Here is a 114,438-nt window from a genome sequence, read left to right as displayed (position 1 = left end):
TCCGCCCGATCATTTGTTCGAGCGTTAGCTGCTGGTGGTCAATACCCCATGGTGTGCTTAGACCACACCCCACCACCAGCTACTAGCAGTCGGAGGACAAGTGGATTTAAGACCAGGACACATTGTCGCAAGTGTAGATGTCGACTATATCCAGGCTTCCCGCGCTCACGGGAAATCAGCAAGAACCCACGACCCTATAACCCACGTAGGCGAGCGGATGGCCATCGTATGGAACAGAATAGATTCAGTCAGCCTGGCTGAGGTTCAAACGACTCAGATTGATGCAGAACTCCTAGAGGGGCATAAATTCGCATCGCGTGCAATTCAAAAACTCGAAGAGGCAGATCTGCTGGTTGGTCACGGATTACTCATTAATGACCTTCGTTCGCTTTTCATGGTGACAGAGATCCCCACCTCCATCATCCACAAAACCGCAGACACTCTTCTTGCATTTCGAGATGAAAGAAGCGCCCAGCGTCGTAGTTCGTTCCCGACAGGTTTGAGCCTGACAGCACTGACGAAGCTAAACCTCGGAAAAACTCGCACAAAACTCGAGGTTCCGCTCAGCCGTTACTCTCTGTCAGACGAAGGCTACTCGGGACCAAGACAGAACATCGACCCGACTGAAGATGCGCTCCTAGCGTTTGAACTTTGGAAGATGGGAATCACCGGTAAAGAAATCAAGTATGGGGCGGGCGAGGGGGGACACAACCTCAATCGGACAGTTGGATGGCGAGGTTCTTCGCCGGGACAATTCAAGTGCTCTGCGCAAACCCGGCATCATTTGCTGGCGAACCATCCTCTGAACACAGGATGGCACTCCCACTTCGCCGAGTACGGTGGCTGGGCATTACCCGATGAGACTGCGCGATTGCTTTTCGTCTCACAGCAAGAATTCCATCAAGCTGATGAGATGTTTTTTGAACCGCTAAAACGAATCGCAATAGCGCTGGAGGATGCAAACCTTCTAGCTAAAGGGAAGAATTGCGAGAGGGAAGACCTTCTGACGGGGCTTCAATTTACGTCCCCGGGCCGAAACCTGGATATCCGAAAACGGCTGATCGCTGAAAAGAACTTAACTAAAGATCTACGGGAAGCTTACGCTTGGGGCCTTTTTCAAGCATTTCATCCGAGGTTGGTAGAAGCTTGGCGTTTAGAAAACTGGGTACGCCTGTCCGACCCATTGAGGCGCTTTTCAATCCCACGCTCTCCCGGTACAAGAATGCACACGCGGGATAAAGTTTGGGAAATTGCCGACCAGGCAAAATAAGGGGTTGAACCTCACCGAGCACAAGCACGCTACCGTGGATCGTATGCAGTTCCCAGATCTTGAGACCCTCCGCGCCCGCGGCACCCGCAAGTGGACCCAATTCGGGGACGAGATTCTCCCCTTGTGGGTCGCCGAGAGCGATTTCCCCACCGCCGAGCCGGTGAAGCGCGCGATTCAGGATGCGGTGGACCGCGAAATGTTTGGCTACACCCCCGCCCACCACACGCTCGGAAACTCCTTGAGCAGGTTCTATTCCGAGCAGTATGGATGGACACCGAACCCAGAACACATTTTCCCCGTCGCCGACGTGGTGCGTGGCATGCTCTTGGGCATCCAGTACTTCACCAAGCCCGACTCTCCCGTCATCGTTCCGGTCCCCTCATATCCCCCGTTCCTCGAGCTTCCCGAGACTGCCGGCCGCGAGATGGTCGAGGTCGGGGCAAAGGACGGCCTAGACCTCATGGAAGTCGACGCCGCATTCAAAAACGGTGCCGGTTCCATCTTGCTCGCGTCGCCGAATAATCCGTGGGGCTACACCTTCGACGAAGAGGAGCTCGTCCAAATCACGAATATCGCCGCCAAGTACGGCGCCCGCGTGCTTGTCGACGAAATCCACGCCCCCATTGTTTACGAAAACTCCCACCTCTGCGCCGCTAACGTCAGTGACACCGCCGCAAACGTCTGCATCACCGTCACCGCGACGTCCAAGGCATGGAATGTCGCCGGCCTCAAGTGCGCCCAGATGGTCTTCAGCAATGAAAAAGACGTCCATACCTGGAAGAATCTGACCGGAGTAGCAAAAGATGGCACCGGCACCCTCGGCATCGTCGCCGCCCAAGCCTGCTACGACCACGGAAAAGAAGCCTTGGACGACCAACTCAAGACTCTCAAGTCCAATCGAGATTTTTTGATCGAGAACCTCCCAGAAGCCATCCCCGGTATCGAGTTCACCAAACCTCAAGCCACCTACCTCATGTTCCTCGATTTCAGTGGCACTGAGGTCAAAGATGAGAAACCGGCTACGTGGATTCGTCGAGAAGCGAAAGTCGCACTGAATGAAGGAATCACTTTCGGCACCGGCGGTGCGCACCACGCGCGGTTGAATTTCGCCACTAGCCCCGAAATCTTGGCCGAAGCACTCGACCGGATATCGACCGCTATTGTTAGGGGCCATGGACGCGACTGACGAGCAAGGCTTCCTCATCGAGGCGGACGCCAGCAAATACGATGCCCCCGCCCCCGCTCCCGGCAACGAGCCCTGGGAGCGCCCCGACCCTGAGTGGTACAAGGACGCCGTATTCTACGAAGTCCTCGTCCGCGCTTTCTACGATCCAGATGGTTCTGGCTCCGGCACCCTGAAGGGCCTCGAAGAAAAGCTCGACTACCTGCAGTGGCTCGGTGTCGATTGCCTGTGGCTCCCGCCGTTCTACGATTCGCCCCTGCGCGATGGCGGCTACGATATCCGTGATTTCCGCAAGGTCCTCCCCGAATTCGGCACCGTCGAGGACTTCGTTTCGCTTGTCGACGCCGCCCACAAGCGCGGTATCCGCATCATCACCGACTTCCCCATCAACCACACCTCTGACACGCACCCGTGGTTCCAAGAGTCCCGCCGCGACCCGAACGGCCCCTACGGCGATTTCTACGTCTGGTCCGACACGCCTGCCCCATACTCTGAAGCCCGCATCATCTTCATCGACACCGAAGAGTCCAACTGGACCTACGACCCGGTGCGCAAGCAGTACTTCTGGCACCGCTTCTTCTCCCACCAGCCAGATCTCAACTACGACAATCCTCAAGTTCAAGATGCCGTCATCGATGTCATCCGTTTCTGGCTGGACCTCGGCATGGACGGCATCCGCCTCGACGCCATCCCGTACCTTTTCGAGCGTGAAGGCACGAACTGCGAAAACCTTCCCGAGACGCACGAATTCATCAAACGTGTGCGCAAGCTTTTCGACGAAGAGTACCCCGGCCGTTTCCTCCTCGCCGAAGCCAACCAGATGCCCGACGAGGTCGTCGCTTATTTCGGTGACAGCGACGAGTGCCAGATGGCATTCCACTTCCCGGTAATGCCCCGCATCTTCATGGGGATCAGCCAGGAATCCGCGCAGCCCATCATCGACATCCTGCGTGAGACCCCCGATATTCCGGAATCCGCCCAGTGGGGCATCTTCTTGCGCAACCATGACGAGCTCACCCTCGAGATGGTCTCGGAGGACGAACGCGACTTCATGTACACCACCTTCGCCACCGACCCCCGCATGCGCGCGAATGTCGGCATCCGCCGCCGTCTCGCTCCTTTGTTGGGTGGCCACCGCGACCGCCTCGAGCTGGCGCACGCCCTCCTGCTGTCGCTTCCCGGTTCCCCATTCCTCTACTACGGCGACGAGATCGGCATGGGCGACAACATCTGGCTTCCCGACCGCGACGGTGTCCGCACCCCCATGCAGTGGAATGCCGACCGCAACGGCGGCTTCTCCCGCACCGATCCCGAGCGCCTCTACCTGCCGGCCATCCGCAACGACACGTACGGCTACCAAGCCATCAACGTCGAATCCCAGATGGAACGTGAAAATTCGCTGCTCCACTGGGTCCGCGAGCACGTGCACATCCGCAAGCAATACAAGGCTTTCGGGCGCGGCGACTACCAAGAAGTCGAGCACACCAACCCCCAGGTTCTCGCCTTCATCCGCGAATACGACGGAGAACGAATCCTCTGCATCAACAACATGAGCTCGCTGCCCCAGCCAGTCGAAATGAACCTGTCGCACTTCGCAGGAGTCGTTCCCCGCGAGCTGTCCGGCAACATCGAGTTCCCCGCCATCGGTGAACTTCCGTGGCTGGTCACCCTCGCCCCGCACGGCCACTTCTGGTTCGATATTTCCTAACTCCCCACACAGATCATGGACCTGAAAAAGACTCGTTTTTACGGCGCGAAATCAGAAGAGATTCTGAACCAAAAAGTCGTCGCCGAGATCCCCGCCAAGAATTATGCATGGCAGATTCTCGAAGTCGACCACGGCAAAATCGACCACTATCAGGTCCTCATCTCTGACAACGAGGACATCCTCGACACCGATGAGGGCGCCCAAACGTACGTGGAGCACCTCCCCAATTTCGGTGAAATTTCCGGCGACATGTCGGGAAAGACCGCTCACCCACTTCGAGCTGATCAGTCGAATACCTCCCTTATCGTGGACGAGAAGTGGATCCTGAAGGTCTTCCGCAAGCTCGAAACTGGATTGAACCCCGACGTCGAGCTTTTGAGCGAAATTTCCGACTGCCCGCACGTCGCCGGTGTCCGTGGCCACCTCACCCGCGATGGCCAAACCCTGGCGATGATGCAACAGTTCATCACCGACGGCCACGACGGTTTCCAACTCGCGCTCGACCCAGGACTAGAAAGCGAGCATGAACTCGGCGCCGCCATCCGGACCGTGCACGAAGCACTTTCAGACGCTTTCGGCACGGAATCAGTCTCTGGCTCCCAGATCCGCGATTCACTCAATGAGCATCTCGACGAGATTCTCACTCAAACTGATGCACTCGATCCTTTCGAGGACAATTTGCGGGAAATTTACTCACGGGTGCCGAATGATCACGTAGCCATTCAGCGCATCCACGGTGATCTACACCTGGGTCAGACTCTCCTTTCTGATCGCTGGTATTTGATTGATTTTGAGGGCGAACCTGCCCGCCCCCTTGAACAAAGGCGGCTGCCAGATCATCCTTTGCGGGATGTCGCCGGAATGGTGCGAAGTTTCGGGTACGTGCATGCAATGGGGGGTCAGGCTGACGTCGATAAGCTGCTCGCTGGGTACGAAATCGAGCCGAATCCGATCCTGGATGCGTACATCGCTGACAAAGCTGCGTACGAAGTCGTCTACGAATCCAACAACCGGCCCGACTGGGTCGAGATCCCGCTGCGCGCGATCCGCGAACTGTCCTAATCCTCCGGCGGCGGCTCGTAGGTGGGCATGGGCTCCGGGTGGAAGGGGAAGCGCAGTCCGTACTTCTCCTCCAATTCCAGGAGTTTTTCGAGGCACGCTTCGTAGTCGAAGTCCTTCTCGAAATCATCCAGGACCTTGTGGCACTGCGCGAAGAACCTGGCGTTTTCGCGCTTGAGCCGTCTGACGTCGTTGAGCGAACGCGACCACTTCGGATTCGTCGGGGTGATCTGGCTTTCGAGCACGCTTTCCGGTTCCACTCGGGCATACGTTCCATCCGCGAAAAGCCACACGACCTCACCGGTGACCGGATCCGGGACGTAGAACGCCAGACGGTCAGTCTTCATATTGTGGTGATGCTGGCAGAGGCAGTAGAGATTGTCTGCGTTCGTCTGGCCTCCTTCGTCGTACGGGATCCGGTGATCCAGCTGGCACGACCAGGCGTCGCGGCTGCACCCCGGGTAGATACAGGTTCCGTCGCGGCCGCGAACAAAAGCTCTGACTTTCTCGGGTGCGACGTAGCCGGCAACGGTGTGAGCCGCAGCCCCTTCAAGGTCGATCACGCTGATATTGAACGAGTGGAACATTTCGGTGCCGACAGCGCCCGACCACCCGAAACCGGGAATGAACACGGGCTTGGTGGTGTCCACGCTGCCATCCGGTTTCTTCGGCGCGTAGGCGAAGATGGTGGCGGGAAGCTCGGCGGCGACGCGGCCCGTGAGGAGCTTGAGGGTCGCGTCAGAATCGGAGAGACCGTGCTTGCGCGCGGTCGCCCTGATCGAGGACTGGGCTGCAGCCATCGTCGCGTTGTCCGCGGAGAAGGTCAGACCAGACAGCCCGACTCCCGAGGGATCGGGATGGAAATCGAGCTGGCCGAAGCCAGGGGGCGTCTCCCCGCGCTTCTTCTTTTTCTCTGCGTCGAAAGCCACGGAGCAGTCCAGGGTGGCCATCAGCAGGTTGAGCTGACGGGTGACCATATACGGCGTCGGCAGCTGCTGGTTCGGGGTATCGGGCGTGAACAGGCCGACGAGGAGGTCGTCGATCTGTTCGTAATCCTCGGGAGCGGCATCATTGCCCAGCCGGTTCACTGCTTTTTCGATGGCGCACAACCGCTTGATGTCCAAGCGCTGCGTCTCATTTTGAAGGTCGCGCAGGCGGGGCAGCTGCTGGAGCGTCATGTAGGCGAACATTCCCTCCTTCACATAAGAGGGAGTCAACCCGGTGCTGATGCTCACGGCAGTGACTTCCGCGTCCGCATCGTGGGAACCAAGGAACTCGTCGTTTTGTGCATATCGGCCGAAGATGGCGTGCTGCGCGCGCCGCAGATAGATGCCTGCGGTGCTGTCTGGGTCGTCGGGATTCTCGCTAGCGAAGAACACACCGGGCGGCGGAGAATGCCCGGGCGCTTCGACTTGGGCGCTCATGGTCTGCTCCTTATCTCATCGGGATCGTTGTGGATCGCTTTCAGACGCATTTGAAACATCTGTGCGAACAGTATTGCAAACGACTCAGACACACCTCCCTGAAAGCGCTCATAGTTATCCACAGATTCGCTACTCTGTTCGAATTCTTATCCACAAAATGCAGGTCGCATCGGAATTGGGAAGGAGGAATTTCGAACATGGACGGGACGTCGATAAGCAAATTTTTCACCCAATGGAACCCTGTTCCGCAGCATGAGATGATAGGGTGACCCCTACGATTAGTTCATTTTCCTAGGGAGGTCCAATGTCTACTGCGGTGTCTAGCGGCAACAAGACGCAGACCAGCGCGATCGTGATTACAGCGCTCGCACTCTTCTCGATGTTCTTCGGTGCCGGAAACCTCATCTTCCCGCCCATGCTCGCGGTACAGGCGGGTGAAAACTTCTGGCCGGCGATCCTCGGCTTCCTCACCACGGGTGCGTTGCTGCCCGTGCTCGCCGTGGTCGCGATCGCACTGTCTGGCTCGAATGTGCGCGACCTTGCGCAGCGTGCGGGCTCCCTGTTCGGCGTGGTGTTTCCCGTTCTCGCGTACCTCTCGATCGGCGCGTTCTATGCTCTTCCGCGTACAGGTGCCGTGTCCTTCGAGGTCGCCATCACGCCGGTGTTCGGTTGGGACAGCACACTGACCGCGGCAATCTTCAATATCGTGTTCTTCGGCATCGCCCTCGCCCTTTCTTGGAATCCGACGCGCATCACCGACACGCTGGGCAAATTCCTCACGCCGGCGTTGGTGATACTCCTGGTCGTCATGATCGGCATGGCGCTGTTCACGATGACGAACCAGCACTACACCCCGAACGAGGATTACGCCTCCAGCGCGTACCCGGCGGGCGTCCTCGAGGGATACCTCACCATGGATTCGATCGCCGCACTGGCATTCTCCATCGTCGTCATCGCATCCCTGCGCAATAAAGGGTTCGCGGAAGGTAAGCCCCTGGTTCGCAGCACCATCCTCGCTGGCCTCGGTGCAAGTATCTTGCTCGCACTGATCTACGTCGGCCTCGGTCTGATTGGCCGCGCCATGCCTGAAGCGACGCAGTACGACTCGGGGGCACCTTTGCTTGCCGACGCAGCCCTGCAGCTCATGGGCCGCCCCGGTCAGACCGTCTTCGCGCTGATCGTCGTTCTCGCTTGCCTGACCACCGCGATCGGACTGATCACATCCACCGCGGAGTACTTCTCCCAGCAGTTCGCGGGTTCCTACCACACCTGGGCCACCATTTTCGCTGTTGCCTCCGCGGTCATGGCGACGCAGGGCCTGGACTTCGTGATCGCCATCGCTGGTCCGGTCATCGGTTTCCTGTACCCGCCGGCGATCGCCCTGATCTTCGTCACCCTCATCGAGCCGCTGTTCCGCCGCCGCACACGCCTGCGCTGGGGCTTCTTCTTGCCGATCTGGGTCGCCGTCATCTGGTCGCTGATCTCCACCTTCATCAGCCTCGGGTGGGCTGCGGACGCACTGACGCCGCTGGTCGCGTGGTCGCCGATGCAGGGCTTCGACCTCGGCTGGCTGCTGCCGACGGCTGTGGCATTCGCAATCGGTGTCGCCATCGACCTTGCTAAGCCACACGCCCCGCTGGAGATCGGCACGCAACGCACTGTGGAGGGCGAGACCCTCGAAGAAGCTGAAGCCAACCTCGCCTAACCAGAAATAAAGCGTCCTTCCACTTTGTTGCAAGGGGTGTACATTGCCCCGAGTGGAAGGACGACCATGACTCCCCTATCCCTGCTGGATTTCTGCACTGTCCGAGACGACGAGACCCCTGGCCAGTCCATGGAGCGTTCCGTGGAATTGGCGCAGACGGCAGAGAAACTGGGATATGGCCGAATCTGGTACTCCGAGCACCACAACATGCCGTCGATCGCGTCGTCGTCGCCGGCGGTTCTCATCGCGCACGTCGCCGCCAAAACCGAGAAGATTCGTCTCGGCGCTGGCGGTGTCATGCTTCCTAACCATGCGCCGTATGTGATCGCGGAGCAGTTCGGCACATTGGCTGAGCTGTATCCAGACCGGATCGATCTCGGGTTGGGCCGCGCACCAGGAACGGACCAAAATACGCTTGGCCGTGCTCTTCGCCGCGACCCGATGTCCGCGGAGAATTTCCCGAATGACGTGCTGGAGTTGCAAGGCTATCTCGCCGGGGATTCCGTCGTGCCAGGCGTGACTGCCGTGCCAGGGGCGGGCACGAATGTGCCTCTATATATTCTCGGCTCGTCCATGTTCGGAGCGACGCTGGCTGCAAAGCTGGGTCTTCCCTATTCCTTTGCATCCCATTTCGCGCCGACGCACCTGGAAGAGGCGACGACGTACTACCGCGAGAATTTCCAGCCTTCTGAACACTGTGAAGAACCGTTCGTCATCGCGGCGGTGAATGTCACTGCATCGGAGAGCGAACAGGATGCGGCGCGGCAGACAGAACTCGTGCGCCGGAAGCGCGTGAAAGCGTTCCTCGGCCGCCAGGGGCGGTCGTTGACCGAGGATCAGTTGGATGCCGTGATGAATTCTCCGCAGGGCCACCAGATCGTCGGCATGTTGCGCTACACGGCACAAGGCACGGGCGAGCAGGTGGCGGAGTATCTGGAGGGTTTTGCGGAGCACGCGAAGGCCGATGAACTGATGATCTCCTTCCAATCTCCGACGCATGAGGAAGTGCTGCATTCAATGGAGATCGTCTCCACATTTATGTATACGAGGCTATGCATATAAATGTTCGTTTCCAGCTCAAGCTCTGTATTGTACGCACTATCTAGTGAATACTTGACAGGAGAACTACCATAGCCCGCCAACAACATCAGGAGATTGCGGACTACCTCCGTGGCCTGATCCACGACGGCACGCTCGCCCCGGGCGACCCGCTTCCTTCCGAGGCTGAGCTGTGCGAGAAATTCGACACGTCACGCGGCCCCGTCCGCCAAGCGGTCGCAGCGCTCCGCGGCGACGGTCTGATTTCTTCCGGGCGCGGGCGGCGTTCGCTCGTTCTGAAAGCCCCGCAGTCCAACAGCTTCGACGCGCTGATCTCTGCCTCTTCCCTTTTCGCGGAGGCACAGCAGGAAGCGGGCGAGCGGATCCTCCGAGTCGCGCGCGAGCCCGCGTCCCAGAATGTCGCGGAGGCGCTCAACCTCCAGGTCAATGACCCAGTGGTGGAGATTGTCCGCATCCGCACGGCGAATGAGACCCCAGTCCTGTTGGAAAGACTCGTGTTCCCGCTCAAGTTCGGAGAGCGCTTCCTCGCGCTAGTTCCGGGCGAGCAGCCGGTGCACCAGCAGCTTTTCGACGAAGGCGTGGTCATCGACAACGCTTCCCGCACAGCAGAGGCGTCTACGGCGACAGCTCGCCAGGCAGAGCTCTTGGGCATCTCCGAGGGCGACCCGGTGTGGCGGCTCGAAATGCGGGCTTTCACGTCCCAGGGTGAACCCGTCGAGTACGCGGAGAATCTCTATCGGGGCGACATGGTCAAGGCCGAGCTGAGCAGTGTGAGGGGCGCGTCCATTCCGGTGAAGTTTGAGATCGCCGCAGCGCAAGAATAGCCTTTTGCCCATGAGAGCATTGGGTGCCGCAGTGGCGGTGCTGTCGGTCGGATTGCTGTCCGCATGTTCCGCGGGCAGCACAGCGTCGAATGTCGGCCGCATCGAACCGGACAGCGTAGTCGTGGGTACGACATCGCCGCCCGCCTCACTCGACTTCACCACCACGGGAGGTGCCGCGATCCCGCAGGCGCTCATGAACAACGTCTACGAGACGCTCGTGCTTATCGACGACACCGGCCAGCCCCAACCCCTCCTTGCCGAGAGCTGGGATGTCAACGAGGACAGGACGGAATATGTCTTTCACCTCAAAGACGGCGTGACTTTTTCAAATGGCGAGAAATTCTCCGCCGACACGGCTGCCTTTTCCATCAATTATGTGCGCGAGGAATGGACCAATGGACTCGCTAAGCAGATGGATCCGGTCACAGACGTCGAGGTGGTGGATCCACTGACATTGAAGGTGACATTGGATGCTCCGTCTAATGGTTGGTTGTGGTCGATGGGGACGTTGACGGGGGCGATGATGGCCCCTGGGGGCGTCGATAAGCTAGCAACCGATCCTGTGGGGACCGGACCGTACGTGGTCGACAGCTTCGCGCTCGGCGAGTCCATTTCTTTTGATGCCCGGGAGGATTACTGGGGTGAGCCGGCACGCCAAGATGCCGCTATCCGGTATTTCTCGGACGCTGTGTCGTCGGTGAATGCTCTGCGCGTCGGCGATGTCGATGTGCTGTGGGGGCTGCAAGCGCCGGAATTGCTGGAGACGCTTCCAAACTCTTTCGGCGTCGAGGTCGGAACGACGAACGGCGAGGTGCTGCTCAGCTTGAACAACCGGCGCGCTCCCTTCGACGACCCGGACGTGCGGAAAGCGGTGGCTTACGCGATCGACAGAGACGCGCTTAACGACGTCGTGTGGAAAGGCATGGCGAAAGACACCGGCGGTGCGCCCGTGTCACCGAGTGACCCGTGGTTCACCGGGAAAGACTATTTTCCATTCGACCCCGACAAGGCCCGGGAGCTGTTGGGCGGCGACTCTCCAGAAGTGGTGATCACGGTGCCGTCACTTCCGTACGCCCAAGATGCGGCGGAGTTGATCTTCTCCCAGCTGAAAGACGTCGGGTTCGACGTGAAGCTCAAAACCGTGGAATTTCCGGCAGTGTGGCTGAACCAGGTCCTCCAGCAGGCGGACTACCAGTCGTCGTTGATTGCTCATGTGGAGCCGCGCGATATGCCGCAGCTGTTCTCCCCCGAGTATTACCTCGGGTTTGATTCTGAGGCTGTGCGGAACAATTTCGCGAATGCCGACGCGGGAACTCCTGAAGAAAATATCGAGTACATGAAGGATGCCGTCGATTCGATCATGGAAGACGCGGGCGCTGTCACGTTGGCGAATTTGCCCAATATTGTCGTCACCGCCCCCGGCGTGGAAGGCGTTGATCCGACAGTGGTCACTGACGGGATCGATCTGTCGGAGGTGACCAAACAGTGAGATCGGTCGTGCGGTTCTTCTCGATGCTCTTCGCGGCGAGCGTGATCATCTTTCTCTTGCTGAGGGCTGTCCCCGGCGACCCGGCGCGGATCGCGCTCGGTGTGACCGCCTCCGACGAGGATGTGGCGAAGCTCGCGAACCAACTGGGCACGGATAAACCTCTGGTCCAGCAGTATTTCGACTGGGTCGGCGGCATGGTGACTGGCAATTTCGGCACCTCGTTGACGAGCAAGCAGGACATCACTCCCCTGGTGCTCGACAGGATGCAGGTCTCCCTGATCCTGACGGTGAGTGCAATGATCTTGTCGATGGCGATCGCGGTTCCTTTGGGGACGTATCTGGTGCGGCGCCGCGGAAAATGGGACACGGCGATCGTGTCTGCGCTGACGCAGGTGGGAATCGCAGTTCCGAGTTTCTTGGTCGGCATTTTGACGGTGGCGGTCTTTTCCGTGTGGTTGGGCTGGTTGCCCGCCAATGGTTGGGTGCCGCCGAATGCGGGATTCTGGGATTTCTTGGCGCACCTAGTGTTGCCGGTGATCGCGCTGAGTTTGGTCCAAGCGGCCATTTTGACGCGGTATGTGCGCAGCGCCGTCAACGAAGAACTAGACAAGGACTACGTGCGCACAGCGAGGGCAGTGGGCTTATCGACGAGGCAGGCCCTGTACCGGCACGCGCTCAGGAATGCATTCCTCCCTGTGTTGACCGTGACAGGTTTGCAATTCACCACGCTGATCGTGGGCGCGGTGGTGATTGAGAAGGTGTTTGCGCTGCCGGGAATTGGCTCAATGCTGCTGGATGCGGTGGCGACCCGTGATCTGACCACGGTGCAGACCTTGATGATGCTGCTGGTGGTGTTCACGCTCGCGGTGACGCTGATTGTCGATGTGCTGTACCGCTTCATCGACCCACGTTTGAGGAGGCAGGCATGAGGAAGATCATCGGCCTGGTGCTTGTGGGGATCGCGGTCTTATTCGCAGTGGTGGCGATGGTGTGGACGCCTTTCGACCCGGTGCATGCAGTGCCGGGCGAGAGCCTGCAGGGTTCGTCGCTCACTCACCTGATGGGCACGGATCAGTACGGGCGCGACGTGCTCAGCCGCGTCATGGACGGCGCGCGCACGACGCTGACTGTGGCTGTTGCGTCGGTGCTGCTGTCGGCGCTCATCGGTGTTCCGCTCGGAGTCATTGCCGGCATGAAGCGCGGCTGGACAGACGGGCTCATCATGCGGACGAACGATCTGCTGCTGGCGTTTCCGGCGCTCTTGTTGGCGATCGTGTTCACTGCTGTGTTCGGCGGCTCGATGTGGATCGTGGTGCTGGCGATCGGCATCGCCGGGATTCCGGGTTTTGCGCGGGTGTCGCGCGTTGGGGCTTTGCAGGTGATGGCACAGGACTATGTGCTCTCGGCGCGGATCTCTAAAGTGCCCGGGTTCTTGATTGCATGGCGGCACGTGCTGCCGAATATCACCTCGACATTGGCTGTGCAGGTATCGGTGGCACTAGCTCTGGCGATCCTGGCAGAGGCGGGGCTGTCTTTCCTCGGGCTCGGCACTCCTGCGCCGTATGCGTCGTGGGGCAGGATGCTGCAGTCATCGCAGGCGTATCTGTCAACTGCCCCGCACCTGGCGCTGTGGCCGGGCCTGGCGATCGCCGCGACTGTTTTAGGCTTCAACCTGCTGGGAGATGCTGTGGCTGATAGGAGGTCACGATGACCCTGGTGCACATTGAGGATCTGACCATCGACGGGATCCTGGAGGGCATCTCTTTCGATATTTCTCGTGGCGAGAGGCTGGGGCTGATCGGGGAATCCGGTTCCGGCAAATCGATGACCGCGCTGACCATCATGGGGCTTCTCGATGAAAGGCTCACTCCCCGTGGAACCGTCACTCTCGATGGCACCGACATGATCAAGTCTTTGCCACGCGTGAAAAGGAAGCTGCGCGGCAAGAAAGTGTCGATGATCTTCCAAGAACCGATGACAGCGCTGGACCCGCTGATGACGGTGGAGCGCCAAGTCGCGGAGGCCTGCTCGTTGGAGAAGGCCCGGGAGCTCCTGCGGGAAGTGGGAGTGGAGCGCACTGCGAGTTACCCGCACGAACTGTCTGGCGGGCAGAGGCAGCGGGTGTTGATCGCCTTGGCCATCGCGGGCGATCCTGATTTGCTCATCTGCGACGAGCCGACGACTGCCCTGGACGTGGAGGTGCAACAGCAGATTCTGGATCTGCTCGACTCCCTTGTCCGGGAACGCGGGATGGCGCTGCTGTTCATCACGCATGACCTCGCCGTGATTCGGAAGATGACCGACCGCGTGATCGTGCTCAAGGGCGGACAGATCGTGGACGCTGATGCGGATCTCGACGATCCCCAGGTCGATTACACCGCTCAGTTGGTAGAGGCGTCGAAGCCAAAACCATCAGCAGAAATCCGCGCAACGGGCAAACCAGTCATCGAACTGAAGGATGTCACGTGGCGTCGCGGAAACACGTTGGCGCTGGACAACGTGAATCTGACGGTGCACAAAGGCGAGAGGATCGGCATTGTCGGCGGCTCGGGATCGGGAAAGACGTCGCTGTTGCGCGTCATTTCCGGGCTGAACGAGCCGGATTCTGGATCCGTGCGCGTCGACGGCGGTCTGCAAATGGTCTTCCAGGACCCGTATTCTTCGCTCAACCCGCGGCGAAAAGTACGTGATTCCATCAGGGAGGCCGGCTCAGACGAGGCGCGGGCAGAAGACGTTCTGTCCCAGGTCGGTCTGGAAGGGATGGGCCCCAGGTTCCCACACCAGTTTTCGGGCGGGCAGCGGCAAAGGATCTCCATCGCGCGCGCGGCGGCCCCGCACCCGGAGATCCTCATCGCGGATGAGCCGGTGAGCGCGCTGGATGTGTCGGTGCGCGCGCAGGTGCTCGAGCTTATCGACGACTTGGTCGTGCATGACAACGTCACACTCATTTTCGTCTCCCACGACCTGTCTGTGGTGAGGCAAGTCTGCCCGACGATCGCGGTGCTGTACCGCGGCAAGATCGTCGAGACGGGCCCCACTGAAGAGGTCTGGGCGAACCCGCAGCACGAGTACACGCAGTCCCTTCTGTCCGCGATTCCGTAGGCTGAAGACATGAGCATCGTCGTTGTCGGCTCCATCAACGCAGACCTGACCATCAATGTGGAGAGGCATCCTCTCCCCGGCGAAACCCTGTTGGGCACAGGCGGCAAAATCACGCCCGGAGGAAAGGGCGCGAACCAGGCGGTCGCGGCGGCACGCCTCGGATCCGAGGTTTTCCTCGTGGGAGCAGTCGGCGAAGATGCGCATGCAAAAGACGCGACCAATTTGCTTATCGACGCCGGCGTGGACCTCAATGCCGTCGAGATTTCCCCGAAGCCGACTGGTCTGGCCATCATCACGGTGGCGTCGGACGGTGAAAATACCGTCATGGTGGTGCCGGGGGCGAACGGGGATGTGGGGGCAGGTGTCGTCGATAAGCATGCTGCGTTGGTTGCGGGCGCGGACCTTGTCTTGTTGCAGGGCGAGATTCCTGCGGACGGTTTTGCGCGTGCGGTCGAGCTGGCTAAAGGACGCGTCGTGGTGAATCTGGCGCCTGTGATCGATGTGGACCGGGATGCTTTGAGGCGCGCTGATCCGTTGATCGTGAACGAGCACGAAGCGCAGCTGGTGCTCGGGAAGAAGTCTTCCCCTGAAGCCTGCGCGGAAGAGCTGTTGCGCGAATTTCCTTCTGTCGTCGTCACGTTGGGCGCGGACGGGGCGCTGGTGGGCGATGCTGAGGGAATCGTTCGGGTCGCTTCTCCTTCCGTGACCTCGGTCGATTCCGTCGGGGCGGGCGACGCGTTCACCGGCGCGCTGTGCCACCGATTGCTTGCAGGAGACTCGCTCGTCGAAGCGGCGACGTTCGCTGCGCGCGTCGGTGCGTTCTCCGTGACCCGCCCCGGCGCACAGCCGTCGTATCCGGATTATTCCCAGCTAAGCCTCGGTAACGGCGCGGAATAAATCTTTTCCGTGGTTATAGATTGCATCGTGGTCCCACTCGGGGTGGGTCCAGACGGTGAGATTGCCGATCGCGGAGGCCGCCTGTTTGGCCAAGTCAATCGGAACGAACATGTCTCTTTCAAAGAGGGCGACGGTGGCGGGGACCTCGTTTTGGGCGAGCTGGGCTTCGTCGAAAAGCGGGGGCCAGTCGTATGTCTCCATCTCCTCGACCGCGGCTCTAAACGGTGCTAGCGCGGGATCTTCTTCGAAATGGTGCGGGAAGAAATGGTTGCCGAGCAAATAATAAGGCTCAGCCGAGGTTGGGTCTGCTGCGAGGCGTGATTGCCCTACCGCATCCGAAAAACCGATGAGGGTCTGGTGGACGACCGGCCACAGCGGGTTCACCTCCGTGCTGATGAAACTGCTGACCTGGGCGAGAAAGTCCTTCCGCAGTCGCTTTTCGTGCTCGTAGAAAGGCGATTCGAGCAGGTTGGCCAGCATGCTGAAGCCGAATTCTGCGCCTAATGCCACCCCGATGAAGCGGAAACGGTTGGCGGAGAGCCTTTCTCCAGTCGGCAAGAATTCGTCTGTCTCTTGCAGGTGCGCGCACACTTTTCGGACGTTTTCTTCGGCATAAGGAACGGCGTCGTAGAAGCTTTGGCAGCGCTTATCGACGAGATCCAGCGTGATCTCGTTGTACTCATCCGGGGTCCAGCCGATGTGGGGTAAAGCGCCGGTGAGAAATGCCCTTCCGAGTCCTTCCGGTGCAAAGGACAAATAGGCGCCTACACAGAGGGCGCCGAAAGAATTGCCGAGGACGTCCCACGTTTCAAATCCGAGGTGCCGGCGCAGGTCTTCTGCATCTGCGACCACGTCCGGGCAGCGCAGTTTGGACAGGATCTCCGGGCGGATGAGGTGCGGGGTTCCCTTATCGATTTTTCCGGAGCGGCCGGTACCGCGTTCGTCGAGAAGAAAGACCCGGTAGTGCTTCAACGCCTCCGGAATCCACCCCTGCATCACACGCGGGGCCGGGTTGCCCGGGCCGCCCTGGAGAAAAAGGAGCGGCGGAAGACCAGGATCTGTATAGAGTTCCCGCGCGAACAGGGTGAAGGTGCCTAGAGCTTCGTTTGATCTATCCCACGGCACGTCAAGCTCGTGAATTCGGGTGGACGCTTTCGGAGGGATGATCGTGGAAAACACGCTTTGAGTATAGGCGGGATTAATCCAGAGCTTTTCCATCCAGAAATTCAAATGCGTCAATCCACCTGACGTTGCCCGTGTTCGGTGGAATACGGTCAGCGGTGATGAGATAGCCGTTTCCGTTCAAGGGACGCAATTCACGCTCGAGGGTGGACGGGTCTTCGGTTGAGAGTGCGACCTGGATATTTTTGGTGTCATTTCCACGCGTGGCCACGAAGTCGATTTCCGCGTTTCGCAGATGCCCCGTCGCGACTTTGTAGCGACGTCTGCGCAGCTCGAGATAGACCATGTTTTCCAGATCGTGGCCCCTGTCGACATCCCTCGAACCGAGCAAAGCGGTGCGCAGCCCCGGGTCGACGAAATAGTATTTTCCGTTTGTCTTCAACCATTGTTTTCCCTGCGTGTCGAACCGGGGGCAGCGGTAGATGAGGTGGGCATCCTCCATCAATGTGAGGTAGCGGTCGACTGATTCGGGCGAAGAAGAATAACCCTGGCTCTTCAAGTGGTTGCTTATCCGGTTCGTCGAAAGCGGCGAGCCTGTGTTGTCGAATATGAAACGCGCGACGCGAAGGAAGACTTCAGTGTCACGGATTTGGCCACGGGTAGCGATGTCACGGGTGAAAATCGAGTCGAAAAGACCCGAGTTGATCTGATCCGTGATGTCCGGATCCCAAGCGAGAACTGCCGCCGGAAAACCGCCGATGCGCATCCATTCGCGGTAGGACTTTTCGATGCTCTCACTGTCTTTCCTGAACCTGCGGAACTCCGCGAGGGAGAGCGGCAGCATGTGGAGCTCGATATAGCGGCCGGCGAGATAAGTCAGTGACTCTCCCGAAAACATGGTGGCATTCGACCCGGTGACGCAGATTTCCATGCCGGGATTCACGCGCAGGGAATTGATCACTCGTGACCAATCGTCCAATTCTTGAACTTCGTCGACCTGGAGATACTGCACCCCCTTCGACTCGTGCTGCTCGAGCACATACCCCAGGAAATTCTCTGGATCGCGCAGTTTGTCGTTTGCGGCATCTTCGAAATTGATGGTGAGAATTTGTTGGGGGTCCACTCCCCCGCGAACGAGATCTTCACGGTAGAGCTCGAGCAGGGTGCTCTTTCCGCATCGGCGCACCCCGGTAATAATCCGCACGAGATCGCGGTCGGTGACGCGACGCAGGAAGTCGAGATAGTTGTCTCGCGGAAAAGCTCTCATATTTTTCAGGTATACCTGAAAAACTTGCAAGAGTGGAAAGTTTTCAAGGTGTACCTGAAAAACTTGCGCACTATCGCAGTGAGAACTTTTCGATGATCTCGTAGCGGGAGCCGCCGCTGCGGCCCTGCCCAAGGTGGGATTCAACGAGGCAGATCTCGTCGGCGGTGAAGTCGGGGCCGCGGTAGACGGACAAGGCGCGGACGATATCGGGGATCGCGTACGGGTCGCGGGAGCGGCGGCCGGTGCGGCCGATGGTGAGGTGGGCGCGCTGGCGGGGGCGGACGTCTTGGATTGGGTCGGCGCTTTCCGCCATCAGGGTTTTGAGGTTGTCGGTGTCGCCGCCGACGCCGGTCCATAGGGTGCGGTTCTCGAATGCGCCGGCGCCGGCGAGGTGCAGGTTCAGCGGCGGGTGGAACGCAACTATCTGTGCGAGGTGCGCACGGATCGCAGAGGCATCGTTGGGCTGGTCGCCGTAGAAGGCGAGGGTGAGGTGCCAATTATCTGGGTCGGTCCAGCGCATCTCCTGGCGGGAGAAATCGCGGATCGGGCGCAGCGCCGTGACAAGGTGTTCTTTCGCCTCGTCGGATGGGAACAGCGCCGCGAAGACCCGGATCATTATTCCTCGTCGGTGGACAGCGCCGCGACGAATGCCTCCTGCGGGACCGTGACGGAGCCGATGGACTTCATGCGCTTCTTACCGGCCTTCTGCTTCTCCAGCAGCTTGCGCTTACGGGAGATATCGCCGCCGTAGCACTTGGACAGGACGTCCTTGCGCAGTGCGCGGATATTCTCGCGGGCGATGATCTTGGAACCGATCGCCGCCTGGACGGGCACCTCGAACTGCTGACGCGGGATGAGCTCTTTGAGCTTCTTGGTCATCTTGTTGCCGTACCACTGGGCGGAATCGCGGTGGACGATGGCCGAGAATGCATCGACGGGCTCTCCCTGCAGGAGAATGTCGACCTTGACCAGGTCGGCTGGCTGCTCGCCGGCTTCTTCGTAGTTGAGGGAGGCGTAGCCCTTGGTGCGGGATTTGAGCATGTCGAAGAAGTCGAAGATGATCTCACCGAGCGGCATGATGTAGCGCAGCTCGACGCGCTCCTCAGAGAGGTACTCCATATTCTTCATCTGGCCGCGCTTGGACTGGCACAGCTCCATCGTGGTGCCGACGAATTCCTGCGGAACGATGAGCGTCATGTTGACGATCGGCTCGAAGACCTCCTGGAGCTTTCCGCCGGGCCAGTCGGAGGGGTTGTGCACCAAGGACTCAGTTCCGTCTTCAGCGACAACACGATAGGTGACGGACGGCGCGGTGGAAATCAGATCGAGGTCGAATTCGCGTTCCAGGCGGTCGCGGGTGATCTCCATGTGGAGCAGGCCCAAGAAGCCGCAGCGGAAACCGAAGCCGAGGGCGACGGAGGTTTCGGGCTCCCAGGTGAGCGAGGCGTCGTTAAGCTGAAGCTTTTCCAAGCTCTCGCGCAACGTCGGGAAGTCCTCCTGGGAGACAGGAAACAGGCCCGAGTAGACCATCGGCTTGACGTCCTCGAAGCCTTCAAGTGGCTCATCGGCACCTTTATTTGCCCAGGTGACGGTGTCGCCGACACGGGTCTCGCGGACGTCCTTCACGCCGGTGATGAGGTAGCCGACCTCGCCGGGGCCAAGACCTTTTGCCTTCTGCATCGTCGGGGAGACAATGCCGATTTCGAGGATGTCGTGGGTGACCCCGGTGTTCATCATGGTCACCTTCTGGCCGGATTCGAGCTTTCCGTCGATCATGCGGATGTAGGTGACCACACCGCGGAAGGTGTCGTAGACGGAGTCGAAGACCAGGGCGCGCGCGGGAGCATCGACGCCTTCTGCGGCGAGAGGTGTCGGCGGCGGGACAAGCTCGACGACCTTGTCGAGCAGTTCCGGAACTCCCTCGCCGGTTTTTCCGGAGACGCGCAGGACGTCCTCCGGCTCGCAGCCGATGATGTGGGCGATCTCTGCGGCGTATTTCTCTGGATCGGCAGCGGGCAGGTCGATCTTGTTCAGCACCGGGATGATCTCGAGGTCATTTTCCATCGCCATGTAGAGGTTGGCGAGGGTCTGGGCTTCGATGCCCTGCGCAGCGTCGACAAGCAAAATCGCGCCCTCGCACGCGTCGAGCGAACGCGACACCTCGTACGAGAAGTCCACGTGGCCGGGCGTGTCGATCATCTGCAGGATCGTCTGCTGCCCGTCCTTCGTGGTCCACGGCAGGCGCACATTCTGCGCCTTGATCGTGATGCCGCGCTCGCGCTCGATATCCATGTTGTCCAGGTACTGGTCGCGCATCTCGCGCGCCTCCACAACGTTGGACAGCTGCAGGATTCGGTCCGCGAGGGTGGACTTGCCGTGATCGATGTGCGCGATGATGCAGAAATTGCGGATCTGCGCCGGATCCGTGAACGTCGTCAACGCGAAATTCTTGTGTGCCATCGCCATCCCTCCTCAAAACTAAGGTCACCATACCGTGCACTGAAGAACGAAGGGCAATCGCCATTACGCGCTAAAGTATGCGAGCAGAAAGGAGATCCGTGTGACTGACAACAACCCTTGGCTCGGCGCGCAGCCGATGCGCCGCGAATGGAATGCACCGGCGGAATTATTCCCGAAGGATTACAGTCGCTTCGTGCTACCCCAGAGTCTGTCCCAGCTGCTGAACGGCACGAATGCGCACACCTTCCGCACCTACGACGAGTTCATGCGCTTCATCGAACCTTCAGCGCCAGCGGCCCCGACGCGGAAAAGATCGGTCATGGCCACCAGCCGGTTCCTGTTGGCCGGGATCTGCTTCGTTCTCGCACTGATTGTGACGCCGATCGGCGTGGCCATGTCCGGCCCGGGAGTCATCGCCACGGGCATCGGTTTCGGTGCGGCATCGGTCATTTTCGCGCTCGTCGCGCTCGGCCAGCAAGCGATCTACAGTTCCGCGCAGAAACGGCAGCTTCCGCCCCAGCAGCGGTTGGTCCAGAAATTCGGCGGGGATCCCGCGACAGCTCTGCCGGTCTTCATCGTCGACCGGCTCGCCATGACTGCCGAGGAAAATGATGTGCTCGATCAGTGCATCGGCCTCTACAACTACTGCCAGGCGAATAATTTGCCGTTGAGCGCCGACCACTGGCGGTCGCTGACCCAGCACGCGCTCGCCCAAACACGTTTTGCGCGCAACACGGATCAGCCCAAAGCGCTCACAGATTTGCGGGCAAGCATTCAGCGCCTCGAGCTTTAATTCGCTTATCGACGTCGCGTAAGCTCAAGACCATGAGATTCCTGCGGCACAAGCCGACCGCGCTGGATCAAGGGCTGCAGATCCTCAACGAGCGCATGGGCAATTCCCCCACCAGTGAGCGCCGTCGCGCCGCTCGTGCCCGCGTGATTCCCACCAAAGAAATTTCGCGCAATATTTTCTACGCCCCCGACATGGACGGCCAAGCCGAACCCGGCGAAGTGGTGTGGTTCAACGTGCCCAGCACCCCTTTGAAGGAGCGGGCAATGCTAATCGTGGGTCGCGACCGACACGAGGTGTTGGGGCTGCTGATCTCAGCTAATGAGAATCACGCAGACGAAAAGAACTGGGTAGCCATCGGCTCGGGCGCGTGGAAACCCACCGGCGAGCCCTGCTGGGTCCGCATGGACAAGACTCTCTTCGTCGCAGAGACAGATCTGCGACGCCGCGGTGCTCTTTTTCCTGCCCGCCTCTTCGAGCACATCGCCGACCACCTGCGCAAGCACTTCGACTGGGTCTAAGGCGATTTTGGGCCGGCCCCCATTGATTGCTAGGGTTTAAACGTTATTCGGCGCGCCGCACACCGCGGACAGGACCTTGGGTTCGCGGTCGTTCACAAGCTGTGGCGCTGCACGTTCCGAATGCACGTTCATTTCACATCTGAAGACTTTCAAGAGGTACATCATGGCTAATATCAAGCAGCAGAAGAAGCGCGTCCTGACCAACGAGAAGCGTCGCGTCCGCAACAAGGGCATCCGCTCCGCAGTTCGCACTGAGATCCGTAAGTTCAACGAGATCGTCGAGGGCGGCGACAAGACCGCGGCTGAGGAGCAGCTGCGCGTCGCATCCCGCAAGCTGGACAAGGCAGTCACCAAGGGTGTCTTCCACCGCAACAACGCGGCTAACAAGAAGTCCAACATGGCTCGCGCTCTGAACAAGCTCGGTTAAAATCCAGCCCTCCGCTCACCGTCTTGGTGGGCGGAGTTTTTCGTTCCGGGAACCGAAGTGACATGTTAAGTTCTCCGCCGTAATATCCCCCTCATGAAAAATCTCCGCCGCGGTGTGTGCGCTGCATTTGCTGCCGCACTTTTCTTCGCCGCACCGGCGCAAGCACAGACTTCTTCGATCTCTTCCTACTCGAGTGGCTCGAGCCAGGCCTCTGGCATGGCGACGTCGCTGGTCGAGTCCGGCATTGGTTTCCGTTTCGTCAACGTCGACGGCATGGTCCGCCCGTACACGGTGGTCCTGCCACGCGGGTACAACCCGTTCCGGGCGTACCCCGTCATCATTGGTTTCGGCGGGGTGAAGCACACAGCTGGCCGCGCCCGTTCGTACCAGCGGCTGGAGCACGCTGCGGCCGGTCGTGCCATTGTCGTGTACCCGCAGGGCATGAATAATTCCTGGGGAGGAGCACCGTACGCGAAAACGTCGATGAAATCCGATATCCGCTTTATCCGCGCGGTGATCGGGAACCTCGGGTCGATGCACAAGATCGACAAGAAGCGCGTCTACGCAGCGGGGCTGTCCAATGGCGGCGGCATGGCACTCGCCCTTGCCTGCCACGCTCCGGATCTCGTGGCCGGTGTCGCCGGTGTCGCCGGGGCGTACTACGAACAGACGGTGACAAATTGTGCGCCGGGCAAGGTGAAGACCCTGCTCATGCACGCGGATAACGACGACGTCGTGCACTACAACGGCGGCTCCCGCAACGGCACCCCGTACCGCGCCGTCCCGGACGTGTACGCGTCCTTCTCGAAGCGCAACGGCGACGCCGCGCGCACGGAATTGCACACGGTCAAGGGCGGCGGGCACACGTGGTTCCCGGACGCCACCGGCCGCGTGGTGCGTTTCTTCCTGGACTAGGACCCCAGTCCGATGATGCCGCGGACGAACAGGACTGTTCCGGCAAGGATGAAGAACCCGCCGGCTCCCATATCGATGTAGGGTCCGGCTCGAAATAGCCTCCGGCGCACACGTTCGGTGGACACCAGGAGGCTGAACCCGATGAACAGCAACAGCGCGGGGAACCAGAGCGAGACGATCACGATGGCGGCTGTCCCCATGCCCGGACTCGGCGGCAAAAGTGGTGCGACGAGCGCGACGAGGAAAAGGACGATCTTGGGGTTGGAGAGATTCGTCGTCAAGCCTTTGAAGAAGCTCTCGCGCATGGTGCCGAGGCGCGAAGCTGCATCTTCGAGATCGGCCGGCGGATTGTCCCGGTCCTTGAATCCCTGTCGGGCCGTGGTGTAACCCATGAAAATGATCCAGGCGCCGCCGGCGACCTGGATGAGTTCGAGCAGCCACGGGAAGGCAGTCAACAGTGCAGCCGCGCCCAGGACAGTCATGGTGATCCAGAAAAACGCGCCGAGGTAGATGCCGAGCGTCGCCGCGAGCGCATGGCGGCGCGACCGCGTGGCAAAGCGCGTGAGCAGGACGATATCCGGACCTGGCGTGGCCGCACCTGCCAGATTCACTAATACGATCGCCGCGAGGTCCGCGGGATTCACTTGCTCATCTTCTCCACGAGGTCGTCGCGTTCAAACATCTTCGCGGTCGAGATGGCGTCGGGGGTTCCGGCGGTGGGGTCGGCACCGGCGTCCAAGAGGACGTCGACAAGCGCGTCTTCTTTTTTGAACACGACGCCGGCGAGCGGTGCCTGGCCGCGGTCGTTGAGCTTGTTCACGTCGGCGCCGCGCTCGATGAGGCCTTTCACGAGCTCGACGTGGCCCGCATACGACGCGAGCATGAGGAAAGAGTTGCCGTCCTGGTTGGTCATGTCCGCGGCGACGCCTTGGTCGACGTAGTCCAGCAAGGTGGTGTCGCCGCCGCGCGCCATATCGAAGAGACGCGTGGCGAATTCTTGCACGTCTGCGGGAATCTCAGTCACGGTGAGGCACACTATCACGCCAACTGGGCGATGCGCCGAACAGCGTCCTCGACGGCGAATTCGGGGTCCCCGCCCTGCCCTTTCACCGTGGCATCGAGGTCCGCGACGATGATCACGGCCTCACTGACGGCATGGCCGGACCAGTTGCGCGCGACCTGCATTGTTTTCTTCGCGACAAACGGGTGCATCCCTATCGTCCGCGCGATCTGTTCGGGGTTGCCGCGGGTCTGGTACAGCTTCGCGATGTCGCCGACCTTGTTCGCGAGCGCCGCCGCGATCGCGACCGGGCTGATGCCGAGCTGCAATGCTCTGCGCGTGCTGGCAAGGGCTCGATCGGTGCGGCCTGCGACTGCCTGGTCAGCGATATCGAAGCCAGAGACTTCCGCGACCCCGGTGTAGTAGGCGCGGACACTCGCGACGGTGATTTCGCCTTCAGTGTCGGCGACGAGCTGCTCGATCGCGGAGGCCAGCTCGCGCAGGTCCGACCCGACCGATTCGAGCAGCGCCCCGATCACGTCGGGAGTGGGACGTACGCCATGCCGCCGGAATTCGGCGGTGACCCAGCTCTGCCGTTCGCGCTGGTTCGGAGGATTCACCTCGTGCACGTCGGCGGCTTTGCGGAATTTGGCGACATAGGACTTATTGCGCCCTTTCCCGCTGTGCACGATCACCAGCGTCATGCCCGGCGCGGGGTCGACGGCGGCCTGCAGCAGCAGTTCGGTCGGTTCCTTGCCGGCCAGTTCGGTATTGGTGACCACAACAACGCGTTCTTCGGCGAACAGCGACGGGCTGGTCGCCTGAGCGAGCTCCGATGCCGTCACGTCGCCTGCGCGGAGGGTGGATACTTCCGCGGCGGGGCCGACTTCGTCGATGATGCTCTTCGTGGCGCGCTCGGCGAGGAATTCGTCTTCACCGACGACGAGGTGGACCGGGTTGATCATGCTGGTCATTGTACGGATAGATCACGGGAATGCCGTCGGGGGTGAGCGTGGGCCGGTCCCTATGTCCTTCCCGCACGATGATGACTGTGGTCCCAGGCGGTACCGCCTCAATATCCGTATCGCGTTCTACGACAAAGGGCTTTCGCTTATCGACGTCCACCTGCTCCCCCGTCCCCGCGCCGAGAAGAACAACGACTGCGACGACCGTGATCGTGAGCCGGGGGCGAGACGCGATGAATCCGGCGAGGATCCACCCGTAGACGACGATCGCCTGCATTGGTTCCGCTTCGATCGTGGTGGCGGGTAGGCGCGCCCCGGTGTCGGCCACCGTGCGGATCCACCCGGCCAGCGGTTGGATGACCCAGAGCAGCGGTGCGGCGAGAAGGTGGTGGAATTGCGCGAGAATCGCTGCGGCCATGCCGAGTACAGTCACTGCTCCGACGACCGGGCTGACGAGCACGTTGGCGATGACAGCGACGAGGGAGACTCGCCCCGCCATTCCCGCGATGATGGGCGCTGTAGCCAGGTCCGCGGCAATGGCGACCGAGAGTGCTTTCCCGAGGATGTCCGGCCACCCCAAAGGTGCGAGCGCACGATAGATCAGCGGTGAAATCACCACGATTCCCGCAGTCGCTGCGGTGGAAAGCGCGAAAGCGTAGTCGACCGCCAAATCGGAGTCCACGAGCACGAGACCGATGATGGACAAGCTGAGCACGTGGATCGGCTCTGCGCGTGTGGAGGAAATGATGGCGATAAAGCCGACCAACCCCGTAACCGTCGCGCGCAGCACGCTCGGTTCGGGCCCGACGAGTCCCGCGTAGACGAGCAGCGCAATTCCCGCCGCGATTGTCTGTCCGCGCAGCCCGAGCCGGCACAGCCCTGCCACGAGCAGTGCCGCGGTGGCGACGTACATGCAATTCGCGCCGCTGACTGCGCTCAGGTGGCTTAAACCGGTGTCGATATAGGCCTGCTTCTCCTCAGGACTTTGCATCGAAACGTCGCCGAGCACCATCCCGGGAATGAGACCACGAACGTGCTCCCCCACTATCTCTTCAACCGCGGACGCGAATGTCCCGCGGACACGAGCGGCGAAAGCGGCGAATCCGGTCGGCGGCCCGAGAACGTCCACGTCACCGCTCACGGTCACCGCGCCGATGCCGGGACGCGTGGATTCGCCGATGCTGCCCGACACCTCGATGGCCGTTCCCGCGGGAAGGTTGTCCTCAAGGTCGTCCACGAAGACGGGAACCGGCACCGGGTAGCCGGACACGTTGACGTTCACCAGCCAATTGCCCGAATCGAGCTGCTTCGGTGCCCCGCTGACGGTGCCGGTGATGGTCTCCCCGAATTCCCTCGTGCGGGCGGACACGCACCGCGCCCACGCGATGGCGGCGGAGCAGGCACCGAGACCGCCGCACAGAATCGCTTGCCCAGGCTCGCGAAGCAGGATGCAGCAAACCGAAATCACCGCCACTATTGCTAATGCCCACACCGGCCCGGCGACGATGACGGCCAATGCTGCTGCCCACACCGCGAGCGCGGGAGGCACGAGCCGAAGTTCACTCATCAGAGGCTGACCAGGTCTTTGATGGTCTCGAATTTAGCGGGACCGATGCCTTTGACGTCGAGGAGCTGTTCGACGCTCGTAAACGATCCGATGGATTCGCGGTGTGCGACGATCGCGGCGGCTGTCGCCTCCCCCACTCCCGGCAGTTCGGTGAGGTCTTGCGCCGAGGCGGTGTTCAGGGAGAGGCCTGAACTGGCTTCTTCGGCGGCAGGAGCATCGCCATGCACAGGAACGACGATCTGCTGGCCGTCGGCGAGGAGCTGGGCGAGATTGAGGCTGAGCAATTCCGCCTCAGGCAGAGGTTGAGCCTGCTCGAGTGCGTCGGCTACACGCGATCCTTCGTCGAGGGTGACAAGACCGGGCTCCGCGACTGCGCCGACGACGGAGACGACCACATCCGCGGGAGGTAGATCCGGGGGCGCCTCGATATCAGGCTCGTCATCGCGGAGGACAAACCACCCGGCGACGAGCAGCAGGACAGCGCCGACTGCCGCGGCCGCTTGTTTCGGCGGGACGGCGACCCGGGGCTTTGGGTACGACACCGCGAGGAGGTCCTCCTCGCCGGTCGGGCGTGTGAGTTCGGCGAGGCGTTGCGATACGTTCATGCCGCTCACGCTAAAGCGCGGCGGCGACCTCAGGAAGCGTCCGGGATTTTTCCTGTGGATAACCGCGTTGACGCGTCACCGAATTGTGGAATTCGCCTTAGGGATAGAAGACGGACAGCCCGATCGCTCCTTCACCGGTGTGGGCGGCCACGGCGTCGGTGAGGGGGAAAAGGTGGACGGACGAGCCGTCGACAAGCGCTTCTTCCAGCATTTCCGCGAGCGTGACCGCGCTGTCGTCGTCGGCGCTGTATTGCACGGCGGCGAAGACGGGTGAGCCGTCGGCGCGGTTGACGACGTGGGCGACGAGCTTCGCGAAAGCCTTCGATTGGGTGCGGGTCTTGATCGCGAGTTCGAGTTTGCCGTCATTGACGCGCAGGATCGGCTTCGTGGCCAAAAGCGCGGCGGACAGCATCGCGGTGGTCGCGGACAGGCGCCCAGATTTGCGCATATCGTCGAGTTGACGCAGGTAAAGCCAGGTTTCGGACAAGGCGAGGGCACCTTCCGCGGCGGCCGCGCACCCGTCGAGGTCGGCGCCGGCACGCGCGAAGGAGGCCGCGACGATCGCTGCCGCGCCGACGGCCATGCCCGCAGAATCGGTGTCCACGACGCGCACGGCATCGTCGAAGACCGCGGATGCGCTGACCCCCGCGGACCACGTCGACGACAGACGCTTCGACAAGTGCAATGCCACGATTCCGTCGTCGCCGCCGCGCTCCAATTGGCGGGCGTACGCCGCCGCGAGCTCGAGGGCGGTGAGCCCGGAAGTGGAGGCCTCTTCGTTTTCCATCACATGCAGGTCGAGGACAGTGATGTCGAGCTCGTCCGCGAGCTCTGCCGGAATCCCCGCCGAAGAGTCGACGACAACGCGCACCGCCATCAGCAGGCCCCCTGATTCCACGCCTCGAGGTACCACTGCACGTCGTTCCAGGAGCCGTCGCCGCCCATCCGCGGGCGCGCATAAAGTTGCGATGTATTCGTGTTATCCAGGCTTTTGAGCAGCGGATACTGGGCGTGCTCGAGATTGAGCAGATTCGACGTCAACGCAGAGATCGTTCCGCCGTGCGCGACGAGCAGCACGGCAGCATCATCCCAGCCGTCCCATTGCAGGAGCTTATCGACGACCGGCCTCGCCCTTTCCGCCACGTCCAGCCTCGATTCGCCTCCCGGAGGCGTCCACGCCGGGTCGTGCCTCCACGCTGCGCGGGCGCCCACGTATGCGCCGTCGACTTCCTCGTGCGTCATTCCCTGCCAGTCGCCAAGGTGTGTTTCACGCAGGCGTGGATCCAGCTCGACGTCCAGGCCGAGTTTCTCACCGACGATTTCGGCGGTGGTGCTCGCGCGGGACAGGTCCGACGAAACGATCTTCACGATTCCCATGCCCTTGACCCATTCGGCAGCGGCGTGGGCTTGCGCCAACCCGGCGTCGGAAAGCTGCGTGTCCAGCTGTCCCTGCATGCGGCGACCAGCGTTATACGTGGTCTGGCCGTGCCGCATCATGATCAAACGTCGGCTCATGAGCGCCTACATATCGTCGTCGTTGCTCGGGCCCTCGCCGGCGAGAGGCAGATCCTCGATGTCCTCGAGCTCGCGCACGCCCGCACCGTCCGCGAACTGGCCCGGCCGTGCCGGCGGCTCGATCCCCTCGACCTCGATGAGCGGGCAATCGGCGTACAGGCGGTCCAAGCCGTAGAACTCACGCTCCGCATCGCGCTGCACGTGCACGACGAGCATGCCGTAATCCAGCAGGACCCAACGGAACTCACGGTTGCCCTCGCGGCGTTTCGGCTCCGCCCCCGCCTTCGTCAGCGCATCCTCGACTTCGTCGACGATCGCTGCGACCTGGCGCTCACTATCAGCGGAAATGACGACGAAGATATCCGTGATCGCCATGACGTCCGTGACGTCGATGACAGCGATATCGCGTCCAAGTTTCTCGTCGGCGGCTTTCGCGGCGGCGACGGCCAATTCGCGGGCGGTGTCAGATGCAGTCAAACGAGCAATCCTTCTTGAGTCAGTTCTCTTTCAACCTACGCATTGTCCCACGTCGGTGTCAGTCTGGCCAGTTGGCATACATCTCGTTCTTGGCGATGTACTGCACCACCCCGTCCGGCACCAAGTACCACACAGGCCTCCCCTGCGAGGCACGCTCGCGGCAGTCTGTCGAGGAGATCGCCATCGCCGGAATCTTGATCAGGTGGGTTTGTCCGCGGTGAACCTCCGGGAGCATGTCTTCCGTGAGTTCGTAGCCCGGACGGGTCACACCGATGAATTCAGCGAGGTCGAACATCTTCTCCCAGTCGCGCCACGACATGATCGATGCCAAAGCGTCGGCGCCGGTGATGAAGAACAGTTCGTCGTTCGGGTAGAGCGCCGCTATGTCTTTCAAAGTGTCCACCGTGTAGGTGGGTCCACCGCGGTCGATATCCACCCGGGAGACGTGGAAGCGGGGGTTAGAAGCGGTGGCGATCACCGTCATCAAGTAGCGATCTTCCGCGTCCGAGACTTTCCGGTCGGCTTTTTGCCACGGCTCGCCGGTGGGGACGAACACGACCTCTTCCAGGTCGAAGATATCGGCGACTTCACTCGCCGCGACGAGGTGGCCGTTGTGGATCGGGTCGAAAGTTCCGCCCATGATGCCGATGCGGCGTGGCGCCGCGCCAGCTTCTTCCGGCTTTCCCTCGGTGGGAAATGCCTCCGCTGCGCTCGGTCCTGTCATAGCGAGAAAGATTTGCCCGGCAGGTAGTAAAGGATCAGGCGACCAGACGGGTAGAGCTTCCGGATCAGGCCCGCCAGACCGGCGATGACACCGCCTGTCACCAACAGCGGAACGAGCCACTTGGCGACGTTCGGCTGCTGCTTATCCTCCGGTTGCTCCTTATCCTTCGGATACGCCAGACCACGGTCGGGTTCGCGCGAGGAATCGGGGTCGGCTTTGCGGTACTGACCATCAACGAGCACGTGCAGTTCGCCGTTGATCATCACAGCGGGCGGAGCTTTTTCAACGGGCGGCTCGACGGGGGTATCCACTACCTCAATTTGGGCGTGCGCCACGGGCACAGCCAGCACTGTACTTGCCAGCGCGACTGTTGCTGCCACAACCTTTGGCGCGAAACGCATGCCGAACTTCTTTCCTTCAATAAGGGCCCGTGAACTGGTCTTGCCTGATTTACTTTACAGTTTCACTCGGGCATCTTTAATTAGCCCTTATTAATATCGTACCCCATCTACCCAATTGCCAAAACGATCGGCGACGACATTATCCCACCGCGATTTGAACACGAAATAGCGGCCGTGGCTGCCGCCGTTTCGCTCCGACGCACGGAGCGTGGCGATCGACGCATCGCACACACCATCCAGCGGCAGGCAGTAGTTGGCGCGGTTGCGTGTCGCGGCGGTGGTCTTGGAGTTCAGCGGGGACCAGCCGACGAGACCGCCAGCACCACCGCCGGCGACACCGATGGTGGCGGGGTCACCCGCTGCGGTCATCGGGTTGCCCAGGTAGACGGCGCCAGCGAGCTGGCCGCGGCGTGCGATCTCACGCTCGGCGTCCTGCAGGATCATCGCGCCCTGAGAGAAACCGACGACGATGTACTGCGGACGGCAGCCGGTGGTGCGCTGGTAGTTGTCGATCTGACGGATCACGCCTGCGCGGCCCGTCCCGACAGAGTTGATGAAGTTACGGGCCGCCTGGACGCCCATGTTCAGCATGGGCATTGCGTAGATGCCCACGAGGTTGAGTGCCTGCGCTAGCGTGCGCGGCAGTGCAGGAACGGTACCCGTGTACTCGGGCGCGAATGCCGGGTAATACTCGGGGCCGAGGCCCAGCACCTCGACATTATTCATGAGCGATTTGCCACCGTGAGTGGCGCGGTAGCGGTTTTCGGAGGTGCGCAGGAAGGCGCGGATGTGCTCGCCCTCCCACCCGTTGGACACCCAGGGGCTCTGGGCGTAGCTGGTGCGGCCGCTATTGGGCTGGCCGGAACCGCGCGCGGCGATGACCGCGACAGCCGGGCAGGTACGCGCTTCAGCGCGCTTCGGGGCGGCGGGGACGATGGTGGCAGTGACAGCGATGACGAGGACTAGGGCGAGCGCGCGACGGCGCAGGAAGATATGTGACACGGAGAGTATTCTAAACCGAAACTAATCTCGTGTCTGTCCTGTTCCTTCCAAGATCCACTTCGTGCTAGTCAGCTCGGGCAAAGCCATGGGCCCGCGGGCGTGGAGTTTCTGGGTGGAAATGCCGATCTCGGCTCCCATTCCGTATTGCTCACCGTCGGTGAAGGCAGTGGAAGCGTTGATCATCACCGCGGCGGCATCGACTTCGGCCGCGAATTTCTGGCAGGTGTACGCATTGTGCGACGCGATCGCCTCGGTGTGCCCCGACGAATACTGCGCAATGTGCGCGATAGCGCCATCTACTCCGTCGACGATCTGAGCGGCGATGTCCATCGAGAGGTATTCATCGGACCAGTCCGTCTCCGTCGCGGCGACCACATTTTCCGCACCGAGAGCAGAGAGCTTATCGACGTCACCATGCACCGTCACCCCCGCCTCCTGCAGAGCAGTAATGATGCGGAGTTGGTCTTCGGGGGCAAGCGCTGCGTCGATAAGCGCTGTTTCTGTCGCGTTGCACACAGAGCAGCGGCGCGTCTTACCGTTGATGAGCATCGCGATTGCTTCGTCGAGGTCCGCATCTTTGTCGATGTAGAAGTGGCAGTTGCCGGTACCGGTCTCGATCGCCGGCACCGTAGCGCCCGTGACCACCGCATCGATGAGGCGGGCGGAACCGCGCGGGATGACCACGTCGACAAGCCCGCGCGCGGTGATGAGGTCCTGTACTGAATCGTGCGTCTCGCACGGTAACAATTGCACGATCTCGCGCGGCAAGTCATGGTTGTCCGCGACGTCCTGCAAAACCTCTACGAGCGCCGCATTCGAGTGCTTTGCCGATTTCGACCCGCGCAGCAGCGCGACGTTGCCCGACTTGATCGCCAAGCCGAACGCATCGACCGTGACATTCGGGCGCGCCTCGTAGACCATGCCCATCACGCCCAGCGGAACACGCACCTGCTTCATCTGAATGCCATTCGGCATCAGTCCGCCGCGCAGCACCTCTCCCACCGGATCCTGCAGCGACGCCACCTGGCGCAGACCGCCCGCGATCCCCTCGATGCGTGCGGCGTCGAGTGCGAGACGGTCGATGAGCGATTCGCTCAGACCATTAGCTTTTCCGTCCTCGATGTCCTTGTTATTCGCGGCGAGGATCTCTTCTGTGCGTGCGACGAGCTCGTCCGCCGCGGCGTGCAGCACCGCGTCCTTGTCCGGTGTTGGGAGCGTAGCCAGCACTGGCGCCACCTTCTTCGCGGCGCGGGCTTTGGTCAGGACTTCTTCGCGTTCCAATACTCTCGCATCAGTCATGGTCGCCCACTGTAGTGGTTGGGCTACAGACGCGAAGCGTAATTAGAAAGGTAGTCCGCGTGAATGACGGAGCGGCGCTGGTGCGGCGGAAGCTCGTCGGTGTGCTTGCCCAGCATGCCGGTGAGTTCAGTGGCGTCGTAGCCGACGACACCGCGGCCGATGGCTTGGCCGTTGGGCCCCAGAATCTCGACGATGTCGCCGGAATGAAAATCGCCGTCGACACCGGTGATGCCGACTGCGAGCAAGGAGGTGCCGCCGCGGGTGACGGCTTCGACGGCACCGGCGTCGAGACGCAGCACGCCTTCGGCGTCGGCGGCGTAGAGCACCCAGAATTTCCAGGCGGAAAGCTGCGATTCCGGGCGAGTGTGGAAGACGGTGCCGACAGAGGCGTCGCCAAGCGCGTCCTCGATATTCTCCGCAGACGTCAGAAGGACCGGCACGCCGCCACGGGTAGCCAGGCGCGCAGCGGAAACCTTCGAGGCCATGCCGCCGGTGCCGAAAACACCGCCATCGCCGGCGACGATTCCTTCGAGGTCTTTGCCAGAGCGGACCTCCGGGACGAACGTGGCTCCCGGTTCCTTCGGATTGCGGTCGTAGAGGCCGTCGACATCAGACAGCAGGATCAAGGCGTCGGCGGCGGTGATCGTCGCGACGATGGCCGAGAGGCGGTCGTTGTCACCGAAACGCATCTCTGAGGTGGCAACGGTGTCGTTCTCATTGACGATCGGAACCGCACCCAACTGACGCAGCTTGTCGATGGTGCGCTGCGCATTCCTCGCACGCTCGCGCACACCGGCATCGGACTGCGTGAGCAGCACCTGGCCGATGGTGCGGTTATAGCGCTCGAAGGAACGCCCCCATGTCTGCGCCAAGTGGATCTGCCCCACCGAGGCAGCCGCCTGCTTCAAGGCGAGATCTTTCGGGCGGGTGGATAGTCCCAGAGGAGTCATGCCGGCGGCGACAGCACCGGAGGAGACGACGATGACATCGCCGCCGCGATCTGTGCGCGCTTCGATCGCATCCACGATGCGGTCGATCTTTTCTTGGGAGACCACGGAATTGGAGTCCACGAGCGAACTCGTGCCCAGCTTCACGACGATCTTTTTCGCCCCCGCAATCTGTTCGCGCAGAGTCTCCGGTACTACACCCGGCATCGTCATTAACCTTGCCACCTCTCTCGGTCGGCTTCCTGCCGATCGAGCAGGTCGTCGCCGTAATCGTATTCGTCGATAAGTCCTCGACGGGCCTGCGATGCGCGCTTGCGCTCGGCTGCGGACATGCGGTCCGTGCCGCCGAGGCGCGCGTCTTGGCCGCGGCCCGCCTTCGTGGGATCGCCGCCGATCGACGGCTCCCAATCAAAGGAGATCTCCCCGATGGTAACGGTGTCTCCCTCGTTCGCGCCGATTTTCCGCAATTCTTCTTCAACGCCGGCCTTATTCAAGCGATCCGAAAGGTAGCCGACCGCCTCGTCGTTCTCGAAGTCGGTCTGGCGGATCCAACGCTCCGCCTTCTCGCCGGTGACGAGCCAGCCGCCCGGGTACAGCGGGTCCGGGATGACCTGGATATCGTCGGTCTGGTCGACCGCACGCGGGCGGATAATCTGCGCGACTTTCTTGTCGGCGGCTTTACGGGCGACTTTCGGCTGTGACTTACGGGCGGCCTGAACGATCTCCCACAGCGCCCATTTGAGCTCATCGAGACCTTCGCGGGTGGCGGTGGAGATCATGTAGATCGGCCAGCCGAATGCTTCGGCGAGATCCTCGCGCAGGAATTCCGCGAGCTCTTTCGCTTCCGGGACGTCGACCTTATTCAAGACGATGATGCGCGGGCGCTGGCGCAGGTCGCCAAGGCCCGAATCGCCGTCTTCGGCCTCAATCAGGTCGGCATAGGAGTCGAGCTCAGCTTCCAGCGCCTCAATATCGGACTGTGGATCGCGGCCCGGCTCAAGCGTGGCGGTGTCCACCACGTGAGCGAGCACAGCAGTGCGCTCGATATGGCGCAGGAAGTCCAAGCCCAGCCCCTTGCCCTGACTTGCGCCTGGAATCAGGCCGGGAACGTCGGCGATGGTGAAGGTGTCATGGCCGACATCCACCACGCCCAAATTCGGCTGCAATGTCGTGAACGGGTAGTCAGCGATCTTCGGCTTCGCGGCCGACAACACAGAAATCAGTGAGGATTTGCCCGCCGACGGGAATCCCACCAGACCGACATCGGCCATGGACTTCAGCTCGAGAATCAAATCGTGCGCCTGGCCCGGCTCGCCCTTCAACGCGAAACCAGGGGCTTTGCGCTTCGCAGTGGCCAACGCCGCGTTGCCGAGGCCGCCGTAGCCGCCCTCCGCCGCTAAAAACTGGGTGCCCGGAACAACGAGATCGGCGAGCATATTTCCGTCGGCATCACGCACGACTGTTCCGACGGGCACCTCAAGCACCAGGTTTTCCCCGCGCGCGCCGTTGCGGTGGTCGCCTTCGCCATTGCCGCCGCGCTTTGCCTTCACGTGCGGGCGGTATTGGAAATCCAGCAGGGTGTGCACCTGCGTGGACACCTCCAAGATGATGTCGCCGCCGTGGCCACCATTACCGCCGTCGGGGCCGCCTAGCGGCTTGAATTTTTCGCGGTGCACCGACACGCATCCATGGCCGCCGTCGCCGGCCTGGAGGTGCAAAACTGCGCGGTCGACAAACTGAGCCATCGGGGGGATGCCTGCCTTTCAGATGGGGTTTTCCACGTGGAAGCGAGTGTACGGCCGTCGATAAGCGAAAGCGCCGTGCGACCCCCGAAAGGATCCACGGCGCGATCAAAGATAATGCGGGAAGTTACGCGGTAGCGGACTTCTCCTCGACGACAGCGTCGTCGACCAGGCCAGCGTCGTTCGCGGCCTCCAGCACCTCAGAGGAAACGCCCTCTGCGTCAGCCGGAATGATGTTGACGATGCGGCGCTTCTTCTTGATGCCGAACTGCACGGAACCTGCAGCCAGAGCGAACAGCGTGTCGTCGCCACCGCGGCCGACATTGTCGCCCGGGTGGAACTTCGTGCCGCGCTGACGGACGAGGATCTCGCCTGCCTTGACCTGCTGGCCGCCGAAGCGCTTCACGCCGAGGCGCTTGGACTCGGAGTCGCGGCCGTTCGAGGAGCTCGATGCACCCTTCTTGGTTGCCATTGTGGTTGCCTCCTAAGTGGCGTCTCGGATTACTTGATGCCGGTGATCTTCAGCGTCGTGTTGGGCTGACGGTGGCCCTGACGCACCTTGTAACCGGTCTTGTTCTTGTACTTGAGGATGTTGATCTTCTTGCCCTTGCCGTGCTCAACGATCTCAGCGGAGACGTTGACCTTGGCGAGGTCCTCGGACTTGGAGGTGACGTTTGCGCCGTCGACGAGGAGAACCGGGGTGAGCGCCACAGAATCGCCAGCTTCACCCTCGATCTTCTCGACCCGAACGAGGTCGCCTTCGGCAACCTTGTACTGCTTGCCGCCGGTCTTGACGATCGCGTACATAGCGGGTTACCCCTTTCTTCAACTCGCAACGGCGCCGGCATGCTACGGCACCGAAAACCATCGGATAAATTTAAGCGTTTCGGGGTTTACGTGGGATGTACGTCGCTACCTCGCTCGCATGCGTGTATCCGCGAAGGCGCGCCCCAAAACAGCGACTGTCAAAGACTACACCGCACCCTCGCGAAAGACCAAACTGCTTTGACTCGATCAATTCGGGAACATTTTTCGCGCCGGCCTCATTACACTGACGGAAGACACATGGTTTCACTCGGCGAAAGGAGGTCCCATCATGAACGAGTTCAATGAACCAACGGTTCTTCCGCCGTTCGGCGAGCTTTTCGCCGATTCCGCCCCCAGCGACGAGGCTCTTGCGCGCATGCTCGATGTCGCCGTCGACCCATCCACGCCGGATCCTGGCGATTCGCTCATTCCAGGTTCCGAGGAGGTCTCGCTCGACGAGTTCGACGAGGGCACTTCGCTTGACGACGGAGCTGTGGACCCGTCCGACCCACTCCCCGACGAAGAAACTGACTCTGAATTCCTCGATTCAGATCCCCTCGCTGACGATCCGATTGATGAGTCGGTACCTGAGTCGATGCCTGACGAGCCTTTGCCAGATGATTCGTCTGATGCTTTCCCCGACGATCCGTTGGCAGATTTCTAAGGAGGGATGACGTGGACCGCGAACGCGAACAGGAACTAGTGGCTCGCGCCCAAGCGAGCGACGAGAAGGCTTTCGCCGAACTCATCTACGACGCGAAGCGCCGTATGTGGGCCGTCGCCATGTCCGTGACGGGCAACAGCCACGATGCCGAGGACGCCATGCAGAACGCCATGATCTCTGCGTGGAAGAACATCGACCGGTTCCAGCCGCAGGCGCGGTTTTCCACCTGGATGTACCGCATCACGTCGAATGCGGCGCTCGAGCTTTTGCGCAAGCGCCGCGACATTCCCGACGACGATGCCGGTGCTGATACCCCCGATGCCTCTGCCCCGATCCAGCAGCGCATCACCACCACCATGGTTGTGCGTGAAGCACTCGAGACACTCGATCCCGATTTCAAGGAGGTCCTCGTCCTGCGCGAATACGGCGGCTTGACCTACGACGAACTCGCCGCGCAGCAGGGAATTCCCGTTGCGACGGTGAAGAGTCGCCTCAACCGCGCCCGCCGCAAGTTAAAGGATGCCCTCGTGGCGCAGGGTATTTAAGCCCCGGCCCTTTATCTCGTCGCGATAATAATAATGACGATGAGCAGCACTACTGCTCCGACGCCGACACCGGCCAGGAGTGGAGTGTTGCTCTTCTGTTTTTTCGGGGCACTCGGCGCAGGTCGCTGAGACATGGCAGCCATCTGCTGCGGGCGCTGCTGGGGTCCTTGTGGTCGTTGTGGTGGCGCGAAACCAGGGCGCTGACCTTGCGGTCCCGGCGGTCCGAAATTCGGGCGGGGAGGCATGGGCTGCCCACCCGGACGAGGCGCGGGACGCGGAGCAGGGGTCGGGGTGGGGGCAGGACGAGGGCCAGATCCGGGCCGAGGCGCATGACCAGGAGCAGCACCAGGGGCAGGACGGGGTCCCGGGCCGAATGGGTTGTCGCCGCTCTGCTTCGGCCCACCTGCGACGGCGGACTGAGTGAAACGGCGCAGCGTCGCGACGAGGGCGCCGCGGCAGACGACGGTCTTCGGATCGTCGAGACGCATGACGCGGCCGACCTTGCCCAGCTCATCCTGCACGTACGGGATACGCGAGGAACCACCGGTGAGGTAGATCGGAGTCGCCGGATCTTCGACGCCGGCCTCGCGCAGCACGGCGCGGGTCATGTCAGTCGCGCGCTCGATGGGCTGCGAGATGACGCTATTGAATTCGTCGCGGGTGATCAGGATGTCCTTCTCGCCCGACGGGGACGAAATAGTGATGGTCGCCGACGACGTGTCGGACAGCATCTCCTTCGCCTCGCGGATATTTTCCTGCAGCGAATTCATCACAGATGCAGGGGCGTTTCGCAAGGAATCGGCGAGATCCGGATCGTCGTGGTCGATCTGCTCGATCACCCAGCGGTAGACGAGATTGTCAATGGTGCGGCCGCCCAGCGAGTTATCACCCTTCGCGGCCACGACGCGGTAGTCACCGTTGCGCTCGGCACGCAGCACTGCGATGTCGAGGGTTCCGCCGCCGAAGTCGAAGACGACGACATGCTTGCCGACGGGAATTCGCTGCTGCGCCGCATAATGAATCGCCGCGGCACGCGGCTCAGAAATGGTGCGCAGACGACGAATGTCCAAGCCGGTGCCACTGGCAGCGTCAACGAGATTGCCCAGAGCATTATGGGACCACCGCTCCGGGTGGGTGAAGGTGACCGTGGCGGGGTCGGTTCCCGCGTGCTGGGATTTCGCGCGCTCCAGCACCGACTGAATGATCGCACCGAAAATCTTCTGCGCCGACACATCGTCGCCCTCGAGCTGGACGGTGTCGTGATCGATGAAGCGCTTCGGGGACAACACCAAGCGGGATGGGTCGCGGCGACCAGCGAGCAGAGCCGAGTCGCCGCTGATGACTTCACCGGACTCGTCGACAAAAACGGCCGAAGGCATGAGGTTTGACCGGTGGCTCAACGCCAATGCCTCCACGGAACCACCCGCGGGACTGGTGTGCGCTGCTGCAGAGTTCGACGTTCCAAAATCAACAGCTAGGTGCCACGGTGGGGCCACAGTTTCGTCCTCCTTGTTATTTACCGGAGCCAGTGTATCGTGCCCGGCGACTTAAAGGCACGATTAGCTTGCAATCTTATTCCACGCGGCTTGATACGCGACGATGAGACGCTCACGGGCATCATCCTCCGCAGCCGACAGCGGTGTCATCGCCAATTCGCGGAGATCACCGAGCTCCCTCCGGAGAGCAGCAGTGACTTCTTCCGGCAAGGCGGTGTCTTCGAGCCCCACCTTCTGTGCTGGGGTGATGCCCTGAATCGCGGCGAGCAGACGCGGGATGAGCACGGAATCAGGCGAGTCGCTGACGGTGTTTTTGAAGCTGCGGTAGAGCATCACGTCACGCATGGCCGGCTGGGACTCAAGAATCGACTGGACCCACAGAACGTGGTCGCGGGTTTCCGGGGCATTCGCCAAAGAATCGAGGACGTCGACGACGCGGACAGCGCGCTGCAGCATGGCGAAATACGGCATCGTCTGCGTGATGATGCTCGTCAAATAGTCGATGCCCGAGGTCGCGCGCATCCATTCCAATAGTCCTGCTGCCCCTTGCTGCGCCGCGACACCCCGGCCATACACCAGCCCGTACTCCCCCACCACGTCGAGCAAGTAGTCGCGGTTTTCGGAAGTGAATCCGTGCACCACGATCCCTGGGTCGTCTGCCTCGACGAAATCGATCAGGTCCTCACGGTCCAAATGAGCCAAATCCGCCAGGTCTCGGGCCACGGATTCGGTGATGCGTCCCGTCAGCGCCGACTCCGCCAGCAGGCCTGAGAGCGGAACCATCGTTCCAACGTGCCCGCCGAGCTGCGCTGCGATCCGCCCCGCATAGTGCTGCGCCATTTCCAGCGGGTCGTGGTGCCCAAAGGCCCCCGGACCGAAAGAGTCTGCGCGCGACAGGACGCCCACAGTCGTCAACGGGGTCATGCCGAGCTCGGAAAGAAACCCTCTTTCGTCTTCACGCGGTGCGGAATCAGAAAGGAACACGACACAGTCGGCCCAAGAGCTGGCGCGCTTGGTGTCGCGGGTGCCGTCGAGAAGCGTGCGGCGCGTGCGCGCCTCGTTTTCGACTGTGAGCGTCGCGGTGCCCGGCGTGTCGATGATGCCCAATGTCGACAACCGCGCGATCGGGATGAATTGACGCACGAAATCCACCTCATCGAGCGGCCGCTGCAAATCCGTCAACGCCTCGCCCGCGAGCGAAATCGACGTCACCTTCCCGTCAAGCCCGACGACCTCCGCGCGCGCCGGCGCTCCCTCGTCGTACACGCTCACCGCCATCGTGCACTCAAGCGAACCGGTCGCCGCGATCCGCGATTCCGTCAATGCATTCACCAGCGTCGACTTTCCCGACTTCAAACGGCCGATCACCGCCACGCGCGGCGGACGCGTCACCATTTCCCGCAGCTCCGAAGCCGGCGTCTCCAACTGCGGGCCGCCTCGCGCCAAAGCGTCGACGCTCTGCCGCAAAAGGACATCCAAGGCTTCGGTGTTCTGCTCGTGCACCGGATGTGGAGCATTCATCGTCGCAATCCTTCCTAGATCTGGCGGAGATGGTTCCGCAGCTCGTCGATCGTGGCCTGGAGAATCTTCTTGTTCTTCGTCAACCGCGTGATCGTCTCCTGGCGGCTCGACTCGGTCGCCCGGGCCGCGTCGCGCGCTTCCTTGATGTGGCCTTGGACCTCCTTTTGCTCCTGGCGCAAATGCGAGCGGTAGCGCAGCACCATCTCGGTGCGCGCCGCCGCAATCATCGTGTCCACCATGCGCACAATAGACATGCGCGTCGTCTGCACTGTTTCGCGCAGCCACTGGATCAGGTGATTCTTGCCGTTGCGAAGGGCTCGGAAACCCATGTTGATGCCCACCCAGACAGCACCGGCCAGTGGCGCAACCGGGATCACCGCGAGGAGCATGCCCGAGCCGATCACACCCATGGTGACCATCGACGGGTCAATCAGATCCTTCGTCTTCTTCTCTACGTCGCGGCCCTTGACCTCGTCCACCGTGATGGACTCCACCGCCGCGCCCGCCACCGAGTGGACGATCTCCGGGTGGTCCGGGAACAGTTGTTGGGCGCGCTGCTTCAGCCCGGCGAGCTGCTTGTCCAGCGTGGTGCCGATAAGGTCAGTCAGTTCTGTTTCGATCTGGCTGGTGAACACCTGCGGCTTCGACCGCAGCACGCGCATTCCTTCGCTGTTGATTCGCTTCGTCCACTTATTGCGCAGCTGCTCGATGTCCCCGTCGAGCTCATCGGTGATGCGGTTGCGCATCAGCTGGATATCGCGGCTGAGCAGCTGCTCCCACTCCGAGGCGTGCTCTTTGAGTTCTTCGAGCTCTTTCTGTTCCTGCTCGAGCTTGGCCACGCCTTCCGTCGGCTCGGCATTGACCTCGATCTCGCGGTCCGTGCGTGCGACGAGCTCCACCAGTTTCGTCGTCACCGATTCCATCGCGCTGCGCAGGCCCAGCGCCTGCGGATTCGCCAACAGGGTGGTGATCTGGCCGCGCAGCTCGACGATGCCGCTGCGTTGTGCGATCCCTGCGGCGCGCTGCGGGTCGGTGGCCGCCATGTCCACCGCGTCCATCGCTCGCAGGCTGGACACGCCGATCACGGGCACGTCCGCTCCGAGGTGCTCGCGAATGAGGCGCCTGTCGTCTTCGACAATCGCGCGCCAGCGGCGGATATTCTTGTCTGTCTTCGTCACCGCCACGACCACGGCGCCGACTTCTTGCCGCGCTTCGGCGAGAATGTCCATTTCCGGTTTCGTGATCGGGGTGGACGCATCGCACACCATGAGCAGCAGCCCGGCGCGGTGCGCTTCGCTGAACGCGGCCTGCACCGCGTGCTCATCGAGGCCGCCCACGCCAGGCGTATCGACGACCATCACTCCCGCCAGCGGCGGAAACTCCAGCGTCACAGCCGCAGCGGTGGCTAAGTCGTTCTCGTCGCTGCCCGCTTCCGCCCCGACAAGCCCGTCGATGGTGACGTACCGCGGCAGCTCCTCCACAGTGATCGGCTGCCGTCCCTGCCCGCGCACAAGCTGGACATCGGGCGCCGTGGGCCCTTCTCCCGCGCCCGTCAGGGAGACACGGATAGGCGCGCTTGTCGACGTCAGCACGTCCACCGGCAACAGTTCCCTTTGCCCGATCAACGCATTGACCAACGACGACTTTCCGCGCTTGATCTCCCCCACAACCACGACCGTTCCGCTGCGGAACGACGCATGCATGAGCGATTCCGCCGTCTCCGCCGCAGTGGTCTCCCCGTAACGGCGCAGAATGCTCAGCGCCCGTCCCAGCGATTCCTGCGGGGTACGCCGCTGCGGCTGCTGCGGGGTCTGCGAGGGCTGCATCCGGTCTCCTTTTCAATCGTTGAAGACGTGTGTTTATTCCTTGAGCACCCGAGCTTACGTGTTTTTGCGCTCGGAGTTGTCCCGATAGCCAACTAAACAATCGCACCTTAACCTGCTGTTTTCTACCACTTGCCGAAAAGTTTCAAAATTTTCTCAGCCAAACGGGAACCTTCGACATAGGCTGCGCATTACACGGGTGACTGGACAGAACGTCAGGTCAACACAGTCCGGTGGCACCCGGGCACCACAACACGACCGCACCGAATACCGACTCACAGAAAGGTTCACATCATGTCCGACCAGAACAACACCCCGAACACCAACCAGAACAACGGCGAATTCTCCATCGTTGACCCGGAAGGCAACACCGTCTCCGGCACGATCCTGGGCGGCCAGGACACCAACTACGACGGCAAGCTCGATTCCCTCCAGGTCGACATGGACGGCGACGGCAAGGCTGAGACCCGCGTCACCGACCGTGATGGCGACGGCCGCGCTGAGAAGGTCGAGCAGGACACCGACGGCGACGGCGTCGCGAACATCCTGGCCGAGGACACCAACAAAGACGGCAAGATGGACATCGTCAGCGAGGACACCAACAACGATGGCCTGATGGACACCTCCGTCCGCGACACCAACTACGACGGCATGAGCGACAAGGCTGAGATCGACACCGACGGCGACGGCCAGGTAGATGTGACCATCCGCGACACCAACTACGACGGCACCCCGGATTCCCTCTCCGTCGACACCGACGGCGACGGTGTTGCTGACTACTTCGAGTACGACACCGACGGCGACGGCGTCGTCGACTCCGCCAGCGGCACCCCGGGCGGCATGAACCAGACGCAGCGCGAGTTCCTCGAGGGCGGCGCCGCACCGGAGGGCACTGCACCGGCACCGGAGGCACCGGCTCCCGAGGCACCGGCACAGGAAGAAGCACCGGCACCGGCTCCCGAGGCACCGGCACCGGAGGAGGCACCGGCTCCTGAGGAAGCACCGGCTCCGCAGCCAGACGGCCAGGCAGCGGCCGCATCGTCTCCAGCTGACGGCATCGCGGTCGACCTCGACGGCGACGGCTACGCAGACCTGATCGCTACCGACGCCGACGGCGACGGTGTCGTCGAAGAGATGCAGTACGACACGGACGGCGACGGCATCGGCGACCTGATCGTCCTGGACACCGACGGCGACGGCCGCGCAGACGAGGAGCACCTCGACAGCGACGGTGACGGCGTGACGGACTCCGCGATCATCGACACCGACGGCGACGGCATCGGCGACATCCACATCTCCGACACTGACGGCGACGGCTACTACGACGCCGAGGAAGAGATCGTCACCGATAACACCGCAATGGACATGCCGACCACGGACGAGCTCGGCTACACCGAGGACGCTTACCAGGAGAGCTACGAGGACAGCGGCGACGCTGCCGGCCTCGACGACACCACCACCGACTTCGCCTAAACAGCAATCAGGCCCCGTTCCCAGAAGGGAGCGGGGCCTTTTCGCATTCAGCTACCGCGACTTGCGCGTCGCACGTCGACGCCCGCGGGAGCTTTTGCTTATCGACGCCTCCCGCTTCGGTTCTTCCTGCTTTGCCCGACTCGGCTGCTTCTTCTGGTCCTGCTGGCCGGAGGTACGGCGCGTCGCCCGGCGGCGACGGCGGGAACCGCTGGTCTTCGTCGGACGCTGCGTCTCGTGGTGCGCTTCGTCCCGGCCAGAATCTTCCCGGTCAGAAGTGGAGTCTGCGGAATTGGCTGATTCGGCGAATGCTAGGGCGTCGGCTGCCTCATCAATCGCGTCTTCGGTGGACATGTCGTCGTAATCCTTCGGATCAGGACGGTAGTCCGACACAGAATTTCCGCGAGTCTTTCGCTTGCGGCGCGGGGAACGCTCGAACTCGGCGACAGCCTCGTCGTAGGTTGTCGCCTGCTCGGTAGTCTCCGACTGTCGCTCTTTTTGATTCTGCTCCTGATTCTGATCCTGCTCTTGTTGGCGGCCACGGCCACGGCCGGAACCGCGGCGACCACGGCGACGGGAAGAGCGGCGCTTGGGCTGGTCATCGCGCTCTTCGTGCTCGTCGTCAGAAACGGGTTCGGGGTCGGCGACGACGGCGTCGATAAGCTCTTCTGCGCTCTTATTCTTCTTGTTGCGCTTCTCCATCGCCTTCGCTGCCGGGTGTTTGCCCGGGGCATGGGTACGAGGGGAATCGGGATCGACGGGGTCGTCGGTAAGCAGAATGCCCCGGCCATCGCAATGCTCGCACTTGGTGGAGAACGTCTCAACGAGGCCTGTGCCCAGGCGCTTTCGCGTGAGCTGGACGAGACCGAGCGACGTGACTTCAGAGACCTGGTGGCGCGTGCGGTCGCGTCCGAGCGCTTCCTTGAGGCGGCGCAAAACGAGGTCCTGATTCTCCGGCAGGATCATGTCGATGAAGTCGATGATGATCATCCCGCCGATGTCGCGCAGACGCAGCTGGCGGACGATCTCCTCTGCTGCCTCGAGGTTATTGCTGGTCACCGTCTCTTCGAGTGAACCTCCGGAACCCGTGAACTTGCCGGTGTTCACGTCGATGACCGTCATGGCCTCCGTGCGGTCGATCACGAGCGTGCCGCCCGACGGCAACCACACCGTGCGCGACAGTGCCTTTTGAATCTGCTCATCGACGCGGTACACATCGAACGCATCGCGGCCGTCGTTGGCGTGGCGGTCGAATTTCTCCAAGCGGTCGAGCAAATCAGGCGCGACGGACTGGACGTAGCTGTGCACGACATTCCACGGTTTTTTGCCGTCGATGACGAGCTGGTCGAAGTCCTCGTTGAACAAATCGCGCACGACCTTGACCAAAAGGCGCGGCTCCTCGTACAGCGTGACGGGCTTGGCGCCCTTCGACTTCTTTTCTTTGTCCGCCTCTTCCTGGATGGCCTCCCACTGGGAATGCAGGCGGTTGACGTCGGCAGCGATGGCTTCTTCCGGCGCGCCCTCGGCGGCTGTGCGGATGATCGTTCCGCCCTTGCCGGGCACGACGCGGACGAGAATGTCCTTCAAGCGCTTGCGCTCCGGAGCGGGCAACTTGCGCGAAATGCCGGCGCTGCGTCCGCCCGGGACGTAGACAAGGAAGCGGCCCGCCAAGGAAATCTGCGTCGTCAGGCGTGCGCCCTTGTGCCCCACCGGGTCCTTCGTCACCTGGACGAGCACTTGGTCGCCGGACTTCAGCGCCTGCTCAATGCGACGCGAACGCCCGCCGAGACCAGCGGCTTTCCAGTCCACCTCGCCGGCATAGAGCACACCATTGCGGCCCTGCCCGATATCGATGAACGCGGCCTCCATACTCGGCAGCACATTTTGCACGCGGCCGAGATAGATATTGCCGATCATCGACGCGTTTTCATCCGAATCAACGAAGTGCTCGACAAGCAGGCCGTCTTCGAGGACGCCGACCTGAGTGAGGGTGCCGGGACCGTCGTGACGCTTACGTTCACGCACGACCATCGTGCGCTCGACGGACTCGCGGCGCGCAAGGAATTCCGCCTGCGAGACAACACGCGAGCGTTTGCGCTCCTCCTCGCGGCGTTCACTGCGGCGGCGTCGCTGCGCCTCAAGCCGCGACGACCCCTTGATCGCCTTCGGCTCCTCGATGTGTTCGTCCGTTGCGGTTTCTTGCGGTTCCGGGGCATCGCTTATCGACGCATCCCCCGTCCTCTTCGCCCTCCTCCGCGAACCCCGGGGCGGAGCCTTGAACACTGGCGCGTACATCCCGGTCGCTTCCTCGGGCGCCGGCGTGATCTCAGGCTCGATGTCGGTGAGCAGATCTGCCTCGACCTTATCCTCGATCTGGCTGATCTCGTTCTCGACGTCCTTACGGACGCGGTGGCGGATCTTCTCCTCCGCCGCCGGATCGACGTCTTCTGTTTCCGCGCTCGTAGCGGCGGTCTCCTCCGTCTGAGCTTCCTGAGTTTCAGGGGCAGCCTCGAGCGCGTCGAGCACCTGCTCGGTCTCTGCCTTGCTCAGCGAGGACTGCGCGACCTTCACCAAACCCAGCTCGTTGAGCTTGACCACGAGGTCCTTAGATGTCATCCCCAGCATCTTCGCCAGGACGAACACGCGAGTCTTCTCGCCGATCTGCGAGCGGTCGAATTTCTCGGGCTTTTTCGCCGCCGTCTTTTTTGCCGTTTTCTTCGCGGCTTTCTTCACAGCCTTCTTGGCTGTTTTCTTCGTCGTCTTCTTCGTTGTTTTCTTCGCTGTCGAACGTGCCCGGCGCTTGCGCGGGGTAGTTGTCTCGTCGCTGTCAGCCACGGAAATCTCCTATTGAATTGCCGCGCGCGGTACGACTCCCAGCACCGGGCGCTGGTGGAATGATTCCACCGCCGCCGCACAGTGCCGTGCACCGCCGATCGCGCGGAATAAATGTCAAGCTTATTGAGCAATCGATTGCTCCGGAGACCATTGTGGCACAGCTTGGCTGCGTCAGGGCACGCAGGTTTCTATTCCGAGCGAACCGACAGGGACGCCCGCCTTCGCGAGGGAGGTGGCGTGTGCGCCTAGCGCTTCTCCTGGAAGCCCTGGCCTGCGACCCACGTACGAGTCACTGCGAGGCGGGCAGACGCGCCCGGGTCCTCCACGTCCGAGACACGGTAGAAGTCCATGACCACCTTGTCCTTGGAGATGCGGGCAATTCCGTAACCGTGGGAATCGAAGTCCACGTGGTTGACCCATGGGTTCGCCGAGTACATCACGCCTTCAACGAGGTGGGTGATGTGGTTGTCCTCGGGCGTGTAGGTCTTCGTGTACGTGGTCACGATTTCATCCACGTTCGGGGCCGTGATCGACGAACACACCATCTCGCAGCCGATCTCCTTGCCCTTGTGCTGCACCGAGTGAGCCCACTCGGAGTGGATGTCGCCGGTGAGGAAAAGGGTGTGGGGAGAGGTGTTGGTGAGGACGTCGAAAAGCCGTGCTCGCTCAGCGCGGTAGCCGTCCCACTGGTCGGTGTTGACGGCGATGCCCGCAGAGCGCGTGAACTCGTCGAGAACGTCGTTCGCAGTGCGGTTCTCAGAGCTTGTCGGCGGCAGGTGGCCGATCTCCATCGGCGATACCATCACCGAATTGCCGAGCACATTCCAAGCAGTCGTCGCGGTTTCCACCTCACCTTTGACCCAGTCGAACTGCTCGGAGCCGAGCATGCTTCGCGACGGATCGTCCTTGTCGCCGCTGATCATCTTCACCTGCTCGTCGCGGTACGAGCGCAGGTCCATCATCGTGAGCTTGATCAGATTGCCGAACTGGTAGCTGCGGTAAATGTGCCCGCCTTCCGACGGACGCACCGCACGCACCGGCAGCCACTCGTAGTACGCCTGGTGAGCGAAAGACTCGCGCTTCTTCCACTCGCCCTCCGCACCCTCGGTGTGGTTCTCGGCGCCGCCCTTCCAGGAGTCATTGGCGGACTCGTGGTCATCCCACACCACGACCCACGGCGCGGCAGCGTGCGCGGCCTGCAGATGCTCGTCGGTGCGGTAACGGCCGTAGCGAACGCGGTAATCCTCCAACGACACGATCTCGTGCGCCGGGTGGTGCGGACGCGACACACCACTCTTACCTGCATACTCGCCGGTCGGGTACTCGTAGATGTAGTCACCCAAGAAGACGACGACATCGATCTCGCCCGCGGCGGCACGCTCCGCCATGTCGCGGTAGGCGGTGAAATAACCGCACTCGTAATTGGCGCACGACGCGACGACGAGCTTGTACTCGTCGATATCCGCCGTGTAGGCCGGCGCCGTGTGGGTCGAGCCCACCGGGGAGACCTGATCATTCCAGTGGAAACGGTAGAAATAATCGGTGGCGGGCTTCAGACCGCGGGGGTCGACCTTCACCGTGTGGTCGCTCGCGGCGGTGGCGCGATGCGTGCCCTTGCGCACGATCTTGGAGAACTCGCGGTCCGTGGCGATCTCCCATTCCACCGTCGCATCCTCGCCGATCCCCGACCCCGGCACGGCCTCTTTCGACACCGTCACACGGGTCCAGATGATCACGGAATCCGGCGTCGGATCACCGGACGCGACACCGTGCATGAACGCCGCGTACGGCTTCGGCTTCGGGGCCTGCGGCAAGCGTGCCGACGACAGCGACCGCGACGACGATAGCTGAGCATTCGCAGTGGCATTACCGGCCACAACCGCACCAGCGGCAGCGGCGGCGGAACCCGCGAGGAAGCGACGACGAGGAAGATTCTTATTAGCCATGCATAACACCTTCGAATCCGCCGTTTCGCAGCGCAAGCGGAACTCGTCGGCGCCAACGAATGTTCCGCACGAATTCACAGGGAGTTCACTTGGCGTGGGTAAGCGAAAAGCCCGCACCATAACGGCACGGGCTCGAAGCTTAGATGACTTAGAGGTTCGGGAACCAGATCGCGATCTCGCGCTCAGCGGACTCCGGAGAATCGGAGCCGTGGACGACATTCTCGCCGACCGTCAGAGCGAAGTCGCCGCGGATCGTGCCCGGGGTCGCCTTCTCCACCGGGTGGGTGCCACCGGCGAGCTGACGCCATGCGGCGATCGCGGACTCACCCTCGACGATGCCCGCGACCAGCGGCGCGGAGGTGATGAAGTCCACGAGCTCACCGAAGAACGGCTTGTCCTTGTGCTCCTCGTAGTGCTTCTCAGCAGTCTCGCGGTCTGCGGTGCGCAGATCCATCTCGACGAGCTTCAGGCCCTTGCGCTCAATGCGGGAGATGATCTCTCCCACGTGGCCGTTTGCGACACCGTCAGGCTTAATCAGAATCAGAGTGCGTTCAGTCATGGCACCAACCCTACCGCCTGCTAGCTGACGTCGCGCACAACAGCCGCCGCAGTCTCATGGTCCGTGTTTCGGAACCACAGCTGCACCTGACGGACCGCCGAATCCTCGCGCCCCTCTGCCTTCAGGCGGGAGACGGTCTCACTCTGTTCGTCGTCAAGCTCGATCGGCGCGCTCTCCCGGGCACTGTACGCGCGGTACTTGTCGCGCAGCCCGATGAACAGAAACACGCCTGCAGCCACCACCAGTAACAACGCGATCCAGCGGGGAAGGTCTACGAACACGAGGACGATCGCGGCCAAAGACAGAGCCGCAGCGAGGGCGAGGGAACCAGCTTTCATGGCCCCGAGGGTACCTGGGATGGAGCATGAAAATTATTTTGTTTTTCAATGCGAAGTAGTGCGATCCACGTCACAATAGGGACATAGTTTTGCTTAGGTAACTTCCCGGGCGAAACGTGATGTTCATTCAGCGATCGCGAAAGGACCGACAGTATGACTGCGACCCTGACCCCCGCCTCCATCTACGCCAGCCCGTACCCGGACCTCGAGCTTTTCGGCGGCACCGTCTATGAGCAGATCTTTAACGACCTCACCGACGAAGACGCTGCCCGGACCGCGATCACCGAGCTGACCACCGGCGACACCATCACTTACGGCGAATTGCAGCGTAAAGCCGACGCAGTAGCCGGGTACCTCGCGCAGCGCGACATCGGCCCCGGCAGCGTCGTATCCCTTCAAATTCCCAACTCCATCAACTTCGCGGTCGCCCTGTTCGGCATCTTCCGCGCCGGAGCCACAGTCAACCCGATCGGTGTCCTCATGAACGCCGACGACGTGGAAAAGGTCGCAGAAATGGCCGACGCAGACCTCTACATCGGGATCTCCGACGTTGAGTGCGGGGAGCGTGTGGGGGAAGAGGAGCTGGAAGGAATCGTCGATAAGCAATTGCCCGCTCCTGATGTCGACATTGACGGGACCACGCTCGCGTCGGTGCCGTTTTCTTCGGGCACGACCGGGATGCCGAAGGGCGTCATGCTGACGCACAGCAACCTCACCTCGAATGTCCTGCAGGCGAAGTACATGCTGGAGAAAAACGGCATGGGATCCGCCGCAGCGACGCTATCTCCCCTGCCGTTTTCCCACATTTACGGAATGACCGCGCTGCTGCTGACTCCGATGATGCTGCGCTCCAACGTGCATACCATGCCGAAATTCGACCTCGAGACATTCCTGCGCGCGCACGGCGAGCACGGCATCGAATTGACGTTCATCGCCCCGCCCATGGCCGTCGCCCTAGCGAAGCACCCGGCGGTCACGCCCGAAGCATTCGCGGCGAACAAGCTGATGTTCTCCGGCGCTGCACCGCTTGACGACGAAGTCGCGCGCGCTGTCGAACGCCGCCTCGGCACCAACTGCGTGCAGGGCTATGGCATGACCGAGACATCCCCCGCGGTCAATATCGGCATCAAAGGCGAGACGAATCCCGGCTCGATCGGCTACCCCGTCCCAAACACCGAATGCCGCGTCGTGGACATCGAGACGCTCGAGGATGTCGCCCACGGCGAATCCGGCGAGCTTCTCGTGCGCGGACCGCAAGTCATGCAGGGATACCTCAACAACACGGAAGCCACCGACGAGACCTTCGTCGGCGACGGTTGGTTGCGCACCGGCGACGTCGCGCGTGTCGCCGAAGACGGGCGCTTCTACATCGTCGACCGCGCCAAAGAGGTGATCAAATACAAGGGCTACCAGGTCGCCCCCGCCGAACTCGAGGCCCTGCTACTCACGCACGAAGCAATTGCCGACGCCGGTGTCGTCGGCGTCGAACGCGACGGACTCGAGATTCCGCGCGCATTCGTCGTGCTTCAGCAAGGAGCGGAACTGACCGCCGAGGAGCTCATGAAGTGGGGCGCCGAGCGCGTCACCCCCTACAAGAAGGTGCGCGCAGTGACCTTCCTGGACGAGATCCCCAAGAACCCCACCGGCAAGATTCTGCGCAAGGACCTGCGTCTTATCCCGCTGGAGGGGTAGCTCCCCGCCGCCTCCGGGGGCAGTGCGACGCATCCCACATAAAGTCTGCGCGAATTCCTCTGTAAAGTTCTGCGACATAAGTCACAATTAAGAGTGTTATGGTTTTGCTCCACATTTCCACTGGGAGCGGAACCACACTCCGGAACCCAAGAAAAGAGGGAATCATGGCTGACAACCCAGTCCACGAGCTACTGGACCCGAAGACCGACTACTACCAGGTATTCGCTGACATCGAGGGCGAGGACCTCGAGTGGTGGAAGAAGGCCCGCGACTTCGGTGAATTCGCCCGCCCCTACGTCAACGAGGGTTGGGAGAAGGCCGAGTACCAGATCCCCGTCGTCGCCGAGGCTGGTAAGCGCGGCCTGTTCCGCGACGCCATCGAGATCGAGGGTGAGCCGCACATGTCCGTGCGCGCTTCCCGCCTGATGGCCTTCGAGTTCGCGCGCACCGACGCCTCCCTCGGCACCGCTTTCGGTGTCCAGGCAGGGCTGGCGATGCAGTCCATCGCAATGTGCGGCTCCGAGGAGCAGAAGGCCAAGTACCTGAAGCCGATGTGCCACCTGGAAATCCGCGGCGCATTCGCGCTGACTGAGCCGGACCACGGTTCCGACTCCATCGCGCTGGAGACCACCGCAACGCGCGAGGGCGACGAGTGGGTCATCAACGGCGAGAAGAAGTGGATCGGCCACGGCTCCGTCGGCCACATCGCGGTCGTGTGGGCACGTGACACCGAAGACGGCCAGGTCAAGGGCTTCATCGTCGACCAGGACCAGGACGGCTACGAGGCGGAAACGATCGTCGGCAAGGCATCGCTGCGCGGCATCCCGCAGGCGCACATCAAGCTTAACGATGTCCGCGTTTCCGACGACCGCCGCCTCCCCGGCGCCAACTCCTTCCGCGACTGCGCGAAGGTGCTGGCCGGCACCCGCGTGTCCGTCGCATGGGCCTCCCTCGGCCTGGCTACCGACTGCTACGAGAAGGCCCTCGACTACGCTCAGCGCCGCGTCCAGTTCGGCCGCCCGCTGGTGAAAAACCAGATCATCCAGCAGCGTCTCGCCGACATGCTGCAGGATCTCACCTCGATGTTCCTGTACTGCCGCCGCCTGCTCGAGCTGGAGGAGTCCGGCGAGCTGACCGAGCAGCAGGCCGCTCTGGCGAAGGTCCACTGCACCCGCGCTGCCCGCAAGATCTCCGCTGACGCACGCGACATGTTCGGCGGCGTGGGCATCCTGCTGGAAAACGACGTGGCACGCCACCACGCCGACATCGAGGCCCTGCACACCTACGAGGGCACCGACACGATGCAGTCCCTGATCGTGGGCAAGTCCATCACCGGCGTCGGCGCATTCGCCGGCTAAGGCACACGCTGAAAATGAGCTGCATCGCGACCGAGAATGGAAGCGGTGCAGCTTTTCGCGCGAAAGCTACAGAAAGCGAGAAAGACTCATGACTGAAGAGAATCTAACCGACGGCGTGGCCGCCCTCCTCGATCCGAAGACGGACTACTACCGCGTGTTCGCCGATGTCGACGGCGAGGACCTCGAGTGGTGGAAGAAGGCCCGCGAGTTCATGGAATTCGCCCGCCCCTCGATCAACGAGGCGTGGGAGAAGGCCGAGTACAACATCCCGGGTGTGGAGGAGGCCGCGCGCCGCGGACTCGTCACCGACGGTATTTCCATCGACGGTGAGCCCGGCATCTCGATCCGCGCGAACCGCCTGATCCAGATGGAATTCGCCCGCACGGACGCCTCCACTGCCACTGCGCACATCGTGCAGTCTGGCCTGGCCATGCGCTCGATTTCCGAGTGCGGCTCCGAAGAGCAGAAGGCGAAGTACTTGGGCCCGATGTCGCGCATGGAGATCCGCGGCGCGTTCGCCCTGACTGAGCCGGACCACGGTTCGGATTCCATCGGCCTGGAGACGTCTGCGCGCCGCGAGGGCGACGAGTGGGTCATCAACGGCGAGAAGAAGTGGATCGGCCACGGCTCCGTCGGCCACATCACGATCGTGTGGGCGCGCGACGAGGAAGACGGCGAGGTCAAGGGCTTCATCGTCGACCAGGACCAGGAGGGGTACTCGGCGGAGACGATCGTGGGAAAGGCGTCGCTGCGCGGCATTCCGCAGGCGCACATCACGCTTAACGACGTCCGCGTTTCCGACGACCGCCGCCTCCCCAACTCCCACTCCTTCCGGGACACCGCGAAGGTGCTGACCGGTACCCGCATCGCGGTCGCGTGGGTCGCGCTCGGCATGGCGATTGACTGCTACGAGAAGGCTCTGGACTACGCGCAGCGCCGCGTCCAGTTCGGCCGCCCGCTGGTGAAGAACCAGATCATCCAGCAGCGCTTGGCCGACATGCTGCAGGAAGTCACCTCCATGGCGTTGTACTGCCGCCGTCTGCTGGAACTGGAGGAGGCCGGCGAGCTCAACGAGAAGCAGGCAGCCCTGGCGAAGGTCCACAACACCCGCGGCGCACGCAAGATCGCGGCTGATGCCCGCGACATGTTCGGCGGCGTCGGCATCCAGCTCGAGAACGACGTGGCGCGCCACCACGCCGATATCGAGTCGCTCCACACCTACGAGGGCACGGACACCATCCAGTCCCTCATCGTGGGCAAGTCCATCACCGGAGTGTCCGCCTACCGCTCTTAAGCAACTCTGAATGCCGGGTCCTGCTAACGCAGGGCCCGGTTTTGTGGTTTAGCGGCCGAAGAGGGTGCTCATCGCGCCGAACGGGTGATGTGTGCGACGCACGGGTGTTCCGCGCGGTGAGACCCAGACCGGGGTGCCCCGGCGCATGTGAATACGCCCGCGTTTTCGCCGCCGCGGGTCGTCGTCGTTGACGCGGTTGTGGTAGCTGCACAAGGGCGCGAGGTTGGCCACATTGGTCTCTCCTCCCCTGCTCCACGGCGTGATGTGGTGGATCTCGCACGCGTCGGCACCGTGACGGCAGAACGGCTGCGAGCACATCGGCATCGCGGCTCGCGCAAGGTCGCGCTGCTTCTGGTTGGCGAAGCGGCTCATCCGGTACAGATTCACCGCGCCCTTTTGCGGGTGGAAGACCGCGGCTTCCAGCTCATTGCCGGCGGTGGCGATGAAACGGTTGAGGAATTCTGCACCCGTCATGGTCGTGCCGTCGGTAAGCCCGAGAATGACCTCGTCGCCACTACCGCGGACAATATCCACGAAGTCCGGCAGACCGACAAGAACAAGCGGCCGCGGTCGCAAGTGCGGGACGCCTGTAACGGGCGCGCCGTCGGAGTTGCCGTCAGTGCTGCCTCCGAGGTTGCCGCGCAGCAGGTCCTCGAATCTGGACGCCATCTGGGGCATGGCGGGCTTCGAGGAATCAATGCCGTCACGCAGAAATTGCTCGGTGTCGGCGAGCAGGCGCTCGTCGGCGGTCACGGTCATGGAGCGCTTCCCCATCTTCGAACGGCCGAATTTGACGGCGTCTGCGGGCGCAGCAGGTTCCGGGTCCGGCACCAGCTGTTTCGCGCGGCGCTTCACAGCATCGAAGGTGCCGCGGCTGTTCAGTAAGGAAAGGCGGGTCTTCCAGCGGGTGGAGGGATCGTCGATAAGCGAAAGGCGCGTTTCGATGAATGCGAGCTGATCAATCGACAGCCCGCTCGTCCGTGCCCTATCGAGGGCTTTTCGTTGCCATTTCGTCCATTTCGTGCGCCCGAAATAGGTGTTGCTCACTGCTTCCCAGTCGCGGACGCGCCGCGGATCGAGCCCGGCGGCGAGCGCGACCTCGCGGTCGAAATCCGCGAGCGAGTCCACAACGCTGTCGGACAGCGTGCGGATCATGTCAGTGAACGTCATGATTTTCACGCTAACCGAAGCCGCAAGCCATAGAAAGCGATCTTTGCGCATTATAGTGCGCAAAAACACCGGCACCCCGCGCGAAGCGGAATGCCGGTGTTTGGTCGCTGCTTAGTTATTCAGCGGCTTGCGCGTGGTCGCCATGGACACGGCGCGGTCGTGGTTCTCCTGGCGCTGCAGCACCTCGGTGGCGGCGTCGACCTGGCGCTGGGCCAGCTCGTCCTCGGTCGCGGTGCCCTCGCCGGTAAAGACCTTGGCGAGAGCCTCGCCGATGGCCTTGTCGGTCTCGGAACCGTCGGTGTAGGCCAGGGTGTCGCCGGTGAGCGGCAGCTCGGCGTCGGCGGGGGCGGAGGAGCCCTCAGCAAGCTTCTTCACCAGCTCGAGTGCGCCCTCGACGACGTGGTCCGGGGACTGGATGACCTCGTCGTGCTCACGCCAGAAATCGACGTTGACAGCCGGGACCGGCTTGACGTTGAGCAGCACGCCGAACGCGGTGGCGTGCGGGTTCGGCGCACCGATCTCGACCAGGCGCTCCAGCAGGCGCACCGGGCCGGACCATGCCGGGAACAGGCCGACGTTGCGCTCCGGGAAGCCCACTCGAGCCTCTGCGTGGATCACAGAAGCGTCGGTGTGCAGCAGCAGCTCCATGCCGCCGCCCAGTGCGACACCGCGGACAGCGCCGACCACCGGGTACGGAGCCACACGTGCACCGTGCAGACCATCGATGCCCTGCTTGATGGTGCGGGCGAGCTCCTCAGCGTCGCCCTCCGGGCCGGAGAGCTTGGCCAGGGTGCCCAGATCGGCGCCGGCGGAGAAGGCGCGCTCCTCGTCGTTGGCGATGACCAGGCCCTTGAGGTCCCACTCCGGCGCGTGCGTCCACAGCTCGGTGACGGCGTTGGAGTTGGAGTTCATCGGGGTCTTGTAGACGAAGACACCGAAGCCGGCGTAGTCGCCGTCGGTGAGCTTGTACACGGTGGCATCGTCGTTGCCGGCGATCTCCTCGGCGCCAGCGACCAGGTCAGCCACGCGGATGACGCCTTCGCGGTCCGGCAGGTCGGTCAGGTTGCCGTCGGTGCCGAGCACCTTGCCGTCGGCGTAGAAGCCGCCGGCCTGCTGGGCGGACTGCAACAGGGCCGGTGCGTCGTCGATAAGCGATGCGACGAAGTCGATGCCCAGTGAATCCGCGAGTGCGAACGGGCCCTTCTTCCAGCCGTAACCGAGCTGCATCGCGATGTCGATCTGGTCGACCGTGTCCGCGATCTCCGGGGCGGTGTCGCAGCAGTACTTGATGAAGGTCCCGAAGACCTCCTTCGCGTAATCGCCCTCCGGGGTGCCCGACTCGATGAGCTCCTTCGGGTCCTTGCCGACCTCGAATTTCTCCTTCGGGCGGTAGTCGCCCGCGGAAAAGTCGTAGACCTCGTCGCGGCCACGGTAGAAACCGGACTCCGCGGTGCGGCCGGTGAAGCCCTTGTCCAGGAGGGTCTTGAACTCGTCGCGCTCGACGATGTTGTAGTCGTGGTACGCGTCGGACTCCGGCAGGGCCTTCAGCAGCGAACCCCAAATCCCCGGGACGAGCTGGATGCCCACGTAGTCAAACAGGCCGAAGATGCCCGTGCGCGGCACGCCGAACGGGCGGCCGAACGCGACGTCCGCCTGCTCCGGCTTGATGCCGGTGTCGAAGGCGGTCTTCGCGCCGACAGCCATCCAGAAGTTGCCGATGCGGTTCGCGATGAAGCCCGGGGTGTCGCGGCAGTCCACGACGACCTTGCCCATCTGGCGCTCCAGCACGTGGTGCATCTGCTCCTTGACCTCAGCGGAGGTGTCCGGGCCCTCGACGTACTCCACCAGGCGCATCACGCGCGGCGGGTTGAAGAAGTGGGTGATGGAGAAGTCGCGCTTGAACTCGTCGGATGCCTCGCCGAGCAGGACCTCCAGCGGGATGGTGGAGGTGTTCGACGACACCGGGGTGCCCGGCTTGCGGTGGGCATCGACCTTGGCGAAGGTCTCGCGCTTGACGTCGATGTCCTCGAAGACGGCCTCGACGATCCAGTCGACCTCACCGAGGCGGTCCAGGTGGTCCTCGGTATTGCCCGGGGTGATCAGCTCCGCGTTCTCGGGGCGCTGGAAGCCGTGGCGCTTCAGCTGGGTGTCAATGCCCTTCTGGGCGCGGCCGTTCCTCTCGTCCCCTTCAGCGCCTTCGATCGGCAGATCGAGGAGCTGAACCTTGATGCCCGCGTTGGCCATGTGCGCGGCGATGCCGGCACCCATGGAGCCGGCGCCGAGAACTGCTGCGGTTGTAATATCTTTAGCTGCCATGTGTCTTAAACCTCCAGAATGAGTGCGATGCCCTGGCCGCCGCCGATGCAGGCGGTGACGAGGCCGTAGCCGCCGCCGGCGTTCTTGAGCTGGTGGATGAGCTTGGTGGTCAAAACGACGCCGGTGGCGCCGATCGGGTGGCCGAGTGCGATGGCGCCGCCCTGGATATTGGTCTTGTCGTTGTCGAAGCCGAGCTGGTCGGCGACAGCGATGCACTGCGCGGCGAAAGCCTCGTTGGACTCGATGAGCTTGATGTCATTCAAGGACAGGCCAGCCTTGTCCAGCGCCTTCGGCACAGCGGCGATCGGCCCGAGACCCATCGTGGCCGGGTCGCAGCCGGCGACACCCCAGGAGACGATCTTGGCCAGCGGCTCCAGGCCGAATTCCTTCAGGCCGGACTCGTTGGTCATGACGGTGGCGGCCGCGGCGTCGTTGATGCCGGAGGAGTTGCCGGCGGTGACGGTGCCGTCCTTCTTGAAGGTCGGGCGGAGGCCGCCGAGCTTCTCCAGCGTGGTCTGGCGCGGGTGCTCGTCGGTGGTGAACTCGCCGACCGGGACGATCTGCTCCTCGAACTCGCCGTTCGCGATCGCGGCGGCGGCGCGCTCCTGCGACTGCAGGGCGTATTCGTCCTGGCGCTCGCGGGAAATGCCGTGCTTGGCGGCGATGTTCTCCGCGGTAATGCCCATGCCGCCGTTGCCCATCGGGTCGGTCAGCGCACCGGTGAGCCAGTCGATCAGACGGCCGTCGCCCATCTTGCGGCCCTGGCGCATGCCCTCGACGGAGTACGGAGCCTGGGACATGACCTCGACGCCGCCGGCGAGGGACAGCTTCGCGTCACCCGTCATCAGCTGCTGCGCCGCGGAAATAATGGCCTGCACGCCGGAGCCGCACAGGCGGTTCACACCGTAAGCGTGGGAGCTCTTCGGCATGCCGGCCTCGAGAGCGACTGCGCGGGAGGTGTAGTTGTCGCGCGGGATCGTGGTGACCACGTTGGCCCACACGGAGGAGTCGAAGTTATCGGCGGGGACGCCGGATTCTTCGATGACGGCCTTGGCGATGTGGGTGCCGAGGTCGATGGTGGCCATACGGGACAGCGAACCGCCGAACGTGCCGACGGGCGAGCGCTTGGCCTGGGTGATGTAAATAGGCTCAGACATGGATCTCCTTCATCGTTGTGCTGGATTACACATCCACACAATTATAGGAAAGATCACAGTCGAGTTCCGCGCCTCGATCACTTTTTCTGACCGGGGTAGCGCCGCTCACATTTCGCAGCGCTTATCGACGGGCCACTCGCGCCTTTTACCCCTCGTCGGCAGTGCCCAGGTGCTGCGTGGTGAGGAGCCCGCGGCGCTGGCGTTCCAGGATATCGGCGCGCATTTTCACGATCAGGAACCAGACGATTCCGAACATGATGCCCACTGCTCCGACTGACCAGTGGATGACAAAGCCGATAATGATGAGGGGGACTTGGAGGGCGACGTCGATAAGCAATGCTCCCGGGCGTCGCTGGAAGAATGCCGCAATGAAATGCGCGAACCCCATGACGGTGATGAACACCCAGTTGAACGTGGTCCACATTTCGCCGTCGTTGATCTTGAGGATGACGGTCAGGCACAGCCAGATCGTGATCGCTTCCATGATCAGGGTGCCGGAGAGCACGCCGGATAGGCCTTTGATCGGGTCCTTGACGGGCGCGGAGCCGGGGCCGAGCGGGCCGTACTCGACGGGTTTGCGGGGCGTGCGGGACATTATTCGGGGTCCTTTCCAAACATGGCGCGGGCCTCGCCGGCGGTGACGACGGAGCCAGTGATAAGCACTCCCGAGCCGGATTGCGCGCCGACGGCTTCGAGCGCTTCTTCGGCGAGCTCGACGGCGAGCGTGTACGCGGACGGGAGATGCTCTTCGACGTGGACGCGCTCCTCGCCGAAGATGTCTCGCGCGGTCTCGGCGAGCTCGTACGCGTCGGTGGCGCGCGGCGACGAGTTCTGGGTGATGACCACTTCGCTCAACACGGGCTCGAGCGCGGTGAACACGCCGACGGCATCTTTGTCGTCGAGGATGCCGAGTACGCCGATAAGGCGCGCGAAGTTGAAATCGCGCTCGATGGCGGCGGCGAGGGCGTGTGCGCCGTGCGGATTGTGGGTCGCGTCGACAAACGTCGTCGGGGTGGAACGCACGCGCTCGAGACGTCCCGGGGACACGGCGGCGGCGAACCCTTCGCGCACGGTGTCGGCGTCGAGGGGCTTTTCCGCGCCGGCGCCGAAGAACGCTTCGACAGCGGCGAGTGCGACGGCTGCGTTCCGGGCCTGGTGCGGGCCGGACAACGGCAGGAAGATGTTGTCGTAGGTGCCGGACAGGCCGCGCAGTTTCAAGGTTTGGCCGCCGACGGCGACGCCGGCTTCTTCGACGCCGAATTCTTCGTCGAGACGCGCGACCGCGGTGCCGACCTCGACGGTGCGCTCCAAGATGACGCGCATCGCGTCGGGTTCTTGGTTCGCGACGACGGTGACGGCCTCAGGGCGGCGAACGATGCCAGCCTTCTCCCCCGCGATCTCGGCGAGGGTGTCGCCAAGGTAGTCGGTGTGGTCGAGGCCGACGGGCATGATGACGTCCACGTCGGATTCAACGACATTCGTCGCGTCCCACGTGCCGCCCATGCCGACTTCGACGACGGCGATCTCGACGGGGGCATCAGCGAAAGCGGCGAGCGCGATCGCGACGGTCACCTCGAAATACGACATCGGGTGGTCGCTTTTGGCATCGACCATCTCAATGAAGGGTGCGATTTCGTCGTAGATGCGCACGAAATCAGCCGGGTGGATCGGCTCACCGTCAATGCCGACGCGCTCAGTGATCGACTGCAGGTGCGGGCTCGTCGTGCGGCCCACGCGCGCGCCGAAAGAGCGCAGCAGCGACTCGATCATTCGCACCGTCGACGTCTTGCCGTTCGTGCCGGCGACGTGAATGACCTTGTAGGCGCGCTCCGGGTGGCCGAGGAAATCCATGAGCATCTCGATGCGCTCAAGGCTGGGGTCGATCTTCGTTTCGGGCCAGCGCGCGAGCAATTCGCGCTCCACACGGGCGAGTTCGGCGAGATCATCCTCGCTCACGGGGCGCGGGACGGGGGCGGAGGCGTCGGGATCGGCGGGGGTGTCGTCGATAAGCTCGTCGCCCAAATTGAGAACGAGCCCGTCTTCGTCCATGCGGATGTCGTATCCGCTCTCCTCGCGGTCCGCCACTACTTGGCCTCCGGCAGCGCGTTAAGGCGCGCGGTGACGCGCTCGACTTCTTCCTGCGCGATCTGCTGGCGCTCGCGGATCTTCTCCACGACCTCGGCCGGGGCCTTGGACAGGAAGGACTCGTTGCCGAGCTTCTTGCCGGTGTTGTCCAGCTCCTTCTGCGCTGCGGCGAGCTCCTTTTCGAGGCGCTTGCGCTCAGCCGCGACGTCGACGGTGCCCGAGGTGTCCAGGGCCGCGTCCAGGGTGGTTTCGGCGAGACGCACTTCAATGCTTGCCGACGCCTCGAAGTCCTCCCCCGGCTCCTGAACCCTCGCGATCGAGCGGATCATCTCCTCCTGACCGGAAAGGTCCGCCTTGGCGAAATCAAGGCGCGCCGGCACCTTCTGCGACGGCTTGACACCCTGGTCAGAGCGGAAACGGCGCAGCTCGGTGATTAGCGCGATCGCGTCGTTGATGCGGCGCTGGGCGGTCTCGTCGACTTCGGCGCCGCCATTGGTGTCCTCCGCGGTGGGCCACGGCGCGAGGCACAGGGAGTCCTTTTCGGTGAGAGCTTTCCAGAGGACCTCGGTGACGAACGGCATCGTCGGGTGCAGCAGGCGCAGCACCACGTCGAGGACGCGGCCGAGGACGATCTGGGTGGTGCGGCCGCGTGCGGTCTCGCCGTCGCGCGGGATCTGGGTCTTCGCGATCTCGAGGTACCAGTCGCAGAGCTCATCCCAGGTGAAGTGGTAGAGCTCCTCGTTGGCTTTGGAGAACTGGTAGTCGTCGAGAAGCTTATCGACGTTGCCCCGCACCGTTTCCAGCCTGTCCAGGATCCAGCGGTCTGCGTCGGTGAGCTCCTCGCGCGCCGGCAGCGGACCGACGGCGGCGCCGTTCATGAGGGCGAATTTGGTGGCGTTGTAGAGCTTGGTCGCGAAATTGCGGGCGGCGGCGGCGTTGTCGTCGCCGATCGGCAGGTCGATGCCCGGGTTCGCGCCGCGGGCGAGAGCGAAGCGCAGCGCGTCCGCACCATAGTCGCGGACCCAGTCCATCGGGTCAATGCCGTTGCCGAGGGACTTCGACATCTTCCGGCCCTTCTCGTCGCGGACGAGGCCGTGGAGGAAGATATTGTCGAACGGCACTTGGGGCCTACGCTCCGCTCCGACCCCAAGGATTTCAGGGATCTGGGTGCCGGCGAAGGTGCCGAACATCATCATACGTGCGACCCAGAAGAAGAGAATGTCGTAGGCGGTGACCAGCACCGTCGTCGGGTAGAACTTCTCCAGTTCCGGGGTGTTGTCCGGCCAGCCCATCGTGGAAAACGGCCACAGGGCAGACGAGAACCAGGTGTCCAAGACATCCGGGTCCTGCTCGTAGCCAACTGGTGCTTCTTCATCGGGGCCGAGGCAGATGATGTCACGGTTGCCGTCGGCGTCTTCTGGGCCGTACCAGATCGGGATGCGGTGGCCCCACCACAGCTGGCGCGAGATCGTCCAGTCGTGCATGTTGTCCACCCAGTCGAAGTAGCGCTTCTCCAGGGATTCCGGGTGGATGACGGTGTCGCCCTCGCGGACGGCATCGCCGGACATGCGGGCGAGCTCGGAGACCTTCACGAACCACTGCAGCGACAGGCGCGGCTCGATCGGCTCGCCGGTGCGCTCGGAGTGGCCGACGGAGTGGACGTAGGGGCGGACTTCCTTGACGATTCTTCCCATCCGTGCGAGTTCTTCACGAACTCGCACGCGGGCGTCTTCGCGGGTCAGGCCGTCGAATTGGGTTCCGGTGTCGGCGATGCGGCCGGTCTTGTCCATGATGATGGGCATGTCCAGGTCGTGGCGCAGGCCCATCTCGTAGTCGTTCGGGTCGTGGGCCGGGGTGATCTTCACCGCACCGGTGCCCAGCTCCATGTCGACGTAGTCGTCAGCGATGACCTTCAGTTTCAGGTCATCGCGGAACGGGTGGTCGAATTCTTCGCCGATGAGGTGCTGGTAGCGCTCGTCATCGGGGTGGACGGCGATAGCGACGTCGCCAAGCATCGTCTCGACACGGGTGGTGGCGACAATGAGGTGCGGCTCGTCGTCATTCAGCGAGCCGTAGCGGATGGAGACGAATTCGCCCTCGACATCCTTGTAGACGACCTCGATATCGGAGACGGCCGTCTCCAAAACCGGGGACCAGTTGACCAGGCGGTAATCCTGGTAGATCATCCCAGCGTCGAAAAGCTGCTTGAAAATGGTGACGACCGCGCGGTTGAGCCCTTCGTCCAGCGTGAAACGCTCCCGCGACCAGTCGACGGAATCGCCGATCGCGCGCATCTGCGAGGTGATCGTGCCGCCGTACTTCTCTTTCCACTCCCACACACGCGAGATGAATTCCTCGCGGCCGTAGTCGTAGCGGTCCTTGCCCTCGGTCTCCTTGAGCATCGCCTCGACCTTGGTCTGCGTGGCGATGCCCGCGTGGTCCATGCCCGGCAGCCACAGGACCTCGTAGCCCTGCATGCGCTTGCGGCGGACCAGCGAATCCATCAACGTGTGGTCGAGCGCATGCCCCATGTGCAGCTGGCCCGTCACATTCGGCGGCGGCAACACGATCGAATAAGCGGGCTTATCCGAAGCCGGGTCGGCCGTGAAATAGCCCTTGGCCACCCAATCGTCGTAGATCCCCTGCTCGAGGTCCTGAGGTTCCCAGCTCTTCGGCAGGGCGTCTGCCCGGCTGGCACCGATGAGCTGCTCGTTGTACGTCGCGCTAGATTCAGTCACGGTTAGACAGTGTAGCCGTCGTACCCAGCCGGGCTTCGAGGGTGTTAGAAGAGCTTGTCGGCGATCTCCGCCTCGGCGCGCAACGCTTCGATGTTGGCGTCGACGCGCGCCCGCTGATCGTCGTCAAGCTCGAGCCCTTCGACCGTGCCCCAACGGCCGTTGATGCCGATGACCGGGAAGCCGAACACGAGGCCCTCGTCGACCCCGTAGCTGCCCTTCGAGACGACCGCGGACGTCGTCCACTTGCCCTCCGTGCCGGTGACCCAATCGCGCATGTGGTCCACGGCTGCCGACGCCGCAGATGCCGCCGACGAACGGCCGCGCACCTTGATGATCTCGCCGCCGCGCTTGGCCACCCGCGGAATGAACTCGTTTTCGTACCACTCGCGCTCCACGCGGTCCGCCACGGACTCGCCGCCGACCGTCGCGTACGTGATGTCCGGGAACTGGGTGTCCGAGTGGTTGCCCCACACGACGATGTTCTCGAATGCGCTCGAGTGCTCCCCGAGCTTTTCCGACAGCATCGAGATCGCGCGGTTGTGGTCGAGGCGCATGAGCGCGTTGAAGTGCTCCGGACCAACGTCGGGCGCTGCCTTGTTCGCGATGTACGCGTTCGTGTTCGCCGGGTTGCCCACGACGAGCACGCGCACATCGTCTGCCGCGTGGTCGTTGATCGCGCGTCCTTGCTCGACGAAGATCTTCCCGTTGGCTGCGAGCATGTCCGCGCGCGACTCGCCCTCGCCGCGCGGCTTCGCGCCGACGAGGAACGCCGCGTTGACGCCGTCGAAGGCCTTCGCCGGGTCGTCCGTGACCGTGATCGAGCGAACGTTGCCCAGCGCGGAGTCGTTGAGCTCCATCGCCACGCCCTCAGCCGTGCCCACGGCGTCCGGAATGTCCAGCAGTGTCAGGTCCACGAGGGTGTCTGCCCCGAATACTTCGCCGGACCCGATCCGCCACAGCAGCGAATAGGCGATATTGCCGGCGGCACCCGTGACGGCCACCTTGACGGACTTCGTGGGATCGAGCGGATTAGTCATTTCTTCTCCTTCGCTTTGCTCCCTCTACCCGGGTGGGCGGTACCCCCCGAATAGGCGTGCGGGCTCTCTGAACATCACCCATGCTACCCCCGTTGCACTAGGCAATTTCCACATTCTGCGCCCACCTTCTTCCGTTCATTCGGCACGGCCTACCCCATTTGGGCACGATAATAAGGACACGACAGGGCATCTGCGCCCCCGCCGTGAGCCCGTTTTCAAGCTTCAAAGGAGACGTTGTGACGGAGTCCCCGCAACCCGGCACCCAGTCCGGCGGTGAGCCGGCCGACAAGGCCGACACCGCCGCCCTGGGCCGCGCCGTGGACATTGCGCTAATCCATTTCGCGCAGGAAGGGTACGCCGCCACCAAGCTCGACATGATCGCGCGCGAGGCCGGCATGTCCAAGCGCATGCTGCACTACCACTTCGGCGACAAGCGCGAGCTTTACCGCCGGGCGCTCAACCGCGCGGCGTGGAGCTTCATCCCGCCCCAGGAATTCCTGGACCGTTCCTACGCAGTCCCGGTCGAGGGCATCCGCCGCTTCGTGGACGTGCTGTACAACCGGATGATCCAGAACCCGGATTCAATCCGCCTGTTTTTGCGCGAGAATCTCGATCCCGTGCTCAGCCCGGAAGAATTCACCGCCACCCGCAACGATTCGGAGGTGCTCCTCCAGATCGAACGCCTCCTGCTGATGGGACAAGACGCGGGTGCGTTCCGTCCGGGCATTTCCGCGACGGATGTCGTCGTGCTCATCGCATCGCTGACATTCTTCCGCGTCGGCAATCACGCCACGATGGATGAATTCGGCGGCTTGAACTTGCTCAGCCCCACCAACACGGAGGGCATGCGCCGCCTCACCATTGACGCGGTGCTGACGTTCCTCACGTCGAATATCACCCATTCGGGCTACGAGTCGTACCTGACGTATTCCACGCCCGCCGTCACGCAGCCCGCAAGCCAGGAAGAGTCCAGCGAGGGCGACTACATCGCGGACACGCTTGTCGACGACATCTACGACCCCAACTACACCGACACCCCCTCCGGCGAATAGCTGGGACCTGCCCTGTTATGCGGACTTCTTGGACTTCCGCAGCACGTATTCCGGCTCGCCGGCCCCATTGATCACCTCAGCGTCCACCACGACCTCTTCGACGTCTTCGCGGTCGGGCAAGTCGTACATGATGGGCACCAGGGTGTCCTCCATGATCGCGCGCAGGCCACGCGCGCCCGTGCCGCGGTCAGCGGCCTTCTTCGCCACTGCCGACAGCGCATCGTCGGTGAACCGCAGCTCCGCGCCGTCCATGGCAAACAGACGCTGGTACTGCTTCACCAGGGAGTTCTTCGGCTCGGTGAGCACGCGGACGAGTGATTCCTCGTCGAGGTTCTCCACAGCCGCCACGATGGGCAAGCGGCCGATAAACTCCGGAATCAGACCGAATTTGACCAGGTCCTCCGGCTGCACCTGCGCGAGCATATTCTGCTCCTCGCGCTCCGCCGCACTATCGATCTCCGCGCCGAAACCGATGCCCTTTTTGCCCACTCGCTCCGCGATGACCTTGTCCAGGCCCGCGAATGCGCCTGCCACCACGAACAGGATATTGGTGGTGTCCACCTGGATGAATTCCTGGTTCGGGTGCTTGCGGCCGCCCTGCGGCGGGACAGAGGCGACAGTGCCCTCGAGGATCTTCAGCAGCGCCTGCTGCACGCCCTCACCCGACACGTCGCGGGTGATCGACGGGTTCTCCGACTTGCGGGAGATCTTGTCCACCTCGTCGACGTAGATGATGCCGTTCTGCGCACGGTCCACATCGAAGTCCGCGGCCTGGAGGAGCTTGAGCAGGATGTTCTCCACGTCCTCGCCGACGTAGCCTGCCTCCGTCAAACTCGTCGCGTCCGCGATGGCGAACGGGACATTCAGCATCCGCGCGAGCGTCTGCGCCAGGTAGGTCTTACCCGAACCAGTAGGGCCGAGCAGCAAAATATTGGACTTGGCGATCTCGACGTCCTCGTCCTTCTTCCTCAGACTGCCCTTGTCCGTGCGCACACGCTTGTAGTGGTTGTACACCGCGACAGCCAGGGTGCGCTTCGCCGGGTCCTGCCCAATCACGTACTGATCCAAAAACGCCGTGATCTCGGACGGACGCGGGAGCTTGCCTTCCTCACCGCTGTCCTGGGACTGGGTACCGGCCAGCTCTTCCTCAATGATCTCGTTACACAGCTCAATGCACTCGTCGCAGATGTACACGCCGCCGCCGGCGATGAGCTTGCGCACTTGCTTCTGACTCTTGCCGCAGAAGGAGCACTTCAACAGGTCGGAACTGTCTTGCGTAACTGCCATGGGGTGTTCTACTTCTCGCTTTTACGTCTTCTTGTCGGTTCAGGATCGTGCTGTGAACCCCAACGCTACCCGGTGGGGTGAACATTCCCGATGCGGCCGTTCGAACAACTCGAACACTGCCACTAAGCTCTCCTTCCCACCACTATTTCAGATGGAAGCCACGCACAGTGGGAGGCCCCGCTGAGCGCCTGCACGCAGCGTCGTTTTTGGGAACAATGAAAGCATGACCACACTGCATTCCATCGTATCCGGCAACGAATCCAGCGATAAAACCGTCGTTCTACTCCCGTCCATCGGCACCACGCACGAGGCATGGGAGCCGCAGCTGTCAGCCTTGGAAGGTGATTACCGCATCGTGCGCATCGATCACCGCGGCCACGGCGACTCCCCCACCCCGGCCGTCGATTTGGGAATGACCACCGTCGACGACCTCGCACAGGACGTGCTAGAGACGTTGACCTCGTTGGGCATCGAGCGCTGCACCATCGTCGGGCTGTCCATGGGCGGCGCGATCGCGCAGTACCTGGCCGCAACTTCCGACCGCATTGACCGCGCTGTCTTCGCCTCCACCGCCACTTTCCTCGGCGGTGCTGGCAAGTGGCAGGAACGCTCCGATACCGCACGCGACAGCGGCATGGATTCCATCGTGGACCCGACCGTGGACAACTGGGTCACGGAAGGATTCAAGGAAAGGGAGGCGGGTGTCGTCGATAAGTTCAAAGCGATGGTCGGATCCGTCGACCCCGAAGCGTACGCACAATGCGGCGATGCCCTGGCGAAGTGGGGCTTTGACGAGCGTCTGCAGGAGATCAGCGTTCCGGTGCTGACCATCGCCGGTGCCGAGGATCCCTCGACTGGCCCGAAGCAGCTCCAGGAGATCGCCGCGGGCGTGACCGGTGAGGCCCAGTGCGTCGTCATCGAGGACGCCTCCCACCAAGTCGGCACCGAACAGCCCGAGAAGTTCAACGAGGCCCTGCTGGCGTTTTTGGAGCAGTAGACTGCGGCCTATGATGTTTCGCCGTTTCGCCATCGCCAGCTGCACCCTCGCTCTCCCGCTCGCCATCGCGGGTTGCTCCGAGGACCAGGACATCGCCGAGCCGGAGCTGAGCACCTCGACTGCCAGCGAAACGCCCAGCGAGGCGGGCAGCGAAACACCCAGCGAGACGGCCAACGAGACGACCGAACCCGAGTACTCGCTTGTCTCCCCCGCTGAGTTTTTGGACGAGCGCGGCGAGACTGCCGTGATCGAAATGGACAAGGCGGGCACAAACTATTTCTGCGTCCTCGGCGCAGCGTCTGTCGCGTGTTCCGCGAACCCCGATGACTCAGTGCCGAACCTCGAGGACATGCCCGGCCAACCGTGGGCTCCGTTCACCGGACGCCCTGGGGCGATTTTTGCCAGTGACGACGGTGTCTCCTGGGGCGTTCTGGAGGGCATCCCCGCAGGCGACGGTGCGCTCGCCCCGGGTGAGCGCCTCGAGCACCTCAACGGCTGGTGCCAGGTCCCCGATGAGGAAAGCATCGAGTGCGGCTATAACGACGCATCGTTCATCGTGACGGGGCCTGACCGTACTGTGGTTCAATAACCGGCGAATGCGCTGGTCCCCGCGTTGGTCCGAGCCACACGCTAGGGTGTTGGTTAAAACAACCCCCATGAAAAGGACTTCCCGCCATGACTACGCACATCCGCCGCCGCAGCCGTTACACCGCCGCATTCTTCGCACTCACCCTGCCGCTGGCTGTCGCCGCCTGCGGCACCGACGACGAGAAGCTCGCTGAACCGGACCTGACCTCCGCGCCGGAGACCTCTTCCGCCGCGGAGGAAAGCGAGAAGGAGGAGACCAGCGAGCGCTCATCGACCACTGTGTCCACGATCTACGAGACCGAGGGCGACGACGCGGAAGCCGACACCGACGACAAGGGCGGCGAAGACGACAAGGGTGACAAGGAAGCTGGCGCCGGTGCCGGTTCCGAGAAGGGCCCGTGCGATTGGACGCCCATGGAGGAAGGCGAGCCGGGCGAACTCATCTCTTTCTACTGCGACGGGAGCCACGCGGGCATCGGCACCTACGCCACCGACCACACCGAGTACGTGTACTGGGACGGCAAGGAATGGGCCGGGTTCGAAGCGAGCGGCCAAACCTACACCGGCTTCAAGTGCTACGACGAAGCGGAAGTCGACGAGCTCGGCTTCCCCGACGAGCTCAAAGAGAAGATGATTATCTGCGACTAGCCTGGTTACAACGCAGCACCCCGCCGCATCCTGGGAGGGATGAGGCGGGGGCGTCGATAAGCGAATGCTTTTTAAGCGTTGAGCTTGCGGTAGTCGAAGACCTGGTCGATGATGCCGTACTCGACAGCCTCCTGGGCGGTGAGGATCTTGTCGCGGTCAGTGTCGATGCGGACCTGCTCGGACGTGCGGCCGGAGTGACGGGCGAGCGTGTCCTCCATGAGGCGGCGCATGCGCTCGATCTCCCTGGCCTGAATCTCCAGGTCCGACACCTGGCCCTGGGTGCCCTGGGTGGCCGGCTGGTGGATCAGCACGCGGGAATTCGGCAGCGCGGCACGCTTACCCGGCGCACCAGCGGCGAGAATGACCGCCGCGGCGGACGCTGCCTGGCCGAGGCACACGGTCTGGACATCGGGGCGGACGTACTGCATCGTGTCGTAGATCGCCATCAAGGACGTGAACGAACCGCCCGGCGAGTTGATGTACATCGTGATGTCGCGGTCCGGGTCCTGGGACTCCAGCACGAGCAGCTGCGCCATGATGTCGTTCGCGGAGGTGTCGTCGACCTGGGTGCCCAGGAAGATGATGCGCTCCTCGAACAGCTTCGAGTACGGGTTGGTCTCCTTCGTGCCGAACGAGGACTGCTCGATGAAGCTCGGCAGGACGTAGCGGGAGTTGGGCATCTGGAAAGACATAGTGTTTATCTCCTCTTCTGTGTAGCTCTGCCGGTTAGTTGCTGATCGTGCCCTGGGCGCTGGAAATCACGTGGTCGACGATGCCGTAGTCCTTCGCCTCCTGGGCGTTGAACCAGCGGTCACGGTCCGAATCCTTCGTGATCTGCTCGAAGGTCTGGCCGGTGTGCTCCGCAATGAGCTCAGCCATCTCGCGCTTCGTCTCGGCGAACTGCTCCGCCTGGATCGCGATGTCTGCTGCGGTACCGCCCACGCCCGCCGACGGCTGGTGCATCATGATGCGCGCGTGCGGCAGCGCGAAACGCTTGCCCTTGGTGCCGCCAGACAGCAGGAACTGACCCATCGACGCCGCCAGGCCCATGCCGTAGGTGGCGATGTCGCACGGGGAGTACTTCATCGTGTCGTAAATCGCCATACCAGCGGTCACGGAGCCGCCCGGCGAGTTGATGTACAGCGAGATGTCGCGGTTCGGATCCTCCGCGGACAGCAGCAGGATCTGCGCGCACAGCTTATTCGCGATCTCGTCGTCCACCTGCTGGCCGAGGAAGATGATGCGCTCGCGCAGCAGACGCTCGTACACCGAGTCGCCCAAATTCATGCCGGTTGCCGGAGAAGTCATCGAAGTGCTCCTTTAAGTATTTTCAATCGTCGTTTCTCGCCTACGATAACGCCCCACCCTAGTTGCGGATTCCGCGAGCGGGGCCATGTTCGCTGACAGCGTAGAAGGGCAACGCAATGCTTATCGACGCTCACCTCGACGTGACAGCGAAAAACCTCCCGGCCGAGGTGGATTTGTTCACACGGCTGGGAGGTTCAGAGAAGAGTCTTACTTGTCTTCCTCGGTTGCAGCATCGGCGACTGCCTTGTCGGCGGCCTCTGCCTCAGCGACCTCGTCCTCGTCGATCTCACCAAAGTAGTCGTTCGGGTCGATGGTGTTGCCCTCGTCGTCCTTGACGGTGGTGCGGGAGATGGCGGCGGCGAGAGCCTTGCCGCGGCGGACGTCGGCGAAGAGGTTGGCGACCTGGCCGGACTGCTGCAGCTGCATGATGAACTGGTTCGGGTCCATGCCGTAGGACTGCGCGGTGAACAGGATGTGGTCGGTCAGCTCCTGCTGGGAGACTTCCGGCTCTTCCTGGTCGGCGACGGCGTCGAGGAACAGCTGGGTGCGCACCGACTCCTCAGCCTGCTCGCGGGATTCCTTGTCGAATTCCTCGCGGGTCGTGCCCTGCGCCTCGAGCATCTGGGCGAAGGCTGCCTCGTCGTGGGCCATCTGGCCGAGGATCTGGTGGAGCTGGTTGTGAACCTGCTCGTCAACAACCGCGCTCGGCAGCTCGAACTTCGTCTGCTCGAGAGCAGCCTTGAGCACCTCGTCGCGAATGTCGGCGGCCTGCTGAGCCTTCTTGTTCTCCTCGAGCTGGCTCTTGGTGGACTCGCGCAGCTCCTCGACGGTGTCGAACTCGGAAGCCATCTGGACGAATTCCTCGTCCAGCTCCGGCAGCTTACGCTCCTTGGACTGCTGGACGGTGACCTTGATGGTGGCCTCTTCGCCCTTGTGCTCGACGAACTGAATCTCGGAGGTGAACTCGGCTTCCTCGCCGGTCTTGAGGCCCTTGATGGCCTTGTCCAGACCCTCGATGAGGTCGTCACGGCCGATCTCGTAGGTGATGCCCTCGGTGGAGGCCTCCTCGATCTTCTCACCGTCGATGGTGGCTTCGAGATCGATGATCGCGAAGTCACCCTTCTTCATCTTGCGGCGGGTGTCCTTGAGCTCACCGAAGCGGGCACGCAGGTTGTCGAGCTCCTCGTCGACGGCCTCGTCGTCGATCTTCAGGGCCGGCACCTCGACGGAGATCTTGGAGAAGTCAGGGACCTCAATCTCCGGACGGATGTCCACCTCAGCAGTGAACTCGACGAAGTCGTTGTCCTCGATCTTGGTGATGTCGATCTCCGGCTGGCCGATGACCTTCAGATCATTTTCTGCCACAGCAGACTCGTAGCGGGTCGGCAGCATATCGTTGACGACCTGCTCGAGGATGGGGCCGCGGCCAAACCGGGCGTCGATAAGCTGGCGCGGTGCCTTGCCGCGACGGAAACCCGGGATGTTGACCTGCTGTGCGATGGCCTTGTACGCCTGGTCGATTTCCGGGCCGAGCTCGTCAAACGGAACGGTCACGGTCAGCTTCGCGCGAGTGTCGCTGAGCTTGTCCACGGAAGTCTTCACGGAAATTCTCTCCTGGCTAGATTTGCGGAATCGTTCAAAGTATGTCGAGGAGACTTAAGAAGTCTCCTTGTCGGGGCGACAGGATTTGAACCTGCGACCCCCTGCTCCCAAAGCAGGTGCGCTACCAAACTGCGCCACGCCCCGTAGGTCATTGAAAGCCCCCGGCTGTTGACCGGGCTGGCTCACGGGAGACGATTCTAGCGTGAGCCAAAAAAGCGCCGTTTCATTGGGGGCTGGGTTACGCACGAAAAGACGCTTATCGACGCACCTTTTGTGACCGCCCCGTTATCTCCGGTGTAGATTCCTGCACAAAACCTATCGGGTAAATAACAATGCCCTCGGCTTCCACTCGGAACCGTTGACCTATCGTGAGCTGCTCATACTCTTGGAGTCATGAGTACTAGCACTGTAAAGAAACTGTCCATCGCGACAGCAGCTGCGGCCCTCACGGCCGGCATGCTCGGCGCCGGCACCGCAAGCGCCCAGGAGCTGTCCTCCAACCCAGACCTCGCCAACCAATTCGCTCAGATGAGCTCCGCACTCTTCGGCGGCGGCCAGCAGGAACAGACCGGCCTGATCCAAAGCCTGCCGGAAGGCGCCCGCCCATTGACCGCGCCCGAAGCTAGCCGTCTCAACGGCAAACTGGTCGCCCAGAAGAATGACTTGGTGTCGCTCGATTTCCGGTCGCAGCCCTCCGCGCGGGGCCACCTGATCATTGCTGACGGTTGTAATTCCGGCACCGCCAACTACTTCTTCGAGCACGACAACCGACTGACCATCACCGACATCCTGCTGACGAAGAGGGCATGCGACCCGCCGGCAACCGCTGACTCCGATGCCCTTCTGCAGGTTCTGCGGTCCCACCCCTACCTCTACCGCATCGACGACACCACCTATGCCGTGGGCGCAGACCCGGAGCATGCCATCATTTTCAACCTTCACCCCGACCAGCAGTAGGAGCTGCACCCACCCCAGAAATAAACGGACGCCCCGAGAATCCGACAGGATGCCCGGGGCGTTTCGTCATGCTTCAGCAGGTCCCGCCGAAAGCAGAAACCGGCCGAAAGTGGAGGGAATGACGGGAATCGAACCCGCGTCTTCAGCTTGGAAGGCTGAGGTATTAGCCACTATACGACATTCCCACGTGCGCAAACATGTGTAAATTCGCGTGCAGCCGAGTCTATCCCACCGCGCGGTTGACTCCAAAAATACGCCGGAAGGGAATGTCGGGAAAGCCGATATCGTTGGAGAAAGCAGTTACGGAAAGGAGCGAACATGGGACTTCTCACCTTGCTTGTCATCGCGGGAGTCATCGGCGGCACCGTCACGCTCATCGGCCGCACGCAAAATAACAGCCAACGCGCACAGGTCGAAGGAGCCAATTTCGAGGACGCGCTTGCGGACGCACGACGCTGGGTCGAGCGCCTCGGCCACCAGGTGCTCACCATTTCCGGGACAGACACCGCCTCGGAACAAGCGATGGCAGACGCATCGGAACGCTATAACGCCGCCAACTCCGCGCTGACCCAGGCGCGGACCGTCAAGCAGGCACAGCTCGCCCGCGAGTCCGCGCTCGAGGGCATGTATTACGTCAACGCCGCACGCGAGATCATCGGTCTGGCTCCCGGCCCAGAGCTTCCCGAACTCGAAGCGCAGCGCCAGGCTGGCCGCGTGAGCGAGCCCCGCAGCGCCGAATTCGACGGCGAAACCGTCCAGGCTTCCCCGTACGCAAGCAATGCCACGCCGCACTACTACCCCGGCGGCGCTGTCGCCGGCCGCCCAGTGCCCGCTGGTTGGTACTCCACTGCCTGGTGGGCGCCCGCTGCCATGACCGGCGTGTGGGCGGCGAGCTCCATGATGTTCTATTCCACGATGTTCGCCGGGATGGCCACCGCAGCCAGCGCAGACAGCTTTGAGGCCGGCGGGCTAGACGGCGCCGGCGCGGATGCCGGCGACATGGGCGACGCTGGCGCGGACGCCGGAGACATGGGCGACGTCGGCGGCGGCGCCGACGATGGCGGTGGGTTCTTCGACGACTTCGGGGGCTTCGGCGATGGCGGCGGACTCGATTTCGACTTTTAGTAGCGGATCACCAGCGCGCCGGAGTTTTATCGAGCGGTTAGTCCCGTCCGAATCGCGATCCCCAAAAGACCAGGTCAGATGTTACTGGTGTGACGCCAAACTGCAACGGGACTAACTTCTCCTGCGTAGCCCCCGCGGCGGCGGCGCCGACGATGGCGGCGGGTTCGACTTCGACTTCTAGTAGCGGATCACCAGCGCGCGTGAATCGAGCGGGCCGAGCATCGCTTCGGGGCTGAGACCGAACATCGTCCAGCGGGTCCGGGCTGCCCAGCGCAGCGCTTCTTCAGAGGAATTCTGGCGGAAATTGACTGCCATTCCGTCCTGGAAGAAACGGATCTGGGTTGCGCCGGTGGGCCAGTTTTTCACCGCGGGTGTCTCCAAGAAGACGGTGTTCTTGGCAACATCGGGGCGGTTATTGCGGCCACGGTGAGTGTGGCCTGTGAGAACGAGCTTGATGTTGTCTTGGGCGGCGATCATGCGTTGGAGACGCATGATGTCCATGTCACGCAGAACAAAAGCGGGGCCGGCGGGATTGGTCCAGGCTGCCTGACGCGTGGCCGGGTGGTGCAGCATGACCACGATTGGCGTTGAGCGGTCCTCGTCGAAAATGGACTGGATCTGCTTGAACTGCTCGTCGGAAATCATTCCGCCGCTGGTGTCCAGCTTGGTCGAGTCGATGCCCACCACGCGCGCGATCAGGTCGCCACCGGCACCGCGGATATCTTCCACCCATGCAGTCTGGCGGGGCTCGAAAACGGCACCCCAGCCATCGGTGTGCTTGTCGTCGTAGGCGGGGGCGTCGGCGTACTCGGGGCCGTCGGAAAGCTTGTGCGGGCGATCGTGATTGCCGCGAGTGCAGCGCACCTTTCCATTGAAGCCATCCAGCAGTTCTTTCGCCTTTGCGATTTCCCAGGGGCGCGCTTCGGAGGTGACGTCGCCGTTGACGAACAGGTGGCTGGCGCCGACGGAGTGAGCGGTGTCGATCACTGCATCGAGGGAGACCTCCGGGTACGGGCGCTCCCCCGGTAGGGAACGTGCCGGAGGCGGGAAATTGTTCATCCAGATGCCGTCGCCGTTCTCCCCGATGTGGGAGTCGTTGGCGACAATGATGGTTCCCAACATCGGTCCGGACAGACGCGGCAGGGTGGTGAACAGGCGGGTGTCCTCCTGCTTCCGGTTGTGCGTCGCGGCGGCTTCGGTTCCGTGAGAGGTGGCAAGGAATGCGTAGGTGGTGTCTGCGCGCAAACCGGAGACCGTGAGCTGGTGGAAAAAGCGGTCGGACGGGCTTTTCACCACGGTCGTGTCGGAGGGGTTGTCGACCGGCCAGACGCGGAGTTCGCCGGCGGTCGGCAGCCCCTTCGGCGCTTTGTCGGATGCGCTCTGCGCCTCCCACGTCAGCCACGTGATCGTGGCGGAATCTTCCGTCACCGTGACCACTTGTACGTCGCCGGCAAGAAAGCGCCCGCGGCCGTTGGAGCCGATATTTCCGACGACCAGGCCGGATTCCGACGATCCGACAGACCTCCCGCCGGCAGGGCCGAACAGCTGGAGCACGGAAGATCCACTGGAAGATTCGCTGCTGGATTGGGCGAGCGCATGGGCCGGGGCGACGAGCGTGGAGCCCGCACCGATGGCGAGCGCCTTGAGCAGAGTGCGACGGGACGTAGAAGACATACTGTGAAAAATATGTGCTCGGATTGACAGAAAAGTTAATTCCACGTGGCCTTTCAGCGAACCTGGCCGGAGGCGACGCGTTCATCCCGACCAAAATTCGCGTTACCTACGCAACACTTTTAGTCAATGTGTAATGTGGCTCTCATTAGGTAGTCCGAACAATCACGGCGAGATTCAAGGAGAGTCGACAATGGCAGCAATCCAGACCCGCGTCAACGAGATGCTCGGCATCGAGCACCCGATCATCCAGGGCGGCATGCAGTGGGTCGGCACGGCCGACTTGGCATCCGCTGTCTCGAATGCGGGCGGCCTGGGCATCCTCACGTCGCTGACGCAGCCGTCGCCGGAGGACCTGGGCAAAGAGATCGACCGGATGCGGGAGATGACGGACAAGCCGTTCGGCGTGAACCTGACCATTCTGCCGACGATCACGCCGCCGCCGTACGAGGAGTACCTGCGTGTGGCCGTCGAGAAGGGCGTGAAGATCGTCGAGACAGCTGGCGCGAACCCGGCGAAGCTCGTTCCGATGCTCAAGGACGCGGGCGTCACCGTGATCCACAAGTGCACCTCCGTGCGCCACGCACTGAGCGCGCAGGACAAGGGCGTGGACATCGTCAGCGTCGACGGCTTCGAGTGCGCTGGCCACCCAGGCGAGGACGACATCCCGGGCCTCGTGCTCCTTCCGGCAGCAGCGGACAAGCTCGACATCCCGATCGTCGCTTCCGGCGGCATCGCCGACGGCCGTGGCATGGCTGCAGCGCTCGCGCTCGGCGCCGAGGGCATCAACATGGGCACCCGCTTCCTGTGCACCGAGGAGGCTCCGGTCCACCGCAACGTCAAGGAAGCGATCGTGGAGCGCTCCGAGCTCGACACCGAGCTCATCTTCCGCACGCTGGGCAACACCGCGCGCGTGGCATCCAACGAGGTCAGCCGCGAGGTCGTCGAAAAGCTCAATGCTGGCGCGCAGTTCCCCGAGGTCCGCGACCTGGTTTCGGGCCAGCGTGGCCGCACCGTTTACGAGAACGGCGACCTGGACGCGGGCATCTGGTCCTGCGGCATGGTCCAGGGCGTCATCAACGACATCCCGACCTGTGGCGAGCTGGTCCCGCGCATCGCGAACGAAGCGGCGGACATCATCACCGGTCGCCTCGCAGGCTTCGTCAAGTAGAGGCAGCTATGTCAGGCGAGCTCAAGGGCAACATCACTTCGCTTATCGACGGCGCGGTCGCCCTCATCCGCATCTCCAACCCCGCCAAGCGGAACGCTTTGGAGCCGGATTCCTACTGGTCCATCGGCGATGCCGTCCAAGCGGCGAATGCCAACCCCGACGTGCGGTGCATCATCATCACCGGCGACGAGAAGTCCTTCTGCTCCGGCATGGACATCGAGGCATTCACCGGTGAGGGCACGACGGAGGTTGCTGCGCACTCGCTAGGCGGCATCGAGCACATGATCGGTTCGATCACGCGTGCCGACGTGCCTGTCATCGCCGCCGCCGAGGGCGCTGTCGCTGGTGTCGGCGCATCTCTCGCCTGCGCGTGCGATCTCATCGTCGCTGCAGAATCCGCATTCATCACCCTGCCTTTCGGCCGCATCGGCTTGATGCCGGACGGTGGCGCGGTGGCGACGCTGGCGGCGTCGATAGGCAGGCACCGCACCATGCAGCTGGTCCTGTTGCAGGAGCGCATTCCTGCTGCCGACGCCGTTGATCTCGGCCTGTTCGCCGAGGTCACGCCGACTGGTGGTGCCCTTGATAAAGCGAAGCAGTGGGCCGAAAGTTTCGCTGCGTCCCCGCGCGGTGCTGTCGCTGAGACAAAGCGTGCTGTGAACCGCGTCGCGCTGACCGAGCTGCCGAACAGCATGGTCAACGAAGCCCGCTTCCAGACCGAGCTGCTGCAAAGCCCCGGCCACAAAGAGGGCGTCGCAGCATTCCTGGAGCGTCGCGCGCCGAAGTTCTAGTCACCCGCGCGGGAATGGATATAGTCGCACCATGAAGCGCTTCCCTTCCCTTCTCGCGGCGACGTCCCTCACCTTCACGCTGAGCGCGTGCACGCAGGACACCCCCGGGGAGACCATCGAGGTCACCGCATCCGATACCGAGTGCACGGTGTCGGAGGACTCGGTAGAGGCGGGCACGGCGACCTTTTCTGTCGAGAATTCCGCTGGTGCACCCCTCGCATTCTTCGTGCTCGCGCCCGGAGGCGGGCGCGTGTACGGCAGCCGGGACGAGATCGCGCCGGGCTCATCAGCTGACCTCAAGGTCTCGCTGGAGCCCGGCGAGTACGCCACCGCCTGCAAACTCGGCTGGCGCGGACCCGATATTGGCCCAGCGCGGTTCACCGTCACCGGCGATACGGACACCGCCGCCGAAGGTTCCGTGGAGGAGCGCCTCGAGGATGCCCGCGACAATTACGTCACATTCGCGCGCAGGGAGCTCGCTGAGTTCCTTCCCCAGGTCGAGGAATTCGCGGAAACTTACGCCGCAGGCGACGATGAGCGCGCCAAGGAGCTCTACCCCGCCGCCCGCGAGAAATACATGCGCATCAGCCCGCTGGCAGTGTCCGTCGGCGTGCTCGACGAGCGCATCAACGCTCGCGAGGAGGAGTACACCGCACAGGCCCGCGACCTGAAGGAGCGCGACCAGACTTTCACCGAGTGGCTCGGGTTTCACCGCATCGAGAAGGACCTGTGGCCGGAAGAGGATGCGGAAGCATCTGAGCCGGAGGAGCCGACCACTCCGCGCGAGCGCCGCGAGATCGCGGACGCGCTCATCGGCGATGTAGAGCAGCTCAAGATGACCGTCGACAAGTCGAGTTTCATCAAATCGCGCGACATCACCATGGACACGATCGTGCGCGGGGCGCTTCGTCAGACCGAGCAGCCGGCACACGATGTCGACGACGCGATCGGGGCGGTTCACGCTTCACGTGCCGTATTCGACGCGGTCAAAGACATTGCCGCCGACCGCGGGGAGGAAGGCGAGAAGCTCGTCGACGACACTGAGGGGCACCTCGATTCCCTCCAGCGCTCCCTGGAAGATCAGGTCGCAGAACTCGACAGCTCGGACGATGTGGACGGTACTGAGAACACCGAAGACGCCGAAGACGCGGAGGAAGTGAACTCCACCATCGATCTCGGCGAGCTGCACGAGGACCTGACGCGCCTTGCCGACCTTCTCGGCCTCGAAATGGAGGAGCAGGAGGGCTAAGGGGTGCGCTGCCAGGAGTCGTCGATAAGCGCGATTGCTCCTGCTTCCTCGAATGCGCGCAACCACCCTTCCATCGGCCACTGACCCCATTTCTCATAGAAGACGGCCGCGTTGCGCAGGATGTCGTCGAGGTGCTCCCACGGCGGCGAGGAGACCGGGTGCCACTGGTGGTATGCGTGCGCTCCGCCGACCCACAGCAGGTCGATGCCGTGTTCGCGCAGGTTCCACGCGAAGTCAGTGTCCTCCCCGCCGTAGCCAGAAAACGCATCGTCGAAGCCGCCGAAGGTGTCGACGATTTTCTGCCATGTTTGCGCCGTGCACGCGAAGGAGAGCGACCAGAACAGGTCGTAATTATCGGCAGCGACGATCTCGCCGGCGGGCGGGTTCGGGCGCGCGGAGTGGGGGTCCGGCCGCACGGTCCGCAGCTCCCCTTCTTTCATGTACGTCACGGGACCGGCGACAACAGCGTCCGGGTGCTCGGCGAGCGCTTTCGTGTACAGCGGGACGAGATCGCCGCCGGCGAGACAATCCGCATCGAGGAAGATGAGGACCTCGTTGCCGCGCGCGATCGCCTCAGCGGCACCACGGTTGCGGGCACGCGCGAGGTTCGGGTGTCCGCCTTTTGCGCCCGATTGCTTATCGACGTCCACAACGTGGCTTTTCGGCACTGCCTTTTCCAGCAGTGCGTGGTCTGCGAGCGCGACGGTGATGTGGTCGGTGCCCTCGGGCGCGAGATTGACCTGGTGCGTCAGATGGCTGGCGCGACCGGCGTTGGCGAGCGTGACGATGGCAGCTGTGCTGTCTGTCGGGTCGTCCGCGATTCGCGCGATCACCTCGGCCGCCCGGCGCGCGGACCCAGCGGTTTCCCAACGCGACCAGTCGGTGTTCAGCTCGCGGGCGGCGGCGAGCACGTCTGGCCACTCCTCCGGCGCCGGGAAGCGCTCGGGCACCACGGCGAGACCTTCGCGTGCCAGCAGCTTTGCGGAGGCTTTCTGCTCGATGAACGGCCGCGGCTGCGGAAGGATCACGGCCGGGGCGCCCAGGTGAGCGATGTCCGCGATGGAGTTCTGGCCGCCCGCCGCGACGACCACACCGGCGCTGGCGATCAACTCCGTCGGGTCATCGACACGGTTCTCACCCGTCAAGAAGGTGAACCGGTAACCGGGGCAGGCGGCTTCTACTGCGTCCCAGTCACCGGGATCCCAGGTGGACCCGCCTTGGCCAGCCATAACCACGACGTGTTGCGGATCGCGGTCGACTCCACGCGCTGCATCGGGGCGGTCGAGCAGCGTGATGCCGCCGACTGGGTGCAGGCGGTCTGAATGCGTGCGCAGGTGGTCGGGCACTGGCACCCACGAGGGCCAGGCGGCAATGATGGCGTCGGACTGGCGGTAGGCGAGCTGGTGCGGCGCGTCGTCACGCAAGCCAGGCATCGCCAACGTGACCACGGGGACGCCCATGAGCCGCAGGAACATGCACACCTCGGCAGAGACGTCGACATAGAACGCGGCTGGGTCGTTCTCGTCGACCCAGGATGCGATCGCTGCGTAGCGTTCACGCAGGCCACGGTTGCCGTACGGGGCGTAGTGGAGAGTGCCTCCTGCGGTCATGGCTCGGCCGGTGTGGCCGTGCCCGGCGTCGTCGGCAAGCACGATGTCCGCGTCAGGCGCAGTGGACAAAATCACGGCATCCCACCCGAGCTCCGCCAGTTCGCGTTGAATCCTCCGGCAGCGCCGAATGTGCCCGCTGCCATGGTGGTGGGCATAAATGCCGACTATTTTTCTGGCTGTGCTCACCCGACCATCACCTCCCGGTAGTAATCGACGTAGCGGCGCGCCGTTTGCGTGAGACTGTGGTTGTCCACCACCCACTCCCGGACCTTGGCGCGGTCGAGGTGGAGCGCGCGATGAATCGCGCCCGCGAGGGCGACAACGTCATCCCGTTCGACGAGCACCGCCGGCGCGTCAGCGAGCAGCTCTCCCATCCCGCCGCGGTCGAAAGCCGCCACCGGTGTGCCGCACGACATTGCCTCGAATGCCACCAGTCCGAACGGCTCTTCCCAGCGCGGCGTGACCACGCAGACTGCATGGCGGCCGACCAGTCCGCGGAGTTCGGCGTGCGATAACTCGCCGACCCAACGGATCAGCCGGCCGTCCAGGCGAGGGGCGATCTCCTCCTGGAAATACGCGTGCTCACCCTTCCGGCCAGCGATGGTCAGGGGCAAACCGAGGAGACGGCACGCATCCATCGCCAGGTGAAGACCCTTCTCGGGAACGATGCGACCGAACCACACCGCCCCGTCGCCGCCCGGACCAAAAGCCCAGCGCCGCACGTTGACACCGTTGGGAATGACCTCGACAGGCGTGGGCATGCACCAACTGAGGGACGTGGTCGTGCTCACCGCGGCGAACCGGCCTGCCAGCTGACCTGCCGCATCGACCGCCTGCTGAATCTCAGCAAGCTGCGGGGTGTGCAGAGTCGTGAGCATCGGAAGCGGTTCGGGCGAGTACACCGACGGAAACATAGCCGGGCTCAGGCTGTTGTTGTGCACAACGTCGTACTGCTGCTTGACCAGGTAGGACCTCAAGCGCAGGAAGGCGCGCTCTTCACGCTCTTTCTCCCCCGCCGGGTACGTGGTGTCCGTGGCGTCCTCAGGGTGCGCACCCCAGTCCACACCAGGTAGTTCGTATTCTTTGACGTTGCCGTCGGACCCTTTCGCGGCGAAGAAATCCACGTCGTGGCCCTCCTCGCGCAGAGCCATCACCATTGTGTGGCAAAACGCCTCCAGCCCGCCCGCGTACGGCTCGCGGATCGGGTACCGCGCGGGTGCCACGAACGCGATCCGCAAACGCGGGCCGCTTCGCACATCGCCTGTGGCAGGCAGCGTGATCGTCATTGCCGCGCCCCCGTCTCGGCAGCCGCGGCATAGATGTCGGCGTGCACCTGTTTAATCGCGCGAAGCTGCGCATCACGGTCGCCGCGGTACGGCACCGGGTCCGCCGCCAGCAACGCAGCTGCGGCACGTCCGGCAGCGGCGCCGTCGCCAGCACGGTACACAGCCACAGCCTCAGGCGCGTCGGCTTGATCCGCGTAGCAGCCGCAGTCCGGCACAGCCACGCTCACATCCAGGTCACGACACATCTCCAACCAGCCAGAATGCGTTCCCCGCACATACGGCAAGATGCACACGCGGTGGCCTGCCACAGCCTTGTGCAAAGCTGCATCGTCGAGGGAGTCATGGGTGACTAGGGAGAGCCCGTCGATAAGCGAAAGCTCGGTGCGCAATTCGCGCGTGGCCGCAACGTCGTGCGCGTAGACAGTGAGGGGCACATGCTGCGCGATCTCGCGGTAAAACTCGACCTCCGCCACGACATTCGCGCGCAGCGACTTCAGGAAGACAGCGGCATCTGCGGCAGCTTCGACGTCGGGCATTTGCTTGACGACGGCCGGGTGCCCCACCACCGCCACATCCTCACGCCCGTAGCGCTGTGCGATCGTCGCCGCGGCGCACTCGGTGAGCGTGACCACCTGCTTCGCCGCGCGCACGAGCACCCCCACATTCGCGCGGTGACGTTCCTGGTCGTCCGGGTCCGACAGGTGCGGATTATCAAGGTCGTGCACCGTGACCACAAGCGGAACCGGCAGTGCGTCAACCAATTCCTGGAGCTGCTCCGGGGTGCGGTGCTCGTACCCGAAGTGAATGTGCACTACATCGACATCCCGTGGCTCATCCCACCACTGTGCCTCCAGCGCCGGGTGAGGCCACCAATTGCCGTTGATATCGGGATCGGGATTAAAGCTCGCGTTATCAGGCTTGATCGCCTGCGGATAGACATGTTCTGCAGGGATTGAAAGAACTTTCATCCCACCGTCCCTCCGCCGAGCTACTCGCAAATGGCGGCCGAGGTCCACGCGGACCACGGCCGAATACCGTCCCTAATATAAACGTTTTTGCACACGTCGGCACGGGGGTCCTATTCCCACAGCTATATTGGGGCACCATGCCGTTTCTCACCGTCGTCGGGAACTGCCAAGCCGAGTCCCTCCGCCGCCTCATCTCCTCTGCCGGGGACGTCGATTCGACGCGTATTCCCCCAGTTCATGAGCTGGAGCAGGCCGATATGGAGTGGCTCGGGGAGATGCTCGCCCGCACCGATATCTTGGTCACCCAACCCATCCGTGACGATTACCGCGGCCTGCCCGTGGGCACCTCCCAGACACTGGCGCAGCTGCCCCGGGGCGCGCGCCACGTCGTCGTCCCCGTCATGCGTTACGACGGCCTCATGCCCTACCAGGCCATCATCCGCGACCCGGCGGATTCATCGCTGAACCCACCGGTGATCCCGTACCACGACCTGCGCATCCTTGCTGCCGCTGCCCGGGGCGACGATGAGCCTGTCGCACACCGCCCGTTCCACGATGCCTATGTGCGCGCCGCGGCGATGTCCGTCGAGCAGATCCGCTCCCGTGAACAGCGCCACGGATCAGTCGTGGTCTCCGACTATTTGGAAACCGCACCTGTCTGGCACACCGTCAACCACCCCGATAACGAGACCCTTGCTGTGGTGGCCTCCCGCGCCCGCGAGGCACTCGGCCTGCGTGGCGACGTCATGCTGCCGGACTACGAGATGCTGGGCGAGCTCGACGCACCGATCGACGCCCACGCCGCCTCCGCCCTCGGCGTTACTGTTTCTGACCGCACCTCGTGGACCCGGCGCGGCGGCGACGAGATCCCCTGGGATGAGATCGTCTCCGCGCAGCTGGATCACTACCGCGCCCGGCCTGCGCTGGTGCAGCACGGCCTTAAGCGGCATGCCGAGCGCATCGCCAACCTGGAACTGCTGGAGGCTGCCGAATGAGCCATCCCACTCACCTCGTCGTCGGACCCGACGGGCACGGCGTGACGGAATATGCCTTCTCCCTCGCTGCCGCAACGAAGGCCGATGTGCTCCGTGAGACCGAATTCAGCAACGCGGAACTGCCCGATGGATTCATCCACACCACGTTCACCGACCACCTCTTCGGCGACAGCCCCGCTGCCGCCGTGGATAACCTCCTCACGCGTATCGGGCAGCGGCGCGTGAGCGTCAGCTTCCATGACATCCCTCAGCCTGAGGAGGGCGACGAGCGCTTCGCTCGCCGCGCACCGGCTTATCTGCGCCTAGCGCAGGCCTGCAACGAAACCGGCGGCGTGGCCGTGACCAATTCGGACCATGAGGCCCGCTTCTTCCGCTCCCAGGGCGTGGAAGTTTCCATGGTTCATCTGCCCATCCCGCGTGTGGAATCCACGTACGCCCCGGAGCCCGGCACCGTCGGTGTCCTGGGCTTCCTCTACCCCGGCAAGGGCCACGAGGACGTGATCGACGCTTTGGCCGGCACCGATTACCGCCTGCGGTTCTTGGGCTCCGTGTCGTCCGGCCACGAGGAGTGGGCAGACGGTCTGCTCCGGCGCGCCACAGACTCCGGGCTCGACGCGGAGATCACTGGCTGGCTGACCGACGACGAACTCGCCGCTGAAATGGGCCGCATCGCCGTGCCCGTGTGCGCCCACAAGCACTTCTCCGCCTCCGGGTCGCTCATGACCTGGCTGGGGGCCGGCCGGCACGTGCTCGCGACCGATTCGGACTACACCCGTGAGATCGACAACTGGCTACCGGGGCGCATCACGCTCGTCGACCCGTCCGCACCCGGCAGCTGGGCGACCGCCATCGATGCCTTCACCGAATCCGGCCCCGCCGATCCGCCGTCGTGGACATGGGACGACGTTGCCGCGAAGTGGAATGAACTCTGGGAGAGACAGGCATGATCAGCGTCGTCATTCCGCACTACAACGCCCCCGAGCATCTTGCCCGCGTCGTCGCTGCGGTACGTGCACAGGACGTCGCCGACGAGGTGGAGATCATCGTCGCTGACGACGGGTCTGACCAGGTGCCGGACGTGCCCGGCGCGACCGTCGTCACGCAAGAAGACCGTGGCTTCCGCGCCGCCGCCGCGCGCAATCTCGGCGCAACCCACGCGAACGGCGAGATTCTCGCGTTCCTCGACGGCGATACCGTCCCCGAGCCCGGCTACCTCGCCGCCTCCACGCGCCACATCAAAGCGGATCCGCACGCTGTCGTCGTGGGCACCCGGCTGACAGGCCCCGAACGCACCGAGCCCCAATGGCTTATCGACGCCTGGTCTACCACCCACCACCTCTCCTCCCCCGACGACACCTCCTGGCGGTTCATCATCTCCTCCGTGCTCACCTGCTCGAGGGAGTTTTTCGAGCGCATCGGCGGTTTCGACGGATCCTTCGTCGGCTACGGCGGCGAGGACTGGGAATTCGGGTTCCGCGCCTGGAACGCCGGCGCGACTTTCGTCCACGAGCCCGCCGCTATCGCCGTCCACGACGAAGAGGACTTCGGCTGCCGCTTCCCCGATGCCGCAGAAGAAGCCCGCGTGAAGAATGCCGAGACCACCGCTCTCGCCCACCGGATCACGCACCCGATCGCCCGCCCTGCGGGCGTCCGCTTCGACACCACCGACATCAGCGTCTATCTCACCCACCACTCCGCATTCGACAACCCCGGTGTCCTCGAACTGGTGGTCAGCTCCTGGCTCGCCCTCGACGCCACCATCTACCTCAACTCCGCCCTCGACATCCCCGATCTCTTCCAGGCTGATCCCCGCGTGCGTCTTTTTCCCACGACCGGCTACGGCCCCATTTCGGACCACCGCATTACGGTCAAGGTCGACGGCGCTTTCTTAGTCGACAATGCCGCCTGGTTCCATCACGCGCTCCACGAGACAAAGAACGGCATGCATGTGAAACTCGCCGCCTCGACTTCCTCGACGCTGACCATCCGTACGCACCGCTCCCTTGTACTGCGCACAGGCCCGCTCAAGCTGAACGTATCCGACGCTGCCCTCGCCCAACTCGGCCTTTCACTTATCACCGGCCCGGTCCGTCTCGAACGGCACTTCGCTGGCTGGTAAGAAAGGGTCCATGAACCTCGACACTCTCCTCCAGCTCGAACACGATGGTTGGGATGCACTGTGCGCCCAGACCGGCGGCACTTTTTACGGCGATCTCATGACCGACGACGCTGTCATGGTGCTTGTCAACGGCATGGTCATGGACCAGCCCACAATCGCCAGCACCATGAACCAGGCACCCGCATGGGACCGTTACGAGATCCGCGATCCCCGAGTCATCCCCCTCGGCACCGATTCCGCCGCCCTGGTCTACAACGCCACCGCTGTGCGTGGCGACGACACCTTTGAAGCACTAATGACCAGCACGTACACGCTTGTGGGCGGTCGCCCCCGCCTCAAGCTCTACACCCAAACCACCACTACCCACTGACCTTCAAAAGGTGCGATAGTAGGAGTATGAAAGCACTGCGCGTCATCGGGAAAGTCTTGCTCTGGGTACTGGCCGTCATTCTCGTGGTCATACTCGTGGTCTTCGGGCTGCGCGCCTACAACGGGAATAAGTACCCGATCACGCAGTCGGCTGGCGAGGGCATGAGCTCGGACAAATCCTCCTACGACACATCCGAGCGTGTCACCGCCATCGAAGGCGACTACCTGAACGGCTTCCACTTCCACCCGGTAGAAAAGAAGCACAGCGGGGTGGTCGTGGTCTACGGCGGGTCGGAAGGGTCTCCGGACTACTCCCGCGCCAAGCAGCTTGCCGACGACGGCTACGAAGTCTTGAGCCTCTTCTTCTTCGGCCAGCCGAATCAGAAACCGACCCTCGCGAATGTCCCCCTGGAGCAGTTCGACGAGGTCACCGACTACGTCAAGGACAATACCGAGGGTGAAGGCCCCGTCACTGTGATCGGCACGTCCAAGGGCGCGGAATTCGTCGAGCTGCTTGCGGCGAGGGGCTACCCGGTGGACAACCTGGTCGCTTTCGCACCGGCCCACTATTCGTACAGCGGCTTGGACTTCGCCAGGGGCGAGGAGCTGCCCTCATTCACTGACCGTGGTGAGACGGTGGGGTATGCGTCGTTCAGGGAGTCGTCGATAAGCGCTGGCGCGAAAATGATGTGGGATATGGCGACGAGCTACCCGGTCTCCTACCGCCCGACGTATGAAGCTGCGGCGGCGAATGCAGGTGACGATGCCCGGATCGAGCTCAGCGATTTCGGCGGAAACGTGCTGCTCTTCGGCGGCGAGGCCGACCAGATGTGGCAGGCCGAGGTCGCCGCGCGTGCGCTCGCTGAGCAGGGCGAGAACATCGAGGCGCACGTCTACGCGGATGCGGGGCACGCGTTCTTCCCGAATGCCGATGATGTCCCGAACGGGTGGCAGATCATGCTCGGCGGGACGGTGGAAGGAAACCGCGCCGCCCACGACGACGCGGACAAGATTCTGCGCGAACGGCTCGCGCAGTGGCACGGGTAGATCACGCAGCTTTGCGGTCAGCGCGGAGAATGCGGCGGATATCGTCGATAAGCTTCCCTCCCATCACATCGCGCCAGCCCGCGCGGATCACGGCGAGTCCCAGACTTTGCAGCTGCTTCTGGCGCTCCAACTCCGCAAGCATCACATCCGTGGGTGCTCCGTACGTGCCTTCGTACTTGAGCCGCCCATCAAGCTCGACGACCAGCCACCCGTTGATCAGCATGTCAACGACCGCCCGGCAATACTCACCGAATGGCCCGGCATATTCAAACGCCACCTGAAACTCGATCTTCTCTATCTCCGGGATATTCGCCCGTAACACCGCGTCGCGGCCGATCGTCTCCAGCGGGCTTTGCGATGTCCCCCCGCTCCACCTCACCAGTTTTTCAAACCCCCGGATCCCATTAGCCCTGGGCAACATGCTTTTGATCGCATCCAGCAACGCATCCTGCGAAATGCGCTGGTGAAAGCGCAGATGCTCCAATGGCACCAGCGCCTCGAGGCGTCCGTAGTAGCGGTAGATATCGAACAGCACCTGGATTGGATGCACAGTCACAATGCCATTGCGTTCTTGGACAAGGTCAGGATTCAACCGTCCACTGCGATAGACCACTCGCGGGTCTTTCGGCTGCTTCCCCGACTTCGCCCCCGACAGATACCGCAGATCTACCGTCTCCACCCACCCCAAGGTGGGAAGCCCTCGTGCGAGCGCGGCCGCTGGCCCCGTAACTGCCGCACGTGGAAAGACGGCTGCGATCTGCCGAATCTCTTCCAGGCCCAACCCCTGTTGTTTTCTGTGTTTCCCCCTCATGCTTTCCGATGATTCCTCTTCGAGGGTGGTCGCGCGAGGAAAGAGTGTCCATTTCAGTAGGCATTGCCAGTGGGGTTGGCGGTGGCCTGCGCGTTGCGCGCGGGCGGCGTAGGGGAAGTTAGTCCCGTTGCAGGTTGGCGCCACATCAGTCACAGCCGACCTGGCCTTTTGGGAATCGCAATTCGGACGGGACTAACCGCTCGAAAAACGAAGAAACTACAGCGTCTTCGGCGCCGGGATCTCCTCGGTCTCGCCGGTCTCCTCGTAACGGGCGAGGATGTCGATGCGGCGCTGGTGGCGCTCCTCCACACGGTGGTCCGGGCCGATACCGACGAATGCGTCGACGATCGCCAGTGTCTCCTCCAGCGAGTGCATGCGGCCGCCGATGCCGATGAGCTGGGCGTTGTTGTGCTCGCGGGCGAGCTGCGCGGTCTCTACGGACCAGGCGAGAGCGCAACGTGCACCCTTCACCTTGTTCGCGGCGATCTGCTCGCCGTTGCCGGAACCGCCCAGCACGAGACCGAGGGACTCCGGGTCAGCGACCGTCTTCTCGGCGGCGGCGATGCAGAATGCCGGGTAGTCGTCGGCGGCGTCGTACTCGTGCGCGCCGCAGTCGACGACCTCAAAGCCCTTGGCCTTGAGGTGCTCGGCAATCTCGTTCTTCCGCTCGAATCCGGCGTGGTCAGCTCCAAGGTAAATACGCATGGTGCCTAGCCTACGGGAACTTCGCCGGCGCGGGTTTAGACCTGCGGTGCCTCAGTGCGGGAGCGCTTGAGCTCGAAGAAGTACGGGAAGTCCGCCAGGCCGACTGCGTGGTCGAAGAGCTTGCCGGCTTCTTCGCCTTCCGGCACGCGGGTGATCACCGGGCCGAAGAAGGCGTTGTCGCCGAGCTTGAGCACCGGGGTGCCCACCTCGTCGCCGACGGCGTCCATGGCGCCCTGGTGGTATTCGCGGAGCTTGGAGTCGCAGGAATCATCGTTGGCTACAGAAGCAAAAGAGGCGTCCAGGCCGACCTGCTCAAGTGCCTGGGCGATGATCGCGTCGTACGCGCCGAAGCCCTTCTTGCCTCCCTCGCCGCCGGGGTGCACGAGGGTGCCCATGGCGGTGTACAGTTCGTCGACCTTCTCCGGGGCTTCGTCCTTCACTTTGGCGAACACGCGCGCCGGGCCCCAGTTGGCTTCCATGGCTTTGGCGTAGTCGGAGGGGATATCGCGGCCGTCGTTAAGCACTGCGAGCGACATTGGGACCCATTCGATCTCCACGTCGCGCACCTTCTCTACTTCTTTCATCCACCGCGACGTCAGCCAGCAGAACGGGCATGCCACATCGAACCAGAAAGTCACTTTTTGAGTCATGGCCCCAAGGGTACGTTGGTTTGCATGAAGACGAATTTGTTGCGATCCGACGCCCAACGCCGCGCCGAGCTGATCAGCGAGGTGCGCTACGACATCGCGCTGGATATCACCGGCACGGACACCTTCACCGCACGCACGACGGTGACGTTTGAATCAAAAGAGGGCGAGACGTTTTTCGACCTCGTTGCGGATAGCTTCGAGGCAACACTCGACGGCACGCTTATCGACGGCCGCGTCCTCCCCCTTTCCTCCAGCCCCCACGAGTTGGTGGTGACCTCCACCCACACCTATTCCCGCACGGGCGAAGGCCTGCATAAATTCACCGACCCGGCGGACGGCAAGGACTACCTGTACACCCAGTTCGAGCCAGCGATGGCGATGCGCACCTTCGCCTGCTTCGACCAGCCCGATATCAAGGCGACGTACGCGATCTCGGTGACCGCGCCGGAACGCTATGTCGTGGTGCTCAACGAAGCAGTGGAGCGCACCGACAACGGCGACGGCACCGCCACCACCTGCACGACGATCGACTACCCGCTGTCGACCTACCTCATTTGCGTGTGCGCCGGCGAATTCGAGCGCGTCTCCGACACCTACACCTGCACCGATAACGGTGAGGAGCGGACGATCGAGCTGGGCCTGTACGCCCGCGCAAGCCTCATTCCGCATATGGATTCGGAGCGCCTGTTCACGCAGACGAAAGATGGCTTCGATTTCTACCACGAGAAATTCGGCCGCACTTATCCCTTCGGCGACAAGTACGACCAGATCTTCTGCCCCGAGTACAACATGGGCGCAATGGAGCACGTCGGCGCGGTGACCTACCGCGACGAGTACGTCTTCACCTCCGAGCCGACTCCTTACCGTCTCGAGCGCCGCAACGACACGATCCTCCACGAGATGGCCCACATGTGGTTCGGCGATCTGGTCACCATGAGGTGGTGGGACGATCTGTGGCTTAACGAGTCGTTCGCCACCTGGTCCGCGGCGACAGCCCAGGTGGGCATCGGCGAGTACCCGGAGGCATGGACCACGTTCGCATCGGTGGAAAAGGCGTGGGCGTACAACCAGGACCAGCTCCCGTCGACGCACCCCGTCGCGGCGGATGCGCCGGATATCGAGACCGCCGAACAGAACTTCGACGGCATCACCTACGCCAAGGGCGCTAGTGTGCTCAAGCAGCTCCAGGCGTATGTCGGTTACGAAGAGTTCTTCGCCGGTGTGCGCAGGCACTTCGACAACCATGCCTATTCCAACGCCGAGTTCGCCGACCTGCTCGGAGCACTCGAGGAGGCCTCCGGCCGCGACCTGTCCGACTGGGCGCAGCAGTGGCTGCGCACCACGGGCGTGTCCCGCCTCCGCCCGGATATCTCGGCGGATAGCTTCGCTGTCGTCCAAGACTCTGACGTCATGCGCACCCACCGCGTCCGCGTCGGGCTGTACTCGCTTATCGACGGCTCCGTTACCCGCATCAAGCAGGTCGAGCTCGATGTCGCCGGTGAGCGCACCGAGATCCCCGAACTGTCTGGTGTGGATCACGACCTCGCCTTGGTCAACGACGACGATCTCACCTACTGCCTGATGGGCCTGACTGAGGAGCACCAGCGTTTCGCTCTAGAGCACCTCGGCGAGATCGAGGATTCCCTCGCGCGCACCCTGGTGTGGTCGTCTCTGTGGGAGTCCGTGCGCGACGGCTTTATCCCTGCCCGCCAGTTCGTGCAGCTGGTCGCGCGCTTCGCCCGCCAGGAGACCCACCCGAGTGTGCAGGAACGTCTGCTGGCCCAGGCCACGCAGGCAGTCAAGCAGTACGTCGCCGACGACTGGCGCTCGCAGGGCATGGGGCTGCTCAACTCCGCGTTCCGCGGTGCCGAGCCGGCCGTCGTCTTCGACCGCGCCCTAGCCCGCCTCACCCCGGAAAAGGAGACGGTGGATCACTTCACGCAGCTGCTAGAGACCTCCGACAACCAGGAAACGCGCTGGCTGGCACTCACGAACCTCATTGCGGCAGGAGAGTTGCCGGTATCGGCTGCCGAGGATGAGAAGGACGCCTCCTCGGAGGGGGCGGTGTCGAGGTTGAGGGCGCGGGCGAGCGTCGATAAGCGCTGGGCGTGGGACAAGCTGGTGAGCGAGGATCTCACCAACCTCGAATCCCGCTTCCTCATGGACGGCCTGACGTTCACCCGCGAAGGTCTCGAGGGCTTGGCCGACGAGTACTTCCGCGTCGCGCCGCAGCTGTGGGACCGTCTGACCAACGAGATGGCGCAGCGCACGCTCGAGGGCATGTACCCGTTGTGGGATGTTTCCGAGGAGGCCATCGCCAAGGCCGATGATTTCCTTGGCGGCGACATGCCGACGGGACTGCGCCGCATCATCTCCGAGGGCCAGGACCGCGTCGCGCGGGCGCTTCGGAACCGGAAGGTGGACGCACAGGCCTAAGTGGTTCGGGGCGGCCATGCACTGCCCCCCTGGGCGGCCCCTTGGGCTGCCCCGAGTCTGCCCCTTAAGTCCGGTGGATATACATTGCATCATTACCACGTCAACCAAAACTGACCTGGGGCTTTACCGGCCGCGCCGGGCGCGATTGCAATCGTAATCCACCGGCCCTATCAGAGCTTCGCGAGCGCCTGCTCCAGATCGGCGATGAGGTCAGCTTCATCCTCGATACCGACGGAGATGCGCACCAGCGTCGGCGGGACTTCGAGGGCGGAACCGGCCACGGAGACGTGGGTCATGGTGGCCGGGTGCTCGAGCAGGCTCTCGACGCCGCCGAGGGACTCGGCCAGGCAGAACAGCTTGGTGGAGCGGCAGAACGTGATGGCCTGCTCGGCGGTATTGAAGGCGACAGAGACCATGCCGCCGAAGCGGCGCATCTGACGGGCGGCGATGTCGTGCCCCGGGTGGTCCGCAAGCCCCGGGTAATAGACGCGGTCGACTTTGTCGGAGGCATTCAGGTGGTTGGCCACGGCCTCGGCATTGTCGCAGTGCTTGTCCATGCGTACGCCGAGGGTCTTCAGGCCGCGGCCGGTGAGGTAGGTGTCGAAAGGCGAGGGAATCGCACCGACCCAACCGAAGAAGAAGCGGAGCTGCTCCTCCAGGTTATTCAGCGCATCGAAACTGCCCGCGGTGATCGCCGAAACGCCCTCGTGCCCTTCTGTGGTGTTGCGGCCGACCACGACACCGCCGACGACGTCGGAGTGGCCGCCGATGTACTTGGTCGTCGAGTGCAGCACCACGTCGGCACCGAGCTCCAGCGGCTGCTGCAGATACGGGGAGGCGAAGGTGTTGTCGACAACCAAGGTGGCATCGCCCTTGATCGCGGCGAGCGCCTGAATGTCGGCGATGGACAGCAGCGGGTTGGTCGGGGTCTCCACCCAGACGACCTTGGTGTTGTCCTGAATCGCGGCGGCGACCTCGTCGGTGTTCGTGATATCCACCGGGGTGTTTTCGATCCCCCACTGGGAGAAGATCTGCTGAATAAGGCGGTAGGTGCCGCCGTAGGCGTCGTTGCCGATGACGATGTGATCGCCAGGTTTGAGCAGGATGCGCAGCAGCGAGTCCACGGCCGCCATGCCTGAGGAGAATGCCACACCGTAGTCGGCTTTCTCCAGCGCGGCGACGGTTTTCTCCAGCGCCGTGATCGTCGGGTTGCCCACGCGGGTGTATTCGTAGCCGTTGCGGGTCACCGCCAGATCGTCCTGCGCGAAGGTGGTCGACGCGTAGATCGGGGTGTTGATCGGCCCGTAAAGGGAGTCCGGCTCGTACCCGGCGTGAATGGAATCGGTGTTGAATCCGGCAGACATCACAATCCTTTCTGATCTTGTTAGGCACAATAGACCAAGCGGTCCATTTTGATCAGACAGTTCGGGGTTTACATTCACGACCACGCCGCAGGAGGCAGCGTAGGATTGGGACCAATGGACAGAAATGCGCAGACGATGTACGAGGCACTCGGGGAGGACTTCTTCCGCCGGCTTGTCAGAGGCTTCTACAAGCAAGTGCCTGACGACGACCTCCTCGGCCCCATGTACCCCGAAGGCGACTTCGAAGGAGCGGAAGACCGTCTCCGGTGGTTCCTCGTGCAGTACTGGGGCGGACCGCAGACCTTCTCCGAGCGTCGCGGGGCACCGATGCTGCGCCGGCGCCACTTCCCTTTCAAGATCGGCATGAAAGAGGCGGAGCGCTGGCTGGAGCTGATGGAGAATTCCCTCGACCAGTTCACCGAAGACGAGCTGCTGCCGGCACAGCGCCACGCACTGTGGAACCACATGCAGCGGGTGGCCTACATGTTGATCAACCAGCCGGAAGACCACCCGGGAATGAATCCGCAGAGCGGAAATTTGATGTGACGGCGCAGGTGCGGGAAATTCGCACCGCGAAAACGCCCACATATTTAGTTTCGTAAAACTACGATGGCGTCATGCCATCTACGGTCATCAGTCCTTCACAGACACTGCTCGCGGTCGTGCCACCGCTCGTGGCAAGCGGGCAGATCGCGGCGCCATGCGCTGCCGTGGATATCGCCGCATTCGATCACAATGCCGAGCAGATGGTCGGCCGGGCGCGCGGGTTGCCGATCCGCGTGGCGTCGAAATCGCTGCGCAGTGTGGCGGCGCTGAGGCGGGCGCTGGACCACGACGGGTTTCAGGGCATCCTGGCCTACAGCGTGCCGGAAGCCATCCACCTGGCGCAGGAGGGCTTCGACGACATCGTCGTGGCCTACCCCTGCGTGAACACGGCGGCGCTAAGCGAACTCGCGGCGGACCAGAAATTGCGCGAGACCATCACGGTGATGGTGGACTGCACCGCACACCTCGAGTTGATCGAGGCGGCAGCGCAAGGCGCGGGGCCGGTGCGGGTGGCCATCGATCTGGACTGCACGCTGCACCTGCCTGGCACGGTCATCGGGCCGCGGCGCTCCCCGGTACGCACGCCGGAGCAGGTGGAGGAGCTGGCGAGGGGGATCGTCGATAAGCGGTGCCTGCGTCTTGTCGGTCTGATGGCGTACGAGGGGCAGGTCGCGTCAGTGGCTGATGCGGAATCGGGCGTGGCAGGCTCGGTGAAACGGTGGCTGCGGCGCACGTCAATGGAGCAGCTCGCGCCGCGCCGCAAAGCGTGCATTGAGGCGGCGCGCGGGTTCGCGGACCTAGAATTCGTCAACGGCGGCGGCACGGGCTCGCTGGACGTGAGCGCGGACGAAGGCACGTTGACGGAACTCGCGGCTGGCTCAGGCTTCTACACGCCGGTCATCTTCGACAATTTCGCCACCGTCAACCACCGCGCCGCCGCATTCTTCATCTGCCAGGTCTCGCGCATCCCGGCGAAAGGCTGGGCGACGGTGAATTCCGGCGGCTGGATCGCGTCCGGCCCGCCCGCCGCGGACCGCGTTCCCGTGGCCGTGCACCCCGGCGGGCTCAAATATTCCGCGACGGAGGGCGCGGGCGAGGTGCAGACCCCACTCCACGGGCCGGGCGCGGACAGCGTGAGCGTCGGCGACCTCGTGTGGTTCCGCCACGCGAAAGCCGGAGAGATGACGGAGCACGTCGACGGAATCGTCGCCGTCGCCCCAGACGGGACAGCAGAAATGTGGGACACGTACAGAGGAAATGGGTGGACACTGCGATGACATTCACGATCAGCAAACCTGAGGTGCGCACCGGCCAGAGCTTCACCAACTGGTCGGGGTCAGTGAGCACCTCGCCGAGCGCGTTCTACTACCCCGCCACCATCGAAGAAGTGCAGCACATCGTGCGCACGCTTCCCGCGGGCCAGTCGGTGCGCACGGTCGGCGGCGGCCACTCCTTCACGCCGGTCGCGGCGGGCACGCAGGCGATGATCAGCCTGGACAAGCTCGCGGGCATCATGCGCGTCGACACGCAAACCAAACGCGTGCGCTTCCTCGCCGGCACGCGCCTGCACCGCATCCCGGAATACCTTCAGCCATTCGGGCTCGCGCTCGCGAACCAGGGCGACATCGACGTCCAGTCCGTCGCCGGCGCGATCTCGACATCGACGCACGGCACAGGCATCGAGTGGACGGGGTTCGCGGGCACGGTCACGGGCATTTCGCTTATCGACGCCTCCGGTGAGCGCCGCGACTACTCCATCGACACCGATCCGGACATGCTTCGTTTGGTGACCGTCTCGCTGGGCGCATTGGGTGTCATCGTCGAGGTGGAAATGCAGTGTGTTGACGCCTTCGACCTGCTCGCGGAGGAGGGGGCGGAAAGCCTCGATACGGTGCTCGATTCCTGGGAGGAACGCTCCCGCGCCGTCGATCACTACGAGGCGTTCTGGTTCCCGCACACTGACCGCGCGATGGTGAAATCCAATACCCGGCTGGCGCCCGGCGCTCCGGCACCTGGCGGGGAGCCCAAGGTGCGCGGGCGGATCACTCGGTTCATCGAGGACGACTTGATCGGCAACGGTGCCTTCGCCACGGCTTTGGCTATCGCGAAGGCGGCCCCGAAGACGACCCCCATGCTCAATAATGTGGCCGCGGGCGCCATGGCGGCGAATCGCTACCGCTCGCGCGCACACGACGTCTTCGCCACCCCGCGCCGGGTGCGCTTCCACGAGACCGAATTCGCCGTCCCCCTTGATGCCGGCCCGGAGGCCGTGCGCGAGATCCGCCGGGAGCTGGACCGTCGCAACTGGCTCATCCCCTTCCCCCTGGAGCTGCGCACCACCGCGGCGGACGATGTGGCGCTGTCCACTTCCACTGGGCGGGAGTCGATGTACATCGCCTTCCACGTGCCGCGGACGATGAATCCGCACGAGTTCTTCCCCGCTATCCAGGACATTCTCAAAGCGGCGGGCGGGCGCCCCCACTGGGGCAAGATGCACAATCTCGGCCGGGAGGATTTCGCGGAAATGTACCCGCGTTTCGACGAATTCTGCACCCTGCGCGAGCAGATGGATCCGACCCGGAAATTCGGGTCGGAACACCTGACGCAGCTGTTCGGTTAAAGGGTTAACCGAACAGGTAAAGGGTCAACCGAAGAGGTTGATCCCGCCGGAGGTGTAGTAGACGCTGCCGAACGGCGCATCGAGACGGATCCACCGCCCGGCGGTGGAGATGCGCAGGTGGCGCGGGATCTCCACGGGAGCGGCAGGCCCCGGGATGAGGCCGAGCGAGGTGCACGTGAAGATCATGCGCATCGGCACGTCGACGGGGCTGCCTGCAGTCTCTTCAGTATCGGCGGTAAGAACGATCTGCTCGAGCAGCGAGCGCGGCGGGCCCATCGGCCCCGAGAACTGCCGGGCAAGGCGGCGGCCTTGGTCGGCGAGGTCGCGCACGACATTGACTGGCACGATATCGCGCTGGACATAGCCTGACTTCGGGGGCAGTGCGCCGAGCCAATTCGCGTCGCGGGAAGGACCGATCTCCAGCGTTCCGTTGCTGGAGCCGGAACGGATGTCGGGCACACCGGCGAGCGCGTCACGCAGATCCTGCAGCGACACTACTGCCCCGTCGCGGGACGCCTGCCCCGCCACCCGGCGCGAGGCCACACAACTGAACGGAGTGGTCACGTATACGTCGACGGAGGGGGTGGGGGTGTCAGTAAGCGTCGATAAGCGTGCTGAACCTGTTGCTTCGAGATGAAGCGCACGCTCGACGAGCGCCTTGAGCCCGGCGGCCCCCGACTCGATCGTGAGCGTCTCGGTGGCCACTAGTTGTCGGACTCGCCGGAGCCGGCGTTCAGGATTCCGCGCTCTGCCTGCGTAATCTCGCGCGGGGACGCGGTGGTCAGATCCACGGCGACCAGCACCGTGTTGACCACGCCGCACACGCGGCCCTGACGGTCCTTGAGATCCTGGCGCGTCTTGAACGACGTGTTTCCGATCTCCGTCACCGTCGTCTCCACCTCGACGGCGGTGGTGTCCGCCATGACCGGGCGCAGGTAATCGATCTCCACGTGGCGGACGAACACCCCGAATTCCTGGTCGCGGTCCGCGAAATTCTCACGCATGAACGCGATGCGCGCCTCCTGGGAAATATCCAGGAACTTGCAGTTATTCAGGTGGTCGTAGCGGTCGAAATCATTCCAGCGCAGCGTGATGTGCTGGATATTGTTCGGGGCGTTGTCAGCCATGAGTCCGTGGATCCTTTCTCTCAAAGCGAGTCCACCCGCGCGATCGTGGGTGCGCGGGTGGGTGAGCTGCGTGGACTAGCGCGTCAGCTTGCGGTGCGTGACGCGGGACGGCTTGGCGGCTTCCTCGCCGAGACGCTCCACCTTGTTGGCCTCGTAGTCGCCGAAGTTACCTTCGAACCAGAACCACTTGCCTTCCTCAATATTGCCCTCCCAGGCGAGGATGTGTGTGCAAGTTCGGTCAAGGAACCAGCGGTCGTGGGAAATGACCACGGCGCAACCCGGGAATTTCTGCAGCGCATTCTCCAAAGAGCCCAGGGTTTCGACATCGAGGTCGTTGGTCGGCTCGTCGAGGAGGATCAGGTTTCCGCCCTGCTTGAGCGTCAAAGCCAGGTTCAGGCGGTTGCGCTCACCACCGGAGAGAACCTTGGACGGCTTCTGCTGGTCCGGGCCCTTGAAGCCGAACGCGGACAGGTACGCACGCGACGGCATCTCGTTCTGACCGACGTGAATGTAATCGAGACCGTCAGAGACGACCTCCCACACCGTCTGCTCCGGATCGATATTCTCGCGGTTCTGGTCGACATAGGAGATCTGGACGGTTTCGCCGACCTCGACCGAGCCGGAATCCGGCTCCTCGAAGCCCACGATCGTCTTGAACAGCGTCGACTTACCCACGCCGTTCGGGCCGATCACGCCGACGATGCCATTGCGCGGCAGCGTGAACGACAGATCCTTGATCAGGGTGCGGCCGTCGAAGCCCTTGTTCAGGTCCTTGACCTCCACGACCTTGTTGCCCAAACGCGGCGGCGTCGGGATCTGGATCTCTTCGAAGTCGAGCTTGCGGTACTGCTCCGCCTCGGCCGCCATCTCCTCGTAGCGCTCCAGACGCGCCTTATTCTTCGCCTGGCGTGCCTTCGGCGAGGAGCGAACCCACTCCAGCTCGCCTTTCAGGCGCTTCTGCAGTTTCTGGTCCTTCTTGCCGGCGATCTCCAGACGCTCAGCCTTCTTCTCCAGGTAGGTGGAGTAGTTGCCCTCGTACGGGTAGAGCTTGCCGCGGTCGACCTCGCAGATCCACTCCGCGACATGGTCGAGGAAGTAGCGGTCGTGTGTCACAGCCAGGACAGCACCCGGGTAGTCCTGCAGGTGCTTCTCCAGCCACAGGACGGATTCGGCGTCGAGGTGGTTCGTCGGCTCGTCGAGAAGCAGCAGGTCCGGCTGCGTGAGGAGCAACTTGGCCAGGGCCACGCGGCGGCGCTCACCACCGGAGAGGTTGGTCACCGGCGAGTCCGACGGCGGGCAGCGGAGCGCTTCCATCGCCTGCTCGATCTTGGAATCGACCTCCCACGCGTCAGCCGCATCGAGCTCCTCCTGCAGCTTGCCCATTTCCTCCATGAGCTCGTCGGAGTAATTCGTGGCCATCTCGGTGGCGATCTCCTCGAAGCGCTGCTTCTTCTCGAAGATGTCGCCCAGGCCCTCTTCGACATTCTCGCGGACCGTCTTCTCCTCGTTCAACGGCGGCTCCTGGAGCAGGATGCCCACAGTCGCGCCCGGGTCGAGGAATGCCTCGCCGTTATTCGGCTGGTCAATACCCGCCATGATCTTCAGCAGCGAGGACTTACCCGCGCCGTTCGGACCGACGACACCGATCTTGGCGCCCGGGTAGAAAGCCATCGTGACATTGTCCAAAATGACCTTGTCACCGACGGCCCTGCGAACATTCTTCATCGTGTAGATGAACTCGGCCACTTAAGACCCCTTTACATCCGTGTAGGTGGAACAACGTAAATCACCACAAAGGGTACATCACACAGCCAGCCCCGGAACCGCTCAGCGCCAGCGCAGTCACACAGCACCGCGCAGCGCAGCGCGCACCCCGCGCCGAGGCGTGGAAGTGCGCGCGTGAAAGCGACAGTGCTTCTGTGGCGGTGGGTTCGCCTGGGGTTCATTGCGGTTTCGCGGGGGTTTCGCGACGGTTTCGGGCGGTTTCAATGCGGTTTCGGGCGGTATCGGGCCTGCCCACTCGATCCGGTTAGTCCCGTTTGAGTTTCGGGTCCCACCAGAAACATGAGCAACATTTCACCTGCGGTTTTGCAAGGCGGTTTCAAACGCGACTAACCGGGGCGGCTCCACGCCGGTTCTGCCTTAACCGACGGGCACGGGTGGCGCCTCCTGCTTCGCCTGCTCCTCCTGGGCCGATTCGCGCTGACGGTCGACGAAACTCATCTCTTCGGCCGTGCCCTCCCGCTCAATGACGCCGTTGGCAGCCGCAGCCGTCGCTGGCGCCGAGGATGCCGGGGTCTGGCCGGCATTGGTCTTGGTGGTTCCCTGCGCTTCGACGATGTCGTCGCGGGTGGTCTCTTCGACGTCATTCATGCCGTCGACGGTGTGCTTGTGCACGCTGGTGGAGCGGGACGACGCCTGGAAGCGGGTGAGCTCGAGCGCGATCTGGTTGGCCTTGATGATGTGCTTGTAGCGGGAATTGCCCTCGGCGTCGGTCCACTTATCGGAAACGAGGCGGCCGATCACGACGACAGGCATGCCCTTGGTGAGAGAAACGTGGGTGTTCACCGCGAGCTGACCCCAACACTCGACGTCGATGTAGAGCAGGTCGGTATCCGCCCACTGGGCGTTGCCGTTGGCGTCCTCGGTCTCGGTGCGGACGCGGCGGCTGGTGGCCACGCGCATGCGCGTGAGCGTGGAGCCGGTGTCGAAAGTCTTGATCACCGGGTCATCGGTGAGATTGCCGGACAGGGTAATGGGAAGTTGGGACATGTCGGTTCGAACCTTTCGCTGGTGTGTCAGTGGTGAGAATTGTCCAATTGTCTCGGTGTGTTCTAAACGTCACCTGCCTGCGATAAGGCGGTGACGCTTCAAGCTTTTCCCACTTTTCGAACCAGCGCGAGCACGCAAAGAAGAACCTGTGGATAACCGAAAGTTATCCACAGGCAGAAGGTTCCTTCTCTCCCCTAGCGAGCCTCGTTTGAACCCTGCTGGGAGCGCGCCGAATACTGCGCGAGCATCTCGTTGTACGCGCGCCATTCTTCGTCGTCGGACTCGTCTTCGCGGCGGTCGATATCCCTGGCATCAGCACGATCGTCGCGAAGCCAGCCCAGAAGCAGGATGACGAAGACGAGCGCCATCGGGAAACCGCCGGCCGCCCAGCCGATGCCGCCGCCGACCTTTTGGTCGCGCAGCAGATCCGGGTTCCATGGAAGCTCGAGTTCCGTGTAAAAGGTCTCCGCCAAAATGAAATTGAGCTGCATCAGGTACACGCCCATGAACAAGTGGATGGGCATGGAGAAGACGAACCACGCGAAGCGGATCACCGTGGAGCGGCGGTTGGGCACATAGTCCGGTCCGATGAGATCCCAGAAGTAGAAGTAGCCAGACAGCAGGAAGACGGCGTTCATGATGAGGTGGCCGGCGTGCTCGGAGACGGCGACTTCGTAGAACGACGGGAAGACGTAGAGCACGTAGAAGACCACGAGGAACTGCACAGTGGACACCGGCGGGTACGTGACCACCTTGAGGAAGGTCGATTCCTCGAACGCTTCGACCCAGGCGCGGGCGTTGAATTCGCCTTCCGGGTATGCCTCTTTCACCAGGGTCAGCGGCGCGCCAAGCACGAGGAAGACGGGCACCACCATCGAGAGAATCATGTGCACGACCATGTGCACGGAGAAACTCGCGGGCATGTACATGCCGATGCCCGAGGACATGGTCACGACCGTCGTCGCACAACCGGCCAGCCACCATGCGGTGCGCGAGCGCTTCCAGCCGTCCACGCGGCGCACAAGATGCAGGTAATAGGCGGCGAGCAGAATCGCGATGACGCTGAAGAAGACCTCGAAACGCCACATGCCGAACACATTGGTCACCGTCGGCGCGACTTGGAGGTTGTAGCCCATCTGGATCTGCATCGGTGTCAGGTCCGGCTGCAACGGGGCCGGCGGCGGGGTGCGGCCCATCGAGACAGCCACGCCCGTGACCGCACCCATCACGAGCGTCTCGACGACCGCGAGGCGGACAAACAGCCCCGGCTTCTTCCCCAGTTGCGGGATAGTGAGTTGGCGGTGGGCGAAACCGAGCAGACCGAGCACGGCCAGCCCGATGACTTTCAGCAGCACTGTCCACCCGTAGGCGGTCGACGTCAGGTCGGAGAACTGCACGCGGATCAGGGCGTTGACCACACCGGAGACCATCAGCGTGATGAATGAGAACAGCGCCACCGCCGAATACCTGCGCACCGCGCGCGGCATCTCCGGCCCGAGCCTGCGGCCATGGGCGATCAGCGCCAGCAGACCACCGACCCACAGCAACATGAACACCAAGTGCCACAGGTAGGAGTTCGTGCCGTAATCGTGGTTGCCGCCCGAGGCGGAGTGGCCCGACAAGCCCAGCGGGATCACGGTAATGATCGACCCGATGAATAGCGCGACCTGCGAGGCCCACGAGCTGCACGCGAAACCGAATCCGGCCACGACAGCCGCGATCAGCCCGACGATCAGCCAGATCTTCGCTTCCGCGACCCGTTCCAAAGCAGTCGCCCACATCTGCGGGGAGAACATGACATCGGGCAGAGGGGTACCGGAGACATCGGAGAGCACCAGCGGAATCATCACCACGGCGATGAGCGCCACGCCAGCGCTCGCCCACGACGCGGTGCGGGCGGCGATGTGGCCGTCGACGGTGAGGGTGGCGTCGATAAGCTTTGCGCGGTCCGGCGCGATCATGAAGCCCGAGAACATGAACGAGCCCGCCGCCAGCGCGGCGAGCAACCACGCGACCCCACGCAGCGCCGGCAGCCCCACCGTGGTCAGCGGACCCGGGTCCGGGATGCCCAGCGCCGCGAGCGAACCGCCCACGAAACTGAACGACAACGCACCGGCCACCACGGCGCCGACCGCCAGCACCGCGAGGTAGACCGGCCACGCCGACTTCACTGCTTGCTTATCCGACATGGCAATCACCCTACTTTCGATGGAGGGCAATATGGAAAGCCGTCCCCCGTGCGTTACGATGAAATCCGCCCAAAACGCACGCCACCGTGTGCGACAGAAGGGCAAGCCTCCATAGCTCAGTGGATTAGAGCATCCGGTTTCTACCCGGCTGGTCGCGGGTTCGAGTCCTGCTGGGGGCGCACTTTGTCATCAGTCGCGATTGCGCACTGAAATGTACATTTGACGTGCGCCAACTACGCCCCGTGAAATTACGATGAGGGCCATGAACAACATTTTCACGATCACTGCGACCCTCAACGAACTCGAATTTCTCATGGGCACGATCTACCCACCGGCGTTCATGGCTTTAGGCGACGGAATGGCGCTCGCTGACATAGAGCGCACGGTGAACGCGTATTCACCGGTGCTGGAAAAAGCCGGGGTGGATTTCCCGTCCGAGCTAATCGAGCTGTACCACTGGCACAACGGATCGAACGGCGAAGACATTATCGGCCCAGTCCAGCTACTCAGCCTCGAGGAGGCATTAGAGACATGGCGCGCGCTTATCGACGCCAAAGACAACGAATTCCCCTCCGGCGACTGGTACTACCCAAGTTGGATCCCCTTCGCTAAATCCTGGTCCGACTGTTATCTGTGCATTGACGCCAAAGGCGTGGCGGGCGGCAACCGCGGACAGATCGTGGAATTCGACCGTAACCACCCGACGCGGACCATTCAGGCGCTCTACATGCGGGACTGGTTCCAATGCGTGGTGGATGACTACTCGCTGGAGGAATACACCCGCACCCACGGCATCCCCGCTGGCGAGGAGGGCGAAGACGGGCTCTACGACTACGACCCGGAGGAACCGCCCGAGGGGCCGAACTGCCACATCAACCACTTCAAGGCGAACGCATAGCCCCGAGCCGCAGGTGGAGTAGCCTTTCTAACCGTGTTCCGCACCATGTTGAAATCCAAGATCCACCGTGCCACGGTCACCCAGGCAGATCTCCACTACGTCGGGTCGTGCACGATCGACGCCGAGCTCATGAAGGCAGCCGATCTACTCGAAGGCGAGCAGATTGACATCGTCGACATTGAGAACGGCCACCGTTTGACCACCTACGCCATCACCGGTGAAGCAGGTACTGGCGTGATCGGGATCAACGGTGCGGCCGCGCACCTGATCAGCCCGGGCGACCTGGTGATCATCATCGGTTACGCCCAGTACTCCGAGGAGGAGCTCGACAATTACAGCCCGCGCATCGTCTTCGTCGACGAGAACAACGCACAGATCGAATACGGCCACGACCCGGCCCACGCCCCGGACGGTTCGGGCCTGAGAAATCCCCGGAATTCCGACGAAGTCTGACGTCGCCGAAATTCTTTCGATGGGGCACTCGAGTGCCAGCCGGGCGACGTATTCTCGGTCAAGTAATCCGGGAGCAGCCCCCAGCGCACCTGTAGGCTCGCAGGCATGACTTTCCCCTCCCCCGCACGAGATTCCTACGCACTGGTCACCGGAGCGAGCCAAGGCATCGGCGAGGCCATGGCCCGAGATTTCGCCGCCGAAGGCCACAACCTCATCATCGTCGCACGCCGCGAAGACGTCCTGACGCAGCTCGCAGAGGAGCTTGAGAAGGACTACGGCGTCGATGTCATCGTGGCGGCGCGTGATCTGTCGGTAGCGGATGACGTCGATAAGCTTCTTTCGCTTATCGACGAAAAGCGCATCTCCATCTGCGTCAACTCCGCCGGCATCGCCTCCTTCGGGCCGTTTTTGGACCAGGACTGGACCTATGAGACGAACCAGTTCAACCTCAATGCCACGGCCGTCTTCCGCATCACTAAAGCTGTGCTCGACCAGATGGTCCCGCGCGGGGAGGGCGCACTGTGCAATGTCGGTTCGGCGGCCGGCAATGTGCCGATCCCGAATAACGCCACGTACGTGCTCACAAAGGCCGGCGTCAATGCGTTCACGGAGGCGCTGCACTACGAGCTGAAGAAGACCGGCGTCCACTGCACCCTCCTCGCACCGGGCCCGGTGCGCGATGCTGTCATCCCGGAGGAAGAGCAGTCCATCGTGGACAAAGTCGTCCCCGATTTCCTCTGGACCACCTACGAGTCCTGCTCCCGCGAGACCATCGACGCGATGAAGAAGAACCGCCGCCGCATCACCCCGGGGCCGCTGTCCAAGGCCATGGACTTCGTCTCCTCGTATGCGCCCCGCGGTGCGCTCGCACCAGTGATGGGCTGGTTCTACGCCAAGATGGGCTAGCGTGGGCCCCATGAGTGAAGCACTGGCAGAAAAAGACGACCGCATCGTCTGGGTCGATTTGGAAATGACGGGGCTGGACCCCGACCGCCACGTCATCGTGGAGGTCGCTGCCCTGGTCACCGATGCCGAGCTGAATATCCTCGACGACGGCATCGACCTCGTCGTCCACGCCACCGACGCGGAGCTGGCCGAGATGGACGATTTCGTCACCGAGATGCACGGCTCCTCCGGGCTGACGGAGCAGATCAAGGCCTCCACCGTCACGATTGAGGATGCGGAAGACGCGGTGTTGGGGCTCGTCGAAAAGCACTGCGGCGAGCACCGTCCCCCGCTGGCCGGCAATTCCATCGCCACGGACCGCTCCTTCATCCGCGCGCAGATGCCGCGCCTGGATGCGGCGCTGCACTACCGCATGATCGACGTCTCCACCGTCAAGGAGCTCACCCGTCGCTGGTTCCCGAAGGCCTACTACAACCAGCCGGACAAGGGCATGGCGCACCGCGCCCTGGCCGACATCGTCGAATCCATCCGCGAGCTCGACTACTACCGCCGCAGCGTGTTCGTCCCCGCCCCGGGCCCCTCCTCCTCTGAAGCGAGCGAGAGCACCAAGGCCGCGACCGCCGCGTACCAGCAGTTTTTGTAAAAGCGGGTGCGTGAACTAATGTAGAAACCCGCTGCAATTCGCAGCGATGGTGGCTGTAGTTCAGCTGGTAGAGCACCAGGTTGTGATCCTGGGTGTCGCGGGTTCGAGTCCCGTCAGCCACCCCAATGTCATCAGTCGGGACATCGTTGACAGATCAGTCGCGACATGGTGGACAAATACCGGCGCCTTGGATTTATTTTCCTAGGGCGCCGGTTTTTGTCACTTAACCCGATTAGTCGCAATGGGCGCAGGAGGTTGGACGTCTGGCCCTGAGGATTTAGGAGCGGACGAGGCGGGCGATGGCGTCGGCGGCTTCGGCGAGTTTTTCTTCAGCTTCCGGCCCGTCGGTTTGAGCCGCACGGACGACGCAGTGGCGCATATGGTCATCGAGAAGGCTCAGCGCGACGTTGTTCAGAGCTGAGGTGATGGAACTGATTTGGGTGAGGATATCTATGCAGTAATTCTCTTCATCGATCATGCGATGAATCCCGCGGGCTTGGCCTTCAATGCGCTTCAATCGGGCCAAATATCGGTCTTTGTCACTGATATAGCCGTGATCGGCGGATTCAGCATGTGGGGTGGTGGTCATGGGCCTGCTTTCTTCGTGCACCAGCGTTGTCACAATATTGTCTCATGCTAGGCATCTACGGTTTCGGGTGTCCGATCCAGGGACTTAGCAACACTGGCAGCCGGGGTCAGATCCAAGCGGCGCAGCAGCTGGGCATTGAGGGCGACTACCACGGTTGAGGCCGACATCAGGATTGCACCCACGCTCATCGGCAGCATGAACCCGATCGGAGCCAGCACTCCAGCGGCCAGGGGAACGGCTGCGATATTGTAGCCAGCAGCCCACCACAGGTTCTGTTTCATTTTCCGGTAACTGGCCTCGGAGAGCTCAATTACGGATAAGACCGAGCGGGGATCCGAGGAAGCCAGGATGACCCCGGCCGATCCGATGGCCACATCGGTGCCGGCACCAATGGCGATGCCCACATCGGCCTGAGCCAAAGCTGGCGCGTCATTGACCCCGTCACCGACCATGGCCACTTTGCGGCCCTCAGCTTGAAGTTCTGCAACCTTGGCGGCCTTATCTTCGGGCCGGACCCCAGCAAAGACTCGGTCAATACCCAGCTCTTCGGCCACGGTCTCGGCCACGGCTTGGGCATCACCGGTGATCATCACGACCTGGACGCCGTGGGCATGCAGGGCATCCACGGCGTCACGGGATTCGGGTCGGATTTCATCGGCTAGACGCAGCGCGCCAATAACTTGGCCATCTTCCAGCACGTGAAGAATGATCGCGCCTTCGTCGCGCCACCGCTCAGCAATCGCTATCTCATCTTGGGAATGGTGGTCTAGCAGGTAGGGGCCACCGACTTCAACCTCTGCGCCATTGACCGTTGCTTTGACGCCCACAGCTGGGGAAGAGGAAAAATCACTGGCACCCGGTACGTCAAGGTTGCGGGCGCGGGCAGCGCCGACAATGGCCTGCGCTAGGGGGTGCTCGCTGTCGGTTTCAGCAGCAGCGGCCAACGCTAACACCTCATCTTCGGTCCGATCACCCACGGGGTGGATCCCGGTGACGGTGGGCTCACCTTTGGTCAGGGTGCCGGTTTTATCGAACAGTACCGAATCCACGGAGCGCATCGATTCCAGTGCCAAGCGATCTTTGATCAACACCCCGCCACGAGCCGCACGCTCGGTGGCAATCGATACCACCAACGGAATTGCGAGGCCCAAGGCGTGAGGGCAGGCAATGACCAGCACCGTAATGGTGCGTACTACGGCGGCGTCGGGCATACCCAGTATGGACCACACCAGCGCAGTAATTACCGCAGCCCCGAAGGCGAACCAGAACAACCAACCGGCGGCGGTGTCGGCAATGCGTTGGGCTTTGGACGAGGAGGATTGGGCGTCGGCGACCAGTTTCTGGATCCCCGCCAGCGCGGTGTCATCTCCAATGGCGGTGACTTTGACCCGCAGCCCGGAATCTGTGGCCACAGTGCCGGCCACGACGTGGTCGCCCGGGCCGCGTCGGACGGTTTTGGATTCCCCGGTGACCATGGATTCATCCATGGAGGCAGTACCATCGACGATCTGGCCATCGGCCGGGACCGCAGATCCAGGCCGGACAATGACGACATCTCCAACGACCAGCTCCGCCGGAGCGACGGTGACAACGTCATCGCCGTCGACCTTCTCGGCTTCATCCGGCAGCAAGGCGGCCAGGGAGTCTAAGGCGGAAGTGGTTTGGGCCAAGGACCGCATTTCAATCCAGTGGCCTAACAACATAATGACCACCAGTAGCGCCAGTTCCCACCAGAAGTTCAGCTCGTAATCCAAGATGCCCAGGGTCGCACCCCAGGAGGCAATGAAGGCCACCGTGATTGCTAACCCGATAAGCAGCATCATGCCGGGTTGTCGGGACCGGATCTCGGAGACGGCCCCCGTCAAGAAAGGCCGGCCACCCCAGAAATAGATGATTGTGCCCAGGATCGGCGACACCCACCACACCCAGGCCGCGTCAGGTAATTGATAGCTCAACAGGTCGGCGAACATCGGGTTGAAAGCGACCACTGGAATTGCCAGCACCAACATGATCCAAAATAACCGCCGGAATTGTCCGACATGATCCCCATGGTCCCCGTGGCCATGTCCGGCATGGCCGCCGTGCATCTCGTGGCCGGAATGGTGTTGGCCCTCCTGGCCGTGCCCGCCCGCGCCATGTTCGTGATGCTCATGCCCGTCGTGCCCCATGGCGCCAGCTTGGCTGGCTTGATGATCCGCCTGGTGGACTTCGGTTTCAGTAGTGCGAGCCTGTTGATGCGCAATGTGGTGCTGGGGGTGATGGTGGTCGCGTTCAACCATGTCAGAAGCCTTTCCGTGGAAGTGATTGTGAAATATTTCCGCGTTCGAAGAGCTGGGCGATATCCATCGAGCGTGTAGCGCCTCGCGAGAACTTGCGGGCTCATGCACTCGTCGGACTGGGTGGCGGTTTCGCACTAGACACGCGACGCACGTTAACCCGCCGCCTCGACAGCCCATCTTAGTCCGCTTGCTATATACCCTATACCCCTATAGGGTTCGGTTTCAATGGGTGGCATCCCATCCACCCCGGAATGACAGGAGCACTGATGAACAAACTGACCCAGATAACTCGACTTACTCTCGTAGCTGCAATAGGTACCTTGGCTCTGACTAGCTGTGCCGGAGCCGGTGACGACGAGGTCGCCACCAACCCCACAACCACCAAGGAGCAAGCGCAGACCGATGCCGCTAGCCCCCACACGCAAGCCCACGATCATGACGCAGATGGCGGCCTACCACCATCGGGAATCGAGGAAGCCACCGATCCCACATATGCCGTCGGCGACTCTGTGATCCTCGACGCCGACCATATGCCAGGTATGGATAATGCTGAAGCCACCATCTCTGGCGCATTTGATACGACCACTTATTCTGTGAGCTACACGCCCACTGATGGTGGCACCCCTGTGACGGACCACAAGTGGGTCGTCCACGAAGAACTCGAAGGCCACAGCGAAGCGCCGCTTGAAGCAGGCAGTCAAGTCATTTTGAACGCCGATCACATGCCTGGAATGAAGGGAGCAGAAGCCACCATAGATAGCTCCACCGACGAAACCGTCTACATGGTCGATTTCGAGATGGACGGCATGGAAATGACCAATCACAAATGGGTCGTGGAAAGCGAAATCCAACCCCGCAACTAAGGCACCGATATAAAAGCACCTGTAATAAAACACCCTGTGCAGTTCCTCTCCGCGAGGATCCGCACAGGGTGTTTGCGTTGGCCTGGCGGCGCTAGCCTTCGTCGGCGTTGCCGGCCTTGATCGTTTCCCAATCGAGGTTCCAGTAACCGAGACCGTCCAGCCCCGACAGCGTTTCACCGGAAGTGTTGACCACCTCGACCGGGTCGCCCTGCTTGACGTAGTTCATGAACCACTGTGCATCCTCCGGCGTGGCGTTGATGCAGCCGTGGGACTGGTTGTAGCTGCCCAGCGCACCGATCGCCCACGGCGCCGAGTGGACGTAGATGCCGGACCAGGACAACTGCGTGGCGTAGTTGACGTGCGTGCGGTATCCGCCGTTCTCGAGGGACAAGCCGAACGTGGTGGAATCCATCGTCATGGACTCGTTCCGGTCACCGACGACGTACATGCCGTTCGGGGTAGCGAATTCGCCGTCACGGCCGAGGGAGACCGGGAAGGACTTCACCTCTTCGCCGTTACGGTAGACAGTCAGCGTCTTCGTGTTGTCATCCACGAGCGTTTCCACCAGGTCGCCGACGGTGAAAGTGGACGAGGCGTCCTCCGCGCCGTAGATGCCGCCGCCGAGATCCTTGCCGTAGATATCGGACTTCACAGTCACCTCAGTGCCGGGCTCCCAGTATTCCTTCGGACGCCACACCAAGTGATCCGGGTCGATCCAATAGAACGCGCCCTCAGTGTCGTTCGACGTCTCGATGGTGATGGCATCCTGCGCCGCCTGACGGTCGCCCGGCGCGATATCGAAGTAGAAGTTCACCGCGTGGGCGACACCGACTTCAGTCCCGTCCATCGGCCCGATATAGGCGTGGGTCTGCGCGTCCGGCACGACGGTGGTGAACACCGACTGCGAGGTCTCCCCATGCGCAGTGACAGCCTCCACCGTGTATTCACGGCCGTAGCCGAGCGGCTCCGCCGTGGTCCACTCCGTCTTATCCTCGTTGAGTTCGGCCTCGACTTCCTTGCCTTCCTCATTCGTCATCGTGACCGATTCCAGGCCGTCCGGCGCACTCACTGTCACCGGCTCACCCGGCTGCACATCCTCTGCGCCGTCTTCAACGGAGATGACCGCCGGGTCATGCTGCTCCGGCTCCTGCTCCGTCGTTTCCACAGACTCCGCAGCGGTTCCCGGACGGTCGATCGTGCACGCGGTCAACGCCCCGCCTGCCAGTACGACAGCCGCCCCAGCAGCGATGATCCGACGCACCCGCGCCACCGTGTTCTCAGTCATTGTGCAACCACGCAACCCTTGAATCCGCTATGAAGATGCCTATATTCCCCAACGCAATGTGTTCTCACCCTATAGGTCGCACTGACCCTAAAGCCAGTTACACACGCCGAGGTCGGGGGCAAGATTAAGCACCCCTGCACCCTACTGCAACGCACTTTGCGCCATGGGTGTTCCATTACGCTATACCCCACCATGAACCAGCCCTGTGACCAGGCGATTTCACCCATTAGAAACAAGCTGCTATATTTTCATCTCGTTGCCTTCCACGGCAAGGCGCCATTAGCTCAATTGGCAGAGCAACTGACTCTTAATCAGTGGGTTCGGGGTTCGATTCCCTGATGGCGCACAGTACAGCCAGGTCATACGGTGAAAACCGGGACCTGGCTTTTAGTTTGCGCGCATGTCTGCGACGGCTACATTGGAAAAGTGTGATCACTACGCCGCACTCCCCCATTACCGCAGTCACGGTCTTCGCCGGCGCGCGCGAGGGCGTAGACGACTCCATGACCACGGCCGCGTACGGCTTCGGCACGGCGCTGGCACGCCACCGGATTGCGCTTGTCTACGGTGGCGGCAGGCTGGGCATGATGGGCGCGGTCGCCCAGGGGGCGATCGACGCGGGCGGGGAGACCATCGGCATCATGCCGGAGCATCTGTCCCAGCACGAGATCGCACACACGGGGCTTTCAGAGCTCGTCATCGTGGACACGCTCGCCGAGCGCAAACGCCTCATGAACCAGCGCTGCGACGCATTCGTCGCGCTTCCCGGTGGTGCGGGCACGCTCGACGAGCTTTTCGACGAATGGACCAACCAGCAACTCGGCCTCCACCAAAAACCGATCGGGCTTCTTGGCGCAGATTTCTGGGAGCCGCTGACGGCGATGATCGACCACATGGTCGCGGCCGGCTTCATCCGGCAGGCTGACCGGGACAGCCTGATCGTCGCCGACGATCCGGATGAGCTCATCGACGCTCTCGCGACGTGGACCCCGCAACCGCCCCGCTGGGGCTAGAAAACGCTGTACGCTGGGATTTATGGATACAGAGACCCCAGCTGACACCGCTCACACCACCAACCAGAGCAGAGCGCTCGTCGTCGTCGACGTGCAAAACGATTTCTGCCCCGGCGGCGCACTCGGCACCGCGCGCGGCGATGAAGTCGCCTCCAAGATCCAGGCGCTCATCGCCGAGGGTGACAACCGCGGCTACGACTACAGCCACATCGTGGCAACGCAGGACTGGCACATCGACCCGGGCGCGCATTTCTCCGACAACCCCGATTTCGTGGACTCATGGCCTGTCCACTGCGTCGCCGAGTCGGAGGGCGCGGCGCTGCGCGGGCCGATCGCGGACATCGCCTTCGAAGAGTTCTTCCGCAAAGGCGAGTATGAGGCGGCATACAGCGGGTTCGAGGGCGCGTCGATAAGCGAAAAAGCTCTTCTCGCGGACTGGCTGCGTGCGCGCGGTGTCAGCGACATCGATGTCGTCGGTATCGCGACCGACCACTGCGTACGCGCGACTGTGCTCGACGCGCTGAAGGAAGGCTTCGGTGTGCGCGTACTGCGCGGCATGTGCTCGCCTGTCGACGACGCGCGTGGATCCGCCGCTCTCGACGAGATGCAGTCCGCCGGTGCTGAACTGGTGTAAAACGAAATGTTGCGGGACCGACGGCCCCGCAACGGTGAGAACTGGCGCACTCGCGGTAATGACGGCGAGCGCTACACAGGTTCCGCGATGGTGATGATGTTATCGGCGTAGCCGAGCGCACCGCCGACGAACTGGCCGCCACAGGTGATCAGTACGAGGCGGTTCGGGCCGGTGGCATCGTTGACCTCCGGTGGGAAGTCCGACCCCTTCGGCAACCGGTACGGCGCCTTGCTCACGCGGAAGGTCTGCGGGGTGCCGTCGATGTCGATCTCGAACTCGTCGCCGACACTCATATCGGCAAAACGCGCGGCGTAGCCGGTGCCCTGTCCCTGGTAGTTGATGTGGCCTGTGATCACCGAGGACCCCACGGCCCCCTCAGCTCCAGGCACAGCCGACGCCGAGTACCAGCCAAGGCGCGACACATCCGACGGCGGAATGAGCGCGCCAGCGTCTGTTAACTGCACTGGGTCGACCGCGGCAATGTCGCCACCGACATTCATGGACATGCCCTCGAAGCCGTCGAACTGGCCTGGAGCGGCTTCGTACGGGACTTCCTGCTCGCCTTCCGGGTCGACGAAGCCGCCGTCGGTGGGCACTGCGGACTCGTCGCCTTGCTGCTCCGGCGACGGCGCCTCCATGGGCCCCTCAGACGCCGTTACGGCCTCTTCCTCCGCCTGCTGCCCGTCCGAGTCGTTGCGGAAGGCGTAGATAGCCAGCTGCACGAGCACGAGCGCGACCGCCAGCACCGCGATGGCGATCCACCACGGGCCGCGTTTCTTCTCTTCAGGCTCACTGGCGTGCTTCGGCGTGTACTCGCCGACCTCCGGCTGATCTGGTGTGCGCTCCGGTTCCGGAGCACCGCTTGGGTCGATGGTTGACATGGGCCTTTCCAGGGTCGATGATTAGCGGCGCGACAGCAGCTTCTGCAGCTCTTTGAGCTCGCTCTTGCGCTTGCGGCTGTTGTAGGCCTTGATGCCGATCAGCGCCACGATACCGACGACTACACCGCCGATCACCTTTTGCACGGTCTCTTCCTCCAGCAAGGACGCCGCCTGCTTCTTCGCGTTACCAGCGAGGTTGGACGGGTTAGTGCGGTCTGCAATCTCGTCGATGGTGGATGCGAGATTGCCACGGGTGCGCTCGATATCGCGTTCGATGTCGTGAATGTCACGTGCCATTGTTGTCTTGCTCCTCTATTGCAAAGTTTGTACTAGGCATTTCACCTTCGATGGACCAGCCTAGTGTAGAACGGGGTGTCATGACTGACTCCATTCGCCTTGAGGCGGGCGACACCGCCCCCGCATTTGCACTGACCAACGACCGCGACGAGACCGTCTCACTCGCAGACTTCAAAGGCTCCCGCATTATCGTCTACTTCTACCCCCGCGCGAACACCCCGGGATGCACAACTGAAGCCTGCGATTTCACCGAAAATTTCGACCAGTTCGACGATGCCGGTGTGAAGGTCATCGGCATCAGCCCCGACAAACCAGAGGCCCTGGCGAAATTCCGCGCCGACCACGACTTGAACGTCGAGCTCTTGTCCGACCCCGGAAAGGAAACACTCGCTGCTTACGGCGCGTTCGGCGAGAAGAAGAACTACGGCAAGGTCGTCCAGGGCGTGATCCGCTCGACCTTCCTCATCAACGTCGACGATGACGGCAACGGCACCGTCGAGACCGCCCAGTACAACGTGAAGGCCACCGGCCACGTGGGCCGCATCCTGCGCGACTGGAAAATCTAGCTTTATAACCACACCACAATCAAAAAGGCCCCGCACTCCCCTTCACCCCCGTCCAGTTCAGAACAGGGGGTTGGGAAGCGCGGGGCCTTTAGTGTGCCCGTGACCGCCCCGATTAACGGGACGGTGTCAGCGCGTTAGATGTAGGTCGGCATATCCGCATCCAGTGCGGTGCCGCCGGACGGGATCTGCTTGATCTCGCCACGCGGGCTGTCAGCCGGGACCGGCTCACCGACCGGCTTCGGCGTGTGGACCGTCGACGTGGACGATTCCTCACCCGGAGCAGGCTTGTCCTCACCCGGAGCAGGCTTGTCCTCACCCGGAGCAGGCTTGTCCTCACCCGGAGCAGGCTTGTCCTCACCCGGAGCAGGCTTGTCCTCACCCGGAGCAGGCGTCGAGGAGCCACCGCCACCCAGCAGCGCCGGGATCAGACCCAGGCCCGGGATAAGCAGCAGCCACCAGAGCTTACTGCGGTCCACGGAGCTGCCGTCGCCGTCGGAGCTGCCGCCACCCGGGTTGTCGCCGTCGGAGCTGCCGCCACCCGGGTTGTCGCCGTCGGAGCTGCCGCCACCCGGGTTGTCGTCACCGCCGGAGCCCGGAGTCTCCTCGCTTACGACTGTCTGGTTGTCGTCGTTGATGTCCTTGTGCTCAGCGATGTCGTTGTCATCCGAGTAGTCATCCGGGGTGTTACCACCCTTCGGGTTATCCTGACCGGTCTTATCAACGACCGTAGAGGTCAGCTCCTCGAAAGCAACAG

106 protein-coding genes, 5 tRNA genes and 1 pseudogene are annotated in these 114,438 nt (G+C 62.8%); 52 read left to right on the top strand and 60 right to left on the bottom strand.

The window, feature by feature from the left end; translation table 11 throughout:
* Positions 1-217: 217 nt before the first annotated feature.
* From J5Y21_RS02655 to J5Y21_RS02640, 4 genes are read left to right on the top strand one after another with little or no spacing between them, the layout of a single operon-like run.
* A complete protein-coding gene (locus J5Y21_RS02655; RefSeq protein WP_210572550.1) occupies positions 218-1,270 on the top strand; it encodes a hypothetical protein in 1,053 nt (350 codons plus the stop codon).
* 43 nt (positions 1,271-1,313) lie between these two features.
* Positions 1,314-2,456 carry an aminotransferase class I/II-fold pyridoxal phosphate-dependent enzyme gene (locus tag J5Y21_RS02650; protein WP_210572548.1) on the top strand — a complete coding sequence of 381 codons (1,143 nt, stop codon included), beginning with the start codon at positions 1,314-1,316 and terminating at the stop codon, positions 2,454-2,456.
* Positions 2,443-4,161, top strand: coding sequence for a maltose alpha-D-glucosyltransferase (gene treS / locus J5Y21_RS02645; RefSeq protein ID WP_210572546.1), 1,719 nt, complete (start codon positions 2,443-2,445; stop codon positions 4,159-4,161). Before J5Y21_RS02650 ends, treS begins: the two co-directional genes overlap by 14 nt.
* A 15-nt stretch (positions 4,162-4,176) precedes the next feature.
* Positions 4,177-5,223, top strand: a complete 1,047-nt coding sequence (locus J5Y21_RS02640; RefSeq protein ID WP_210572535.1) for a phosphotransferase — start codon at positions 4,177-4,179, stop codon at positions 5,221-5,223.
* Here J5Y21_RS02640 and J5Y21_RS02635 read toward each other — a convergent pair.
* Positions 5,220-6,644, bottom strand: coding sequence for an HNH endonuclease signature motif containing protein (locus J5Y21_RS02635; protein ID WP_210572532.1), 1,425 nt, complete (start codon positions 6,642-6,644; stop codon positions 5,220-5,222). The two genes, J5Y21_RS02640 and J5Y21_RS02635, sit on opposite strands and share 4 nt — an antisense overlap.
* A 304-nt stretch (positions 6,645-6,948) precedes the next feature.
* On the opposite strand from J5Y21_RS02635, the gene brnQ reads away from it, so the two are divergent.
* The 8 genes from brnQ to J5Y21_RS02590 all read left to right on the top strand — a co-directional run bounded on the left by brnQ (position 6,949) and on the right by J5Y21_RS02590 (position 15,720).
* Positions 6,949-8,349: a branched-chain amino acid transport system II carrier protein gene (gene brnQ, locus J5Y21_RS02630; RefSeq protein WP_210572529.1), complete on the top strand. Its 1,401-nt coding sequence runs from the start codon at positions 6,949-6,951 to the stop codon at positions 8,347-8,349.
* A 66-nt stretch (positions 8,350-8,415) separates the two neighbouring features.
* Positions 8,416-9,411: an LLM class flavin-dependent oxidoreductase gene (locus J5Y21_RS02625; protein WP_210572526.1), complete on the top strand. Its 996-nt coding sequence runs from the start codon at positions 8,416-8,418 to the stop codon at positions 9,409-9,411.
* 47 nt (positions 9,412-9,458) lie between these two features.
* Positions 9,459-10,232 carry a GntR family transcriptional regulator gene (locus tag J5Y21_RS02615; RefSeq protein ID WP_349236918.1) on the top strand — a complete coding sequence of 258 codons (774 nt, stop codon included), beginning with the start codon at positions 9,459-9,461 and terminating at the stop codon, positions 10,230-10,232.
* A 10-nt stretch (positions 10,233-10,242) separates the two neighbouring features.
* Entirely contained in the window at positions 10,243-11,721 is a 1,479-nt protein-coding gene (locus J5Y21_RS02610) for an ABC transporter substrate-binding protein (RefSeq protein ID WP_210572520.1), read from the top strand.
* A gap of 23 nt (positions 11,722-11,744) precedes the next feature.
* Entirely contained in the window at positions 11,745-12,650 is a 906-nt protein-coding gene (locus J5Y21_RS02605; RefSeq protein WP_210572755.1) for an ABC transporter permease, read from the top strand.
* Positions 12,647-13,432: an ABC transporter permease gene (locus tag J5Y21_RS02600; protein WP_210572517.1), complete on the top strand. Its 786-nt coding sequence runs from the start codon at positions 12,647-12,649 to the stop codon at positions 13,430-13,432. The genes J5Y21_RS02605 and J5Y21_RS02600 overlap by 4 nt, the downstream gene beginning before the upstream one ends.
* On the top strand, positions 13,429-14,823 hold the full coding sequence (locus tag J5Y21_RS02595) for an ABC transporter ATP-binding protein (protein ID WP_210572514.1): 1,395 nt from the start codon (positions 13,429-13,431) through the stop codon (positions 14,821-14,823). Before J5Y21_RS02600 ends, J5Y21_RS02595 begins: the two co-directional genes overlap by 4 nt.
* Before the next feature lie 9 nt (positions 14,824-14,832).
* Positions 14,833-15,720 (top strand): ribokinase, encoded by an 888-nt coding sequence (locus J5Y21_RS02590; protein ID WP_210572511.1) that lies wholly within the window; start codon positions 14,833-14,835, stop codon positions 15,718-15,720.
* Here J5Y21_RS02590 and J5Y21_RS02585 read toward each other — a convergent pair.
* The 4 genes from J5Y21_RS02585 to lepA all read right to left on the bottom strand — a co-directional run bounded on the left by J5Y21_RS02585 (position 15,694) and on the right by lepA (position 20,575).
* Complete coding sequence (locus J5Y21_RS02585; protein WP_210572508.1) at positions 15,694-16,938, bottom strand: alpha/beta fold hydrolase; 1,245 nt, start codon at positions 16,936-16,938, stop codon at positions 15,694-15,696. The genes J5Y21_RS02590 and J5Y21_RS02585 overlap by 27 nt on opposite strands.
* Positions 16,919-18,109, bottom strand: a complete 1,191-nt coding sequence (locus J5Y21_RS02580; protein WP_210572502.1) for an ATP-binding protein — start codon at positions 18,107-18,109, stop codon at positions 16,919-16,921. Before J5Y21_RS02580 ends, J5Y21_RS02585 begins: the two co-directional genes overlap by 20 nt.
* A gap of 70 nt (positions 18,110-18,179) precedes the next feature.
* Positions 18,180-18,725, bottom strand: coding sequence for an RNA 2',3'-cyclic phosphodiesterase (thpR, locus tag J5Y21_RS02575; protein WP_210572500.1), 546 nt, complete (start codon positions 18,723-18,725; stop codon positions 18,180-18,182).
* On the bottom strand, positions 18,725-20,575 hold the full coding sequence (lepA, locus tag J5Y21_RS02570; RefSeq protein WP_210572498.1) for a translation elongation factor 4: 1,851 nt from the start codon (positions 20,573-20,575) through the stop codon (positions 18,725-18,727). The genes thpR and lepA overlap by 1 nt, the downstream gene beginning before the upstream one ends.
* 94 nt (positions 20,576-20,669) lie before the next feature.
* On the opposite strand from lepA, the gene J5Y21_RS02565 reads away from it, so the two are divergent.
* The 4 genes from J5Y21_RS02565 (at position 20,670) to J5Y21_RS02550 (ending at position 23,222) form a co-directional block, all read left to right on the top strand.
* A complete protein-coding gene (locus J5Y21_RS02565; RefSeq protein WP_210572496.1) occupies positions 20,670-21,362 on the top strand; it encodes a hypothetical protein in 693 nt (230 codons plus the stop codon).
* 32 nt (positions 21,363-21,394) lie between these two features.
* Positions 21,395-21,880 (top strand): type II toxin-antitoxin system PemK/MazF family toxin, encoded by a 486-nt coding sequence (locus J5Y21_RS02560; protein WP_210572494.1) that lies wholly within the window; start codon positions 21,395-21,397, stop codon positions 21,878-21,880.
* 163 nt (positions 21,881-22,043) lie between these two features.
* A complete protein-coding gene (rpsT, locus tag J5Y21_RS02555; protein WP_210572492.1) occupies positions 22,044-22,307 on the top strand; it encodes a 30S ribosomal protein S20 in 264 nt (87 codons plus the stop codon).
* Between the two features lie 93 nt (positions 22,308-22,400).
* Complete coding sequence (locus J5Y21_RS02550; protein WP_210572490.1) at positions 22,401-23,222, top strand: PHB depolymerase family esterase; 822 nt, start codon at positions 22,401-22,403, stop codon at positions 23,220-23,222.
* Here the strand turns inward: J5Y21_RS02550 and J5Y21_RS02545 are convergent.
* The 16 genes from J5Y21_RS02545 to rplU all read right to left on the bottom strand — a co-directional run bounded on the left by J5Y21_RS02545 (position 23,219) and on the right by rplU (position 36,273).
* Positions 23,219-23,866: a LysE family translocator gene (locus J5Y21_RS02545; RefSeq protein ID WP_210572488.1), complete on the bottom strand. Its 648-nt coding sequence runs from the start codon at positions 23,864-23,866 to the stop codon at positions 23,219-23,221. The two genes, J5Y21_RS02550 and J5Y21_RS02545, sit on opposite strands and share 4 nt — an antisense overlap.
* The gene (locus J5Y21_RS02540) at positions 23,863-24,195 is read right to left on the bottom strand and encodes an ankyrin repeat domain-containing protein (protein WP_210572753.1); all 333 of its coding nucleotides are present in this window, start codon (positions 24,193-24,195) and stop codon (positions 23,863-23,865) included. The genes J5Y21_RS02545 and J5Y21_RS02540 overlap by 4 nt, the downstream gene beginning before the upstream one ends.
* Before the next feature lie 65 nt (positions 24,196-24,260).
* Positions 24,261-25,196, bottom strand: a complete 936-nt coding sequence (gene holA / locus J5Y21_RS02535) for a DNA polymerase III subunit delta (RefSeq protein WP_210572486.1) — start codon at positions 25,194-25,196, stop codon at positions 24,261-24,263.
* On the bottom strand, positions 25,156-26,754 hold the full coding sequence (locus J5Y21_RS02530; RefSeq protein ID WP_210572484.1) for a ComEC/Rec2 family competence protein: 1,599 nt from the start codon (positions 26,752-26,754) through the stop codon (positions 25,156-25,158). The genes holA and J5Y21_RS02530 overlap by 41 nt, the downstream gene beginning before the upstream one ends.
* Positions 26,754-27,359, bottom strand: a complete 606-nt coding sequence (locus tag J5Y21_RS02525; RefSeq protein WP_210572483.1) for a ComEA family DNA-binding protein — start codon at positions 27,357-27,359, stop codon at positions 26,754-26,756. Before J5Y21_RS02525 ends, J5Y21_RS02530 begins: the two co-directional genes overlap by 1 nt.
* Before the next feature lie 97 nt (positions 27,360-27,456).
* The gene (locus tag J5Y21_RS02520) at positions 27,457-28,236 is read right to left on the bottom strand and encodes a DegV family protein (protein ID WP_210572482.1); all 780 of its coding nucleotides are present in this window, start codon (positions 28,234-28,236) and stop codon (positions 27,457-27,459) included.
* On the bottom strand, positions 28,236-28,874 hold the full coding sequence (locus J5Y21_RS02515; RefSeq protein WP_210572481.1) for a histidine phosphatase family protein: 639 nt from the start codon (positions 28,872-28,874) through the stop codon (positions 28,236-28,238). The genes J5Y21_RS02520 and J5Y21_RS02515 overlap by 1 nt, the downstream gene beginning before the upstream one ends.
* Before the next feature lie 6 nt (positions 28,875-28,880).
* Positions 28,881-29,351 (bottom strand): ribosome silencing factor, encoded by a 471-nt coding sequence (gene rsfS, locus J5Y21_RS02510; protein WP_210572480.1) that lies wholly within the window; start codon positions 29,349-29,351, stop codon positions 28,881-28,883.
* A gap of 58 nt (positions 29,352-29,409) precedes the next feature.
* Positions 29,410-30,075, bottom strand: a complete 666-nt coding sequence (gene nadD / locus J5Y21_RS02505) for a nicotinate-nucleotide adenylyltransferase (RefSeq protein ID WP_282597851.1) — start codon at positions 30,073-30,075, stop codon at positions 29,410-29,412.
* Positions 30,072-30,476 (bottom strand): hypothetical protein, encoded by a 405-nt coding sequence (locus J5Y21_RS02500; protein WP_210572479.1) that lies wholly within the window; start codon positions 30,474-30,476, stop codon positions 30,072-30,074. Before J5Y21_RS02500 ends, nadD begins: the two co-directional genes overlap by 4 nt.
* A gap of 90 nt (positions 30,477-30,566) precedes the next feature.
* Positions 30,567-31,478, bottom strand: a complete 912-nt coding sequence (locus tag J5Y21_RS02495; protein WP_349236913.1) for a hypothetical protein — start codon at positions 31,476-31,478, stop codon at positions 30,567-30,569.
* 21 nt (positions 31,479-31,499) lie between these two features.
* Complete coding sequence (locus J5Y21_RS02490) at positions 31,500-32,777, bottom strand: glutamate-5-semialdehyde dehydrogenase (RefSeq protein ID WP_210572477.1); 1,278 nt, start codon at positions 32,775-32,777, stop codon at positions 31,500-31,502.
* Between the two features lie 23 nt (positions 32,778-32,800).
* Complete coding sequence (gene proB, locus J5Y21_RS02485; protein WP_246874873.1) at positions 32,801-33,931, bottom strand: glutamate 5-kinase; 1,131 nt, start codon at positions 33,929-33,931, stop codon at positions 32,801-32,803.
* A 5-nt stretch (positions 33,932-33,936) separates the two neighbouring features.
* The gene (gene obgE, locus J5Y21_RS02480; protein ID WP_210572470.1) at positions 33,937-35,469 is read right to left on the bottom strand and encodes a GTPase ObgE; all 1,533 of its coding nucleotides are present in this window, start codon (positions 35,467-35,469) and stop codon (positions 33,937-33,939) included.
* A gap of 124 nt (positions 35,470-35,593) precedes the next feature.
* On the bottom strand, positions 35,594-35,938 hold the full coding sequence (rpmA, locus tag J5Y21_RS02475; protein WP_210572469.1) for a 50S ribosomal protein L27: 345 nt from the start codon (positions 35,936-35,938) through the stop codon (positions 35,594-35,596).
* 29 nt (positions 35,939-35,967) lie between these two features.
* A complete protein-coding gene (gene rplU / locus J5Y21_RS02470; RefSeq protein WP_210572468.1) occupies positions 35,968-36,273 on the bottom strand; it encodes a 50S ribosomal protein L21 in 306 nt (101 codons plus the stop codon).
* A gap of 289 nt (positions 36,274-36,562) precedes the next feature.
* Here rplU and J5Y21_RS02465 point away from each other — a divergent pair, with 289 nt between their 5' ends.
* Both J5Y21_RS02465 and J5Y21_RS02460 read left to right on the top strand, forming a co-directional pair.
* Positions 36,563-36,937: a hypothetical protein gene (locus tag J5Y21_RS02465; protein WP_210572467.1), complete on the top strand. Its 375-nt coding sequence runs from the start codon at positions 36,563-36,565 to the stop codon at positions 36,935-36,937.
* Positions 36,938-36,948: 11 nt separating this feature from the next.
* Positions 36,949-37,482 carry a sigma-70 family RNA polymerase sigma factor gene (locus J5Y21_RS02460; protein WP_210572466.1) on the top strand — a complete coding sequence of 178 codons (534 nt, stop codon included), beginning with the start codon at positions 36,949-36,951 and terminating at the stop codon, positions 37,480-37,482.
* A gap of 11 nt (positions 37,483-37,493) precedes the next feature.
* Here the strand turns inward: J5Y21_RS02460 and J5Y21_RS02455 are convergent, their stop codons facing one another.
* From J5Y21_RS02455 to J5Y21_RS02445, 3 genes are all read right to left on the bottom strand, one after another.
* Positions 37,494-38,861 (bottom strand): Hsp70 family protein, encoded by a 1,368-nt coding sequence (locus tag J5Y21_RS02455; RefSeq protein WP_246874872.1) that lies wholly within the window; start codon positions 38,859-38,861, stop codon positions 37,494-37,496.
* Between the two features lie 180 nt (positions 38,862-39,041).
* The gene (locus J5Y21_RS02450; RefSeq protein ID WP_210572461.1) at positions 39,042-40,499 is read right to left on the bottom strand and encodes a dynamin family protein; all 1,458 of its coding nucleotides are present in this window, start codon (positions 40,497-40,499) and stop codon (positions 39,042-39,044) included.
* A gap of 14 nt (positions 40,500-40,513) precedes the next feature.
* The gene (locus J5Y21_RS02445; RefSeq protein ID WP_210572460.1) at positions 40,514-42,325 is read right to left on the bottom strand and encodes a dynamin family protein; all 1,812 of its coding nucleotides are present in this window, start codon (positions 42,323-42,325) and stop codon (positions 40,514-40,516) included.
* A gap of 291 nt (positions 42,326-42,616) precedes the next feature.
* Between J5Y21_RS02445 and J5Y21_RS02440 the strand changes: the two genes are divergently transcribed.
* Complete coding sequence (locus tag J5Y21_RS02440; RefSeq protein WP_210572459.1) at positions 42,617-43,795, top strand: thrombospondin type 3 repeat-containing protein; 1,179 nt, start codon at positions 42,617-42,619, stop codon at positions 43,793-43,795.
* Positions 43,796-43,846: 51 nt separating this feature from the next.
* On the opposite strand, the gene J5Y21_RS02435 is transcribed toward J5Y21_RS02440, so the two are convergent.
* From J5Y21_RS02435 to J5Y21_RS02420, 4 genes are all read right to left on the bottom strand, one after another.
* The gene (locus J5Y21_RS02435) at positions 43,847-46,525 is read right to left on the bottom strand and encodes a translation initiation factor IF-2 N-terminal domain-containing protein (protein ID WP_349236917.1); all 2,679 of its coding nucleotides are present in this window, start codon (positions 46,523-46,525) and stop codon (positions 43,847-43,849) included.
* 347 nt (positions 46,526-46,872) lie between these two features.
* Entirely contained in the window at positions 46,873-48,573 is a 1,701-nt protein-coding gene (locus J5Y21_RS02430; RefSeq protein WP_210572454.1) for an alkaline phosphatase D family protein, read from the bottom strand.
* A gap of 148 nt (positions 48,574-48,721) precedes the next feature.
* Positions 48,722-49,132, bottom strand: coding sequence for a nucleoside-diphosphate kinase (ndk, locus tag J5Y21_RS02425; RefSeq protein WP_210572452.1), 411 nt, complete (start codon positions 49,130-49,132; stop codon positions 48,722-48,724).
* Positions 49,133-49,152: 20 nt separating this feature from the next.
* A complete protein-coding gene (locus J5Y21_RS02420; RefSeq protein ID WP_210572450.1) occupies positions 49,153-49,470 on the bottom strand; it encodes a hypothetical protein in 318 nt (105 codons plus the stop codon).
* 153 nt (positions 49,471-49,623) lie between these two features.
* Between J5Y21_RS02420 and J5Y21_RS02415 the strand changes: the two genes are divergently transcribed.
* The 3 genes from J5Y21_RS02415 (at position 49,624) to J5Y21_RS02405 (ending at position 53,814) form a co-directional block, all read left to right on the top strand.
* Positions 49,624-51,162 (top strand): AMP-binding protein, encoded by a 1,539-nt coding sequence (locus J5Y21_RS02415; RefSeq protein ID WP_210572448.1) that lies wholly within the window; start codon positions 49,624-49,626, stop codon positions 51,160-51,162.
* Between the two features lie 164 nt (positions 51,163-51,326).
* Positions 51,327-52,520 carry an acyl-CoA dehydrogenase family protein gene (locus J5Y21_RS02410; protein WP_210572446.1) on the top strand — a complete coding sequence of 398 codons (1,194 nt, stop codon included), beginning with the start codon at positions 51,327-51,329 and terminating at the stop codon, positions 52,518-52,520.
* Between the two features lie 88 nt (positions 52,521-52,608).
* On the top strand, positions 52,609-53,814 hold the full coding sequence (locus J5Y21_RS02405; RefSeq protein ID WP_210572443.1) for an acyl-CoA dehydrogenase family protein: 1,206 nt from the start codon (positions 52,609-52,611) through the stop codon (positions 53,812-53,814).
* Positions 53,815-53,862: 48 nt separating this feature from the next.
* Here the strand turns inward: J5Y21_RS02405 and J5Y21_RS02400 are convergent, their stop codons facing one another.
* The 7 genes from J5Y21_RS02400 to J5Y21_RS02370 form a co-directional block, all read right to left on the bottom strand.
* Positions 53,863-54,984, bottom strand: coding sequence for an HNH endonuclease (locus tag J5Y21_RS02400; protein WP_210572441.1), 1,122 nt, complete (start codon positions 54,982-54,984; stop codon positions 53,863-53,865).
* 111 nt (positions 54,985-55,095) lie between these two features.
* On the bottom strand, positions 55,096-57,300 hold the full coding sequence (locus J5Y21_RS02395) for a 3-hydroxyacyl-CoA dehydrogenase/enoyl-CoA hydratase family protein (protein WP_210572439.1): 2,205 nt from the start codon (positions 57,298-57,300) through the stop codon (positions 55,096-55,098).
* A 5-nt stretch (positions 57,301-57,305) separates the two neighbouring features.
* Entirely contained in the window at positions 57,306-58,457 is a 1,152-nt protein-coding gene (locus J5Y21_RS02390; protein ID WP_210572437.1) for an acetyl-CoA C-acyltransferase, read from the bottom strand.
* A 145-nt stretch (positions 58,458-58,602) separates the two neighbouring features.
* Positions 58,603-59,052, bottom strand: a complete 450-nt coding sequence (locus J5Y21_RS02385) for a DUF4233 domain-containing protein (RefSeq protein ID WP_210572435.1) — start codon at positions 59,050-59,052, stop codon at positions 58,603-58,605.
* Positions 59,052-60,506 carry a folylpolyglutamate synthase/dihydrofolate synthase family protein gene (locus J5Y21_RS02380; RefSeq protein ID WP_210572749.1) on the bottom strand — a complete coding sequence of 485 codons (1,455 nt, stop codon included), beginning with the start codon at positions 60,504-60,506 and terminating at the stop codon, positions 59,052-59,054. Before J5Y21_RS02380 ends, J5Y21_RS02385 begins: the two co-directional genes overlap by 1 nt.
* A gap of 35 nt (positions 60,507-60,541) precedes the next feature.
* The gene (locus J5Y21_RS02375) at positions 60,542-63,280 is read right to left on the bottom strand and encodes a valine--tRNA ligase (RefSeq protein ID WP_210572427.1); all 2,739 of its coding nucleotides are present in this window, start codon (positions 63,278-63,280) and stop codon (positions 60,542-60,544) included.
* Between the two features lie 44 nt (positions 63,281-63,324).
* The gene (locus J5Y21_RS02370) at positions 63,325-64,317 is read right to left on the bottom strand and encodes a malate dehydrogenase (RefSeq protein WP_210572418.1); all 993 of its coding nucleotides are present in this window, start codon (positions 64,315-64,317) and stop codon (positions 63,325-63,327) included.
* A 236-nt stretch (positions 64,318-64,553) separates the two neighbouring features.
* On the opposite strand from J5Y21_RS02370, the gene J5Y21_RS11760 reads away from it, so the two are divergent.
* Positions 64,554-65,369 carry a TetR/AcrR family transcriptional regulator gene (locus J5Y21_RS11760; protein WP_349236912.1) on the top strand — a complete coding sequence of 272 codons (816 nt, stop codon included), beginning with the start codon at positions 64,554-64,556 and terminating at the stop codon, positions 65,367-65,369.
* 15 nt (positions 65,370-65,384) lie between these two features.
* Here J5Y21_RS11760 and clpX read toward each other — a convergent pair whose 3' ends face one another.
* The gene (gene clpX / locus J5Y21_RS02360; protein WP_210572416.1) at positions 65,385-66,656 is read right to left on the bottom strand and encodes an ATP-dependent Clp protease ATP-binding subunit ClpX; all 1,272 of its coding nucleotides are present in this window, start codon (positions 66,654-66,656) and stop codon (positions 65,385-65,387) included.
* Positions 66,657-66,879: 223 nt separating this feature from the next.
* Between clpX and J5Y21_RS02355 the strand changes: the two genes are divergently transcribed.
* The 3 genes from J5Y21_RS02355 (at position 66,880) to J5Y21_RS02345 (ending at position 68,889) form a co-directional block, all read left to right on the top strand.
* Positions 66,880-67,653, top strand: coding sequence for an alpha/beta hydrolase (locus J5Y21_RS02355; protein ID WP_210572414.1), 774 nt, complete (start codon positions 66,880-66,882; stop codon positions 67,651-67,653).
* A 10-nt stretch (positions 67,654-67,663) separates the two neighbouring features.
* A complete protein-coding gene (locus J5Y21_RS02350; protein WP_210572412.1) occupies positions 67,664-68,242 on the top strand; it encodes a hypothetical protein in 579 nt (192 codons plus the stop codon).
* Between the two features lie 86 nt (positions 68,243-68,328).
* Positions 68,329-68,889, top strand: coding sequence for a hypothetical protein (locus J5Y21_RS02345; protein WP_210572410.1), 561 nt, complete (start codon positions 68,329-68,331; stop codon positions 68,887-68,889).
* A gap of 71 nt (positions 68,890-68,960) precedes the next feature.
* On the opposite strand, the gene J5Y21_RS02340 is transcribed toward J5Y21_RS02345, so the two are convergent.
* From J5Y21_RS02340 to J5Y21_RS02325, 4 genes are all read right to left on the bottom strand, one after another.
* Positions 68,961-69,581: an ATP-dependent Clp protease proteolytic subunit gene (locus J5Y21_RS02340; RefSeq protein ID WP_246874871.1), complete on the bottom strand. Its 621-nt coding sequence runs from the start codon at positions 69,579-69,581 to the stop codon at positions 68,961-68,963.
* Between the two features lie 34 nt (positions 69,582-69,615).
* Positions 69,616-70,197, bottom strand: coding sequence for an ATP-dependent Clp protease proteolytic subunit (locus J5Y21_RS02335; RefSeq protein WP_210572409.1), 582 nt, complete (start codon positions 70,195-70,197; stop codon positions 69,616-69,618).
* Between the two features lie 207 nt (positions 70,198-70,404).
* Entirely contained in the window at positions 70,405-71,799 is a 1,395-nt protein-coding gene (gene tig, locus J5Y21_RS02330; RefSeq protein WP_210572407.1) for a trigger factor, read from the bottom strand.
* Between the two features lie 70 nt (positions 71,800-71,869).
* A tRNA-Pro gene (locus J5Y21_RS02325) sits at positions 71,870-71,943 on the bottom strand.
* Between the two features lie 249 nt (positions 71,944-72,192).
* On the opposite strand from J5Y21_RS02325, the gene J5Y21_RS02320 reads away from it, so the two are divergent.
* Positions 72,193-72,756, top strand: a complete 564-nt coding sequence (locus J5Y21_RS02320; protein WP_210572400.1) for an META domain-containing protein — start codon at positions 72,193-72,195, stop codon at positions 72,754-72,756.
* A 110-nt stretch (positions 72,757-72,866) separates the two neighbouring features.
* Here J5Y21_RS02320 and J5Y21_RS02315 read toward each other — a convergent pair.
* Positions 72,867-72,941: transfer RNA gene (locus J5Y21_RS02315), tRNA-Gly, on the bottom strand.
* 133 nt (positions 72,942-73,074) lie between these two features.
* On the opposite strand from J5Y21_RS02315, the gene J5Y21_RS02310 reads away from it, so the two are divergent.
* Entirely contained in the window at positions 73,075-73,881 is an 807-nt protein-coding gene (locus J5Y21_RS02310; protein WP_210572398.1) for a DUF1542 domain-containing protein, read from the top strand.
* Between the two features lie 177 nt (positions 73,882-74,058).
* Here the strand turns inward: J5Y21_RS02310 and J5Y21_RS02305 are convergent, their stop codons facing one another.
* Positions 74,059-75,555, bottom strand: a complete 1,497-nt coding sequence (locus J5Y21_RS02305; protein ID WP_210572397.1) for a metallophosphoesterase — start codon at positions 75,553-75,555, stop codon at positions 74,059-74,061.
* Positions 75,556-75,745: 190 nt separating this feature from the next.
* On the opposite strand from J5Y21_RS02305, the gene J5Y21_RS02300 reads away from it, so the two are divergent.
* Genes J5Y21_RS02300 through J5Y21_RS02290 form a run of 3 tightly spaced genes read left to right on the top strand, consistent with a single transcriptional unit; the run spans position 75,746 to position 78,763 of the window.
* Positions 75,746-76,723 carry a nitronate monooxygenase gene (locus tag J5Y21_RS02300; RefSeq protein WP_210572395.1) on the top strand — a complete coding sequence of 326 codons (978 nt, stop codon included), beginning with the start codon at positions 75,746-75,748 and terminating at the stop codon, positions 76,721-76,723.
* 8 nt (positions 76,724-76,731) lie between these two features.
* The gene (locus tag J5Y21_RS02295; RefSeq protein WP_210572394.1) at positions 76,732-77,514 is read left to right on the top strand and encodes an enoyl-CoA hydratase-related protein; all 783 of its coding nucleotides are present in this window, start codon (positions 76,732-76,734) and stop codon (positions 77,512-77,514) included.
* Between the two features lie 31 nt (positions 77,515-77,545).
* Positions 77,546-78,763 (top strand): imelysin family protein, encoded by a 1,218-nt coding sequence (locus tag J5Y21_RS02290; protein WP_210572393.1) that lies wholly within the window; start codon positions 77,546-77,548, stop codon positions 78,761-78,763.
* Here J5Y21_RS02290 and J5Y21_RS02285 read toward each other — a convergent pair.
* Genes J5Y21_RS02285 through J5Y21_RS02275 form a run of 3 tightly spaced genes read right to left on the bottom strand, consistent with a single transcriptional unit; the run spans position 78,760 to position 82,627 of the window.
* Positions 78,760-80,559 (bottom strand): galactosyltransferase-related protein, encoded by a 1,800-nt coding sequence (locus J5Y21_RS02285; RefSeq protein ID WP_349236911.1) that lies wholly within the window; start codon positions 80,557-80,559, stop codon positions 78,760-78,762. The genes J5Y21_RS02290 and J5Y21_RS02285 overlap by 4 nt on opposite strands.
* Entirely contained in the window at positions 80,556-81,659 is a 1,104-nt protein-coding gene (locus J5Y21_RS02280; protein ID WP_210572392.1) for a glycosyltransferase, read from the bottom strand. The genes J5Y21_RS02285 and J5Y21_RS02280 overlap by 4 nt, the downstream gene beginning before the upstream one ends.
* Positions 81,656-82,627 carry a glycosyltransferase gene (locus J5Y21_RS02275; RefSeq protein ID WP_210572391.1) on the bottom strand — a complete coding sequence of 324 codons (972 nt, stop codon included), beginning with the start codon at positions 82,625-82,627 and terminating at the stop codon, positions 81,656-81,658. Before J5Y21_RS02275 ends, J5Y21_RS02280 begins: the two co-directional genes overlap by 4 nt.
* A gap of 137 nt (positions 82,628-82,764) precedes the next feature.
* Between J5Y21_RS02275 and J5Y21_RS02270 the strand changes: the two genes are divergently transcribed.
* From J5Y21_RS02270 to J5Y21_RS02250, 5 genes are read left to right on the top strand one after another with little or no spacing between them, the layout of a single operon-like run.
* Complete coding sequence (locus tag J5Y21_RS02270) at positions 82,765-83,622, top strand: WcbI family polysaccharide biosynthesis putative acetyltransferase (protein ID WP_210572389.1); 858 nt, start codon at positions 82,765-82,767, stop codon at positions 83,620-83,622.
* Complete coding sequence (locus tag J5Y21_RS02265) at positions 83,619-84,569, top strand: glycosyltransferase family 1 protein (protein WP_210572388.1); 951 nt, start codon at positions 83,619-83,621, stop codon at positions 84,567-84,569. The genes J5Y21_RS02270 and J5Y21_RS02265 overlap by 4 nt, the downstream gene beginning before the upstream one ends.
* Positions 84,566-85,741, top strand: coding sequence for a glycosyltransferase (locus J5Y21_RS02260; protein WP_210572387.1), 1,176 nt, complete (start codon positions 84,566-84,568; stop codon positions 85,739-85,741). Before J5Y21_RS02265 ends, J5Y21_RS02260 begins: the two co-directional genes overlap by 4 nt.
* A gap of 10 nt (positions 85,742-85,751) precedes the next feature.
* Complete coding sequence (locus tag J5Y21_RS02255) at positions 85,752-86,111, top strand: nuclear transport factor 2 family protein (RefSeq protein WP_210572386.1); 360 nt, start codon at positions 85,752-85,754, stop codon at positions 86,109-86,111.
* A 26-nt stretch (positions 86,112-86,137) separates the two neighbouring features.
* Positions 86,138-87,157: an acyl-CoA thioester hydrolase/BAAT C-terminal domain-containing protein gene (locus J5Y21_RS02250; RefSeq protein WP_210572383.1), complete on the top strand. Its 1,020-nt coding sequence runs from the start codon at positions 86,138-86,140 to the stop codon at positions 87,155-87,157.
* Position 87,158: 1 nt separating this feature from the next.
* Here the strand turns inward: J5Y21_RS02250 and J5Y21_RS02245 are convergent, their stop codons facing one another.
* The 3 genes from J5Y21_RS02245 to J5Y21_RS02235 form a co-directional block, all read right to left on the bottom strand.
* Positions 87,159-87,836 (bottom strand): hypothetical protein, encoded by a 678-nt coding sequence (locus J5Y21_RS02245; RefSeq protein ID WP_210572381.1) that lies wholly within the window; start codon positions 87,834-87,836, stop codon positions 87,159-87,161.
* Positions 87,837-88,184: 348 nt separating this feature from the next.
* Positions 88,185-88,673, bottom strand: a complete 489-nt coding sequence (locus tag J5Y21_RS02240) for a ribose-5-phosphate isomerase (protein WP_210572376.1) — start codon at positions 88,671-88,673, stop codon at positions 88,185-88,187.
* A 35-nt stretch (positions 88,674-88,708) separates the two neighbouring features.
* Complete coding sequence (locus tag J5Y21_RS02235) at positions 88,709-89,323, bottom strand: DsbA family protein (RefSeq protein ID WP_210572373.1); 615 nt, start codon at positions 89,321-89,323, stop codon at positions 88,709-88,711.
* A gap of 24 nt (positions 89,324-89,347) precedes the next feature.
* On the opposite strand from J5Y21_RS02235, the gene pepN reads away from it, so the two are divergent.
* On the top strand, positions 89,348-91,759 hold the full coding sequence (gene pepN / locus J5Y21_RS02230; RefSeq protein ID WP_210572371.1) for an aminopeptidase N: 2,412 nt from the start codon (positions 89,348-89,350) through the stop codon (positions 91,757-91,759).
* Positions 91,760-91,929: 170 nt separating this feature from the next.
* Here pepN and J5Y21_RS02225 read toward each other — a convergent pair whose 3' ends face one another.
* Positions 91,930-93,123 carry a cystathionine gamma-synthase gene (locus tag J5Y21_RS02225; protein ID WP_210572369.1) on the bottom strand — a complete coding sequence of 398 codons (1,194 nt, stop codon included), beginning with the start codon at positions 93,121-93,123 and terminating at the stop codon, positions 91,930-91,932.
* 114 nt (positions 93,124-93,237) lie between these two features.
* Here J5Y21_RS02225 and J5Y21_RS02220 point away from each other — a divergent pair, with 114 nt between their 5' ends.
* The 3 genes from J5Y21_RS02220 (at position 93,238) to J5Y21_RS02210 (ending at position 96,289) form a co-directional block, all read left to right on the top strand.
* The gene (locus J5Y21_RS02220) at positions 93,238-93,669 is read left to right on the top strand and encodes a globin (RefSeq protein WP_210572367.1); all 432 of its coding nucleotides are present in this window, start codon (positions 93,238-93,240) and stop codon (positions 93,667-93,669) included.
* Positions 93,670-93,740: 71 nt separating this feature from the next.
* Entirely contained in the window at positions 93,741-94,946 is a 1,206-nt protein-coding gene (locus J5Y21_RS02215; RefSeq protein ID WP_210572365.1) for an alanine racemase, read from the top strand.
* Positions 94,943-96,289 carry a D-arabinono-1,4-lactone oxidase gene (locus J5Y21_RS02210; protein WP_210572356.1) on the top strand — a complete coding sequence of 449 codons (1,347 nt, stop codon included), beginning with the start codon at positions 94,943-94,945 and terminating at the stop codon, positions 96,287-96,289. The genes J5Y21_RS02215 and J5Y21_RS02210 overlap by 4 nt, the downstream gene beginning before the upstream one ends.
* Before the next feature lie 24 nt (positions 96,290-96,313).
* Here the strand turns inward: J5Y21_RS02210 and J5Y21_RS02205 are convergent, their stop codons facing one another.
* The 5 genes from J5Y21_RS02205 to J5Y21_RS02185 form a co-directional block, all read right to left on the bottom strand.
* Positions 96,314-96,994, bottom strand: coding sequence for a hypothetical protein (locus J5Y21_RS02205; protein ID WP_210572354.1), 681 nt, complete (start codon positions 96,992-96,994; stop codon positions 96,314-96,316).
* Complete coding sequence (locus J5Y21_RS02200) at positions 96,994-97,416, bottom strand: thioesterase family protein (protein WP_210572352.1); 423 nt, start codon at positions 97,414-97,416, stop codon at positions 96,994-96,996. Before J5Y21_RS02200 ends, J5Y21_RS02205 begins: the two co-directional genes overlap by 1 nt.
* A gap of 75 nt (positions 97,417-97,491) precedes the next feature.
* Entirely contained in the window at positions 97,492-99,162 is a 1,671-nt protein-coding gene (gene ettA, locus J5Y21_RS02195) for an energy-dependent translational throttle protein EttA (RefSeq protein WP_210572350.1), read from the bottom strand.
* Positions 99,163-99,558: 396 nt separating this feature from the next.
* Positions 99,559-100,188 carry a single-stranded DNA-binding protein gene (locus J5Y21_RS02190; protein WP_210572344.1) on the bottom strand — a complete coding sequence of 210 codons (630 nt, stop codon included), beginning with the start codon at positions 100,186-100,188 and terminating at the stop codon, positions 99,559-99,561.
* Between the two features lie 194 nt (positions 100,189-100,382).
* On the bottom strand, positions 100,383-102,377 hold the full coding sequence (locus tag J5Y21_RS02185; protein ID WP_210572342.1) for a cytochrome c oxidase assembly protein: 1,995 nt from the start codon (positions 102,375-102,377) through the stop codon (positions 100,383-100,385).
* A 105-nt stretch (positions 102,378-102,482) separates the two neighbouring features.
* Between J5Y21_RS02185 and J5Y21_RS02180 the strand changes: the two genes are divergently transcribed.
* The 6 genes from J5Y21_RS02180 (at position 102,483) to J5Y21_RS02155 (ending at position 105,402) form a co-directional block, all read left to right on the top strand.
* A tRNA-Arg gene (locus tag J5Y21_RS02180) sits at positions 102,483-102,556 on the top strand.
* 83 nt (positions 102,557-102,639) lie between these two features.
* Entirely contained in the window at positions 102,640-103,275 is a 636-nt protein-coding gene (locus tag J5Y21_RS02175) for an SMI1/KNR4 family protein (protein WP_210572340.1), read from the top strand.
* Between the two features lie 33 nt (positions 103,276-103,308).
* The gene (gene panD, locus J5Y21_RS02170; protein WP_210572339.1) at positions 103,309-103,728 is read left to right on the top strand and encodes an aspartate 1-decarboxylase; all 420 of its coding nucleotides are present in this window, start codon (positions 103,309-103,311) and stop codon (positions 103,726-103,728) included.
* Positions 103,729-103,833: 105 nt separating this feature from the next.
* Positions 103,834-104,634, top strand: coding sequence for a mycolate reductase (cmrA, locus tag J5Y21_RS02165; RefSeq protein ID WP_210572335.1), 801 nt, complete (start codon positions 103,834-103,836; stop codon positions 104,632-104,634).
* A gap of 10 nt (positions 104,635-104,644) precedes the next feature.
* Entirely contained in the window at positions 104,645-105,277 is a 633-nt protein-coding gene (gene orn, locus J5Y21_RS02160; RefSeq protein ID WP_210572333.1) for an oligoribonuclease, read from the top strand.
* A 49-nt stretch (positions 105,278-105,326) separates the two neighbouring features.
* Positions 105,327-105,402: transfer RNA gene (locus J5Y21_RS02155), tRNA-His, on the top strand.
* 152 nt (positions 105,403-105,554) lie between these two features.
* On the opposite strand, the gene J5Y21_RS02150 is transcribed toward J5Y21_RS02155, so the two are convergent.
* Positions 105,555-105,866: a metal-sensitive transcriptional regulator gene (locus J5Y21_RS02150; RefSeq protein ID WP_210572332.1), complete on the bottom strand. Its 312-nt coding sequence runs from the start codon at positions 105,864-105,866 to the stop codon at positions 105,555-105,557.
* Between the two features lie 47 nt (positions 105,867-105,913).
* Positions 105,914-107,875: a heavy metal translocating P-type ATPase gene (locus tag J5Y21_RS02145; protein ID WP_349236910.1), complete on the bottom strand. Its 1,962-nt coding sequence runs from the start codon at positions 107,873-107,875 to the stop codon at positions 105,914-105,916.
* A gap of 21 nt (positions 107,876-107,896) precedes the next feature.
* Here J5Y21_RS02145 and J5Y21_RS11830 point away from each other — a divergent pair, with 21 nt between their 5' ends.
* On the top strand, positions 107,897-108,223 hold the full coding sequence (locus J5Y21_RS11830) for a hypothetical protein (protein ID WP_349236909.1): 327 nt from the start codon (positions 107,897-107,899) through the stop codon (positions 108,221-108,223).
* Between the two features lie 188 nt (positions 108,224-108,411).
* Entirely contained in the window at positions 108,412-109,008 is a 597-nt protein-coding gene (locus tag J5Y21_RS02140; protein ID WP_210572329.1) for a YdhK family protein, read from the top strand.
* Between the two features lie 91 nt (positions 109,009-109,099).
* On the opposite strand, the gene J5Y21_RS02135 is transcribed toward J5Y21_RS02140, so the two are convergent.
* Entirely contained in the window at positions 109,100-110,293 is a 1,194-nt protein-coding gene (locus J5Y21_RS02135; RefSeq protein WP_210572328.1) for an Ig-like domain-containing protein, read from the bottom strand.
* A gap of 273 nt (positions 110,294-110,566) precedes the next feature.
* Here J5Y21_RS02135 and J5Y21_RS02130 point away from each other — a divergent pair.
* The 3 genes from J5Y21_RS02130 (at position 110,567) to J5Y21_RS02120 (ending at position 111,940) form a co-directional block, all read left to right on the top strand.
* Positions 110,567-110,639 (top strand) — tRNA-Lys (locus tag J5Y21_RS02130).
* A gap of 82 nt (positions 110,640-110,721) precedes the next feature.
* The gene (locus J5Y21_RS02125) at positions 110,722-111,306 is read left to right on the top strand and encodes a TIGR00730 family Rossman fold protein (protein ID WP_349236908.1); all 585 of its coding nucleotides are present in this window, start codon (positions 110,722-110,724) and stop codon (positions 111,304-111,306) included.
* A gap of 22 nt (positions 111,307-111,328) precedes the next feature.
* Entirely contained in the window at positions 111,329-111,940 is a 612-nt protein-coding gene (locus J5Y21_RS02120) for an isochorismatase family protein (protein ID WP_210572319.1), read from the top strand.
* A gap of 71 nt (positions 111,941-112,011) precedes the next feature.
* Here the strand turns inward: J5Y21_RS02120 and J5Y21_RS02115 are convergent, their stop codons facing one another.
* Together J5Y21_RS02115 and J5Y21_RS02110 are read right to left on the bottom strand one after the other, a co-directional pair.
* On the bottom strand, positions 112,012-112,821 hold the full coding sequence (locus tag J5Y21_RS02115) for a class F sortase (protein ID WP_210572316.1): 810 nt from the start codon (positions 112,819-112,821) through the stop codon (positions 112,012-112,014).
* A gap of 21 nt (positions 112,822-112,842) precedes the next feature.
* Positions 112,843-113,118 (bottom strand): DUF3618 domain-containing protein, encoded by a 276-nt coding sequence (locus tag J5Y21_RS02110; RefSeq protein ID WP_210572315.1) that lies wholly within the window; start codon positions 113,116-113,118, stop codon positions 112,843-112,845.
* 80 nt (positions 113,119-113,198) lie between these two features.
* On the opposite strand from J5Y21_RS02110, the gene bcp reads away from it, so the two are divergent.
* Positions 113,199-113,684: a thioredoxin-dependent thiol peroxidase gene (gene bcp / locus J5Y21_RS02105; protein WP_210572313.1), complete on the top strand. Its 486-nt coding sequence runs from the start codon at positions 113,199-113,201 to the stop codon at positions 113,682-113,684.
* Between the two features lie 134 nt (positions 113,685-113,818).
* On the opposite strand, the pseudogene J5Y21_RS02100 reads toward bcp, so the two are convergent.
* Positions 113,819-114,438 (bottom strand): annotated as a pseudogene (locus tag J5Y21_RS02100) (hypothetical protein); the annotation flags it as partial.

The sequence above is a fragment of the Corynebacterium sp. Marseille-P3884 genome (genome assembly GCF_017942225.1).
GTDB lineage: Bacteria > Actinomycetota > Actinomycetes > Mycobacteriales > Mycobacteriaceae > Corynebacterium.
The sequence above is the reverse complement of the archived record's forward strand: the minus strand, read 5'-3'. Positions and strand labels throughout refer to the sequence as shown.

Coding starts and splice junctions, on each gene's coding strand:
- J5Y21_RS02440 (WP_210572459.1), top strand. CDS start 42,617: ATGTCCGACCAGAACAACACCCCGAACACCAACCAGAACAACGGCGAA.
- obgE (WP_210572470.1), bottom strand. CDS start 35,469: ATGGCTCAGTTTGTCGACCGCGCAGTTTTGCACCTCCAGGCCGGCGAC.
- J5Y21_RS02275 (WP_210572391.1), bottom strand. CDS start 82,627: ATGAAAGTTCTTTCAATCCCTGCAGAACATGTCTATCCGCAGGCGATC.
- thpR (WP_210572500.1), bottom strand. CDS start 18,725: ATGATCCGGGTCTTCGCGGCGCTGTTCCCATCCGACGAGGCGAAAGAA.
- J5Y21_RS02445 (WP_210572460.1), bottom strand. CDS start 42,325: ATGCAGCCCTCGCAGACCCCGCAGCAGCCGCAGCGGCGTACCCCGCAG.
- J5Y21_RS02600 (WP_210572517.1), top strand. CDS start 12,647: ATGAGGAAGATCATCGGCCTGGTGCTTGTGGGGATCGCGGTCTTATTC.
- rpmA (WP_210572469.1), bottom strand. CDS start 35,938: ATGGCAACCAAGAAGGGTGCATCGAGCTCCTCGAACGGCCGCGACTCC.
- J5Y21_RS02520 (WP_210572482.1), bottom strand. CDS start 28,236: ATGGCGGTGCGCGTTGTCGTCGACTCTTCGGCGGGGATTCCGGCAGAG.
- J5Y21_RS02185 (WP_210572342.1), bottom strand. CDS start 102,377: ATGTCGGATAAGCAAGCAGTGAAGTCGGCGTGGCCGGTCTACCTCGCG.
- J5Y21_RS02650 (WP_210572548.1), top strand. CDS start 1,314: ATGCAGTTCCCAGATCTTGAGACCCTCCGCGCCCGCGGCACCCGCAAG.
- J5Y21_RS02240 (WP_210572376.1), bottom strand. CDS start 88,673: ATGCGTATTTACCTTGGAGCTGACCACGCCGGATTCGAGCGGAAGAAC.
- J5Y21_RS02300 (WP_210572395.1), top strand. CDS start 75,746: ATGGCAGCAATCCAGACCCGCGTCAACGAGATGCTCGGCATCGAGCAC.
- J5Y21_RS02210 (WP_210572356.1), top strand. CDS start 94,943: ATGACATTCACGATCAGCAAACCTGAGGTGCGCACCGGCCAGAGCTTC.
- brnQ (WP_210572529.1), top strand. CDS start 6,949: ATGTCTACTGCGGTGTCTAGCGGCAACAAGACGCAGACCAGCGCGATC.
- J5Y21_RS02355 (WP_210572414.1), top strand. CDS start 66,880: ATGACCACACTGCATTCCATCGTATCCGGCAACGAATCCAGCGATAAA.
- J5Y21_RS02580 (WP_210572502.1), bottom strand. CDS start 18,109: ATGAGAGCTTTTCCGCGAGACAACTATCTCGACTTCCTGCGTCGCGTC.
- J5Y21_RS02410 (WP_210572446.1), top strand. CDS start 51,327: ATGGCTGACAACCCAGTCCACGAGCTACTGGACCCGAAGACCGACTAC.
- J5Y21_RS02385 (WP_210572435.1), bottom strand. CDS start 59,052: ATGTCCCGCACGCCCCGCAAACCCGTCGAGTACGGCCCGCTCGGCCCC.
- J5Y21_RS02225 (WP_210572369.1), bottom strand. CDS start 93,123: ATGTCTGCCGGATTCAACACCGATTCCATTCACGCCGGGTACGAGCCG.
- rplU (WP_210572468.1), bottom strand. CDS start 36,273: ATGTACGCGATCGTCAAGACCGGCGGCAAGCAGTACAAGGTTGCCGAA.
- J5Y21_RS02395 (WP_210572439.1), bottom strand. CDS start 57,300: ATGGCAGCTAAAGATATTACAACCGCAGCAGTTCTCGGCGCCGGCTCC.
- J5Y21_RS02590 (WP_210572511.1), top strand. CDS start 14,833: ATGAGCATCGTCGTTGTCGGCTCCATCAACGCAGACCTGACCATCAAT.
- J5Y21_RS02530 (WP_210572484.1), bottom strand. CDS start 26,754: ATGAGTGAACTTCGGCTCGTGCCTCCCGCGCTCGCGGTGTGGGCAGCA.
- J5Y21_RS02140 (WP_210572329.1), top strand. CDS start 108,412: ATGAACAAACTGACCCAGATAACTCGACTTACTCTCGTAGCTGCAATA.
- J5Y21_RS02640 (WP_210572535.1), top strand. CDS start 4,177: ATGGACCTGAAAAAGACTCGTTTTTACGGCGCGAAATCAGAAGAGATT.
- holA (WP_210572486.1), bottom strand. CDS start 25,196: ATGACCAGCATGATCAACCCGGTCCACCTCGTCGTCGGTGAAGACGAA.
- J5Y21_RS02350 (WP_210572412.1), top strand. CDS start 67,664: ATGATGTTTCGCCGTTTCGCCATCGCCAGCTGCACCCTCGCTCTCCCG.
- J5Y21_RS02260 (WP_210572387.1), top strand. CDS start 84,566: ATGATCAGCGTCGTCATTCCGCACTACAACGCCCCCGAGCATCTTGCC.
- J5Y21_RS02560 (WP_210572494.1), top strand. CDS start 21,395: ATGAGATTCCTGCGGCACAAGCCGACCGCGCTGGATCAAGGGCTGCAG.
- J5Y21_RS02380 (WP_210572749.1), bottom strand. CDS start 60,506: ATGGACGAAGACGGGCTCGTTCTCAATTTGGGCGACGAGCTTATCGAC.
- J5Y21_RS02390 (WP_210572437.1), bottom strand. CDS start 58,457: ATGTCTGAGCCTATTTACATCACCCAGGCCAAGCGCTCGCCCGTCGGC.
- J5Y21_RS02610 (WP_210572520.1), top strand. CDS start 10,243: ATGAGAGCATTGGGTGCCGCAGTGGCGGTGCTGTCGGTCGGATTGCTG.
- J5Y21_RS02455 (WP_246874872.1), bottom strand. CDS start 38,861: ATGCCTTCGGCCGTTTTTGTCGACGAGTCCGGTGAAGTCATCAGCGGC.
- ndk (WP_210572452.1), bottom strand. CDS start 49,132: ATGACTGAACGCACTCTGATTCTGATTAAGCCTGACGGTGTCGCAAAC.
- bcp (WP_210572313.1), top strand. CDS start 113,199: ATGACTGACTCCATTCGCCTTGAGGCGGGCGACACCGCCCCCGCATTT.
- J5Y21_RS02420 (WP_210572450.1), bottom strand. CDS start 49,470: ATGAAAGCTGGTTCCCTCGCCCTCGCTGCGGCTCTGTCTTTGGCCGCG.
- treS (WP_210572546.1), top strand. CDS start 2,443: ATGGACGCGACTGACGAGCAAGGCTTCCTCATCGAGGCGGACGCCAGC.
- J5Y21_RS02340 (WP_246874871.1), bottom strand. CDS start 69,581: ATGTCTTTCCAGATGCCCAACTCCCGCTACGTCCTGCCGAGCTTCATC.
- lepA (WP_210572498.1), bottom strand. CDS start 20,575: ATGGCGATGGCACACAAGAATTTCGCGTTGACGACGTTCACGGATCCG.
- J5Y21_RS02200 (WP_210572352.1), bottom strand. CDS start 97,416: ATGGCTGACAACGCCCCGAACAATATCCAGCACATCACGCTGCGCTGG.
- J5Y21_RS02400 (WP_210572441.1), bottom strand. CDS start 54,984: ATGACGTTCACTGACATGATCCGCACGCTGTCCGACAGCGTTGTGGAC.
- orn (WP_210572333.1), top strand. CDS start 104,645: ATGAGTGAAGCACTGGCAGAAAAAGACGACCGCATCGTCTGGGTCGAT.
- J5Y21_RS02550 (WP_210572490.1), top strand. CDS start 22,401: ATGAAAAATCTCCGCCGCGGTGTGTGCGCTGCATTTGCTGCCGCACTT.
- clpX (WP_210572416.1), bottom strand. CDS start 66,656: ATGGCAGTTACGCAAGACAGTTCCGACCTGTTGAAGTGCTCCTTCTGC.
- J5Y21_RS02280 (WP_210572392.1), bottom strand. CDS start 81,659: ATGACGATCACGCTGCCTGCCACAGGCGATGTGCGAAGCGGCCCGCGT.
- J5Y21_RS02540 (WP_210572753.1), bottom strand. CDS start 24,195: ATGGCGCGCGGCGGCGACACCACCTTGCTGGACTACGTCGACCAAGGC.
- J5Y21_RS02255 (WP_210572386.1), top strand. CDS start 85,752: ATGAACCTCGACACTCTCCTCCAGCTCGAACACGATGGTTGGGATGCA.
- J5Y21_RS02450 (WP_210572461.1), bottom strand. CDS start 40,499: ATGAATGCTCCACATCCGGTGCACGAGCAGAACACCGAAGCCTTGGAT.
- J5Y21_RS02500 (WP_210572479.1), bottom strand. CDS start 30,476: ATGCGTTTCGCGCCAAAGGTTGTGGCAGCAACAGTCGCGCTGGCAAGT.
- J5Y21_RS02655 (WP_210572550.1), top strand. CDS start 218: ATGGCCATCGTATGGAACAGAATAGATTCAGTCAGCCTGGCTGAGGTT.
- J5Y21_RS02595 (WP_210572514.1), top strand. CDS start 13,429: ATGACCCTGGTGCACATTGAGGATCTGACCATCGACGGGATCCTGGAG.
- J5Y21_RS02120 (WP_210572319.1), top strand. CDS start 111,329: ATGGATACAGAGACCCCAGCTGACACCGCTCACACCACCAACCAGAGC.
- J5Y21_RS02320 (WP_210572400.1), top strand. CDS start 72,193: ATGAGTACTAGCACTGTAAAGAAACTGTCCATCGCGACAGCAGCTGCG.
- J5Y21_RS02265 (WP_210572388.1), top strand. CDS start 83,619: ATGAGCCATCCCACTCACCTCGTCGTCGGACCCGACGGGCACGGCGTG.
- J5Y21_RS02525 (WP_210572483.1), bottom strand. CDS start 27,359: ATGAACGTATCGCAACGCCTCGCCGAACTCACACGCCCGACCGGCGAG.
- J5Y21_RS02415 (WP_210572448.1), top strand. CDS start 49,624: ATGACTGCGACCCTGACCCCCGCCTCCATCTACGCCAGCCCGTACCCG.
- J5Y21_RS02430 (WP_210572454.1), bottom strand. CDS start 48,573: ATGGCTAATAAGAATCTTCCTCGTCGTCGCTTCCTCGCGGGTTCCGCC.
- J5Y21_RS02625 (WP_210572526.1), top strand. CDS start 8,416: ATGACTCCCCTATCCCTGCTGGATTTCTGCACTGTCCGAGACGACGAG.
- J5Y21_RS02110 (WP_210572315.1), bottom strand. CDS start 113,118: ATGGCACGTGACATTCACGACATCGAACGCGATATCGAGCGCACCCGT.
- J5Y21_RS02490 (WP_210572477.1), bottom strand. CDS start 32,777: ATGACTGATGCGAGAGTATTGGAACGCGAAGAAGTCCTGACCAAAGCC.
- J5Y21_RS02175 (WP_210572340.1), top strand. CDS start 102,640: ATGAACAACATTTTCACGATCACTGCGACCCTCAACGAACTCGAATTT.
- J5Y21_RS02370 (WP_210572418.1), bottom strand. CDS start 64,317: ATGACTAATCCGCTCGATCCCACGAAGTCCGTCAAGGTGGCCGTCACG.
- pepN (WP_210572371.1), top strand. CDS start 89,348: ATGAAGACGAATTTGTTGCGATCCGACGCCCAACGCCGCGCCGAGCTG.
- J5Y21_RS02190 (WP_210572344.1), bottom strand. CDS start 100,188: ATGTCCCAACTTCCCATTACCCTGTCCGGCAATCTCACCGATGACCCG.
- J5Y21_RS02220 (WP_210572367.1), top strand. CDS start 93,238: ATGGACAGAAATGCGCAGACGATGTACGAGGCACTCGGGGAGGACTTC.
- J5Y21_RS02335 (WP_210572409.1), bottom strand. CDS start 70,197: ATGACTTCTCCGGCAACCGGCATGAATTTGGGCGACTCGGTGTACGAG.
- J5Y21_RS02585 (WP_210572508.1), bottom strand. CDS start 16,938: ATGGAAAAGCTCTGGATTAATCCCGCCTATACTCAAAGCGTGTTTTCC.
- J5Y21_RS02465 (WP_210572467.1), top strand. CDS start 36,563: ATGAACGAGTTCAATGAACCAACGGTTCTTCCGCCGTTCGGCGAGCTT.
- proB (WP_246874873.1), bottom strand. CDS start 33,931: ATGCCGGGTGTAGTACCGGAGACTCTGCGCGAACAGATTGCGGGGGCG.
- J5Y21_RS02605 (WP_210572755.1), top strand. CDS start 11,745: ATGCTCTTCGCGGCGAGCGTGATCATCTTTCTCTTGCTGAGGGCTGTC.
- J5Y21_RS02150 (WP_210572332.1), bottom strand. CDS start 105,866: ATGACCACCACCCCACATGCTGAATCCGCCGATCACGGCTATATCAGT.
- J5Y21_RS02135 (WP_210572328.1), bottom strand. CDS start 110,293: ATGACTGAGAACACGGTGGCGCGGGTGCGTCGGATCATCGCTGCTGGG.
- J5Y21_RS02145 (WP_349236910.1), bottom strand. CDS start 107,875: ATGTTGGTGCTGGCAATTCCAGTGGTCGCTTTCAACCCGATGTTCGCC.
- J5Y21_RS02405 (WP_210572443.1), top strand. CDS start 52,609: ATGACTGAAGAGAATCTAACCGACGGCGTGGCCGCCCTCCTCGATCCG.
- J5Y21_RS02215 (WP_210572365.1), top strand. CDS start 93,741: ATGCCATCTACGGTCATCAGTCCTTCACAGACACTGCTCGCGGTCGTG.
- J5Y21_RS02250 (WP_210572383.1), top strand. CDS start 86,138: ATGAAAGCACTGCGCGTCATCGGGAAAGTCTTGCTCTGGGTACTGGCC.
- J5Y21_RS02115 (WP_210572316.1), bottom strand. CDS start 112,821: ATGTCAACCATCGACCCAAGCGGTGCTCCGGAACCGGAGCGCACACCA.
- J5Y21_RS02345 (WP_210572410.1), top strand. CDS start 68,329: ATGACTACGCACATCCGCCGCCGCAGCCGTTACACCGCCGCATTCTTC.
- rpsT (WP_210572492.1), top strand. CDS start 22,044: ATGGCTAATATCAAGCAGCAGAAGAAGCGCGTCCTGACCAACGAGAAG.
- J5Y21_RS02290 (WP_210572393.1), top strand. CDS start 77,546: ATGAAGCGCTTCCCTTCCCTTCTCGCGGCGACGTCCCTCACCTTCACG.
- J5Y21_RS02515 (WP_210572481.1), bottom strand. CDS start 28,874: ATGAGCCGACGTTTGATCATGATGCGGCACGGCCAGACCACGTATAAC.
- nadD (WP_282597851.1), bottom strand. CDS start 30,075: ATGACAGGACCGAGCGCAGCGGAGGCATTTCCCACCGAGGGAAAGCCG.
- J5Y21_RS02235 (WP_210572373.1), bottom strand. CDS start 89,323: ATGACTCAAAAAGTGACTTTCTGGTTCGATGTGGCATGCCCGTTCTGC.
- J5Y21_RS02310 (WP_210572398.1), top strand. CDS start 73,075: ATGGGACTTCTCACCTTGCTTGTCATCGCGGGAGTCATCGGCGGCACC.
- J5Y21_RS02635 (WP_210572532.1), bottom strand. CDS start 6,644: ATGAGCGCCCAAGTCGAAGCGCCCGGGCATTCTCCGCCGCCCGGTGTG.
- J5Y21_RS02270 (WP_210572389.1), top strand. CDS start 82,765: ATGCCGTTTCTCACCGTCGTCGGGAACTGCCAAGCCGAGTCCCTCCGC.
- J5Y21_RS02295 (WP_210572394.1), top strand. CDS start 76,732: ATGTCAGGCGAGCTCAAGGGCAACATCACTTCGCTTATCGACGGCGCG.
- J5Y21_RS02305 (WP_210572397.1), bottom strand. CDS start 75,555: ATGTCTTCTACGTCCCGTCGCACTCTGCTCAAGGCGCTCGCCATCGGT.
- cmrA (WP_210572335.1), top strand. CDS start 103,834: ATGACTTTCCCCTCCCCCGCACGAGATTCCTACGCACTGGTCACCGGA.